Source organism: Geobacter sp., assembly GCA_009684525.1.
Classification (GTDB): Bacteria; Desulfobacterota; Desulfuromonadia; order Geobacterales; family DSM-12255; genus Geoanaerobacter.
The window spans coordinates 172,697-288,039 of sequence record WKKR01000002.1 but is presented as its reverse complement, the minus strand read 5'-3'; the positions used below and the strand labels follow the sequence as shown (position 1 = coordinate 288,039).

Below are 115,343 nucleotides of genomic sequence, written 5' to 3'. Positions count from 1 at the left end.
CCGCGCCAAATGTCAATCCAGGAGGGTCTGCCCAGGCAGGCCCTCCCCTTTCCATGCCGTTACCCTCTGTCGAGTCATTGGCTTTCTGCTGAAAAACCGCTATGATTGAAAATACAGCCCCCTTTTGCACGGCAAGCCGGCAAAAACCCATCAATCGCTATTCCGTGTGGCACACCATGTGCCATCACCTGCAGGACGGCTTCGCGTCAAACAATTTTCATGGAGAGACATATGGACCTGCACACGCAACTCAAGGCCCTCGGCCAAGGCACGACCAGATACCGTTACGACCAGCCCGATCCTTCACTCCTGGAGTCATTCCCCAGCCCGTTTGCCAACCCGGAACGGAATCCTGCCGGGGCGGTGGGAACTATCCACATCGAATGCCCGGAATTCACCTGCCTCTGCCCACTCACAGGCCAGCCCGACTTTGCCAAGATCGTCATCGACTACTGCCCCGACAAGCTCTGCGTCGAAAGCAAGAGCCTCAAACTCTACCTCGGCTCGTTCCGGATGTTCGGCGAATTTCACGAGGCAGGTGTCAACCGGATCTGCAACGACCTGGTGAAACTCCTCGGGCCTTACTGGTTGACCGTGCGTGGTGAGTTCACGCCCCGTGGCGGCATCCCGTTCTGGCCGACCGCAGAATACCGTCGTCCCTGAGCCGTGCGAGCTATCGTGTCAACCGCTCCAGCCTGCCGTGCGTTAGTGCCTGTACGGAGGGTTTCATCATGAACAAGCTCGTCATCACCATCATCGGCATACTGCTCATCCTGCTGCCCGTCGTTGCCCTGGGATCTTCCGAGGGGAGTGCCCGGCTGACCCTGGTACAAGGCGACGTGCAACTCTTTGACGAAGAGAGCGGCGAATGGCTTCCCGCAGCACCGAACACCCCCATCGGAGAGGGAGACCGCCTCTGGTCCCCAACAGGTGCCCACGCCGAGATCCAGCTCAATACCGGCAGCTATCTCCGCCTCGGCGAAGATACAGCGCTCGACGTGGTCAGGCTCGATGACGACAACCGTCAGGTCTACCTCGACCGCGGCAGGCTCTATGTCAGCACTTCCAGCACCGATCGCGACCTGCAGGTCGACAGCGAAGACGCAACCGTCAATATAGGTGAAAAAAGCCGGGTAGGCGTGGATATGATCGGAACCTCCGACAGCGAGGTTTCCGTCATCAAGGGATCGGCCTATGTGGAGAGTGTCAGCGGCAGAACGCGCGTCCGATCCGGCGAGGCGCTCATCTTCTCGGAAAATGGTGCGGAGATTGCCGCACTCAGGGAACCTGATGAATGGGAATGGTGGAACGAAAAACGGAACCGGACGCTTGATAGCCGCACGGCCAAACGCGGCCACCTCCCCGACGAACTGGTGATCTACGAAGATGAACTGGCCGCCAACGGCGAATGGGTCGTCATCGAAGACTATGGCTATGTCTGGAGGCCGACGGTACACGTTGTAGCCGATTGGACCCCATATCGAGAGGGCCGCTGGGTCTGGCGGCGGGGCGGCTATGTCTGGATCGCCACCGAACCGTGGGGCTGGGCGCCGCATCACTATGGCCGCTGGCAGCATTCCAATCGATGGGGATGGTGCTGGGTACCCCCCAGACGCGGCGATGTCTTCTGGTCGCCGGGCTACGTAGCCTGGGTCGGCACCACTGACAACGTGGCATGGGTCCCCCTGGCGCCCAACGAAGTATACTACGGTTATGGCAACTACGGTTCACTGAGTATCAACATCACCCATGTCGACCAGCGGACCATTGTCAGACCGGTCAACGTCTATCGAAACGCCAGGGTGCGCAATTCCATAACCGTCATAAACCGCAATTCCTTTGTCAGGGGTCAGGGTGCCCCGCAGCGATGGGACGCCCCCAACATCGATCGTCGTCAGGTGGCACCGATCCCCCCGGCCTTCAAACCTGCCGGCCGCGAGGCACGCATGCCGCTGGTCAGAAAGATCGCGCAGAGAAACTTGCCGCCGCCAGAGGTGGGTCGCCGCCATGAAGCCGCCCTCAAGGAGCGATTCCCGCGAGTCGAACGACGACGCGGTGCCCCTGCAGCAACGGCACCTCCTGTCGACGACCGTCGGAAAAGCCAGAACGTACCGGCGCAGGCTCCCCGCAATACGGTAACTCCACCTCAGGCTGCCCCCCAGCAAAAACCCAAGGGAAGCGTTTCAGCTCCGCCAGCACAGCGGACGCGCGAGCGCATGGTTGCTCCTTCTCCGGTGCAGCAGCCCCGGCAAACCGTTACCACACCTCAGGTCGAGCGGAAACACGAACGCGCTGGTTCACCCCCAGGAAAGCAGCGGCAGACTCAGCAGACTCAGCAGACTCAGCAGACTCAGCAGACTCAGCAGACTCAGCAGACTCAGCAGCGCCGGGGACAAGAGCAACGGCAGGAGATTCGCCAACCTGCTACCACAAACGTGCAGAAAGAAAAGAGTGCGGTCCGGGAGCAAAAGGGAGCAAGCGGACAGGTCAATCAGCCGAGAGAGGAACGACGCCAGCGTGGCGCTGTCCGGAGCGAACAACCAAAGAAGGTCTGGCAGATCGAACCCCGTGACCAGCAGCAGAAAGAAGCGCAACCCGTGAAAAGGGAGCGCAGGGAGGAACGATGAGACGACGACTGGCTTGTGGCATTCTGCTGCTTGCGGTAGGAACTGCCATGTTCTCTGGATGCGCTGCGCATCAGCAGCCCGGCACCGTGATCGGCGGAACCTATGGCGGCATCGCCGGCGCCATACTCGACCACAGTAATCCCTGGAGGGGCGGGGTGATCGGTGCCGCGCTCGGGGCGTTGGTCGGGGCCACCATTGCCGACGTCTCGGCGCAGGGGGCATACGAGGCCGCCCAAGTCGGCAGACCGGTGGAGTACCGGACCGACGACCGCCGTGCCCACTATTATGCGGAACCGCTCGCTTACGACAATGTCCGGAAGTGCCGGCGGGTCAGGGAGAAGGTCTACGTCGACGGGAGGCTGATCAGGACCCGCACTGTCCTCTATTGTGACCGTCAGGCGCCCCCGCCGCCCCGCTACCGCTACGACCGTCGCTACGACCGCTATGAAAGAGACGACGATGATTAAGACCCCACAGCTGAAGAACGATCCCTGAGGCGCCGCAGTCAGGCTGATGCGGCGCCTCACGGCCTAATCGATCTTCGTGAATTTCAGCGCCGCAGAATTCATGCAGTAGCGGAGCCCCGTAGGTTTCGGTCCGTCGTTGAACACGTGCCCGAGGTGGGCATCGCACCGGGCACAGAGCACCTCGGTGCGCACGGAAAAGAACGAGCGATCCTCGGCAGTCCGGATATTGGCCGGATCGATCGGTTCCCAGAAGCTCGGCCACCCGGTGCCCGAGTCGTACTTGGCGGTCGACCTGAAGAGGTCGAGCCCGCAGCAGATGCACTGATAGATCCCCTTGTCGTGTGTATTCCAGTAGGCATTGGCAAACGGCCGCTCGGTCCCTTTTTTCCGCGTCACCTGGAACTGCTCGGCAGTCAGGAGCCGCCGCCATTCCTCGTCACTCTTTTTCACCCTGTCGGTCATGACATACCCCTTTGCGGCAATGGAATAGACCCTGATTTTCCCGTTGCCGGCACCTGCTGACCCGCTCCATCCCCCTGTACCGATGGCGAGAATGACAAAAACCAGTATCAATGCTGATCGGACAGATATCATTGTGGTATCCTCCATGCCGTGGCGTTTTCCTTGCTCCGTATACCCCAAGTATGCCACCAACCGGAGCGTATTCCAGCCCGAATTGCCCTCTACCTGGATGTGACGTAGCGGCTTATCAGCCGGCGCTCCACGGCGAAACGAACCAGCAGGGGAACCAGGACCGCAAGAAAGATCAGGCCGCAACCGACCCACTCACGGACGCTCAGCCGTTCGCCAAGAACAGCAAAGCCCGCAATGAGGCTCCAGACGGGATCGAGGGTGTAGATGAGTCCGGCCCTCGTTGGGGTGGTGAAGCGTTGATAGGCATTCTGCAGGGTAAAGCAGACCACGGTGGGTAAAATGGCGCAGTAGAGCAGGGACGAGATTCCGACAACACCGATGCTGAGCCGGGGCGACGGGATGATGATCGCAGCGATCCCGGCCATAGCCGTCACCGTCAGGAACTGAACCAAGGAGACCAGATAGACGTCTTCGTCGCGCAGCACCTTGGAAACCGAGATGACGTGCAGGGCAATGAACGCGGCACAGATGGTCGAAATAAAATCCCCGCGGTTGAAACCGCCGCCGCCCCCGGCAAGAAGCACGATTCCCGCCACGGCGAGCACGATCCCGGCCAGGTTCACCCGCCCCACGCGCTCCTTCCAGACCAGGGCGCAGATGAGCGGGATGAACAGCACGAACAGGTTGTTCAGGATGCCGGCCCGCGAGATGCTCGTCCCCTGGACACCGAAGACGAAACTCAGGTTGGTTGCCCCGAGCGCCAGGCCGACAATGGCACCCTTGCGAATGATCGTCGGTGAAAGCAGGTGCAGACGCCTGATACAGACAAGGGACATGATCATGCTCGCCAGGGCGAACCGAAAGAGAACGAAATGGGCCGGGGGTATCTCCCGCAACCCGAGCTTGTTGAAGAGAAAGCTCCCGCCCCAGAACAGGGTAGTCATGACGAGGACGAGATAGACCCGTCCTGCAGGGACTGACGTGCGCATTGATGGGTCTGCCATGGTTTGTCCGTTCAGGCGTCGCAAGGAAATGCCGGCTCAAATCTGCCGCTCATTTCCGATCTTGAAACCGGTAGTGTCTCATCCGGTGTTTCCGGATGGTCACTAACCTAGCAGAAAACTGCGCCCTTTGACAGGGCATCGTGCTCCTGTGCCACCATCCGCTCGCGGCACAGTCACGGGTATGATAATTCCCGTCATTGTGCTATATATATACATGAGAAGATCAATCAAGATAAAAGGATCGTTCGGAAAGGAGGCCCGCCATGGCATGCGAAACCGAACTCCACAAAATGCATATGTGCGCCTTGAAAGGGCAGGGAAATGAGGAGCTTATCAAATCGCTCACGACCAATGCCACCGTAACCTGTGAAAGCTGCGGTGCTGTAGCCAATGATCCGCAATATGTCTGCAATCCCAAGCAGATGCCCGGTGTTTCAGCAAAGGGAGAGTGCGCTGGTAAATGTCCGGGATGTTAATCCAAGGGAGATCAGGATGAAAAAGGCCGACTGTAATCAGGAGTCGGCCTTTTCCGTTTTCGTTGCGATGATGCATCGGACACGAATGGCCATGAATCTGCCCGGCCCGCGCCCTTCTCCACCATGTCGCGTTACGGTTCGATCCTCGTTCCCAGCACCTGCAGGAACCTGGCAAGCCAGTCTGGATGGGCGGGCCAGGCAGGAGCGGTGACCAATACACCGTCCACGTGGGCCTTATCCATGGGAATATTCACGTACGTGCCGCCTGCGCGGGTCACATCCGGCCCCACTGCCGGGTAGGCGGAGCAGGCCTTGCCTTCGATGACCCCTGCTGCGGCCAGAAGCTGGGCGCCGTGGCAGATGGAAGCAATCGGCTTGCCTGTCCGGGAAAAGTGCTGCACCATCTTCAGCACTGCATCGTTCAGGCGGATGTATTCCGGCGCGCGCCCACCGGGAATCACCAGCGCATCGTAGTCATCGGCCCTGACCTCGGCAAACGTCGCATTCAGCACGAAGTTGTGACCCCGTTTTTCGCTGTAGGTCTGGTCCCCCTCGAAATCATGGATGGCGGTACGCACGAACTCCCCCGCCTTCTTGTCCGGGCAGACCGCATGGACGGTATGCCCCACCATCTGGAGTGCCTGAAAGGGCACCATCACCTCGTAGTCTTCCACATAGTCCCCCACCAGCATCAAAATCCTTTTTACGCCCATGATGAACTCCTTTCCGGGGTCGTGTATCTGCGAACAGGCTCTGGCTCAGCATACATGCACTACGTTCAAGCCGGCTTCTGCGGTCGCGCCCGCGTCATACGAGGCTGGTCTTGTTGATCGGCAGCTGGCGAATCCGCTTGCCGGTTATGCTGAACAGTGCGTTGCAGAGCGCCGGAGCAATGGGAGGGACTCCCGGCTCGCCCACGCCGGTCGGCAGCCCTTCGCTCTGCACGAGATGGACATGGGTCTCATAGGGGGCATCCCGCATCCGCGCCACCGGGTAGTCGTTGTAATTGGACTGCTGGATCATCCCCTTGGCCGCAGTGATCTCCCCCATCAGGGCCAGGCTTGCGCCGAACACCGCTGCCCCTTCGAACTGCGCCCGCACCCGTTCCGGGTGTACCACCCGACCCGCATCCACTGCCACGTCCAGTCGCGGGATGCTGATCCGTCCCTTGCCGTCCACCACCACATCGGCAACCACGGCGATATAGCTTAAGAAACTCCGGTGCGCGGCAAACCCGAGCGCGCGCCCCTTTTCCGGTTTCCGCTTTGCCCAGCCGGACTTCTCCGCCACCACTTCGACCACCCGCCGCAGGCGACCCGTCTCCCATGGGTACTGATCGATCGGTTGCCCGTAGTTGGCGTATGTCGTCCCTTCGGCCGCGAAATCGATGGTGCGCGGCTTGCCCAGCAGATCGAGGAAATACTCGATCCGGTCTCGGCCCGCAGCCGCTGCCAGCTCGTCCACGAACGACTGAACCGCAAAGGCATGGTAGATGTTGGCCACCGAACGGAGCCAGCCGATGCGCACGTGGTTCCTTGCCGGTCCGTTCTCGGCGCGCAGGTTGGGAATCACGAACGGCACATCCACCCATCCCTGGGCCATCTCGCTGTCCGCGGCGTAGGTCGCCGTGGCATCGAAGGTCGACGGGATCGGCGGGAAGGCGCACCGCTGCAGCCACGCCGTCGGCCGTCCCCGCTCATCCGTCGCCGCCTTCAGGTAGAGCGCCGCCACGGTGTGGTAAAAGTCGTGGCGGATGTCGTCCTCGCGACTCCAGGTCACCTGCACCGGCTTGCCGACCATCTTCGACAGGATCGCCGCCTCAGCCACGTAATCCGGTTTCGATTTCCGGCCAAAGCCGCCACCGAGGAGCGTCACATGGCAGGTCACATCCTGCTTCGCGATCCCCACGGCCTTGGCCACCGTCTCCTGCACTGCCTGCGGGTTCTGGGTCGCGGCCCAAGTCGTGACCTTGCCGTTTTTGTATTCGGCCACCACTGCCGGCGGCTCCATCGTGGCATGGGCGAGATGGGGGACGTAATACTCTGCCTCGTGAATCGTCCCCCCCTTGGCAAAAATCGCATCCACGTCGCCGATGGTTCGCACTGCCTTTTGCGGCTTTCGTACGGTCTCCAGCAGCGACTTCCTGAAGGCCTCCGAGTCGTAGCTGGCGTTGTCGCCCGGCTCCCAGACGACCTTAAGCTTCTGCCGTCCCTGTTGCGCCGCCCAGGTGCTGTCGGCAATCACCGCGACCCCTCCCAGGGCCTGGAACCCGTAGGGTGGTTTCGCCGCTTCGATCACCACGGTCCGGAGCACCCCTTTGACCTTGCGCGCTTCCTTGTCGTCGTAGGATTTCAGCCTGTCGCCGAGGACCGGCGACCGTTCGATGGAGGCATAGACCATCCCCGGCATCCGGGCGTCGATCCCGAAGGTCGCCTTGCCGGTGCAGATGTCCGAAAGATCGACGATCGGCACTCCCTTGCCGATATAGCGGAACTCGGCCGGCGTCTTCAGGCGCAGCTCTTCGTTGCGGGGCACCGGTTGCTTGGCGGCAAGGGATACCAGTTCCCCGAAACCGAGGCTCCGGCCATCAACATGCACGACCTGGTGGTTGCGCGCCCGGCATTCGGCAACCGGTACTCCCCACCTGGCTGCGGCCGCATGCTCCAGCATCACCCGCGCCGACGCACCCGCCCGGCGCAAGGCGTCGTAGAAGTCGCGGATCGACTTTGAGCCATCGGTATTCTGGTCGCCATACTTTGGATCGCCGATCGCCTGTTCGATCCGGACCCGCTGCCAGTCGGCTTCCAGTTCGTCGGCAGCCACCATCGGCAGCGCGGTGCGGATCCCCGTCCCCATCTCCGAGCGATGGGCGATGATGATCACCGTGCCGTCCGGCTCGATCCCCAGGTAGACGCCGGGGGACCACTTCTCCTCCGCCGCCAGCGCCCCGAGCGCTTCATTGGGGAAGATCCGCACACAGAGGATCAGCGCCCCTGCCGAAAACGTCACCTTGAGGAAACCGCGCCTGCTGACACGCAACACGCTGTTCATGGCTTCACCCCCGCTGCCAGCTTGATCCCCTGGCGGATGCGCTGGTACGTTCCGCAGCGACAGATGTTCCCCTGCATGGCCTCGTCGATCTCCCGGTCCGTCGGTTTCGGCTTCCCTTCGAGAAGCGCTGCCGCCTGCATGAGCTGGCCGCTCTGGCAGTACCCGCACTGCGGCACGTCGCACTCCTGCCACGCCTTCTGCAGCGGGTGATCCCCTGTGGCGCTCAGACCCTCGATGGTCACGATCTTCTTCCCTGCCACGCTCTGCATCGTGGTTATGCAGCTGCGCGCCGCCTCGCCGTTGATCTGCACCGTGCAGGCGCCGCAGAGCCCCTCGCCGCAGCCGTATTTCGTACCGTACAGGTGGAGTGTGTCGCGGAGATACCATAGCAGTGGCATTTCAGGATCACCGACAAACGAATGGGTAACGCCATTGACTGTGAGCATCATCTTTTTCATCGTGCCTCCCTTCCTTTTCCGGTTGGTCGCCTTGTGGTTTTCCCTGCATATCTGCCGGCCGCCTGACTGGCAACGCCGTGAAATCCCCCTGTCTATAGGCTACCAAAGGCAGTTTGCAGCTGCCCGGCCATAAAGCAATGCCTGAAACAGAAATCGGCCGAATCGCTCGGGGACTCTGTTTGATAGTATCCCGGCAACCCGGCCGACTGAATCATCGCCAATATCAGTGGGCGATCTTAGTCCCGTGGCTTTCCGTCCCCCGGTCACCCAGAGTTTGGCATTTATGCGTGTTTTTCTATACTACACCTGGCCGCCCCCCTGTCAATTCCGCCAGGGCGATTTCTTCCTTTTGACAGAATAAATATCGCTACTTAGCCCATTTAGCGGGATCACCGTCACCCGGCGAAAAAGGCTCCGCGATGGGCATCCCTGCGACCTGACAGACCGGCTTGCCCGCCGCCATCTCCGAGGAAAACTGGCAGAGGATCGGCTGCACCTCTGTCGCCTTCTGCTACACTTACAGTATCTCGGGAACGAGCAGCGGGGCGTTTCATATCCCCGCGGAGGTAGTCATGGAGATCGTTGCTGCCATATCGGGCATTGCCCTGATCATCCTGGTTCTCTGGGAGGGATTCGAAACCATTGTCCTGCCGCGCCGGGTAACGCGACGCTTTCGTCTCACCCGGTTTTTCTACCGGAGCAGCTGGCGCCCCTGGGTGAAGATGGTCAAGGCACTGGTTCCTGTCCGGCGGCGGGAGACCTGGCTCAGCTACTTCGGGCCGCTGTCGCTCCTCTTGCTCCTGAGTATCTGGGCTGGCGGGCTGATCTGCGGCTTCGCCTTCATTCATTGGGCACTCGGCTCGGCTGTACTCGACAGGGACGGCGGCACCGGGTTCCTCACCGACCTCTACCTGAGCGGCACCACCTTTTTCACCCTTGGGCTGGGAGATGTCGTTCCCCGCACCTCCCTGGCGCGCCTGCTCGTAGTCGTCGAATCGGGGATGGGATTTGCCTTTCTCGCCCTGGTGATCGGCTACCTGCCAGCCCTCAACCAGTCGTTCGCCCGCCGCGAGGTGAGCATCTCACTCCTCGACGCCCGCGCCGGCTCGCCTCCCACCGCATCAGAAATGCTCCGGCGGCATGGCCACGAACGGGGGAAAGAGGCCCTGCGGCAGCTTCTCCATGAATGGGAACGCTGGTCGTCGGAATTGCTCGAAGGGCATCTCTCCTATCCGGTCCTTGCCTATTTCCGTTCCCAGCACGACAATCAGTCATGGCTCGCAGCCCTCACCGCGATCCTTGACACCTGTGCCCTGATCATTGCCGGCCTGGAAGGGGCCTGCGAACGGCAGGCCGAACTCACCTTCGCCATGGCCCGCCACTCCATGATCGATCTTTCCTTGGTATTCAGGACCAGTCCACGGGAACCGAACCCCGACCGGCTGCCACCGGAAAAACTGACGGAGCTGCGCCTGCTTCTGGACGGCTACGGGCAGAAACTGCGGGAAGGTGACGCCGTTGACCGTAAACTGAGGGAACTGCGGCAGCTCTACGAACCTTACGTGCAGGCCCTGGCGATCCACTTTCAGGTGAGACTCCCCCCCTGGATCGCCGAGGAAAACTGGGTGGACAACTGGCAAGGAAGTTTTTGGGACCCTCCCGACAAGAACGGCACCCTGGCAGGGAAGACTACTGCCGATCATTTCTGAGCCATCTCAGAGTGGCAACGCCTGTTGTTACATTTTCTGCCGCTGGGCTACCGGCATGAAATAACTTTTTTGTTTGGCGTGAACCGGTCAGACATGGCGCACACAGCCCCAACACGGCAGACTGTCGCATGTGTCAGGCATGGCAGGTCTGCTCCACGGCAAAGTTCAGCCCCCTAATTTTTCATTGACACAAACCCAAGCCCATGGTAGATATGCAGCTCTATTCCCCAGTAGCTCAGTCGGTAGAGCGGGTGGCTGTTAACCACCATGTCCGTGGTTCGAGTCCGCGCTGGGGAGCCAATAAAATGAGGCACTTACGTTAAATCGTGAGTGCCTTTTTCGTTTATGGTGCTTCAGCAATGGACGCAGGTTGGCGCGAAGCAATGGGATTCGTATTCGGGAATTATTCTCTGCATATCGGGATACTGCATCCTCTATTGACAATACTTTGGATAAAGGCTTAGAGTTCGGAAACCAATCCAAGGGTACCTGATGAAATTTGTGTCAATCATAATGATTCTGCTCTATTTGATGCTCCCGGTGGCGTGCCTGGCGCATCCCTGCTCATCGCTTGGCGAAATTGCTCATGTTGATGCATCGCTAGACGTCGAATCAGACCAAAACAATGCATGTCCGGTCAATCATGATGATGACGATTGCGAAACAACCTGCTGCTGTGCCGGTCATATAATGGCATCGGCATTGCCGGAAGTATCATTGCCCTATCAGAAAGACAGATTCTCACTGTATGCACCGCACCTAGCTCTCCCCCGCATTATCGACAGGATATTCGTCCCGCCGCAGAACATTGCCTGATTTCCCGTAATTGCTTGCAGAATCTGCAGTAACATCTCGGATTAATGACTATGAACGGATGGTCGCTTAAAATTTTGAAGCGGCTGATTGTGGCGATAATAGGCGTGACGATTCTTATTATCGGAATTGCCATGATTGTTCTGCCCGGACCAGCCATAATTGCCATTCCGCTGGCACTGGTAATACTCGCAACCGAGTTTGCTTGGGCACGAAGGGCATTGCATCGAGTACGCAACCATATACAAAGCAGAAACTACAAAAATAACCACAAGGAGCAATATCCATGAAATGTCCAGTTTGCACAGGTGTAGACCTTAAAATTGCCGAACGTCAGGGAGTGGAGATAGACTATTGCCCGGAATGCCGTGGTATCTGGCTTGACAGGGGAGAATTGGACAAGATTTTAGAGCGGTCGTATACTCAGCAGTCAGCATACGTACAACCGGAGCAACCATGCAATCAGCAGCCATATCCGCAGCAGCATTACGATAAGCATCATGACAAACATCACGACAAGCATGGCTACGATCATCAGGGCGGGTACCACAGAAAAAAATCGTGGCTGGCAGAACTGTTCGACTAGAAAGCATAACTCAACGGTTAGTGACAGCCCATTGCGGGAGGAATCCTTTTGATGAATCGAGTGGTAACAATTGCAGTTGCCTCAGTATTATTGATAGTATCCGGTTGTTCATCCGAGAAACCGCCGGAACCTGTAAAAACAATGCCCGCTATCGTTCTCTCAACGGCCGACAAGGAGAAGCTTGCAGCTTTCCAGAAAGAGATCCTTAACATCGAAGGTCTCACTGGTAAGGCACTCATTCTGGCTGGAGAAGAATTGAAAAATGTCCTAAAAGGAGGGGAGATTTCCATCAATCTCCCAGCCATCGTTGACAAAGCACAGACCGAATGCCTGAAAGCCGGTGAATCACTGGCAAAGAAGGCAGTTCCCGAAGCACTGCCGCCAGAGGCAAAGAGACTGCTTGACGAGAGCAAAACAGGCTTGATTGCTTCCTACACGGCATACGCAGCATCATTTGATGCCGTAAAGAGTTTTGCTGCCGACAAGAATCCGATGGCTCTTCTGGAATATCGAAAGAAGAATGCCGAGGCCCAACAACAGCTAAAGGGAGCTACGGAAAAGCTGAAGCAGATTATGGCCGCCACCGGAGTTACGCAATGATGCAATCACATGAAGTACAACAAGCAAAAAGCAGAGCAGCCGTTTTCTCCATTACCTCGAACTCGATACTGATAGTCCTCAAGCTGATTGTCGGCATCATGATGCAATCTGTCAGCGTCATTTCAGAAGCAGTTCATTCCGGACTCGACCTTGTGGCAGCAATCATCGCCTGGTTTTCAGTCCGAGAGTCGGGCAAGCCTGCCGACGATGAGCATCGGTTCGGGCATGGCAAGATTGAGAATGTAGCCGGGACCATTGAGGCGGTGCTCATCTTCGGTGCGGCGTTCTACATCATCGGGGAGGCGATTCACAAGCTGCGGTTAGGCGTCGTAGAGGTTGAAAGCCTGGGCCTTGGTGCTCTGGTCATGCTGGTTTCAGCGGTAGCCAACTACTTTGTCTCGCGCTATCTGCTCAATGTGGCCGTCAAAACAGATTCAGTCGCGCTGGAAGCCGATGCCATGCATTTGCGCACAGATGTCTACACCTCAGTCGGCGTTCTTGGCGGTCTTATAGCAATCAAGCTTACCGGCATAGCAATGCTCGACCCGATAATTGCGATTGTCGTAGCATTGATGATCATCAAGGCGGCGTGGGACCTCACCAAGGCTGCCTTCTTTCATATCCTGGATGTAAAGCTCCCTGATGATGAAGAGGCGCTGATTCATGAAGTGATGGAAAAATACAACGGCAGGATTATCGAATATCACAAGCTCCGCACCCGAAAGTCGGGCCATATCAGACATATTGACATGCACCTTGTTGTCCCGAAGCAGATGACGGTCGAAGCGGGGCACACATTGACCCATCAGATAACTGCCGATATTGAAAAATGCCTCGCACACAGCAATATCCTTGTCCATATCGAGCCATGTCCTGGAGGATGTGAATCGTGTGCTGTTGAATGCCCAAAACTGGGGATGGTAATAGGGTAGAGTGATTCCATGGGGGAACAGATCCGAAGCTAATGAAGGTTATTCTTTGTGATCATGTGGAATCGTCATTTTCTCTGAAATGTCTACGGTAACTTCCCAGTTCTCTGTATCAGCAAGTTTGGGGAGCCATATACACGACGGCCGATTTCTTCCCGGAAATCGGCCGTTTTGTTTTTCACTCTCCACGCAATCAAGCCCAACTTTTCATTAATTACCATCATATTCGACTATACTTAGCCATAACATATTCCATTTCAAATAATTGATTGTCACAAGTATGCGTAATGACAGTCATCATTATTTCTGTTTCTATATGTGTTGAAATTTATACTGCTTCCATCAGTTTTGTGTTGCCTCTTCCTTGAAGAAGGTGTAGTAATCCACACAGATTCAGTATGTTGGGCCAATTGCTATAGTTCCGTAATCGGTAATGAAGAGGATGTTACCACGAAGGGAAAAGGTCAGGGTCAGCGTGGATGTGGTTGATATACTGTTTCCGAAATTCCCGCACGGTTCCTATCTTCTCGACTTCAGCAACAGCATTAAACATAGCTTTATTATTTCAGGCAAAACGTATTGAACGAAAATACAAATGGCATTTCTTCAAATAATCTCTCGTTAGCGTTAATGAATCCTTTAGGTACATCCCAACCAGTCAGTTGGACACCGCTAGCCCGTAAAGACTTGGCTTTCGGGTCAACTGCCGAACCGTTGCGATACTTCGCTAATTACCCTTATTTTTTTAAGGTTCACATCATAGTTATCAGATAATTCAGGAGACGGCATGTACTTACACCATATCTACGCCCATAACTTTCGTGCCTTTGGAGATGGTACATCATCGCCAGTTTTGAACTGGGAACTGAATAAAGGCATGAACATCTTGATTGGCGAGAATGACGCAGGAAAGTCTGCCATCATTGACGCTATTCGGCAGGTGCTATGGACGACCAGCTTCGAATCAGTGCGTCTCTATGAGCAAGATTTCCACGTTGAGGGCGCAAACCGGGCTGAAACTCTTACTATTGAGGCGACGTTCAAGGACTTGTCTTCTGAACAAGAATCTACTGTCCTAGAGTGGCTGACCTACGAGAAAGATGGATCACGTAGCCTCATACTGAATTTACAGGCGAGGCGCCAACTCATTCAAGAAAAGCGCTGGGGGCGAATCCACATTACTGTTTGTGCTGGGCAGAATGGAACTGGGCCTGAAGTCGGTCATGCAGTAAGAGAGCTAGTTCGCGCAACTTATCTTAGACCGCTACGTGACGCTGAACTTGAGCTAAAGCCAGGCCGACAATCCCGTCTATCCCAAATTCTTGGGGCTCATGAGCTGTTTTCTGATCAGCATATGAGTGATTTTGACCCGAGTAATCCTGAATCTCGACCGAAAACGCTCGTCGGACTTATGGATCATGCCCAGCACCATATAGGCGAACATCAGGCAATTAGCGCTGTTGAGGACCACATAAACGATAATTATCTAAGTCGCATGAGTCTTGCTGGAGATGAGTTGATATCGGCAATCCGAATTGCTGGTGATACAAGCCTTGCACAGATTCTTCAGCGATTCGAACTTGCCTTGCTTCCTCCTGGAGGTGTTGCATCAACCGAATACTGTCAACGTGGGCTTGGTTACAATAACGCACTTTTTATGGCCACAGAACTTGTGCTCCTGCGAAGAGGCGATGAGTTAGGGCTATTACTCGTAGAGGAGCCAGAAGCACATCTTCATCCGCAACTACAAGTCAGGGTTATGGAACTTCTTCAGCAACCTCCAACACAGGACGAACAACAGATCCAGGTAGTGATGAGTACGCACAGTCCATCACTTGCTGCTGGCGCCGATATAGAGGACATGATTCTAGTCCATAAAGCAAAAACTTATCCTTTAAGGCCTGAATGTACGAGGTTAGCAAAAACTGATTACGGATATTTGCGCCGCTTCATTGATGCAACAAAGTCCAACCTCTTTTTCGCGAGAGGGGTGGCAATAGTCGAAGGGCCTGCCGAGGCGCTGCTATTGCCGGCTATTGCAGAAATGGCCGGACTCTCATTCTCCGAATTTGGTATCTCAGTAGTCAATGTAGGCGATGTGGGCCTGTACCACTACGCACGCATTTTCCAGAGGCAAAAGGCCGATGAAGCTATACCCGTTCCAGTGGCTTGCATAACTGACCGTGACATAGTCCCTGATGTAGCAAATAACTACGTTTCGAAGCCAGCCAGGAGGAAACGGTTCGAAAGTGACTATGGCTCAGACGAAGCAGCTGCAGCTGTTAAAAGAAAGGTGGATCGTGTCGAGTCACCCGACAGTCCGAGTGTGAAAGTGTTTGTGTCTGACTACTGGACTCTCGAGTACGATCTGGCGAGAGCGGGACTTGCAGAACTAATGCATCAAGCTATAAAGCTTGCACAGAAGGCAAAAACAATGGGTGAGCGGCTCGATAAGGGAGATGAAACTGCTGCACTTACTGAAGCGGCCACAGAGTGGAAGGCACTTCAGGATCGAGCTCTTCCGGCTGAGAGCCTTGCTTCAACTGTGTACCAACCACTTTATGAAGAAGATGCGTCTAAGGCGGTTACTGCACAATATGCAGCTAAGCTGTTGCGCACTGGAAAGTACGGCAATGGAGATGCATTATTAAATCTGTTACCTAGGTACGTTAAATGCGCCCTGCGGCATTTGACCGGAACTGTTGATCCCGTAGCTGATACTAAGTAAGGACCACACATGACTCTTCCAGTTATTGAGCCGTCTGACCTAGAACAGTTGTCGAGACTGTTCCCCGACCTGGACTTTACAGATGCAGAGCGCCGGTCAGTTCTGGTTGAGTCTGCAACAATAGATATTCAAGCTGCCCCTGGCAGCGGAAAGACGACGTTACTCGCTGCCAAGTTGACCCTGTTAGCGCAGAAATGGCCACTTGCTGATCGAGGAATATGCGTACTCAGCCATACCAATGTCGCTAGAGATGAAATTACTAAACGCATCAGCATGACAGTCGCTGGGGCAAGACTCCTATGCTATCCACATTTTGTCGGGACCATCCACGCATTTGTTAACCAGTTTTTGGCGCTGCCACTCCTTCGAAGCGATGGTGAATCTGTTGACATTATCGACAACGAAGTTTTCGCTGCACGTGCACTTTCAATGCTGCCAAGAAAATATACGTTAAATGCTTGGGTAAAACGCAATCCGAATCAAGGCCCTGACGCTATTACTACGCTACGCTATGAAGGCCCAGACCTTAAATTAGGGTGGGAACTCGGAGGGCTGCCAGGAATCGGGACTCCCACGTACAACGAGGCAAAAGATCTAAAAAATGCACTGCGCAAGCGAGGGGTGTTCCGTCACGACGACATGTTCGCATTTGCTGAGAGACTCCTGCAACGGTTTCCGGAGCTGACAACAAGACTTTCGTGGCGGTTCCCTTTGGTACTAATTGATGAGATGCAAGACACAAGCTGGGCGCAGGAAGACCTATTATCCCGGGTTTTCGACAGCTCTGTCGTAATGCAGCGATTTGGAGATCGCAATCAACGTATTTTGAGTTCGTCGAAAGACTCAGACAAACTAAGCTTTCCGAAAGCTGGATACCTTAGTGTAATAACGACAAAGCGATTCCCTGAAGCGATTGCAGCAGCGGTAAGGACTGTACAAGAGCATGGCGAACCTGTAGCAGCTGGTCCAGGGAATTGCGTACCGTCACCGGTGCTCATGCTCTATGACACTGATAAGGCGACATCTGTAATTGAAGTATTTGGGAAACAAGTACTTCAAACGCTGTCAGACGAAATTCTCAGTTCAGGAGCAGTCAAGGCTATTTGTGCTCGTAAGCAAGGAGAGGCGAACAAAGATGCTGGGCGGCACCTCGTTGACTATTGGCCTACATATGTCAGTGAGGGTGTGACTGCTAAAGGCGAGGAAAGTGTCTTTCTGATGCTTGCAGACCTTCCGAGTATGGGAGTGTCGCAACTTGATCTTTACGGTCGAAGTATCAACGTGAAACGGGCCGTACTGCTGGCACTTAGAAGAGCCGGATGCCGAGAGGCAGCTGGCATCCGAGACGCGTCGAGATTATTACATAAGCTAGAAGCTGCTGGAGCAGATTGTGCCCCAGTACGATTGTTGTGTCATGAACTTACCGTTGGTCGAGGTCACACTGCTGATGCTGCTGCATGGTCAGCGACTTTGGACCTGATGTACACACGACTCAGCCCGCTCCTGCTTGACGGAATGAGCCAGAGCGATTTTGCGGCTCTCCCGTTGTTTGCGACCCCTACAAAAACATCATTAGCCACTTTAATGTCGAATGAGTGTATGGTGAGCATGGGCGACCGTTCTGTCTGTGTTCAGATTGGTACTGTTGCTTCAGCGAAAGGGGAGACTCATGTGGCAACGCTTGTGCTCGAAGCGTATGGCGGTCAAGCAAGGTGCTTCGATTTAGAAAAAGCTATAGCCAGTATTAGCGTCGGCACGTCAATTGGACCAAAAGCGTCAAACACCCTTAAGGGACTTTACCGAAATCTCTACGTTGCGATGTCACGCCCAACACACCTTTTGTGTTTAGCTATGAATAAGGTTCGAGTGAAACAGGAACATGTAGAAGCACTGACTGCAAAAGGTTGGGTGGTAATTGAGATTTAGGAGAGAGCAAAGGCGTCAAACACTTTTGACAGATCCAGAAGGCATTTGCAAATATAAGGGGTTCTCAGCCAGGGAAATGGACACCGACCGCCGGGCGGGTCATTTCCACGGCCCATTGTGCAACTTCACCCCGCTTCAGATCCCCCCATCCAACGTCAGGCGCAATTTTGCAATATCGCGCACCGGCGGTGCCCCAAACATGCGGTTGTATTCTCGACTGAACTGCGATGGGCTCTCGTAGCCTACCTGGAATGCGGCATTTGCGGCATCCAGCCGTTCTGCCAGCATGAGCCGCCTGGCTTCCTGCAGACGCAGCTGCTTCTGATACTGCAACGGACTGAGAGCGGTCAGCGACCGGAAGTGATGATGGAAGGTGGACGTGCTCATGTTTGCCTGCGCCGCAAGCTCGTCCATGCTGACGGACTGGGAGTAGTTGCTGTGCAACCATCCGATCGCCTTGGCGATCTGCTGGCTCTGGCTCCCCGCGGTGGCAATCTGGCGCAACCGCTCACCCTGATCCCCCACCAACAACCGATAGATGATTTCCCGCTGGATGACCGGTGCCAGGATCGGGATGTCTTTTTCATCCGCAAGCAGGTCGATCAATCGTATAAATGCGTTGACTAACTGCAGCGTCACCTCGCCGGTCGCCATCCCGCGGCTTGACTGCTGGGGCCGCGGCTGCGGCAGGTTGCTGTCCACCATCAGCTGCGAAACCTCGCGCAGATCGAATTTTAGCCTGAGCCCGAGATAGGGCTTTTCCGGGCTGGCCTCGATAACCTGCACGATTGTCGGCAGGTGCACCGAGGTAATCAGGTAGTGGTGGGCATCATAGACATAGGTGTCATCGCCGAGCAGCACACGCTTGGCCCCCTGCGAAACCAGGCAGACGCTCGGTTCGTACATGCCGCTGATCGGTTCGGTCGGGGCCTCCCGGCGAAATAGGGACAGGCCCGGAACGGCAGTTGCGTACACCTCTCTCTGCTCGGTCCATCTGGCAATGGCCCTGTTGAGATCGCCGGTGGCACCAGCCAGGCCCGCACCCTGAAGATCCCGCTGATTAGTATTATTTTTCATGATGTTCTCCTGTCGCAATACTACCCAACCCCTCCCGACGTTACAATCTTTTTTCAGGGTCACGCAGGATCAGGCAATAATTCGACAGGATCGGTCTATCACCCTTGCGACTATCGGGAGTAGGATACGATCATCGACACGGCAGTTTGTTCAGATGAGAGGAGACGACAGATGCAAAAACGTACCTTGGGAAAGAGCGGGCTGGAGGTTTCTGCCATCGGGCTCGGTTGCATGGGGATGAGCTTTTCCTATGGCCCCCCGAAAGACAAGAAGGAGATGATTGCCCTCATGCGTACCGCAGTGGAGCGCGGTGTTACCTTCTTTGATACCGCGGAGGTCTACGGCCCCTTTACCAACGAGGAGCTCGTCGGCGAGGCTTTGGCGCCGCTTCGCGATCAGGTGGTTATCGCAACGAAGTTTGGCTTCAATACGAGCGTTGACCCCCGCTCGACTGCTGGAAACGGGCCGGCGTTGAACAGCCGCCCTGAGCAGATCAAGAAAGTGGCCGAGGCATCGCTCAAACGTCTCAGGACCGATGTTATCGATCTTTTTTACCAGCATCGGGTGGACCCGAATGTGCCGATAGAAGACGTGGCAGGGGCGGTAAAGGAGTTGATCCAGGAAGGCAAGGTCAAGCACTTTGGTCTGTCGGAGGCTGGCATTCAAACCGTCCGCCGCGCCCATGCCGTTCAGCCGGTCGCTGCGGTGCAGAACGAATACTCGCTCTGGTTCCGGCGGCCGGAAGAAGGATTGCTGCAGACCCTGGAAGAGCTGGGGATCGGCCTCGTTCCCTACAGCCCGCTGGGCAAGGGATTCCTCACCGGTACCATGAATGAAACGACTTCCTTCGACAGTACCGACTTCCGCAGCATTCTTCCTCGGTTTACACCCGAGGCATTAAAGGCGAATCAGGCATTGGTTGATCTGTTAGGCCGAATCGCAGCAGCAAAGAAGGCACCGCCTGCCCAGATCGCCCTTGCCTGGTTGCTGGCCCGGAAACCGTGGATCGTGCCGATTCCTGGCACCACCAAGCTGGGTCGCCTGGATGAGAACATCGGCGCCGACGCCGTCGAACTCACGGCCGACGATCTCCGCAAGATCGACAGCGCTGCCGCCCAGATCACGGTGCAGGGAGCGCGGTACCCGGAAAAACTTGAACAGTTAACCGGCCGCTGACCGGTTATAGCTATCGTCGACACGAGATCACAACCGACAGGAGGAACCCATGTACCAAGCAAAAGCCTATTCCGTTGCCAACGCCACAGCACCGTTCACATCAGACTTAATCCAGCGCCGTGAAACGACCGAGCGCGACGTCCAGATTGAAATTCTCTTCTGCGGCATCTGTCACTCCGACCTGCACACCGCCCGTGACGAATGGCGCAGCGTCATGCCCACAACCTATCCGTGCGTCCCCGGCCATGAGATCGTCGGCCGGGTTACCACGGTCGGCTCGGCCGTAACCAACTTCAAAGCGGGGGATCTTGTCGGCGTCGGCTGCATGGTCGATTCCGATCATGTCTGCCCCACCTGCCAGGATCATCAGGAGCAGTTCTGCCACAACGCTACCTTTACCTACAACTCCCCGGACAGGCACGGGACAGCGCCGGTCACCTATGGCGGCTATTCCGAGAGCATCGTCGTCGATGAGCGTTTCGTGCTGCGCGTACCGGGGAATCTCGACCTGGCCGGGGTTGCGCCGCTGCTCTGTGCCGGGATCACCACCTACTCACCGATCCGCCGCTGGGGCGACATCACCGGAAAGAAAGTCGGGGTGGTCGGTCTCGGCGGTCTCGGTCATATGGGGGTCAAATTCGCCCGTGCCCTCGGTGCCCATGTGGTGGTTTTCACCACCTCGCCGGGCAAGAGAGAAGATGCCCTGCGCCTGGGCGCCCATGACGTCATCATCTCCACCAATCAGGAAGAGATGAAACAGCATGCCGGTACCTTCAACTTCATCCTCGACACCATTTCCACGGATCACGACATCAACGCCTACATCAACATGCTCGGACTGGAAGGCAACATCACGCTGCTTGGCGGCGTGGAGTCACCGCTCCAACTCTCGGCATTCGCGCTCCTGTTCGGCCGCAAAAGCATATCCGGCTCCCTGATCGGCGGCATCAAGGAAACCCAGGAGATGCTCGACTTCTGCGGCCAGCACAACATTACCTCGGACGTCGAAATCATCCCGATCCAGCAGATCAACGCGGCCTACGAGCGACTGGTCAAGTCGGATGTGAAGTACCGCTTCTCCATCGACATGGCGTCGCTCAAGGCCGAGTAACGTCGAACCAGATGGCTGGTCGTCACGGGCGTAGGGCGGCCAGCCGCTGCAGTCCCAGCGGCTCAAACCCTGAGGAGGTGTTACATGGCACACAACATTTCACGGCGAAAATTCCTGCAGACTGGAGCCATTGCTCTGGGAACCGTTGCCGTAAGCAGATATACCGGCATAGGCAACGCATTGGCCGCACAACAGGGAAAATCTCAGGTCTTTTTCACCAATGACATCAGTGCCGCCGGACTACAGAAGATCTATACCAAAATCAACCAGGGGATAACCGGCACGGTGGCGATCAAGCTGCACACCGGCGAGAAAAACGGCCCGAACATTCTGCCGCGGGATATGGTGAAAGCGCTGCAGCAGCAGATTCCCAACAGCAACCTGGTGGAGACCAATACGCTGTACAAGGGGAATAGGTTTACGACGGCAGAGCATCGCGAAACCATAAAGATTAATGGCTGGGACTTTTGCGCCGTGGATATCATGGACGAGGATGGGGCGGTGATGATCCCGGTTAAGGGGGGAAAGCGCTTCAAGGAAATGTCGGTCGGCAAACACATGCTGAATTACGACTCCATGGTCGTGCTGACCCATTTCAAAGGTCACGCCATGGGTGGCTTCGGCGGCTCGCTGAAGAATATCGCCATCGGCTGCGCGGACGGGCCCATAGGCAAGAAGATGATACACGGCGCCCCGGATAATGTGCATTACGAGCTCTGGCTCAAAGGCGAACAGTTCCAGGAAAACATGGTGGAGTCAGCCAAAGCCGTCATAGACCACTTCGGCACGAGGATCGTCTTTATCAATGTGCTGCGCAACATGTCAGTGGACTGCGACTGCGCCGGCACCAAAGCAGCCCCGGTCAAGGCGCGCAATCTTGGTATCCTGGCTTCCACCGATCTCCTGGCTGTCGAGCAGGCTTCCATCGACATGGTGTATAAGCTGCCCGAAGCGGAACTTCACGATCTTAAAGAACGGATTGAATCCCGGAAGGGACTGCGCCAGTTGTCGTACATGAAAGAAATGAAAATGGGCAACAGTCAGTATCAGCTGATTACCCTCTAACCTGCTCCCATTTTAGTCTCCTCGTCCACCTTTCGTCTCCGGAATTCACATTGCGATTATGGCCAATATACTGGTCATTAAGCTGGTTTGCGTATATTATTTTAGTCAAGGCCCGAATTTTTCTTGAAAACCAACTAAACGACCAGCATAATATCCATTAGGCAGCTTGATGGCTATTATTCTGGTCACTTAATCTTTGGACTGGCTATGATGAAACAAAGAGCATACTCAAAATACGCAAAAGAAGCCGCTTTATTACTTGGTCAACAGATCAAGCTCGGGCGCAAAGAGCGCCACTGGTCTGAGCAGAACCTTGCGGAGAGAGCCGGTATTTCCAGGGCGACACTCCAAAAGATAGAGTCCGGTGAAATGTCGCCGTCCATCGGGCTGGTCTTCGAAGTTGCAGCCTTGGTTGGCATTCCCCTGTTTGATCAGGAGAGCCGGGTTCTTGCGACCAGTATCGAACTGGCGCAAAGCAAAATCGCTCTCCTCCCCAAACGGATCAGAAACAAGACAAGGGCGGTGGATGATGACTTCTAAGCCGAAAGAAGCCTTTGTCTGGATCTGGCTTCCCGGAGAGATGCAACCGGTGGTCGCCGGTAAGCTTGAAGCGGATAACGGCACAATCCATTTCAACTATGGCAAAAGTTATCTTGAGCGGAGAGACGACAAGAATCCGGCCATTCCGATTTATGAGCCGGAATTACCTCTGCGGGCCGGGGTGTTGCCCCTGTTGGGTGACCTGGAGATACCAAATTGCATTCGGGATGCCGCGCCCGATGCCTGGGGGCGACGTGTTATCATAAACAGGCAATTCGGCCTGAAAGGCCGGGATGCTGATACCGGCAGTCTGGATGAACTCACCTATCTGTTGGAATCGGGGTCTGACCGGATTGGTGCGCTTGATTTTCAGCGATCACCAACGGAATTTGTTCCGAGAGCTCCAGTAAATGCCAGCCTGGAAGAGTTGCTGGCATCGGCCGAACGGGTTGAGCAGGGAGTCCCCTTAACCGCCGAGCTCGATCAGGCGCTCTTTCACGGCAGTTCCATTGGGGGTGCCCGCCCCAAGGCTTTGATAGAAGATCGGGGCACCAAGTATATTGCTAAATTTTCGTCCAGCAGTGATCTCTACAGCGTTGTCAAAGCCGAATACGTTGCCATGAGATTGGCTGCTATAGCAAGGCTTGAGGCGGCTACAGTCAAGCTGGTCAAGGCGTCCGGTAAGGATGTCTTGTTGATTGAACGATTCGACCGAATTGCGCTCGGTTCCGAATGGGCACGAAAAGCCATGGTTTCCGCCCTGACACTGTTTGGCTTAAATGAAATGACGGCGCGTTATGCCAGCTATGAAGAGTTTGCGGAAATCATTCGCCATCGCTTTACACAACCGGGAGCAACCCTCAAGGAGCTTTATGGTCGGCTGGTTTTTAACGTCCTGTGCGGCAACACCGATGATCACGCCCGCAATCACGCCGCATTCTGGGATGGGCACGAGCTGACCCTGACGCCGGCCTATGATATCTGCCCGCAGAGGCGAACCGGCAATGAAGCGACCCAGGCCATGCTGATAACCGGCGACACCCGGTTCAGCCAGCTCAAAACCTGCCTGGCTGCCGCGCACCATTTCCTGCTTTCCCAAAAGGCAGCGGCAGCTCTGATTGACCGGATCGAGACAGCCATACGTGAGAATTGGGAGAGGGTCTGCGAAGAGGCGGAACTTAGCCCGGTTGATAAAAACTATCTGTGGGGACGGCAGTTTCTTAATCCGTTTTCTATAGAGCGGTGACACGAAAAAATAGGGGAAGTGTCCCTAGTTTGTCCTGATGGCGGTCTTTACGTTTCTGGAGTCGTACGATTTCTCGGGAAAGACCATCGTGCCTAATTGCACTCATGAGGGGAGTGGCTTTGCCAGCATCGAGCGTGATACCAAAAGACTTTGTCCGACAGCAAAGGTGTTGGCCGGTTTGGCGATCAAAGGGAGTACGGTTGACAGGGCGGATGATGAGGTGGAGAACTGGCTGAAGAAGCACGATTTGATCTAAAAACACAGAGATGATAGTTTCAGGGAAGAAGGAGGCAGGCGGCTTTTATTAAAGCAACCTGCCATTTTTAGTCTCTGAATTCCACCCTGTTCATCTGTGGTTGTAGAACTTCTGCAATTCATTGACTTTTTGGGTGTTTTTTAATACTGTTGCGGCGGGCGCAGCAGTTATTCAGGAGTTCGAAATTATCGGCGTGGCTGTGGGCAAGTTGTTAAAGGAGTAGAGGGGGCGGATATCCGAAAATTCCCTGGTAAGAATCAAGGATTTACGAAATCTGCTGTCGCACGAATATTTTGGAGTAAATATTGAGTATATCTTGAAAACGTTTCGTGACGATTTACCGATGTTGATAGATGCTTTGCAGAAAAATTCTGAGTGGAATTAAGTAAACTGTCCCTGAAATTATGAGTTGAACATTAACAGCTACTTGTAAAATTGAAACAAGGCAAAGAGACAACCAAATGAAATACATAAGTTTATTTTGCGGTTGCGGTGGCTTTGATGTTGGCCTTAATAACGCTGGGTTTGTTCCGACGGCAGCATATGATATTGAACCGATTGCAGTAGAGGTATTTAAGGCAAACATTAATGCTGATGCTTGTATAAGAGATTTAACTTCTGGATTAGAAAAGCACGAAATTGAAAAAGGCGTACAACTTGTTGTTGCGGGCCCTCCTTGCCAAGGATTCTCAACTGTTGGTAAACGAAAGCTAGATGACCCAAGAAACAATTTATTGACAATTTCAGGAGAGATTGCTGTCAAAATTAAACCTAAAGTTTTCGTTGTAGAGAATGTAAGAGGTGTCACAGCGGGGGAACATAAACAATATTGGGAAGCGCTCAGAGAAATGTTGATTAGCTCAGGCTATAAGGTTGCAGATTTGAAATGTGACGGACCTGATATTGGTCTTGCCCAACTGAGAAGCAGAATGATTATGATAGCCTGGACTGGGAAAAAAGAAATAAATTTCAAACTCGCCAAAAAAGAAAGTAAAGCATTATATGATGTCCTTCAAGGATTAGACTCACAAGATAATCATATAAAAAAGTTTCTTGAACCTGACACGATTGCATTTCACATTGCTGAAAAAATTGCCCCTGGACAGAAATTAAGTGATGTGCGAGGAGGGCCTACTTCAATCCATACTTGGGACATTCCAGAGGTATTTGGTGAGATAACGGCTACGGAGAGATTAGTCTTAGAGACTATATTAAAATTGCGTCGGACTATGCGTATTAGGCCGAATGGCGATGCTGACCCAGTTCCAGTTTCAGCAATTGATGATGTATTAGGGGTAGATTCATCGCCAGTTCTTAGTTCACTGCTAAAATCGAAATATATAAAAGTTAGAGATGGGAATTTCGATCTTGCTCATGGATTTAATGGCAAATTCAGGCGTCTTTGTTGGGATAAGCCATCTTACACTGTAGATACTCGTTTCGGTAATCCAAAATATTTTCTTCACCCATCAGAAAATCGTGGATTTACTGTACGCGAAGCGGCAAGAATTCAGGGATTCCCTGATGATTTTCTTTTCTTAGGGACAGAGTCACAACAATTCCGAATGGTTGGAAATGCTGTCCCACCTCCCCTTGGGGAGGCTCTTGGGGAGTTTATCAAACATACCTTTTTCGTTTAGGTGAGATGACAATGAATAATAAACTTGAAGAAAAGGTAATGCGCTGGTCTGTAACATCTAGTGTGGGAGAGCCTGATTTTTCTAACATAAATCTGCAGGTTCAGTTTTTGGAAGAAAAGCTCTTTTGTGACTATGAACCAACAAAAGGGCCACACCCAGAATTTTGGGCTCGATTTGAAAACTGGATAGAAAATTTTGGTGTTGAAAGCGATCAAAAAACAGCATTTCAAATAATTCCAAAACTGTTTTACGTCGGGCAAGAAGAATTCCATACTCTTTACAGAGTTGCAGCAAATGGGTCTGTAGCCAGATGGCTCATAAATATTTTGAACTTGATGTTTGATACGCCAGACGCAGAAAGACAACTTCGTGAGGCTTTTGCCAAGACATGGTTTTGTCCAATTACTGACAGTATGAGAATAAACTCGTTCTACCACTTGAATGGAATTAGAACGGGGCATGATTTGCGTTCTGATTGGTTGAGCCTTTCACAGATTGGTAACGCAGATACAATAAAAAGATATATTCAAGTTAATGGAATTGATTACATTGTACTGTTAGAAGATTTTGTTGGGAGTGGTAGTCAAATATCAGATGCAGTTTCATACGCTGCAAGTCTTGCTAATGATATTGGAGTCCAGGTATTGCTATTGCCAATAATTGTGTGCCCAAAAGGTGTGAGCACCTTTAATTCTCTTGCTACGGCACATAGCAATCTTTCAGTTAATTTTGTTATTGAACTTCAAGGGGAAGATTTCATTTCAGCTACGCCAGTGTATGGGGAAGAGAAGTTTTCAACTGAGGTTCGGGCACTCGCTGTAAGCACTTATGATAAAGTCCGTGGACACAGTGGGCCTTGGATAGGAAAACCTTACACTCCTTTTGGCTACAAAAGTACTGGTGGTTTAGTTGTAATGTTTTCGAACTGCCCAGATAACACCCTTCCATTTATTCACCACAATTCTTCGTCTTGGAATCCACTTTTTCCTAGAAGTTCAAGGATCTGAACATGGATAAGAGAACAAATCCTTTTCACGACCTATACGTTTCTGAGAGCATTGGGTACGATAGTTTTGTCAAACTTTTTAGCCCATTTTTAGTTGAACACGCATTACCGCTTTTTGACAGAGGAAATGTAGTCCTTTTAGGCGTACAAGGTAGCGGTAAAAGCATGCTACTTAATCTACTTAAACCAGACACGAGAATCGCATATGCGCAAGCAAATATTGAGTACCCTGTCCCCAAATCATTCCAGAATTTTATCAGTGCCGGGATCAATTTAACGAGATGCGGAATATTAGATTTTGGACAAAGAGATAGCAAATCCTTATCAGAAAACGGCGATGATACGATTCCAATTTATTTTGGTGATTTTCTCAATTATTGGGTAGTCAACGATATATTTTCATCAATAGAAAAACTTTGCTCAAATGATAAAACAAGAACTGATTTACGAATAGACAACAACCAACATTTATTGGATGAGTTTGCAAACACAATTAAAAAAGAAGATTGTTGGTTTGGTTATCTTGAAGAAGTAAGAAATTATATCGAACTAAAAAAGATAATGGCTCAAAGAATACAATGTTATAGATCTTATTTAAACTTTAATACTAACACTCTTCCGCAAGAAGTCATGACATCAAAAACAAGTATCGGTGTTCCAATATCTCAGACAGTTGCTATGCTAAAGAAGCTAGGAATTGTTACGACTGGAGTTAATTTTTTCATACGAATTGATCAGTACGAAGAATTATCACGACTTGATAGCATTGGACCAAAATTAGGGAATGAATATCAACAAATTATCAATAAAGCACTTGGGCTGAGAGATCCTAATTTATCTTACAGAATTGGATCGAGAAGATTTGCTTGGCGTAAGGAATTAAGAATATATAAATCTGGAGCTGTTGTTGAAGAAGAGCGTAATTATAAAATTGTCGATATAGATGGGATTTTAAGAAGGAAAGAAAATAGGAGAACATGGATATTCCCTGACTTCGCTAAAGATGTGTTCAATCGCAGAATTTTTATGACAGATTTTGTTTTACCACCAGCAAGAACAAATCTACTCCAACATGTTTTTGGTCGTAAAACTGACACTTCAGAATTAGCCAAGCAATATGCGGGGTCTTCTCCGCAACGACTACTCCGAGTAGAAGAAAAATGGCCAAGGCCCTGGATTAAATATCTAACAAAACTTGTAAACTCTGATCCTCTCTCTGCGAAACTTGCTGAAGGGTGGTGTCGTCAGCAAGGCAAAGAAAGTATTATGAATGAGTTCACAGGGGAGCCTCCACTCCCTTGGGAAAAAACTTACTGGAAAAAAGAACGGGTTGACCAAGCATTGATGCAAATAGCCGCACGATGCGGTGAGAGGTTGAAATGGTCCGGTATCGAAGACGTTCAGTCTCTGAGTGGGGGGAATATTCTGGTTTTCGTTAGTATCTGCCAGCATATTTGGGCTGCATGGATTAGAGACATGAGAGGTGTAGAACCAGAGCCAGCATTACCTTCTATTGAACCCGATTTACAAACTGTTGGGATACATGAGGCATCATTGCACTGGCATAATAAGATTAGCTATGAAAATGGAGGCAACGATAGGAAGCGATTTATAGATTACATCGGCACAATTTTCTATCAATCTCTCACCGAAGATAAAGCCATGTCATATCCCGGTAACAATGGTTTTTCTCTAAGAGTTTCAGAGCTTGATGGAGACAAATCGCTTCAACAGTTTTTAAACGATGCCGTTGATTACGGCGATTTGCATGATGGCATGCATACTACAAAAACTAAGGATAGAGAGTTGCGTAGAAAATGGTATTTGAACCCTATCTTGTCTCCCGTTTTTCGTATACCTGTAGCTCACACTAAAGAGCCGATTTATTGCACTGTTAAGGACGTCAGATCCTGGCTCTCTAAATCTCAACTTGGAGAATTAGTTGATAATAAAATAAGTAAGAATAAGATTGAAGAAAGTCCTATGCAGATGCAGTTATTCAAGAGTGGAACAGATCAATAATGTTAGGCGCGCACTTCAGGCCATGGGGTCCGTTTACATGGGTCATGGATCGGCTATCAGCACAGGAGTGGGATTTTATTGGCTGCCATTCTACAGAGAGAAGGTGTGTTGGTGCTCTTAGCGTCCTTGAGCTAAAGAACAAAACTAGAAATAAAAGACTCTTTAGAGTTGTTGACCCACCATCACAGTACTCTGCAAGATCTCAAACCCTTCTAGCTGACACTAGAACTGAATTCGGAAGAAATATTGTTGACACAGATATTTGTGAGCTGCCTCTATTTACGGATATTAGTGCATTAACTGCTCAAGTATCAGATTTTATCGCACACAGTTGTGGAAAAATTATTGTCGATATTTCTTCTTTTCCGAAGAGATTTTTCTTTCCGATAGTCAAGTTGCTCATTAATAATGTTCAGGTAACTGATTTAATAGCGACATATACATTTCCTGCAACCCATTCTGGCTTCTTCCTAGCCGAGAACCCTGAGTCTTGGCTGAACATTCCAATGTTTGGACCAAATAATTACCCAGATATAGAAGCTGATTATGCAGTTGTTGGGGTTGGTTATCATACTTATGGGTTGCCTGAATTATTGAAGAATGAATATAGTAAGTCTAGAGTTAAGCTTTTATTTCCTTTCCCTCCGGGGCCACCTAGCTATCAGCGCAGTTGGGACTTCATACGTGAAATAGAAAAATATTATCCATTGAAAAATAAGAATCAAATAGTAAGAGTCGATGCACATGATGTTTCTGATACTTATTCTTACATTTGCTCAATAACAAATAATGGCGAGGCCAGTTCAGTAATGGCACCATATGGCCCTAAGCCTATGTCATTGGCAATGTGCATTTATGCAACTTTAACCAACTCACCGGTTTATTACACACAACCCAGAATTTATAACCCTGACTATTGCGTCGGAATAAGGATAGCGAATGGGATACCAGATATTTCCTCATATTGCATAAAAATTCACGGAAAGATGTTGTATTCGCTATGAATTTTAGGCGCAGAATTCCGGGAACACCATTTGCAATTCAAAAGTCAGCCAATCGGCCGCTTTATTGTTCTGTAAAAGAGCCTACAGGCTCTTCCCGATCAGACGGACAAAATCTTCATAGGCCGCGAAACCGGTCAGGCGCCTGCCTCCGCACAGGTGAGTCGGCACGGCGGTAATGCCCAGTTCCATGGCCCGCTGCCAGTCGGCATCCTATCTCCCCACTGAATACCAGGTCGCCTTACCGGTCCCATGTTGTTCCAGATACCCCTGCTGAACCAGTTGGCGCAGGTGCAGCTTGACCGTATTACGATTGGCAGTCAGGAGGGTTACCGCATCGGCAATGGTGATCCTGCCACGCTCCCTGGCGATGGCCAGCATCTTTTCCTCCAGCGGTGACAGCTTCTCCAGCAACTGTTCGCATTCGATCTTGCCGAGCAGGACGTCTTTCTGTTTTTTCAGGCTGGACAGGAAGAAGCGCTGCCATTCATCCAGATTTTCACCGTCGGTCCGGATCAGCTTCTGTGATGCACGCAGCGCCCGATAATACCCGTCCTTGTTTTCCTCCACTATCCGTTCCAGTGAACTGTACGGCACATGACGATAGCCGCTCTGCAGGAGCAACAGGGTGGTCAGGACGCGGGAAAGACGGCCATTGCCGTCCTGAAACGGATGTATGGCCAGAAAATGTATGACAAACGCGCCGATTACCAGCAGCGGATGCAGTTCTCTTTCCCGCAGGGCGGCCACCGTCCCGCTGACCAGTTCCGCCATCAGTCGCGGTGTGTCGAATGGGGACGCCGTCTCGAAAATAACGCCGATGCTCCTGCCATCGGCATCGAACGCCTCTATATTGTTGGCAAGCGTCTTATACTCTCCCCGGTGAGCGGCATCTTTGGTGCTGTACTTCAGGGTAATGCCGTGGAGCTGTTTGATATGATTCTCGGTAAAGGGGATATGCTCCCATGAATCATGGATCGTATTCATCGCTTCGGCATAACCGGCAACCTCTTCTTCATCACGGGTGCGGAATGAGCGCATTTCCAGATTCGCCAGCAGCGCTTCAACCTGGAGGTCGGACAGCCTGGCCCCCTCAATCCTGGTGGATGAGCCCACGGATTCAATGGTCGCCACTCGCTTGAGCGACGTGAGCCTGTCCGGGGCCAGACGGCCGAGCATGTCCCAGCGCCCCTTGAATTCATCAAGCTCGGCGATTAGGTTCAGTATCTGGGTCGTGATACTGATTGATGAGGCTCTGATCATATTGGTGCGCTCCTACCCGAAACACTACCCTAAAATACCCGTAAATGCAAGCAGGGTTGCCCATAAAGACACCCGAAAATACCCTAAAACCATAAGAGAAAACTAGGGCCACTTCCCGTATTTCAATCAAATAGGCGGCCAATCGGCCGCCTTTGTTGTTCTGCACAAGAGCTTACCGACTCTCCCCGATCAGGCGAACAAAATCCTCATAGGCCGCGAAACCGGTCAGGCGCCTGCCTCCGCACAGGTGCGTCGGCACGGCGGTAATGCCCAGATCCCTAGCCCGCTGCCAGTCGGCATCCACTGCCGCGGCATAGCTTCTCCCCTCCAGCACCGTCCGGGCCTCATCCGCCGACAGTCCAATGGCAGCGGCGGTCCGCACCAACTCGTCAACCAGCGCTATGTTGACCCCAGCCACGAAAAAGGCCCGGTAGACGGCCTTGTGGAACTCATTTCCGCGGCCCTGCGCCTCCGCCCATTTCCCCAACTCCTGGGCAAGCCTGCTGTTGTAGGTGCGGCTTCGTTCCGTCAACGGCAAACCCTCTGCCGCGGCAACCTGCAGCAGCCGGGCCTGCATGTCGCGGATCATTGCCTCCCGTCCGGCAAAGAGCTCGGCAAGCTCCCTTCCTTCCAGCGGGGTTTCGGGGTGGAGCGGGAAGGCGCTCCAGCGCGGTTGCACTCCGTATTCCCGTTGCAGGCGTTCGGTACGCACGGTACCGAGGTAGCACCAGGGTCAGATGTAATCGAAAAAGACCTCTACCATGGGTGCGCTGCTGTTCATGGCGTGCTCCTCCCGTCAGTTTGTTACTCTTTCAACCTGCCCTCATTTTCCCGCTTGCCTACAGCCACGACAATAACGACGATGCGCTGGTCGGTAACCTGGTAGACAAGCCGGTAACCGGCATTTTTCAGTTTGATCTTGTAGCAGTCGGCCATGCCAGAAAGCCGGGCCGAAGCGACGCGTGGCCGTTCCAGCCGTTCGGCCAGCTTCTTCTTGAACTGCGCGCGGATTGCGCCGTTCAGCTTCCGCCACTCCTTGAGGGCCGATTCTTTGAACTCAATGCTATAGCTCATCGAGGGAAACCTTGACCGTCGGCTCCTGCTCTCTTTCCTTAACCAGTTGCGCCAGATTGTAATCCTCAAATTTCTCCATCAGCGCTTCAAAAGCGTCGGCCGGAATAAGGTAGGCGCTGGGCTTGTTGTGATTGAGGATAGCGACCGGTGCCCCCTCAGCCTCATTGATGATACGGGAGGGGTTTTTCTTCAGATCGCTGATGCTGACGGAAGCACGGGCATAGATTCTATCCATAAATAACCTCTTTCATGATTTCAATTATGGTACAAATATAGGTCATATTCGTCGATGCGGCAAGAATTCATTTATTCATTTCCTCCTGGAGAATTTCGCATCAAATCAATTGCTCATAGCGGCAATGACGGCCTTGTACGTACAGACCATGGTCTGCATCTTTACGTAAAGCCCAGCAATGCGACAGGCTTATGAAATGGGTAAGATGACATAGTAGCAGAGCCACAACTACGGTTCAAATCGTCCTTTCCTTTTTCGCACATTGGTCTGCACCTCGGCGGGAAGGCAGAAAAATGTTGACAAATCCTCATAAAAATTTAGAATGCACAAAAATTGATTGAGAGATAGACGATAATACTTAACCATTCGCAAGAATGGGGCGGAAAGCCTAAGGGTCTTACTGAGACAGCCGGGTTGCCGAAATATCCAACGATATTTGGCCCCGGCTTTTTTGTTGCCGCAACAAAAAGGAGGTCGTACCCGCAGGAAATGAGCAATTGACAGGTGCCGTTTGTGCCGGTTCGCGTCGGAGGCGGAAATCGACATAACGGTTGGTGGTAGACGATAATACTCAACCATCCGCGAGGGTGGGGCGGAAAGCCTACAGGGTCTCACTGAGACAGCCGGGTTGCCGAAATGTCATCTCATCTTCGGCCCCGGCTTTTTATTTATATATAAATCTTCATTGATTGAGAAAGGTGCCCTATTAATCTCATGTACCGAATCGTTGATCTGCCACTCTTATCCGGTTGGCTTCGCCTGATAGCTCTCTGCATATGTATTGTCTCTCTCCCCGGATGTGCTGCCATGAAAGGCGTGCAGGGGAAATCATGGTTTTCCCCACGCCACCTTGATACGGAGATCGAACGGAATGAGTTTCGGGTTGCAAAAGGAGAAGACGTCATTGGCCGGTTGGCAGCCACCAGGCTTGAAGAGGGGGATACGCTACCGGATATTGCACGACACTTCGGCCTGGGGATCAATGCAATCCATGCCGCCAACCCAAGGGTTGATGTTTGGGTGCCCGAAGCGGGAGAGCGCGTCGTGTTGCCTCTGAGTTTCATCCTGCCGGATACCCCGAGAAAAGGCATTGTGATCAACCTGGCTACAATGAGGCTCTTTCAATATAAAGAAGATGGCCAGTCTTTGGTTGTGTCGACCTATCCGGTCGGGGTCGGAACCAAAGAGCGACCCACCCCCATGGGCCAAATGCGTGTAGCGCGCAAGACAGCCCGGCCGACCTGGCATGTGCCTGCGTCAATTGCTGCGGATCATCGAAAAAAAGGGGATATTCTCCCCGCAGAAGTCCCTCCAGGGCCTGAGAATCCCTTGGGGGAATACGCGCTCTATTTGAGTAAATCGGGTTATTTGATCCATGGCACCAATAAACCGGCCAGCATCGGCCTTAATGCATCCAATGGCTGCCTGAGACTCTATCCGGAAAACGTGAAAATGCTCTTCAATGACACACCTGTTAATACACCTGTACTCATTGTCAACCAGCCATATCTCATAGGGCAACGTAATGGAGTGCTTTACATGGAAGCTCATGCGCCTCTGGATGATTCGGGCGCCATTGAGCTGGAAAAGACATATGCAAGGCTGAAAAATTTTGAAAAGAAATCAGCGCACACGCTGGACTGGAAAAAGGTTAAGGAAGTACAGACCGAAGCCCGAGGGATTCCCGTTCCCATTTTGGAGATGCGTCAAGGGGGTGAAAATGAGGCGGCAGAGATCATAGAAGTCGAGCACCCGGACAGATTGTACGGCAAACCGGAACTACCTGAACTGAAGCTGGAGGCATGGTATATCCTGGCTGCCGATGTTCGTGACGAGATTGATGCTTTGAGGATTGCCGCCATTATCAACCACCAGGGCCCGCAAATCCCGGCCAGGGTATTGTCAAAGGACAACAGCTACCGTGTTATTGCCGGCCCTTTCAGTGACATCAGCGAGGCCAAGGATGCAGTCAAACGCTTGAAATTCGATTTGGACATAGACGGTATATTGATTGAACCTGTCAAGGAGGGATAGTCGACGCCGCTTATTCTTATATCCCGGTGAGATAGTGCGAATGTTGCGCGGTCCCTCTTTCCTAATAAGGAACACCAACCAGAAAGGAGGTGAAGAAAGATGAAAAAAAATCTATTGCTGATTTCTATGATGCTCGTTCTCCCTATGACGCTGATCGGTTGTGCAACATCCGGTGACCTGGAGAAAGTGCAGGCACAGCAAAATCTGATTAACGCGAAAGCTGAGCAGGCATTACAGGATGCACAAGCCGCCAAGGCAGCAGCCGATGCAGCCACGTTAAAGGCCGATACTGCTGTAGCGCAGGCAGAAGAACGGGAGCGGATCGCTGACGAAAAGGCGAAAAAGGCTGACGCCGCTTTCCAGAAATCGATGAAGAAGTAAGTCAATTTCAAGGGAGCTGTCAGCTTTACCTTTAGTGCTCCGGATAATGAAGTGGCAGGGTCTCAAAACCCTGCCATTTCATTATCCACCACTCAAGTCTGCCCGGACCGTTGAAACGTTTGACTTGTTTCATCGGGATATTGGGGTAGTGTAAAGATATTCCTGATGATCTGCCAAGGAGTGAAGGGATGAATGAACTGAGAAACTTTCGGATTGCACTGTCTAGCAGATTTAGACCGTCTTTTACATATATGGGGAAAAAACTGGGTAGGCGCCTATGCTTATTCTTTATCTGTATCGTAATGACACCAATTCTCATATCCGGTTGCAGTCACTTCAATGAAGGATTTCAAGCCAAGTCCACCTTTGAAGAAGCAAACGATTTATTTAACCAGGGAAACTATAAGGCTTCGCTGAACGTGTATGAGCAGATCATGGGGGAATACCCCTCGACGGCAGACAGGGTCCTGTTCGAGATGGGTATCATCCATGCGTATCCGAAGAACGAACAAAAAGATTTTCAGAAATCACTGGAGTGCTTCCATAAACTCATACAGGATTATCCGGGGAGTGCGTACAGGCAGGACAGTGAGATGATGATATTTTATATCAATAATGTCACTCTCAAGGATCAGACGATTGCTACACAGCAGGCACGTATCGAAACTCTCCTGCACGAGCTTGAAGGCAAGGAGAATGACATTGCTGCCCTGCAAAAACAGATCGTGGCGCTCGAACAGAAGATTTTTGCCTATGCAACCCAGAAGGGGCGGATAGACAAGATTCTGGTGGAAAAACAAGCTCGGCGGTTGATGTTGATCTCAAAGGGTGAGGTGATCAAGACCTACAAGATAGCCTTGGGGGGAAACCCGGTCGGGCCCAAAGAACGACAGGGCGACAACAAAACCCCGGAGGGGACCTACGTCATCGACGCGCGTAACAAGGGTAGCCAGTATCATCTCTCGTTGCATATCTCCTATCCAAACGAGAAAGACAAAAAGCGAGCAAAAGAACTCGGTGTTTCTCCGGGCGGAAACATCATGATCCATGGGATCAAGAATGGTTTCTCGTGGGTTGGCGATTCGCACACGGAGGTTGACTGGACGAAGGGATGCATTGCAGTAACTGACGAAGAAATTGAGGAAATCAGCAGGTTGGCGCCAAACGGAACGATCGTCGAGATACGCCCGTAGGCAACACCGATACCACTTTATCAGACTGCGCCCCAAGCGGTAATACGACAACGGCCCGGACAGTCCACCTGATGTAGCGAATGCGGCACCCTCGGCAGCCCCCCCAAAACGATCGACAAACAATTAATTCGACAGATATGAAAATAGATTGACTTCCGCCGGAATCAGGGGCTATATTTTGATTCGATATTTATCGAAACAGGAGTTGCCCTATGAAAGCGGATCAAAGCCTTGCCATCATGAAGGCCCTTGCCGACGAGTCGCGGCTGGCCATCGTTAAATCACTTTTGGAGCAGTCCCAATATGTTGAGGAAATTGCCAAGCGCCATGCCCTGGCACCGTCGACGGTCTCGTTCCACCTGAAAAAGCTTGAACAGGCGGGGCTGATCAGCAGCAAGAAAGAGCAGTACTATGTCGTCATCCGGACAAATGAACCGCTCTTCGACACCACTCTGCGAGAGATCGTCTCGGCAACACCTGCCAGGAAGGAACTACAGGATGAACGGATGGATGCATATCGGCGCAAAGTGTTGGAGACGTTTTTTCGCCACGACAGGCTTGAGAAACTCCCCGCCCAGCACAAGAAACGACTCATTGTCCTGGAGCAATTCACCCGGCAATTCGAGGCTGACCGCCGGTACACCGAAGCAGAGGTTACCGGGCTCATCCAGCCGCTCTTCGACGATTACTGCACCATTCGTCGCCTACTGGTTGATGAGGGCCTGATCCAGCGGGAAGAATCGACCTACTGGCGGGAAGGTGTTCATGTCGACCAGCCGATTGCCACCCTTTCACATTCGATCAAGCCGCAGCCGAGGAAGAAAGACAGCGAGCGGGCTGAGAAAAAGCGTCTCTACAAACTGCAGAACGACCCGGATATGGGCGTATATCAGATTCGGAACAAGGTTAACGGCAAGATATATATCGATACCAGCAAGAACCTTGACGGGACGCGCACCAGCAGAATGTTCCAGCTCAGGATGGGAAAAATCGTTTTTAACCCGGAATTGCAGAAAGACCTCAACGAATTCGGTGCGGACAGCTTCGAGTTTTCGGTGCTGGACGTGCTTCAGAAACCGGAACCGGGCGCTGACATCAACCGACTACTCACCATGCTGAAGCTGCAGTGGCAGGAGAAACTGCATCCGTTTGGAGAACATGGCTACAACAGCCTCAAAGGGTTTCAGAGAGAACAGCAGCATCCGGGCGGCAGGTAAATTGAGCGCCACAACACCATGCGGAGAGCGAGTAGCCATGGATCTCGACAGCTACCTTGCAGAAAGCGAATTCATCGACTGGCAGCATCCGGCGGTTCTGGCAAAGGCACGGGAATTGGCCGTCAAAGCGGACGGCCCGACAGAAATCGCCCACCAATGTTTTCTCTTCGTGCGGGATAAGATCCGGCACAGCGTGGACTACCAGCTGAACCCGGTCACCTGCCGGGCCTCAGACGTACTGGCTCATGGCACCGGCTACTGCTACGCCAAAAGCCACCTGCTGGCAGCACTGCTCAGAGCCAATGGCATCCCGGCCGGGCTTTGCTACCAGCGGCTGACACTGGGAGTCTCCGGTCCCCCCTACTGTCTGCACGGTCTGAATGCAGTCTGGCTGCCAGAGTATGGCTGGTACCGGATCGACGCCCGGGGAAACAAGCCGGGGGTTGACGCCCAGTTCTCACCACCAGTGGAGCGGCTCGCCTTCAGGCTTCAGGACAGCAACGAGGCCGATCTGCCTGGGATTCTTATCGAACCGCTGCCGGAAGTGATCCAAGTGCTGACCTCCTGCACCACGGTGGAGGAGGTATACAAGAACTTACCGGATTCTGCGGCATAACCGGAAGGAGACGATCTCGTGCCCCGGCACACAGGGATAGACCGTTGGCATGGCGCTGTTCCGGCGAATTGAGCCGACCGAGCCGGTCATCGGCATGTACGAACAGAGCATCTGCCTGGTCGCACAAGGGACAAAGCGTGTTTTGCTCGGATACGATACCTTCTGTACAAACCGCCTATCTGTGCCACCACCATTACGCGACCTTGCAACAATTAACTGTTTATGGGTGAGAGGAAGCGACAATAGATGAGGAATCGGATATCATTGTCTGAGGCGCACAAACTTAGGGCTGTAGATATGTACCCCTTGTTCTGTCGTTCGAGGTTTCCAGGTCAAAACAAATAGAACTTTGCTCACTTTTAAGAAAACAAGCGTTCTTTGTAACCATGGAAACGCAATGACAGGACCTCGGAACAAAAACCCCTATTCCAAACGAATAGTAGCGAGTTCCGGCAGCGTATCATGATCCAGGCAGTTAGGAACGGCAATGACTGAACATGCGGAAAAAAAGGAATATGGTCCGTTCGTTCTGGCCCTTCTCTCGTGTATCACCGGTATCATTGCCGGGTGCGGGGCGTATCTGTTTCGCGCCTTGATTGCCTTGTTTCACAATCTCTTTTTTAACGGCATGTTGTCGTTTGCATATGATGCCAATGTCCATACGGCCCCAAGCCCCTGGGGAGTGTTTATCGTCCTCGTTCCGGTCGTCGGAGCAGTGTGCGTCGTCTACCTAGTAAAAAACTACGCACCTGAGGCGAAAGGGCATGGAGTCCCGGAAGTGATGGATGCCATCTACTACAACAATGGGGTCATTCGCCCCACGGTAGCTGTCGTGAAATCCCTCGCCTCGGCCCTTTCCATCGGCAGTGGCGGTTCTGTGGGACGAGAAGGACCGATAGCCCAGATCGGGTCGGCATTTGGATCCACACTTGGGCAGTTAATGCGGATGAGTCCATGGCAATGTAATGTCTTGATAGCTTCCGGAGCTGGCGGCGGTATTGCCGCAACGTTCAATACCCCTCTGGGCGGATTACTCTTTGCAACTGAAATCCTACTCTATGAAGTAAGCGTAAGAACCCTTGTCCCTGTAATCATTGCCACCGCCACGGCCACCTATATCGGACAGCTCTTTTTCGGCACCTATCCCGCATTCAGGATTCCCTCCCTCGAATCCCCCTTCTTCCACCTCGATAAACCCGTGGTACTTTTCGCATATGTCGGACTGGGGATCGCCCTCGGCATTGTTTCCACCGTCTATATCAAGGCTGTTTATGGCTTTGAGGATCTCTTTGAAAACCACTTCCCCGGCAATGATTATTTGCGTCACATTTCAGGTATGTTCATGGTCGGGATCATGTTCATGATGCTTCAGCGATACTCGGGGCACTATTATATTGAAGGTGTGGGTTACGCAGCGATCCAGGACATTCTCTCCATGACCCTTCATGGAGCGGGCTTTCTTCTGCTTCTGTTGGTAATGAAGCTGGTGGCTACAGCGCTGACGATTGGGTCAGGGGGGTCCGGAGGCATATTCTCCCCTTCTCTCTTTATCGGCGCGTCTTTTGGTGGGGCCTACGGAATAGTTCTCAATCACTTTTTCCCAGGGCTCGGCATCAGCCCTCCCGCATTCGCCTTGGCAGGAATGGCCGGACTCGTGGGAGGAGCGACTGGGGCCGCTCTGACCGCAATCGTCATGATCCAGGAAATGACCCTGGACTACAGCGTGGTAATCCCCGTAACGATCACCGTTGCCATCTGTTTCGGCGTCCGGAAACTCCTGTGCCGAGAGAGCATTTACACCATGAAGCTTGCACGCCGCGGTCATTTCATGCCGGAGGCACTTCATTCCACAATTCAAAACCTCAGAAGAGCAGAAGAAATTATGGATAGGCGGTTCACCAGAGTACCGTCAACTCTCACAATCGGCGAACTGGCAGAGATTGTTAAGAACGAACCGGAGACCCGGTGGTTTCTCATCTCAAAAATGAAACAAGTGACTGGCCTTTTATCACGAGAAGCGGCCCTGGAATCGGCAGCCGTGCAGATCGGCGTGGAACCGGTGGAAACCGTGCCGTCTCTCAGCTTCATCATCGTGGGAAAAGACGTCCAATTTTACAGCATTATCGTTCGAATGCGTTTGGCAAGCGCTTCTGCAGCCTTGGTGGTAGAAGATGAAACGGGTTCAACCGACAGCGTCGTCGGCATTATCGGTGAGGGACAGATTGTCAAAACAGTTTCACAAGGCGCCGAATCATTCCCGATTTTCACCGGAACCAACTGACCGACCGTGAAGAAGATTACCCTTAGCTGCTCGAAATATTCGCCATGCTTATCAATTCGCATCTGACACGTGCACAGTGGCTTCAGGCCGATGCCCCTCGGCCAGTACCGTCGCAAGCACGTCACGCCCGGCTTCAGGTCGGCCCAGTCGGAGCGCATTCTGACGCATCATCATCAACCGCTCACGATCATGCAGCAGCATCTCCACCCGCCACGCCAGCGCCCCGGCATCGCATGCCTTCACCGCCGCGCCGTTTTCGAGCAGGAAATCCGCGTTCCTCTCTTCCTGGCCCGGTATCGGCGACACCACAACCATGGGAAGCCCCACGGCAAGGCATTCGGAGGTAGTCAGCCCGCCCGGCTTGGTGATGGCCAGGTCGCTCGCCGCCATGATCCGCTCAATGACCCGGGTAAAACCCATGGGAAAAAGTCGTCCCGGATGACGCTCCGCCAGTTTTTGCAGATCTGCCAGCAGCTTTTCGTTCTTCCCGGCCAGAGCCACCAGCTGGAAATCTCCATCCAGCCGCAGTAGTCGTTCCGCCAGCAGCTCTATCCCACCGACTCCGGCTCCGCCCGACATCATCAGCAGAGTCGTTTTTGCCGGATCGAGGCCAAACTCAGCTGCGCAGACGGCGCGATGCCGCTCTTCGCCGAAGACCGGCATGATCGGAATACCGGTCACGTGCACCGTTTCCGCGGGAATGCCGCGCTCGACCATGCGCCACGCCACCTCATCGTGGGCCGCGAAGTAGCCATTCAGATGCTCATGGATCCAGAGCGCATGCACGTCAAAGTCGGTCACCTGTACCCATACCGGCCTATGAAAGCTCCCCTTCCTGATCTTGCGCGCCAGGAGCTGAACCGGCAGAAAATGGGTGCATATCACATGATCCGGGTCGATTTCGGCCAGCACTTTCTTGAACTTCTGGGTATTGAGCCGCTCAATGGCTGACCGCAGGCGACTCATGGCCGAATCGACCCGCTCATGGTCGGTCTTATCGTAGAGATACCCCCAAAAAGCGGGATGGTGCTCAATAACCTTGATGAAGGTTTCTGCGTAGAGGGTCTTGAATAGTCTCGGCACCAGCTCCATCAGATCCAGATGGACGGCCTCCACGCCGGGGTACCACCTCTCTGTGGCAGCCTGCAGCGCCTGAGCCGCCCGCACATGCCCGGCCCCGGCCGAAACACTGAGGATGGCGATTTTCTGCGCCTTTTCAGAAACCGTCATAATTTCTTCGCCTCCACCGGGGCATCCTGGATCAGGATGTGCCAGTTGGGACGCTGCCAGCTGGCGCGAAACTGCTCCGGCGTGGATTCTACCGCCCGCTTCTCCTTTTCATATCCATCCAGGAACAGCACGTAATCGGCCTGTGCAGTGCTGTTGCCGGCCTGTTCGTCAAATTGCCTGACCATGCCGTTGGGGGTGCTGACCTTGCGCCCCATCACCTCGACAACCGGGAACCGAAGCCCTTCCATGCCGCCGCCCGGTTCATATGCCTTGAAGATCAGCTCAGAGCAGACCAAGGCAGAGTCGGTCTGGAAATCGAAGTTGAAATCATAGGGACGGCCGCTGTAGTGGAAGGCACGCAGGATGGCCAGGGCCTTGTCCCGCTTGGAGAGTCGTGGCCGGATCACGGCGATGGAGTCGGAGGCGCCGGTATACTCAAGCGACGTAAACGAAACGCCTTCCGAGATAGCCTCCAGGATGCGAGCCGGGTGCGTTTCCTCCTTAATGACCATGCTGTTGGCGTAGGCACTCGGATAGCGCTGCCGCAGCAGGCTTTCGAAGTCGCCGCTGCTGATCCCTTGCCCCTTGACCCACTCGCCCACGTCCTGGTCGTTGAAAAAGGCTCGACGCTCCTCGGCTGTGCCGACAAAGAGCGCCACATGCGTCCAGAAACCGGGCAGCCCCAGGTTGGAAAGGTACCATTCATGGCGCTCGAAGATGATGTCTCCCGGCTGAAGGCGCTTGCCCATGGCTTCGATCTGGCCAGCCGAAATCAGGTGGCTGTGGGGCCGGACAACCTTGGTGTCCCCCATCCATGTGGAAACCCCTTTCTGCAGCGGGAACCAGGCGGCAAAACCGGTTTTCTGCACCACTGCCAAGGCATTTTTCAGGGTCAACTCGTGCCCTTTCCCCTTGCCCATTGCCCAGATCACCCGGCTGTCCTCGTCGATGGCTTTACCCAAATCCGGCGGACCGTTGGCATAAGTCTTCGCGATCACCTGCAGTGCGGCAAATTCGCTGGCAATGGCCACGTTCAGAAAGCGGAACTTGAATCGGTCAAAGGTGCGGGCCGGAATACCCAGTTCCGGCACTGCTTCGTTGAGAATGGTATCCAGGTCGGGATTTTTGTCTGCCAGGGCAATGAACTCCAGGGCATAACGGTAGCTGGCAAGGAAAGAAGCGTTGGCAACAGCAAAGGAAGCGCTCTTACGTTGCCGACCCTGAAACAGGTCGAATTTCCGGTGCTCACGGCGAATACCGTCCAGGCCGGCCAGGCTGTTCAGAACTCCGCTCCAGGTGCTCCAGATGGCCATTTTCTCCTGACGCGGCAGCAGCTCTTTTCTGTGCGCCTTGTCCGGGTTGAACAGGTCCGGTCGGGAGCGAGCGAATTCGACTGCCCGCTGCAGGTTGGTGCGCAGTATGGTGAAATCCTGTATGTCTCCGGTCACGCGCTGCTGGAAGGCAGAGTCGGAGATGATGGTCTGTGCATCTGCACTCGCAGGGCAGGCTGCCAGCAACAGAAGCAAGGAGAGCATCAGCATGTTCAGCATAGATCCTCCACGGCTCATCAAGTGCAATTCACGGAGCCGACACTATTTCCTGCTGGTCACTCCCATCAACTGAGCCATATACATAGTCGGCGCATCATTAATACGTTTGCCGTCATGGTAGAAGGTGACCAGCTGCAGGGTCTTGTCGTTGGCGGCCTTGATCGCCACGTCGTCCGGGGTGAAGGTGGTGCGCCCCAGCGACTTCTTGGTTGGCCAATCGACGCCGCTGTAGGTCAGATAGACCAGCTTGGAGCAGTAGACCCGCCCCTTTGATTCGACATCGAAATTGAAATCGTATGGCTTGCCCACCTGCCGCAATGCCTGGATTATCGTGTTGGCGCGCGCTTCGCGGCTCTGATCCGGTTTACGCAGCACCCCGATGCTGTCTATGTTGAGGAAGTGCTGCAGGGTATTCATCTCGACCCCGGAGCGCAACGCCTCCACCACCAGCCGCCCCTCGCGGATCGCTTCGCGATAGCGTGCCACGAGCGGGTTGTCCCAGATGCCCAGCTCCTTCAGCTCTGCCTCTGTCCCGATCCAGACCGCCGCATGCCCCCAGTAGCCGGGGATAAGCTTGTCGGTCAGGCGAAACGGGGTCTTTTCCAGCAGGATATCGCCGGACCGCAGGCTGCTGCTCACATCGGCCAGAACGTCGCTCTTCTTATAGAGTTTCCCCTTGCGGGTTTCCACCAGCCCCACGGCATTGCCGAACACCATGCTGAACAGGCTTATCCCTTCCCGTTCCATGCCGGTCAGGGTATCGGTGGTGATGCCGGTCAGAAAGCCCAGCTTGCGGCCGACCACGTAGAACGGGGACCATTTCTTGACCATGGAATACGAGGGGCTCTGGGTGATCAGGAGGCTGAGGTAGCCGCTCTCCGGGCTCTGGTCCAGCGTCTTGCGGAAGCGTACCGATTCGCGTTCGTAGAACTTGATCGCCTTGCGCACCCTGGCCCGGTTGGAGATGGAGTTGTAGTTGAGAGTCACCTTGGCCAGGGCGGCACTGGTGACGGCATAGCCGGGGTCGCGCTCGTTGAGGATGCGGCGCAGCTTGCTGTCCCCCTCAAAGAGCGAGATGGCCAGCAGGTAATTGTCGTAGAGCAGCATTGCGGAAGAGAGCGACAGCATCACCCCGGTCAGGCGGGCCTCCGGCGTTATCCCCTGCCTGGCCAGCTCCTTTTCCGAGCCATCCATCCAGCATTCGTGGGCTTCAGCTGCTGCCAGGAGCTCTTTGCGCAAGCTCAGATGCTCGTTGATGCCGATGTTGATCAAGGCCAGGTCGTCACCGGAAAGCGGCTTCCCCTTGTCCAGCTTTTCCTTGATGGCCGTGCCGACCTTGATGGTTTCGGCCCGCAGGGTCAGCGCCCGTTCCGCCAGGATACGGAACTCTTCCACCTCTTTCCTGAGTGAACTCTCCACTGCTGTGCTGCCGACACCATGCACTGCCGCGAGATGCTCCTTGCAGACATCGGCAGCGAATGCCGGCAGCGTCAGGAAAAGGGAAGTCGCTGTGACAACGGCGAACAACAAACGCTTCATTGCATGACTCCTTGGCGGGAATTTATTTCTTCATAACCTGCGCCCCGTACTGGCGGATGAATTTCTTGAAATTGACCCAGACGTCATTGAAACCAAAGGCCTCCATCTCGGTCTCGGCGTCGGCCAGGGTCCATCCTTGCTGCTTCATGCGAAAGGCCGCCACGACAATGCCGGTCCGGTCCTGGCCGTGACGGCAGTGGACATAGACCGGCTGGTTGGCCGGGTCGGCCATCAGCGCCACCACCCGGTCCACCTTCTCCTTCAGGCCATCCCTGGTCATCTCGATCGGGATGGCGATCGCCTTCATACCGGCTGCCTCCACCTGGGCCTTCTCGTTCTCCGAGGTCCGCATGTCGATCACGGTCTTGACCCCCAGCCGCTTCAGAGTGGCATAGCCCCCCGTGCCCGGTTGCGCACCACGCAGCACTCCCGGCGCCACTCGGCCCACATTGGAGAGTCCGGGAAGGTTATAGAGCCGCTCAGAGGAATGGACGCTGGCGGGAAGGGTAATGGAATGTGCTGAACTGACGCCATCTGCAGATGCAATCAAAGCTGTTGTCACGATAATTAAGGCAATGATGGCACATGTACCCTTAATATTCCGCATATTCATTACCTGATATCCTCTTGCATATAGATTGAACGAGTTGCCGCTGAGCCACAGCTCCAATGGCGAGTTAGCCTTTTACGCCTGCGGAAATGACCGCCCAATAATAAAGCCCAGCTACGGCATCCCGTAACTCAGCACCCCATCAATCTTCATCGGCATACTATCAGTACAATAAAGCCGCGAAATCTCCTAGACCTCTCCTGCATTGCAATACAGTCTATTTTACGACAGGCCATACGACAAAAACCTACTTCGGCGCACTGTTACGAGGAGCGCTGTTTGCCACGGCCTATCTGCTGCCGCCTGCTCCCATCTCCCGCCCCAGTTGCCAGGCCATCCGCGCCAGGAGCAGCACGCCCAGGAGCAGTACTCCCCATAACAGCGCCTTCCTCCAGGTCGCGGCCGGGACGTGCGGTTTCAGCGCCTGTGCGCCACCCGATTCGACCGATGCCCCGGCTTTGGCCGGAAGCGGCATGATCTGCTGCTTTTCCCAGGTTGCAAGGCCTGCTGCTATGCCGTCGTCCCGCAGGGTGTCGAGCTCTGTGAAGGCGCTGCCATAGGCCAGCCGGAACGGCGGTTCGCCACGGGCGGCAAATATCAGATGGTGCGGCTGCCAGCCGACTTCCAGCAGCGGCAGCCTGCTCCCCAGCCCCCCGCCGGGCTGCCTGACCCTGATCAGCCATTGCCTGTCCGCGGTTGGCGCAATCTCCAGCGGGCTGTTTTCCACCACGGTCGCGTCCCGGCGCAACCGGTAAAATGTCCCGCACCCTCGCTCGATCCAGGGGCTTTTGTTGTCGGGCCGCGAATAAAAGGTGACACCGGCCAGGCTGTTTTCGTCCGGGAAGACCAGGCGCAGACGGTCAACCGGCATCTGGCCGTCGGTCCGCGCCAGGTACTCGCCGCTCCTCCCTTTGATTGCCGTGATGACGTACGTTGCCTTTTCACGCTGCCGGGTCGAAAGGGTTGATTCGAGCCGGGCCGTAACGGAATCGAGCCGCGGCGCGCCCAGCTCCGGGCCGATGCTGAGCCGGAAGTAGCGGGCTTTTACGGCGGGAAACTCGATCCGGTTCTTGTTGAGCTGCCGGTCTTTTACCGACAGGGTGGCTATTGCCCCTGTTGCGTGTTGCCGCCACAACTGCAGATCGTCGCTGGTTTCCACCCGCATGGTGCCGATATACCCCTTCTCGCCGGGTGTAAGGCCGATGTCGAAGCCTGTGACCCTTTGATCCAGCGCACTGGCATCCACGATATAGCCGGTGATCGGTCTGCACAATGCCTTACCCGTTGCGGTGTTGAGGGTGACAATGGCGCCCTGCTCGTCGGTACGGGCCATGACGGCGATAGCCCCCTGCTGCCGGCGCATGGCGGCGGCAAGGGGAAAGAGCGGCAGATCTTTCCCGGCCGATGCGGTTTTTGCCGGGGACGGCGTCACCAGGGTAAAGGGGACGATCTCACCTTTGCCATTGAACAGGGCCAGATCTCCCAGACCCCGTTGGCTGGTCCAGACATAAACCTCTTTCGGCAGCGGCAGTTCGTGCAGGGCTCCCGCACCGGCGAGCTCCAGCGGCATCATCCGGGCGAAGTCGTGCAGTTGGGGCGACTCCGACGCACGGGCCGGTGCACATATCGCCAGGACTGCCAGAACGATCACCATGAGGTGTTTCATGACACGCTCCCTTTCGCTGCCTGGGGCGGTACCGGCGAAAACCAGCCGATCAGCAGAATCAGCAGGCCGACCACGACAAAGGAGATGATGCGGGCAACGCTGCCATGACCGGCCAGATCCACCAGGAAGAGCTTGGCTACTACCGCAGCCAGGAGCCCTGCTCCGGCCAGCCATATCCGGCGCCCACCCCGCCGGGTGGCCACGGTCATGGCTGTCAATGCCAGCAGGCACCAGCAGATGGAAAGGGTAGCCTGGACCGTAAGCGACGAGAAGAGGCCATGAAAGGTAAAGGGAACATCGCACCAGTGATGGATGCTCCGCAGCAGAACGGCGTTCAGCCAGATAAAGGAGGTGAGCGCCAGGCCGATAGCGGCTTCCCGCTGCGGCAGCTTCTCTGCCGGGTCCGGGATCACGTCCCTGACAACCCGGTACCAGCAGACCAGGCTGATCAACACCATCAGGGTGGCGCCGTCCAGCGGATTCACCAGCGGCAGGTAGGAAAGCGGCCAGGGGTTGCCGGCCTGGGTCAGGTTGGCGTACAGCAGCCAGAGCCAGGCAGCCAATGCCACTGGCGTGGAACCGATTCCCAGGTAGGCGGCCCGATTAGTCGCAACCGGCCAGGGGAGCCGATCACCATGACGGACGATCAGCAACACCACTACTGCCGGGATCACCCCCCAGACAGATACTGCCCAGGTCTCCATCCCCGGCAGATGATGTTGGATGCGGCCGGAGAGCTCCCAGGAGGCAAGCAGGGTCACCAGCCACAACGGTACGGCATGAGCCGCTGCCGGGAGTTGCGGCTGACGCTGTCGGCTTCTGTACAGGATCAGATACCAGGACACAAGGGCCAGCGGCCAGCCGAGCCAGCCGCCATGGATGGAAGGATAGCTGGTACCATTCAGGCACTGCAGCAGGGCACAGACGGCCATGGCCGGGAGAAGCCCCAGGGCGGGCCACTCCAGCAGCCGCCAGTCGAGCCGTTGTTGCAGGAAGCTGCAACCAAGGCAGGAGACGGTCACGAATGCCAGGGATACCCCGAATGCCAGGTCGCTCACCGTGTGTGCTCCCACCTCGTGCAGACCACCAGAGAACCACCAGAGCATGCCCCAGGCAAAGAGCAGTTGCCCGGCGAGGCGTTCGGGGGCTTCGAGGGAGTTTTTGGAGCGGCTGAGCAGCCGGGCGCTGAAGAGGGCAGCACCGCTTATCAGGAGCGTGCCGATGTAGGAGCTGTTCAGCACCGGCCAGACGCCGCTTCGCAGCCCATTGTCGCCAAAGAATATTACCCCTGAACCGATCATCAGCAGATAACCGAACAGGCGTGCCAGGCGCCGATCCTGACGCAGCCCGGCCCAGACCAGGGCCGCCCCTTCGATGCTCCAGGCAGCAGAGGTCCAGCGTCCCTCGAAGGCCAACGGTATGGCCAGGGTGCCGAACACCGTGCCCAATGCAAGAAAGGCCTCAGCCAGATTGCGCATCCGTTCCGGCTCGCCATGGAACAGCCGTTGTGCCATGCCGAGATACCATATGCCGGCTGCCAGCGCGCTCCAGGCCAGGCCGTATTCGTACTCACGCACCAGGGCAGCCTGGAAGGCAAAGGCCAGAAGCGGCGCACCGAATACCAGGGTGCAGTCGATGTAGCCGTCCAGCACCGTCGACTGCTGCCGCGCATAAAGCACCGGCAGTGCGGCATAGATCAGGAAAAACAATACGAGAAACGGCTCCACGGTGAAGAGGTATTCGGGGCTGTAGAAACGGCTCCCCCACAGGGCGCTGACGATGAAGGTGGCGATGAACCCGAGCAGATTCAGCTCGCGCCAGGCGCACCGACGGGCAATGGCGAGAATCCCCCCGTTGAGGACGGCATAGTAACCGAACAGCATGGCCGGATTGCTGTTGCCGATACCGGCCAGTTCCGGCGCCAGGAAACCGCCCGCGCTCCCCATCACGGCCAGGGAACGGGAGTCCTGGGCCATCGCCAGAATGGCCGACAGGGCACAGACAATTACCAGCAGGGCAAAACCGAGGCCAACCGGGATCAGGTGATAGAGATGCATGGTGGCATAGGTGGTCAGGTAGAGAATGCCGATGCCTCCTCCCTGGATCACCTGGGCGTAGACCGGCCGTTTGCTTCGCAGCCTCCAACCGGTGGCCAGCAGTGCGCAGCCTCCCAGGGCGGCCGCCGTAAGACGCAGCTCGATGGGAAAAAGCCCGCGCTGGGCAGCATACTTCACCAGGAAGGAAACCCCGAAGAACAGGATCACCACCCCCAGCTTGACCAGAAGGTTCTCGCCGGTAACAAGGTTCCGGAACAGATTGCCGATAGACCCGGACGATGCTTCGCTGCTCCCCCCACGAAGAGCCGTTGCCCCGGTCGGGCCGGAAACGGGCTCCGGTTCGACGTTGTGCGACACCGGCGTGGTCCGACTGGGCGCTGACCAGATGAATTCCTCGTCCTGCACCCTGTCGGCATCGCTCAGTTCCACCACCGGAAGGTCTGCTTCCTGAAGGCCATGTTCAGCGCTGGCAGGCACGGTTTCAGGCCGCGACAGATCCTGTTGCGTTTCGCGCAGATGTTCTGCCAGCCGCTGCCGCAGCCAGCCCAACTCCCGCTCAGATGCTTCCTGACGCTGCTTCAGGTCGAGATACAGGGCGCACAACAGGCCCATGGCCAATCCAATAAACGCGCCGCCAACATGGAGCAACATCCCTCCCAGCAGCGCTCCGACAACGGGATATACGATGCTCATGACACCCCTCCATTACTGGCGAATCATCAATCGGTTTTCCCCGTGCGTTACGGCACAGGCGCTTAGTCCTCCGGTAGCCATGAGAAATATCCCTTGTTTTGCAAACATACATGCCTCCTTTCAGGATGGAGCGTGACTTCAGCGGAGCATCACGCCGGCGGCCAGGGCGCGCAGGATCGAACGCCGCCTGCGGTGCCAGGCCAGAGGATGGTGGGTGTACCAGGATGTCAGCCAGGAGATGGTGGTAACGGAAGCAACCAGGACTACCAGAGGGATAACGGCGACGGCCAGTTTCCAGAAAAAGGTTTCCATGACATCCTCCCTGCAACGTTCGCTTGTCTATGGTTGAACGTATTACAGGGAGCATGCCAGAGGGCACAGTAACGCGTATCTAATTGATTATATTATTATTTATTTGCTTACGAGAGAGATTTTGACCGAATTGCCACGTTACTGAGGAGCAATTTATGGATGGCATGGATACATAATTTGTACTGGATGGGAAACAGAATGAGTCCAATTGGAAATAGATGGGGGGGCGTTTTTCGCCCCCCGTGCCTTATCCAGCCACTGCCGCCAATGCGATCTCTTTCAACCCTTTCAGGTCGAGTTTGCCGGTCCCCAGGATCGGCAGGCTCTCAACCTCCAGGTAACAGTCGCGCCCCGGTTTCCAGAGATTGGGGAGATCGCTTTCCGCGAGGTGGCGGTGCAGTGTTTCGGCATCGGCAGCCTCCTTGGCAAAGATCACGACCAGCCTTTCCCCCTTCTTTTCATCCGGCACTGCGGTGACCGCCACCACGCCGGTCTGGCCCAGGCGGTTGTGCAATTCGTCCTCCACCACACCATGGGGGACCATTTCGCCGCCGATCTTGCTGAAACGGGAGAGGCGGTCGGTAATCCGGATGAAGCCGTCGTCGTCCATGACGCCGATGTCGCCGGTGACGTACCAGCCGTCCCGGATCACCTCGGCGGTTTTGTCGGCCCGTCCCAGGTAGCCGAGCATGACGTTGGGCCCTTTGACCAGAATCAGTCCGGGTTCGCCCGGCTTGCGCAGGGCATTGCTCTCCGGGTCCACCACCCGGATCGCCACGCCGGGGATCGGGTGCCCCACGCTCCCCTCCTTGGCCCCATGCTGCTCGACGCCATCGATCTTCACGTCCGGGAGGCTTAAGGTGATGACCGGCGACAGCTCGGTAGCGCCGTATCCCTCCATGGGACGAATGCCGAATTTTTCCTGGAAGGCGTCGGCAACCCTGCTCTTCAGTTTCTCAGCGCCGGTTATCACCAGCCGCAGGGTGGAGAAATCCTCCTTTTTTGCCCGACGGAGGTAGGAGAGGAGGAATGTCGGGGTGGCAAGGAGCAGGGTCGATTTGTGCTCCCGGACGACCTGCGCGATCTTTTCGCCATCCATCGGGTTGGGATGGTAGGCGGCGGAGAAGCCGCTCACCAGGGGGAACCAGAGGGTGGCGGTGAACCCGAGCGAGTGGAAGAAGGGGAGCGCCGAACAGATATTGTCGTTCAGGTTGACGCGAAAGACCATGCGGAGCGCCTCGATGTTGGACATGATGTTATGGTGGGTCAGCATCACCCCTTTCGGCTCGCCGGTGCTGCCGGAGGAGAAGATGACCGTGGCAACCCGGTCCGCATCGAAACCCTCGCGCCTGCACAGCATCCGGGCCGGAAGGAACCGCGCCCTGAGCATGGCGAGCTGCTTGTCACGGGCAGTAATCGCGGGGAGGATATCCTCCAGCATAATCATTCCTTCCAGGCGGGGCAGGCCGGGAACCTTTTCCAGGAAGGCATGCGAGGTGACGATGGTGGTGATGCCGCACTGCTCAACGGCCAAACGGAGCGAAGCCTCGGCGGCCGTGTAGTTCAGGTTCACCGGCGCCCGACCCAGGAGCGACAGGGCCAGGTTGGTCAATACCCCGCCCACTGACGGCGGCAGCAGCAGGCCGACATGGAAAGCATCGCCGATCCTCGGCTCCAGTTCCCCGGCCAGGGCGAGCGCACCGGCCAGCGTATGGCCATAGGTGAGGGCCTTCCCGGAGGTGTCGGCAACGGCAGGGCGGCCCCAATTCTCTTTGGCGGCATCGATGAAACATTCGCCGAGCGGTTTTCTGCGCGGCTTGCGCGACTCAAACCAGTCGCAGGAAAGCTCCATCACCGCCTGCCGCACCTCCATGGCCGTGCTGGTGGCCGGCATGGGGCTGCCGAAGAGAATGCCGACCGGGTAGGGGGAAAGAGCCGGGGGCCGGGAGAGGAGTTTGCCATGGGCATAGCTGAGGATGCTCCCCCATGCGCCGCCGATATAGACCGGGATGATCGGATAGCCGCTGTCCTTAACGATCCTCTCGAAGCCGCCGCGGAATTCCCGCAGCATACCGTTGCGGGTCAGAGCCCCCTCGGCAAAGATGCAGACCATGTATCCCTCATCGAGTGCGGCGCGCGCCCGCTTGATGAACTCCACGATCTCTTTTTTACCGTCGCCGGAAGATACCGGGATCACCCCCATCAGCCGGAACAGGCCGCGCAGTACAGGGGTGTTGTAGATATTCCGTTCCATGACGAAACGGATGCGGCGCTGGTTGGTGGCGGTCAGCAGCAGGGCGTCAACCCAGGTGACATGGTTGGGGATCAAAAGCGCCGGCCCTTCGATGGGAAGATGTTCTACACCGCTGATCCGGATGCGGTAGAAGATTCGCATCGTAACCAGGGCGATGAAGCGGAGGAGAAAATCCGGCAGAACCCGAAACGAGATCAGGGTCAACACCATGGTCATGGCACCGATGATGCTGAAACCCTGGGCAGCTGAAAGCCCCATCGGCCCGCTGAAGAGATAGGTCAGGCCCGATGCCCCGAGAACGCCGACCCAGTTGACGAAACTGGAGGCAGCCAGCACTTCCCCCAGCTTTGACGGTTCGGCGCGGAACTGGATGAATGTCTGCAGCGGCAGGCTGAAGAGGCCCGCTGCCACGCCGAACAGCACGATGATGGCAATGCAGGTATAGATCTCGGCAGGAGCGGCATGGAGCATGATCGGCGCTATGGTGAGGCCGAGGGCTCCGATCGGGACAATGCCGAACTCCACGTCGCGGCCGGAAAGCCTTGCCGCCAGGAGTGAACCACCGCCGATGCCGAGGGCTGCGGCAAGGAACAGATACCCCGACTGTGCCTCGGAGAGGCCGAGATGCTGCATGCCGTAGCCGATCAGGTTCAGCTGGGCGAAAGCACCGACAAACATGAACCAGGCAAGGCCGATCACCGCCAGCATCAGGTGCCCGTCGTGGCGGATGGAAAGGATGGTGCGGAGTATCTCGGTCGGAAAAAGGGCGATCTTTCGCCCTTGATCCGCGGTTTCGGTCCGGGGCAAGCCCCGGGCGCTCCAGAGCCCGGCCAGGGCGATGCAGAGGCAGGCCACGGCTGCCGGAGCGAAACGGCCGGTCAGCGCCTGGGTCAGGAACGATGCCAGGGCCGTGCCGAAGATGATGGCCAGGTAGGTGAACGACTCGATCAGGCCGTTGGCGCGGGAGAGCTGATCGCGGGCGGCCAGCTCCGGGATGACGCCGTATTTGGCCGGCGCGAAAAAGGCGCTGTGCGTCCCCATCATGAATACGATCAGGTAGAGACCGTTGTGCCAGCCAAAGGCAAAGGCAGCGACCGCGGCAGAGGTCACACCGACTTCCACTACCTTGACCGATACGATGACCCGCGACTTGCTGAGCCGGTCGGCCAGGCAGCCGGCAGGCGCGGAAAAGAGGAGGAACGGCAGGACAAAGGCGGCTCCCACCATGGCGGTTATCACTCCGGCATTCGCTGCCCCCTGACTGGAAATCAGGAAGAAGATGATCAGGAGCTTGAGGACATTATCGTTCATCGCCCCCAGGAACTGGGTCGCGTTCAGGCGACCGAAGGCGCGGGGGAGGCTGGCGTTTCCGTTTCTGTTTGTATCACCGGTCGATTGCATATGATCTACCCCTTGGGAAAACGAATCAGTCGTGCATTGTTGGCCAGCATCGCTTCTGTTACCCCCAGCGCCCGTTTCAGTTCCACGTCCCGATCCCAGGGGTTTGCAATGACGGCGATGCGCCTCAATTCGTGCAGCGGGATGCGGTATATCTGCCACCAGGGGGAGGTGATGAAGCTGTTGATGATCGGCATGTCGCTGCCGTACAGCAAACGGTCATGGATTTCGGTCTGCCGCAGGACCCTGGGCAGATGTCCCAGTCGGTTGACCTGGGTAAGGCTCGAAAAATCGGCATAGAGGTTCGGATACTCCGCAAAGAGCGGCAACAGGCGCTCCAGGTTGGCCTGCCCGCCATTCCGGCCGTTGCTGGCGCAGTGAGCGGCAATGACGGTCACGCCTTCATCCAGGGCGCATCGCAGCCGCAACGGATCGGCCAGGGTGTTGTCGACACGGGTAAAGGACTCCTCGCTGCCGGTATGGGTCAACAGCGGCAGCTTCAGCTCCTGCAAACGGCGATAAAACGGTTTCAGACGACTCTCGCCAGGGTCGATGCCCTGAATGGAGGGAAGCCATTTCACCAGCACGGCCCCATCCGCTGCGGCACGGTCAAGCCGCTCCAGGGCATCCCGCCGATGGGGGTTGATGCTGGCGCCAAAGAGCAGATTCGGATAGTTGCGACATTGCTGCCCCAGAAAATCGTTCGGGATATATATCTCCGTTGCCGGCTCGTCCAGCTCCCCCCGACCATCCACAACACCATCCATGGCCAGCACCACCGCGGCCGCAACCTGGCGCGATTCGGCCAGGCGATGTGACAGCCTTTCCAGGATCAATGCGTCACCGTGCTGGATCAATTCAGGTTCGGAAACACCGAATGTTCTAAGGAAAAAGTGGAAGCGGATATTGCGGCGCATGGAGCGGGAGACGAAACAGCCGCTGGAACCGGCGCCGATGCCTGCTGTGTGGCAGTGGATGTCGATGAGGGGATTGGATGTCAGCATGATACGCTCCGCAGGTTATGGTCTGTCCACGTTTTGCAGGCTTGTTTTTCAGGGAACGTGCCAGCGTGCGATTATTCACGTATCGGCTTGGATATTGGCTGGTTAAGGCAAATTACGGACTGACTGGATCCAGCCCCATTGACATATTATGTCAATACACTATACATATTATGTATGAGACAGACATTGGAACTGACATCCGCAGAGCGGGAGTTTTTCAAGCTCGTAGCCCAGGCCGCCTTTGCCAACCCCTTCAGCAAGGCCCGTATCGAACTGGACCGGAAGCTGGCCGGAACCGAGGCAGACATGCCGTGGGATGACCTGGTCGAAGTGGCCATTACCCGCATCGTCGAACGCCTGGCCCAGCTCAGGGCAACAGGACGGGACGACCTGCAACGGTATGGCGCAGACGACCGGGATTTGCTGAGTACCGCTTTTCTCTTCGAAATTTACCACCACTATCGCCAGGCATTCGACGACTTCATCCTCAAGCAACTGTCCGCCGGCGATGCCCCTCTCCCCGTCCCCTTTGCACAAGAGCTGTTGCACGCCCTGTCATCCATCGGACTTGACGAAAGCGGCTGCCACCGCTACCTAGGAATCTTCTACCAGATACGGCGGGCCTTCTACTTCATCGAGACGGCCCTGACCGGCCTTTCCCCTTCCATGCATGGCCTCCGCCTGCAGCTCTGGAACAACATCTTCACCTGCAACATCAACTGGTATGAGCAGCACCTCTGGAACCGGATGGAGGATTTCTCAACCCTGCTGCTGGGCGAGACCGGCACCGGCAAGGGGGCCGCGGCTGCAGCCATCGGCCGTTCCGGGTTCATCCCCTTTGACGGCCGCACCGGCCGTTTCAGCGAGAGCTTCACCCGCAACTTCATTGCCCTCAACCTTTCCCAATATCCGGAATCGCTGCTGGAATCGGAGCTGTTCGGCCATAAAAAAGGCGCCTTCACCGGCGCGATCGAGAACCACGAAGGGATATTCAGCCGCTGTACCCCCCATGGCTCCATCTTTTTGGATGAAATCGGCGATGTTTCCGTGCAGGTGCAGATCAAACTGCTGCAGGTGATCCAGGAACGGACCTTCATCCCGGTGGGAAGCCACGAACGCCAGCGGTTCAAGGGAAGGGTCATCGCCGCAACCAACCGGCCTCTCGATGACCTGCGCCGCAATGGCCAGTTCCGCGATGACTTCTACTATCGGCTCTGCTCGGACATCATCGTTGTCCCGCCCCTCAGACAGCGCATCCAGGAAGAGCCACGCGAGCTGGAAGCCCTGATTGGCAGCATCCTGAAACGGCTGATTGGCGAGGCGGCCGTTCCCCATGCCCGCTTGGTGCGGGAGGTCCTCAACCGCGACCTGGGCCAGCACTACCCCTGGCCGGGCAACGTGCGCGAGTTGGAACAGGCCGTGCGCCGCATCATCATTACCCTCCACTATCGCGGAGACATGGCTGCTTCGGCTCCGAGCGAACCGTGCGAGCGGTTGCTTGCCGGCATCGAAGCCGGTACCCTGGATGCCCAGCAGTTGATGGCCGAATATTGCGGCCTGCTCCATAAACGCCTGGGAACCTACGAGGAAGTGGCGAGAAAAACCGGGCTCGACCGGCGGACAGTCAAGAAGTACGTGTTGCTGGTCAGCGAAAAGGGAGCTGCATGAAGGCAATACCGGCCGACAAACGCCTGGACGACTCAACGAAGGATGCTCTCTGCCTTCCCTCCCTTAGCAGTGCCAAACCGATGCAGGTCCTGCAGGTAAGTTCTCCCGAACATGGTAAAATGTCACTACAACCCGCCAGGTAAAGGAGTCTATGGCCATGCATACCCGCTATGCCTTTGGAAAAACCGTGCAATCCTCTTTCTACGAGACAGAAGCGAAGGTCCGGGAAGAACTGCTCAAGGAAGGTTTTGGCATCCTTACGGAAATCGACGTGCGACAAAAGTTCAAGGAAAAGTTGGGCAGAGATTTCCGTAACTACATCATACTCGGCGCCTGCAACCCGGCCCTTGCGTGGGAAGCAATCAGCCGGGAACCCAATATCGGCACCTTGCTCCCCTGCAACGTGGTTGTGTATGATGACAGTGACGGCAAAACGGTTGTCATGGTCATGGACCCCGTGGCAGCGCTCTCCATGATCGATAACCCTGAAATAGCGGAGCTTGCGCAAAAGGTGAAACAGAAGATGGAACGGGTATTGTCAGCACTATGAAACCGCAATGCTGAAAAAAATCCTGCTCCTTTGCGGACTCTGCATTACGCTGGTCCTCCTCTGGTTTGCCATAAGCAACTATCGGGCGGCTTTTCCCATTGCCGAGGAGAACCTCCGTGGTATGGCCCTGTCAATCACGGCAGCAGTGGAAAATATTGCCGCTCACGATCCATCCCTTCATTTACTCGACACCTTGCACCCCAAAGACCTCGCGTTTCTGGCCATAGTCGACCAGAGCGGGATCTTTCGCTTCCATACCAATGCCGACCTGATCGGATCGCGAGAAAGTGATTCCCGCTCCCGTGCGGTGCTGCTCAAAGGAGAAGCGATCGAGCGCCGGGTTACGCTGGGGACTGGCGAAAAGGCCTATGAATTTATCTCTCCGTTGCATATAGCCGGCAAGCCTCTGATTTTGCGACTCACCCTGCACACCTATCGAGCCGATGCGGTTATCCGTCAGGCAGAACTGAACATGTTCATCCTTTTGTCGCTGCTGCTGGCAGGATGGGTCTTGTCGGCCCTCATCTATCGCTACGCCGTGCGTGAGGAGATGCACCATCTGGCCATGGCGAGGCAGGAAAGTCTGGCCCGTCTCGGTGAGATGGGGGCCATGCTTGCCCACGAGATCAGAAATCCTCTGGGCGGCATCAAGGGATTCGCCCAGGTCATCGAGAAGAGACCGACAGATGAGCGCAACAGGGGCTTTGCACAGCGGATAGTCGCAGAAACCCTCCGCTTGGAAGCCCTGGTAAACAACCTCCTCGCCTACTCCCGGACAGACCGTTTGGCACCGACGGTGTTGCGCCTTGACGAGCTGATCGCGCATACGGTCTCCCTCATCCGCCCTGAAGCTGAAGAACAGCAGATCGCGATTTTCAGCGATTGTCCAGAAGGATTGCAGATCCAGGGCGACCGCGACCGGCTTGGCCAGGTCCTGCTCAATCTTGCGAAAAATGCCATTCAGGCTATGCCGGAGGGGGGGAGTCTGAATCTGGTGGCTGCAGCATCGGCCATGGCTGTCACCATTGCCGTGAGCGACTCCGGGCAGGGGATCGAGGCGGATATAATGGACAGGATATTTGAGCCGTTCTTCACCACCAGGTCCAAGGGAACCGGCCTGGGGTTGGCTCTCTGTAAAAAGATCGTGGAAGAACACAGCGGCACGATCGGCGTGAAGAGCGTTACAGGGCAAGGCACCACGATCTCCATAACCCTTCCCGCACGATTGCCGTAATGACCAAAATGCCGGAGTTTCGAGATGACGGGACGCATTCTGATTGTTGAGGACGATGAGACCTTCCGCAGCTTCGTGCAGACGATCCTGGAGGATGAGGGGTATGAGGTCTCCATTGCCTGCGATGGCCGTGAAGGATCACAAAAGCTCGCCAAAGAGGGTTATGACCTTGTCATCTCTGACCTCAAAATGCCTGGCAAGAGTGGGCTTGAGCTGTTCCGTGAAACCAGGCAGGACCCCGGTCCGCCGCAGTTCATTCTGCTGACTGCCTACGGAACGGTAGATGAAGCGGTTGCAGCCATGAAAGAAGGAGTAGTCGATTTCCTCACCAAACCTCTTTCGGCACCGGAAGCGCTACTCACCCTTGTCAAACGGATAATCGAAAGCCAGGAGCGAAACCGGGAGCTCCTCGCCTTGAAGGCATCGGAAACCGTAGGGCTCCCGCCCGAAGAGCTGATCTTTGCCGGGCAGGCTATGCAGAAAGTCCGCAAACTGGTGCTCGATGTGGCCGGTACTACTGCCAATGTGCTTATCTACGGCGAAAGCGGCACTGGCAAGGAGCTGATAGCCCGGATCATTCACCTCCTGAGCCCTCGAAGCAAAGCCAGCTTTGTCCCGCTGAACTGTGCCGCCATCCCGGAGAACCTGCTGGAAAGCGAGCTGTTTGGCCATGAAAAGGGAGCATTCACCGGGGCGATCCAGGCACGTCAGGGAAAGTTCGAACTGGCCAGGGGTGGGACCATCTTTCTGGATGAAATCGGGGAAATGCCCCTGCCGCTGCAGGCAAAGCTGCTGCGCGTCCTTCAGGAACGGGCTTTCGAACGCGTTGGCGGCAACAAGGAGATAAAGGCCGATGTGCGGGTCATTGCCGCCACGAACCGCAACCTGCAGCTTGAAGTAGCAGAGCGGCGGTTTCGCGAAGACCTCTACTACCGGCTGAATGTCTTTCCGCTTCAACTCCCACCCCTCAGGGAACGTAGCGATGCGATCCCCCTGCTGGCAGATTATTTTCTCGAACGTTTCAGCCTGCAGATCGGCAAGAAGCTGAAAGGTGCTGAAGCCGGAGTATTCGATGCTATGGCCCGGTATGCCTGGCCGGGCAATGTCCGCGAGCTCCAGAATATCATGGAACGGGCAGTTATCCTGGCGCAGGGGGTTGTCAGGTGTGCAAATCTGCCAGATGCCCTCGTGCATGCGACTCTGCCGGCCAGCATGGACAGCAGGGAGGCACTGAAATCGACGGAGCGGGAGCTGATAATCAGGGCACTGGAAAAACACCGGGGCAATCGCCGCCTGACCGCAGAAGAGCTGGGCATTTCTCGCCGGACGCTCCAGTACAAGCTGAAGGAATTCGGCTTGCTCGACAATCCGGAATGAAGCGCAAAACGCTGCACTCAAGTGCAAAGGCTTGCACCTGTTTACCGGAAGCACTATACTCACCCGAAATCGGCACTGCAATAATTCAAGCAACTTACATAATATATCGATAATGGCATGATTGATGGAATATCCCCTGTCAGAAACTACATTTCTCCTCGGGAGGTATTCACAGATGAAAAGAACCACAACCATTTCCACGGTGGCAATTGTAGCTGCCCTCGCATTCGCTGCCCAGGCATTTGCTTTCGGTGGCGGCATGGGTGGCGGCCGCACAGGCGGGAGCATGGCCGGCACCCATCAGATGTCTGCCACCATGCATCAGGGAGCGGGACAGGGAAACATGCTGCAGAACGGTTCCCAGGATGGTACCGGGCCGCAGCACAAATCGATGAATGGCGCTGGTCCACAGACAAGAATGCAGAACGGCGCGGGCAATGGAACCGGCGCGCAGCATGAACACAGGAATGGAACCGGGACCGGCAATGGCATGACCGTTACGCAGTGAACCGCTGCCACGGCCACCATGTAACATCAGACAGGAGCATTTCAGCATGAACAAGGGCCGCTTTTCCCCCATCATACCCCTGGCAGTCTTCTTGAATTGTCTGTTTGCCGCAACCGCTTTCGCCGGTTTCGGCTTCGGGAGTGATGATGTGGGGAAGAGCGGCCTTGATTTCAACAGGGGATACGATATCAACACGGTGACGACCGTTTCGGGCCGGGTTGTCTCTGCCCCTCGAACCAATGGAAACGAACACGTATTCGTTGAAGTCAGGACCGATGGCGAAATCATCAGCCTCAGTCTCGGCCCGAAATATTCCTGGGTAAAAAAGGAATTCCCGCTTCATCCCAACGACGAGATTGCTGCCAGGGGCTCCAAAGCCCAGGGGGAAGACGGAAAATCCTATCTGATGGTGCAGAAACTGACGAACCTGACAACCGGCGCCCGGATGGTAGTGCGAAACGAGCGCGGTGAACCTGGTTGGTCGGCACGGACTGCTGGCAGCATGATGTCAAATGGCCCACGGGGCGGCATGATGTGGGGCGGTGGCATGATGAGACACTGAGGCCGATCCGCCGGGCAGAACCGGTGACGTTCAAGGAGTTAACAGTGAAACGATGTTGGGAATCCGGAAGACTTTTTATTCTTTTTGCGATCATGATCGCCAGTTTCATCCCGGCATGGGCGTATGCCGACGGACCGGACTATTCCGTCGGCCTCGGATTCGAATTCGCCTCGGGCGACTACGGAACCGGCATAAAGACGGACTCGATTTACATGCCGTTCACCCTGGCTGTCATGCCGACTGAACGGCTCGATTTCTCCCTTGAGATCCCGTTTATCTACCAAAGCACAAGCGCAGTGGTGGCGGGCCAGTATATGGGGATGCAGCAGGGGCAAACCACGGGCACGCAGTCGGTTATGGCGGCAATGAGCGGGTCGGGGCCACGGACCTCCGCATCGTCGGGAACTGTCAGCAATTCCCAGAGCGGGCTTGGCGACATGAAACTCTCGGCAGGGTATCTCCTCTATTCCGAAGAAGAATTCGTACCGGCAATTCGGCCGAACTTTTACGTGAAACTCCCCACTGCCGACAAGAACAAATACCTCGGGACAGGAGCTTTTGACGAGGGAATTGCCGTGGAACTCACCAAATGGTTCGGCGACTGGTTTGCCGATGGCGAGCTGGGGTATGCCTTCCAGGGAAAATCAACGGTGCTGCCGGTCAAGGATTATCTCTATTACTACGCCGGGGGCGGTTACCAGCTGAGCGAAAAATTGCAGCCCATGCTGTTGCTCAAGGGGAGTACAGCCACCGTCGAAGGGGCATCGGCCCTCCTGGAAGCACGGCTGAAGGTCAAATACCAGTTGACCAAACATACCGGCATCGATGGATATCTGGCCAAGGGGATCGAAAAAGCCAGCCCCGATTATGGGATGGGGCTCGCAGTTTCCTACGATTTCTAGCTTCGCCGGCAAAGGCACCCTGTGATGATGAAAACCGCAGAAGCAAAAGGCCGTCTTTCCAATGAGAGACGGCCTTTTCGTCTGTTGCTTCCTGAATGCTCGGGTATTCTTCCGCATTACAACCCGTGTCTTACAGGATAATGCTCGATATCAGGTAAGCAGTCACGGTTGATACCCCAACCCCGATGAGACCGGGGATCATGAAGCTGTGGTTGAGGAGATACTTGCCGATGCGGGTGGTGCCGGTGCGGTCGAAGTTGATGGCGGCCAGGTCGCTGGGATAGAAGGCAAAGAAGAAGTAGGCGTAGCTGGCCGGAATGAGGCCGAGCAGCAGGGTGATCGGAAGCCCCAGGGCCACGCCCAGCGGCAGGGTGATGGCAAGGGTCGCGGCCTGGCTCTTGACGAATGCGGAGATGCAGAAGGTGGCAATGGCAAAGGTCCAGGGGGCGAGTTTCACCATGGCGCCGATGTTGTCCACCAGGAACTTCTTGTTGGCGGTGATGAAGGTATCGCTCATCCAGGCAATGCCGAAGATGGAGACGACCGCGATCATCCCGGAGATGAAGACGCTGGAATGGGCGATCTCCTTGGCCTTGACGTCGCCAGCGAACATGATGAAGGCTCCGTAGGCCAGCATGACGAACTGGACAACCGTGGTCATCGGGATCGGCTTCTTCCCGCTGGAAAGCGGCAGCAGCTCGGGAACGACGGCAAAGAGGATGATTGTGGCGACGCCGGCAAAGAAGAGCGCAACGGAAAGCTTCGCGGTACCGGATATCTTCTTGTCCAGGGTGGTGACGTCGGTGTCGAGGGCCTTGCGGAACTCGGAATCGGCCAGGCGGGACTGGAACTCGGAGTCCTTGTCCAGGTCCTTGCCGCGGTTGAAACTCCAGGCCGCCGCAGCCATCACGCCGACGATTCCGGCCGGCATGGTGATGGAGATGATGTCGATCAGGGTAACCGGATGGCCGGAACTTGCGGCAAAGCCGAGGAAGAAGGTGACGGCGGCCGCCACCGGGCTGGCTGTGATCCCCATCTGGGAGGCGACGCTGGCAATGGCCATCGGTCGCTCGGGACGTGTTCCGGTCTTGATCGCCACGTCGGCGATGACCGGCAGCAGGGCGTAGACGGCGTGGCCGGTGCCGACGCAGACCGTCAGGAAGAAGGTGGAGAGCGGCGCCAGGATAGTCACATACTTGGGATGGGCGCGCAGCATCTTCTCAGTCAGCTGCACCAGGTAGTCGAGGCCGCCGGCCACCTGCAGCGTGGCCGAGGCGGTCACCACCGCCAGGATGATCAGCATGACGGCAATGGGGGGTTCGGCGGGAGCGCTGCGGAAGACGAGCGTGAGAAGCGCCACGCCGAGGCCGCCGATCAGGCCGAGGGCTACCCCGCCGCGACGGATGCCGAGCAGGACGGCACCGAGGACAAGCACGAATTGGATCCAGAACATTGCCATGAGACACCTCCATATCTGGGACAGGTTTGAATGAGCCGGAAGGCCCTCTTTCGTATCTATCCCACTAAAAGCATGGAGAATGCCACGACCACCATATTGCATATATAGCTGATATTGCTACACAATACCCTTTCAAACTTCATCCGTACTGACACAACCCCTATAACGCAAGGTTATGGCCCGCCGGGCAATCCGGCCACAAATTGCAATGATTGCGCCATGTTGCAACGTTGACAACCGGAGGTTATGGTTATAACGGGAGGTTATACCGGTTCAGCCACGTCGCATCTTCAGCCGTTTGTTCAGGGCCGGCTGGGATATGCCGAGGAGCCGCGCCGCCATGGTCTGATTGCCGTTGGCCCGGTGCATGGCTTCGGCAACGAGCAGGCCGGCCGCCTCACTGAAGGTGGGGAGATCGACAAAACCGGCAAAGGGGTTGCGGCCGGGAGGGGCAGCCTCTTCACGCGCCGTCCGGAGTTGGCCGATGGTCTTGAGGAACGACTCCATGGAGAGCATCCGGTCACGGTGCAGGCTCACGGCATCGAAGACCATTGCCTTGAGTTCGCGGACGTTGCCGGGGAAGCCGTAGGTGGCGAGAACCTGGGACAGTTCACGGGGCGGCGTCGGTTTCTTTTTACCCAGGGTTCGGGCCGCCTCTTCCAGGAAATGATCCAGCAGCAAGGGAATGTCGCCGGGCCGCTCCCTGAGCGGCGGCAGGTGCACCTGATGGGTACGGAGGCGATAGAAGAGATCGCGGCGGAACGTTCCAGCTGCCTCCTTTTCCGCCAGGTTCTGGTGCGTGGCAACGATGATGCGGGCCTTGAGCCGCTTCGGCTGGTCGCACCCCAGCGGGAAGAACTCCCCCTCCTGGAGCAGCCGCAGAAGCTTTACCTGTGAGGCAATGCTCAGATCACCGATCTCGTCGAGAAAGAGCGTCCCGTCCGCTGCCTCCTCGACCATGCCGCGCCGGAGCTGCTCGGCACCCGTGAAGGCCCCCCGGACGTGACCGAAGAGCGTGTCGGCAAAGACCGTATCGTCAAGGCCGGCCACGTTGACCGTCACCAGCTTCCCCCGGCAACCGCTCAGGCGGTGGGCGGCCTGCGCGACGAGCTCCTTGCCAACGCCGCTTTCCCCGGTGATCAGGAGCGGCTGAGGGCTCCTGGCGACCGCCTCCACATAGGCAAAGACCTTCAGCATTGCCCGATCGCCGGTGACGATAGCGGCAAACGCCTCCGGATGACGTAACTCGCCTGAGGCGAGGCGGGTCGACATCTCCAGGTAATCGCGCTGCATCTCCTTCATCCGTACGGCCCGCAGCACCCCCCCGACGATCCGGTCCTCCTCGTCGGTCTTGATGAAGTAATCGAAGGCTCCGAGCTTCATGCAGCGGACCGCTGTCTCCAGTTGATTGAGCCCGCTGATGACGATGGTGGTGACGTCAGGGTGCTGCTCGCCGATCTGCGAGAGGAGTTCCTCCCCCGACAGATGGGGCATGGTGAGATCGAGCAGGACCAGGGCGATCTCACCGCCGGCAAGGAGTCCCATGACCTCCCGGCTGTCCTGGCAGGTGGCGATGTTGGTCAGCCCCGCGCAGCTCCGCAGGGTAAGGGAAAGGGATTTCAGCCAGGCCGGCTCGTCGTCGACCAGGAGTATGCCGAAGGCGGGATAGGTGTGCTGGTTCACGTCTCCTCCTCATTAGTTTCTCATCCGGAGTTTCCGGATGGGAACTCATTGACAACGGGGATGGCAAGGGTAACGGTGGTCCCGGCACCGGGGGTCGACTCGAACCAGAGATCGCCGCCATGTTCCTTGACGATGCCGTCGGAAACGGAAAGGCCGAGACCGGTCCCCCCGCTCTCCCGCTTGGTGGTGAAAAAGGGGTCGGTCAGCCGCGACAGGTTTTCCCGGGAGATCCCCACCCCCTCGTCGCGCACCGTCAGGACGGCGCTTTCGGTGGCGCGGTTGTACCGGGTGCCGATGAAAACACCCCGCTCCGCATCCGGCAGGGCCTGGCAGGCGTTGAGGACCAGGTTTATCACCACCTGCTCGATCCGTTGGCCATTGCCCAGAACCGGCGGAATCCCGTCGGCGTAATCGACGTGCAGGCGGTTCGTCGCCTTGCGAACCGTCGGCTCCACGAGCCGCAGTGCCGTCCGGACAACCGTATTCAGATCGATGAGGGCCTTGTCGGCCGCGTCGTCCCGTCGGGCAAAATCCTTCAGGTCGTTGACGATCCGCTTGATTCGCTTCGCCCCTTCCTGCATCTCGTCCAGTATCCGCGGAATCTCCTGGCGCATCTCGGAATACGGAAGCCCGCCGAGGTTGAAATCACCCTGCGCGGCGAACTGCTCTTCGAGGATGCGCTCCGTATCGCCGTGGGCTCGCTTGAGGATCGGGACGTCAAGGAGGATCAGGCCGGTCGGGTTGTTGATCTCGTGGGCGACCCCCGAGACCAGGACCCCCAGGGCGGCCAGCTTGTCGGCCTGGACGAGCTGCTGCTGGTTCCGGCGCAGCTCCTCTTCGGCATGCCTCCGTTCGGCGATCTCCCTAGTCAGGTCAGCGGTGCGCAGGGCAACCTGGCGGTGGAGCGTGCGCGACCAGAGGGCGAATCCCCCCAGCAGCACCACCAGGGGGATAACCACCACTGCCCCGTACCGGGCAAGGGTCCGCAGATCCACCTGTGCCGGCTCCAGCACGCCGAGCCACTTGTTATAGATCAGCTCATACTGGCCGGTCTTCCTCAGGATAGCGAGCCCTTCATTGAACCGGGAAAGCAGCTCCACGTTCCCTTTCTTGACGGCATAGCCGTAGCGGTGGGTGGCCACGTTTCGCACGACGGGAACCAGGTTGGAGAGCTTCAGCTCGCGGATCATGTACATCCCCGGCACAATGGCGACAATGGCGAAATCGGTCTCTCCCGCCGCCACGAGGCGCAGGGCATCGGCCGGGGTCGGCGTGAGCCGGAGGGTGCCGGTAAAACCTTCCCGCACCAGCATGTCGTGCATGATCCCCCCCCGATGGACGGCAACCGATTTCCCTGCCAGTTCCGCGAGAGAATGCACCGTGGGGGAGTCGCGACGGGCGAATACGGCGTGGTTGACCATGGCGTGGGGCAGGGAAAACTCCACTTCCCTGGCGCGATCTGCCGAGAAGGACATCCCCTGCAGTACATCGACCCGACCGCTCTGCAGGGCTGAACGCATCTCCGACCAGCCACCGAGCCTGAACTCGACCTTCATCCCCATGACCTCGGCAATGGCCCTGGTCAGCTCGACGTTGAAACCTGCCGGTTTACCGTTTGCGTCGATATACTCGTAGGGGGGGTAATCGCGGTCGCCACCGACGACAATGGTCCGGTCGGCGATAGGGACGGCCTGAACGTTTGCGCCTGCGGCAGTGGGACAGGAAACGGCACTGAACAGCAGCAGAACGGCGAGGGAAAGCACCCCGGCCCACAGGCGATTCATCGGCTGCCGGTGCGTTTTGATGGGTTGAACTGGCACGGTGACTTCCCTGATGCGGAATTGACGACCCGATACAAGCATATCCTATTTTGCCGCCCCCGCCATCCTGTGGATACTGAAGCAGGCACTGCAAACCACCAGGAATGCGTTGTCCCATTCTCCCGGCAGGGCCGAGCGCCGCCCGGATCGACACGGCTTGACAAACCGATAACCGGTGGTAACTTTTCTTCACGGCGTCCTCACGATTGCAGCAGGTGCAGCAATGTCGCAGATGATGCTCAAGCAGCACAACGTCAGTAATGATGTACCGCACATTGTCGTCTAACAACAGATACCAACTGGGGACGCCAAACACGAAGAGCCGTTACCGTTACAGGTAGCGGCTCTTTCGCATTCCGGACCACCCCCGACCATTGCCGGCCCCAATTTCTGCAAGCAAGTTCTCCGCGCACAACATCAATCCGACGTGCATTCCCCCCACACAGAAGCGTTCCGCATTGCATAGAGAAAAATATATGTTATAGTTTTGCCTAGTTATTGGAGCGTCGCTATGAAAACGGTCGCGTATCTTGTCACCTTCCTGGCAGTCCTGACACTGCTTCCCGGCAATGGCGCCGCAGATTCCCATGACTCGCAGGGAAACAGGGATTCTTCGTCCTATACCCTTGCGGTTGTACCGTTTTACAGCCCGGAGAAGATGTGGCTGCTCTATTCGCCAGTGGTCGATTATCTCAGAAAGAGCACCGGCCAACCATGGGAACTCAAGCTCTACCATAACCACGACGAATTCATCGATGCCATATGCGATGGCAGGGTAACCGCTGCCCTGGCCGGCCCGGTCCCGCTCAGCAGGGCCTACCACAGGTGCGGTGCTCGGCCCTTTCTCGTTGCCCTGGACAAACATGGCAAACCCTCGTATCGCTCCGTCATCCTGACCACTGATCCGGCGATCACCACCCTGACCGGACTCAAGGGGAAGAAGATCGGTTTCTTCAGGGGGTCGACCGCTGCGCATATCGTTCCCGCCAAGATGCTGATCGACGCCGGGCTTTCGCTCTCCGCCATTCAGCCCGTATTCCTGGATAGTCAGGACCGGCTCATATCGGCGCTCCTGGGCGGAGAGATAGCCGCGGCAGGCGTCAAGGAAGCCCTCTATCAGAAATTCCGCAAAGAAGACCTGCATGTCATTGCAACCTCGGACAAACTGCCGAATTTTGCCCTCTGCGCCAGCCCCACGGTATCGTCGAAATCCCGTGAACGCCTGATGACAGCGCTTCTCAGCCTCAAACCCACTACGCAGAGACATGATGCGGAGATCGTGAAAAACTGGGACGACGAGGTCAAAAACGGCTTTATCGTCCCTGACAATGAATTCCTGCCGCTCGCGCTCACGTTGTACACCTATTTCAGGGAAGTAACGAATGACCGTCGATAAGAAGAGTATCCGCTACAAGCTCATCGTCCCCAGCCTGATCATCGTCGTCGCGGTCTTTGTTGCCCTGCTGGTTCTCATCTTCGGGATATCGAAAACGGTGCAGGACGACTATTCACGCTTCACCATCAGTGCCGCCAGCAACGAAGTCAAGAAGGTCCTCTCCACGGCAGCGAACGAGTTAACAACGGCCCATCTGCTGGGAAACTCGGTGGTCACCGAGGCAAAGCAGAAGAGCGTAGAAGAGGCACTGGACCTGCTTTGGCAGCGCATCGGCCAAGACGGCATCATCGTCGGCCCAAATGGTGCCATCCTCTTTTCCACGCTCGGCTCAGACCCGGCCAGGGGGCTGGTCAATGGAGGAGCCTCCGGCTACTACTCCATCCGGCTCCCCCAAGGCACGTACCATTGCTACGCCGAAACCTTCCCGCTCTGGGACTGGCGGGTCATAACCCTGCATCGCCAGACCCAATCGCTGTTTGCCCGCAGCAAGGTCGGCATCATGCTGCCGCTCGTAGCCGTCGGCTCTCTTCTCATGGTTTTAGGGATCTTCCTGGTTCTGCGCCAGGTCGTCCATCAGCCGATATCGCGGATGGTTTCCGCCATCGACACCGGAGAAACCGTGGCACCGACCGGACTGACCGAATTCGATATCATCGGTAATGCCGTGAACGATTCCATCCGGCGTTTGCGGGAACAGACCGCTGCACTGGAAGCCGAACTCGTCGAACGGACCAGGATGGAAAACGCCCTGCGGGAGAGCGATGCGCACATCCGCATGCTGCTTGACAATACCGAGGAAGGAATCTTCGGCATAGACCTGAACGGAAACTGCACCTTCTGCAACCTATCCTGCCTTCGCATGCTGGGTTACGACGAAGAAAATGAGCTGTACGGCATCCACCTCCACGACCTGATCCACCACACCCACCCGGACGGCACCCCGTACCCCGGCCATGAATGCAAGGTCTATGAGGCATACCACCTGGGAAGGAAGGTGCATATCCAGAACGAGGTCCTCTGGCGCTCCGACGGCACCAGCTTCCCGGTAGAGTACTGGTCGCACCCGGTATTCGAGAACGGCAGGATCTCCGGCGCCGTGGTAACCTTTCTCGACATCAGCCAACGGAAACAGCTGGAAGACCAGTTGATACAGGCACAGAAGATGGAATCCATCGGCCGCCTGGCAGGGGGAGTTGCCCACGATTTCAATAACCTTCTGACACCGATCATCGGCTACACCGAATTCCTCAAACAGGATCTGGCAGATAACGGCAAGTCCCTGGCCATGGTCCAGCAGATCATGAAGGCTGCGCAGCGTTCCAAGGAACTCGTGCAGCAGCTTCTCAGTTTCAGCCGCAAGCAGATCCTGGAGATGAAGCTGATCGACATCAACCAGGTCATCAACTCCTTCCATGGCATCCTGCGGCGGGTCGTCAGGGAGAACATCGACCTGCGCCTCTATCTGACGCAGGAATCGTACGGCATCCGCGCAGACAGGAACCAGATCGAGCAGGTCATCATGAACCTGGTGGTCAACTCACAGGACGCCATTAGCGAAGGCGGGTCCATCACCATCGAAACGTCGCCGGTACTGCTCGATGACGAATATGCGACGCTGCATACGGATGTGACCCCCGGACGCTACCTGATGCTGGCCGTCACCGACAACGGCAGCGGCATGGACCCGGAGACGCGGCAGAGGATCTTCGAGCCGTTCTTCACCACGAAAGGGATCGGGAAGGGGACCGGCCTGGGGCTCGCCACCGTTTACGGCATTGTCAGGCAACACTCCGGCAACATCTGGGTCTACAGCGAACCGGGCAAAGGAACGACCTTCAAGATCTACTTTCCGATCGTCGATGCAGAGCTGCCGGTGGAGAAGCGCCCGTTGGCCGAGACCACGAACTTCACCTGCGAGCGCTGCTCGATCCTCGTTGTCGAAGACAATGAGATGGTCCGGACCCTGGTACATGAACTGCTGGACCGGCAGGGTTTCGAGGTGCTTTCTGCCGAGAGTCCGCACGAAGCGCTGCAATTGTGCAAGGGGCGCGACCTCGACCTGCTGATCGCCGATGTGGTGATGCCCGACATGACTGGTCCCGAACTGCACGCGAAACTGCTCGACTCCTACCCCGGCCTGAAGGTCCTGTACATGTCGGGCTATACCAACAACGTCATCGTGCACCAAGGGGTCCTTGACGAAGGGATACATTTCATCCAGAAACCGTTTGCCATCAGCTCGTTTGTCCAGAAGGTCCAGACACTGCTGACCCCCGCTGCTGACGGATAACCATCCACGCACCCTTTTCGGAGCCCCCTCGCAAGGGGCACCACAGCTAGCAGGACTGCCGGAAACCCGACATCACCCGCCAGGGCAAAATATCTGTTCTCATACCGGCGCTGATTGAGGCAGGCTGAAAAGGCGCCAGGAGATGCCGTATGGATGAGACAAAATCCATTCTGCCCGATACCCCTGAAAACCGAGCTCTGGCGGAGAATGTCCACCCAGAGGGCTGGGGCAATCCGGAGCCGTCCGGATGTTACAACCTGGTCATCATCGGCGCCGGGACTGCCGGGCTGGTCTGCGCCGCCGGAGCTGCCGGGCTGGGGGCCAAGGTGGCTCTCATCGAGCGGCACCTGATGGGGGGCGATTGCCTGAATGTCGGCTGCGTCCCTTCCAAGGGGGTCATTCGCGCGGCTCGGGCGGTCTTCGACGCACGCACCGCCCAACCGTTCGGGATCGACAACACCGAGGCGCTCGGCTTCGACTTCGGCAGGGCCATGGAGCGGATGCGCACCCTGCGTAGCAGTATCAGCCATCACGACTCAGCCCGGCGGTTTCGCGACGAGCTCGGGGTTGACGTCTACTTCGGCCAGGCAGCCTTCACGGCATCCGACTGCATTGCGGTGGGGAGCAGAAAGCTCTATTTCCACCGCGCTGCCATCTGCACCGGCACTAGGGCTGCCGTACCGCAGATCCCCGGACTCTCAGACGCCGGATTCCAGACCAATGAAACCATCTTTTCACTCACCGAGCTTCCTCCCAGGATGGCCGTCATCGGCGCTGGACCCATCGGCTGTGAACTTGCCCAGGCCTTTGCCAGATTCGGCTGCAGGATCACCCTGATCGAGCTTGGCCATCAGATCCTGGGAAGGGAAGACCGCGATGCAGCCGAGATCCTGAACGACGCCTTCATCCGAGAGGGGATTGCCCTGCAGCTCGGGGTGAAGATCCTCAGGGTCGAACAGCGCAATGGAGAGAAGGTCGTCGTCCTCCAGGACAACAGTGCAGCGGTCGAGGTGGCAGTGGATGAACTCCTGGTCGGCATCGGCCGGCTGCCCAACCTGGAAGGCCTCGACCTGGAAAGGGGAGGGATCGCCAGCACTGCGCAGGGGATAACGGTGGGTGATACGCTGCAGACCAGCAACCCGCGGGTCTATGCGGCAGGAGACGTCTGTTCTCCCTACAAGTTCACCCATACCGCCGACGCCATGGCCCGCATCCTCATTGCCAATGCCCTGTTCATGGGACAACAGCGGACATCCTCCCTGACCATCCCCTGGTGTACCTATACCGACCCGGAGATCGCCCACGTGGGGATGTACGAACACGATGCCAGAGAAAAGGGGATCGAGGTGACCACCCTGACCGTTCCCCTGACCGAGGTGGACCGGGCCGTCCTGGACGGCGACAGCCAGGGGTTTGCCAGGGTCCACCTGAAAAAAGGGACCGACACCATCCTCGGCGCCACCATCGTCGCCCGTCATGCCGGCGACATGATCAGCGAACTCTCCCTGGCAATCTCGGGGAAAATCGGCCTCAGGGCAATCGCCGCAACGATCCATCCCTATCCGACCCAGGCAGAGGTTATCAGGAAACTCGCCGACGCCTACAACCGGACCCGGCTCACCCCCTTCGTCAAAAAGGTGCTGTCCGGGTGGCTGCAGTGGCAGCGAAGCGGTTCGTGAAGCAGAAACAGACACCTCGCACACCGGAGAATACCATGACCTTCAAGGAAACACTGGCGCAGAACGGCATCGAACTGCTGCGGGACGTTACCACGACCCTGCAGGTGAACGTGGGGCTTACCTGTGACCTGGCATGCCGCCATTGTCACCAGGAAGCCGGTCCCACCCGGCACGAGATGATGAACCCCGAGACCGTGGCTGAGGTGATCGCCTGTGCCGGCCGGATCACGTTCGACACTCTGGATCTGACCGGCGGGGCGCCGGAACTGCTCCCCGACCTCCCGCACCTTGTTGCAGCAGTCGCGCCGCTGGCGAACAGGGTCATCGTCCGCACCAATCTCGTAGCCCTTGCCCGGACCGAGTTGCAACATCTGCCTGAGATCTACCGCGCAAACCGCGTCGCCATCGTGGCATCGCTGCCGGCAACCAACCAGCAGCAGACCGATGCGCTACGGGGGAGCGGAGTCTGGCAGAAAAGCATCGCCATGCTCAAGGTCCTGAACGGACTCGGCTACGGCAGGCAGGGCAGCGGCCTGACCCTCGACCTGGTCTCCAACCCGGCCGGGGCCTTCCTCCCCCCCGGCCAGGCAGAGGCAGAGCGGAGATTCCGACGCGACCTGGAGCAAAAGCACGGCATAACCTTCAACAGCCTGCTCACCCTGACCAATGTGCCCTTGGGGCGCTTCCGCACCTGGCTGGAGAGCTCTGGAAACCTGCAGGCCTACCTGGAGAAGCTGGAAGGCAGCTTCAACCCCGGCACGGTACCGGGGCTCATGTGCCGCTCCTTCATCTCGGTGGACTGGAACGGATTCCTCTACGACTGCGATTTCAACCTGGTCACCGGCCTGCACCATCGCGGTACGCGGATGCATATCTCCGAGCTCCGGGAACTGCCTGAACCGGGCATTCCCATCCCGGTCGGCGATTATTGTTTCGCCTGCACGGCCGGCGCCGGCTTCACCTGCGGAGGAAGCATCGCAGCATAGTGAACGGTCGATACTTGACAAACATTATTCCTATAGTCTTATTGTTTTATATTTTTTGGAAGGTTAGCAATCGGGGGCTTGTGGTCATATGCGACACAGGGCAAGGATCAGAGTATTCATAGGAGCGCAGTTCATTGCGATCCTGCTGCTCCAGAGCTATTTCCTGCTCCCCTTGTACCGGCACGCGTTCGTTTCCCAGGGGTTTGCCGTCAAGTGCCTCCATGACCACCAATTGTGCGGCTGTGCACCCAGCCGAATCGTCAACAAAACCTGCTGTTGTTTCCGCGATGCCCCGAGCTGCTGCAAACCGGAAAGCCACGATGACGACACGCACTCCACGGCGTCAAAACCGGGAGACCACCATAGCCTGAGCAGCATCCCCTGCGGTGGCTCTACCAACTTCTCGATTGCATCGCTGGATAAACTGGAATTCCTGCATACCGACCGCATCGCCCAGCCAGTCGCCTTCGAGCGGGCCACGCACCCTCTCGCTCCTGACCGTCGCTGGATCTCCCCTGCACCCGAACCACCCGACCCCCCGCCTCGTCTCGTTACGTCCGCCTGACATTCCTGTACCCGCAGCCTGTTCCCTCTCGGCAACCCGAAGGGAAACGAGCATCCGATTTCCCATGCAATAGAGGCAGAGGGAGACGTACATCCATACCCTGGAGAAGGGATTGGTTCATCCGCCACAAGGAGATCCCATGAAAAATAACATCTATGTGCTGACGATCTGCCTGCTGCCGGCAGTCATCGGCATTGTGCCCGCCAAGGCAGAAAACCTGTTGCTCGACGAGATTACCGTGCGGGGTGAAAAGGAATCCCCCCAGGAAGAGAGCTTGACCATCCGGGAAGTGCGGGAAACACCGGCTAAGGATATCGGCGAGGCCCTCAAGCAGGTTGAAGGGCTCTCCTTCGTCCGCAAGGGGGCCATCGCGAACGACGTGGTCCTGCGCGGTTTCCAGAAAGACAACATCAACGTCCTGGTGGACGGCGTCAGGTTGCACGGCGCCTGCCCATCGCGCATGGACCCCCCGTCGTTCCACTACGACTTTGCCGAGGTCGAGCAGATCCGCATCGTGAAAGGACCCTACGACATAGAAAACCCCGGCAGCATGGGAGGCATGGTGGATGTACAGACCAAAAAGGCGGGCAAGGGGTTCGGCAGCGACCTGAACCTCACCTACGGCTCGTACAACAGCCTCAACGCCTCCGGCACGGCATCCTACGGCACCGACCTCTACGACGGGCTGCTCGGCTACGCCTACAAGGGTTCCGATGTACCGAAGTCGGGGGACGGCAAGTTGATCACCGACATCTACCCCACCAGCAGCCCGAACCGCTATCGGCCGGACGCCATAGATTCCAAGGCCTACGAGATCAACACCGGCTGGGCAAAATTCGGCCTGAACCCAACCGCCAATGCACGGACCGAGTTCAGCTATTCCTATCAGGACGCCGATCATGTACTCTACCCCTACCTGAAGATGGATGCAGACTATGACCGGACCCATCGGTTGAACTGGACCTACCGGAAGGAAAAGGTTTCGCCGCTGGTCAAGGAGCTGAAGCTGCAAGCCTACTGGGACCGGGTCAGGCACCTGATGAACGATGCCTTGCGCGAGAGTTCACGACCGACGATGGTCATCACCCGGTCGTACTCCATGCAGACCGATGCCCGGACCAACGTGGTCGGGACAAAGATGAGCGGCTCCCTGGGGATCGGGCCGGGAACGCTGAAGACCGGCATCGACTACTACAACCGCAACTGGGACGCCCTCAACATGCGGGCCATGTACACCATGGCGCAGCCCTATACCGCACTGGGCATGATCCCCGATGTCTACACCAACAATTTCGGGATGTTCGGCGAATACGACCTGCCAATAAACGAGCAGTTCAGGGTGAAGGCCGGTCTGCGGGGAGACCTTACCTGGATCGAGACCGACAAGGCGAACACCCTGGTGGCCCGGGGAACCGATACGGACTTCAGCGAGATGAGCGCCAACCTGCAGCTGACCTATATCCCCGTCACCGGACTGGAGTTTTTTGTCGGCTTGGGACGGGGCACCAGGGTGCCCGACCCGGAAGAGCTCTACATCGATGTGCCGGCCACGGCCCCGCAAGTCACCTGGCGCGGCAATCCCAACCTCAAGGCGACCGTCAACCACCAGGCCGACCTGGGTGTCAAGTACGCAGTAGAGCGGTTCTACGTCAATGCCTCGGTGTTTTACAGCGACCTGCAGGATTACGTGAACTTCTACAGCGCCTCTACAACGCTCAAAAGTTACCAGAACATCGATGCCAGCATGTGGGGCGCGGAACTGGGAAGCCAGGTTTCCCTGCCGTACGATCTGTTCATCAGGGGGTCGCTCTCCTACACCGAGGGTGAAAACAAGGACGGCAACCGCCCCCTGTCCGAGATCCCCCCCCTGCGCGGGACCATGGCAGTTCGCTACGACAATGGCACCTGGTTCTTCGAGGTTGCCGAGAACCTGGCCAGGAGACAGGACAGGGTCGATTCCGGCCTCAATGAGCAGCAGACCGCCGGCTGGGCCACAACCGACCTGAAAGCCGGCGTTCAGTACAAGGCCCTGTCGGTCTACGGAGGGGTGAACAACCTGCTGGACAAGTACTATCTCAGCCACCTCTCCTACCTGCGCGACCCGTTTGCCAGCGGCGTCGGCGTCAAGGTCCCGGAAAACGGCAGAAATTTCTATCTGACCCTGGCTTACACATTCTGACACCGGCAGAGGTCCGGAAGCGGCACAACCGTTTCCGGACCTCTGCCGGAGGATAACCCCATGCTGCAGGAACCAGGCTCCTTTATCCCCGCCGACCCGCCCCGTCAGACGTTCCTGATGTTCGCGGTCGTTTCCCTCTGCCTGCACCTGGCAGGAGCGGAGCTGTTCACGTTCATGGAGGTAAAATCCATCCTGCGGCACCAGGCACAGATCATTACCATCGAACTCAGGGAACCAGAATCAACTCGGCCACAACCGGAACAACCGGCCGAAGAACCTTCCCCCCCCAGCAGCCGCAGGCTGCCCCCTCCCCTGCCACGACCCGTCATGAAGCCGCAAACGGTGCTGCCCTCAGTTACCCCCCCGCTCCCCCGTCCCGTGCCGCAGGTCCGGGAGAAGCAGGCCTTCATCCCGGCACCGGCAACACCCTCAACATCTGCAGCGCCGGCAGCGACCGCGCAACCTGCTCCCGCTGTCCGTCCGGTGGCGACCACGGCGCCCCTCCAGACCGCACGCCCCGAAACCCCGGCACAGCCCGCTGCCGCCCAAACGGCAACGGCCCGTACAGCATCGGCATCCGCTCATCTCAGGGCATCGGCGCATTCGGCTTATCTCGCCGTCATTCGCGGGATGATCGACCAGAGGAAAGAATACCCTCTCATGGCTCGCAAGGGGAGGATGGAGGGAACCGTCAGAGTGCGCTTCATCCTCGGCCGTGACGGAGGCATCAGGCGCACCGAGGTAGTGCAGTCCTCCGGCAGGGGGTTGCTGGACCGGGCCACCTTACAGACCATATCGCGGATTGAACGGTTCCCGCCGTTGCCTGCGGCAATCGAAGGCAACGAGCTCTCCATCGAGGTGCCGGTCAGCTACATGCTCGACAGCCGCTAGTCCGACATCCCCCTGCGCCGGCAACGATCAGCTGCCTGGCAACTTCGGGCCAAAACGAAAAAAGGCCATCTCCCGTGACGAAGATGGCCCTGCAGTTCTGCCCCGACCTGCTTCAGGCGAGGCTTCTGATCCGCGCCAGGCACGACGGCAGTTTGCGCGCCTTGTACCTCGGCTCATTGGTTGTCAGCACCGTATTGACCAACGTGTCGATCTTCCTCCGGTCCGTGCTGCTGATCAGCGAGAACCTGAAACCGGTCAGGTAATTTTCGCTGGCCGGGGCAGGATGGGAATAGATGGCCCGGGAAAATACCGGCACTACCCATTCCGACTCATCTGGCGAGAAGAATACCACAATGGCCATGGTATCGCTCTCCACCGGGAACGGCGTTTTCAGCTTGAATCCTCCCGCACTCAGCGACAGGTCGGCCGGCGCGTAGTCGCTCGTGCTTTTCTTGCCGTCATAAATGACCCGCATGGAACCGGAACCGTCCACCACCGAGCAATACATTGGGAGTTGCATCGAAATGCGCTGGTGCCGGCGTTTTTCCATGGCCGGCAACTGTTCCAGCACCTTGATCCAGATAAAGGGCCGTTCATCGTGACTGCTGATGAGGCCATTGAAGGCAAAGACGCTCTCGGCGGTCTCCGTCATCAGGGAAACCTGCGTGCCGGTGGGTATGTGATCCATCTTCGGATTGGTTGCGGCCGGAAAGACGATCTTCAGGTAGCAGTTGGAAACACTTGCCACAACGGCACCTTCGATCAGGGTATAGCCGCACGGCGCATTCACCGATACGGAGAGCTTTGTCCCGGTGGTAAAGACTGTCTCGAGGTCTTGCATACCGAACCCCTTCCGGAAGGCTGTGGTTACAGTACATATCGACAGATGCGTCAGTTACTTTATTGATTGGTGCGGATTTGTATCCAGTATTCCCTGCCATGCCCTTTTGTGGTAGTCTACGCGGACTTGGGGTGGGACGAACGCAGCCTCCTGACACCGCCAGAGAGGAGCATAACCCATTGAATGTACATGGTTCATCCAGTAGAGCCAACGGCGTGGGACTGGTCCTGGCCGCTGCCGTACTCTGGGGAACCACCGGCACCAGCCAGGCACTCGCACCGATCGGAGCCACTCCGGCATCGGTGGGAGCCTTGCGGCTGGCACTCGGCGGCTCTCTCCTCCTGGGCCTCACTCTGCTTCGCGGCGACTGGAAAGGGGGCCGCTCCTGGCCGTTGGTTCCCACTGCCGGGGCAGCTCTTTTCGTTGCCGCCTACCAGCTCTCCTTCTTTGCCGCAGTGGCGCGTACCGGCGTTGCCGTCGGCACCATGGTGGCAATCGGCAGCTCGCCGGTCATTGCCGGAATACTTGCCATCGTGCTGCGCAAGGGATTTCCCGGAACCCGCTGGCTCGTCGCCACCATCCTGGCGATCATCGGCTGCACTCTCCTCACCGGCGCGGGGGGAGAGGTCCGGGTCAACCTCACCGGCATCCTCCTCGCCCTCTGCGCCGGCGCATCCTATTCCCTCTACACCCTGGCGATCAAAGAGATCCTGCCGGACCGCCATCCCGATACGGTCATGGCGGCCGTCTTCTGCGGAGGCGCGCTGCTGCTCTCTCCGCTCCTGTTCGCTTCGCAGCTCTCCTGGCTCCTGGAACCGACAGGGCTCCTGGTGGCCCTGCATCTGGGCGCCATTGCCACTGCGCTCTCCTACTCCCTGTTCAGCCGGGGTCTTGCCACCATCCCGGTCGCCACCGCCGTCACCCTTTCCCTGGCCGAACCGCTGACCGCCAGTCTGTTGGGAATAACCGTGCTGGGCGAAAAGCTGACGTTGGGGGGCATATCGGGCATGGTTCTGCTGTTCGCAGGACTGGGGCTCCTTGCCCTGCAACCGCGGCATGTTTGGCGGAATTGAACTGCACAGTGGGGAAACAGACGGCGTGCGAAGAACCGCACGCCGGGTTGCAAACCACTACGGGTCAGGCAGCGGCACCTTCCAGGCGGAACTTGCTGACCATGGTCGAAAGTTTCCTCACCTGCTGCTCCAGGTTCTTTGCCGCATCCGACGATTCATGGGCACTGGCGGCATTCTGGCGTGTCACGTCATTGATCTGGGCAACGGCCTGATCGATCTGAATCAGCCCCTGGGCCTGTTCCCGTGATGCCAGCGAGATCGCTTCGGTGAGATCGCCGATGGAACGTGCCCCCTCGACCGCCCCCTTGAGATAGCCGTCGATGCTGCTGCTGAGCTCCCCACCCTTGCGCGCCAGCTGCACGGAACTCTGGATCAGGGTCTCGGTCCTTTTTGCGGCATCGGTGGAGCGTTTGGCAAGCTGGCGGATCTCGTCCGTGAGGATCTCGAAGTCGTTACCGGCTCCTTCCACATGAGCAGCCTCGATGGCGGCATTCACCCCCAAGAGGTTCGAGAGCATGGCAATATTGGAGAGATCGTCGATGAGGTACTGAAACTCGTTGGTGAGCTTTTCCGCTTCGCCGGCACTGCTGCCCGTGTCGAACTGGATACTGCCGCGGAATTCGTCCAGGCGGGTAACCGCATCCTCACAGCGCACCGACAGGTTGCGGATCTCGGAAGCAACCACCCCGAAACCGCCGGCCGACGAACGGACCCGGGTTGCCTTGTTGGCGGCGCTGGCCGACAGGGAATCGGTTTCCTTGGCAATGGCATCGATCTCCTGGATGATGACGGCCGTGTTGTCCGCCGACGAACGGATCTCATCCATCGCCGCCAGCATCTGGTCCATGGCCTCCTTTGCCGTGGAGATCGACTCGCTCGCCTTTTTCGCATTGAACTGGGCATCGGATGTGCTCTCGGCACTCTTCTTGGAGCTTTCCGAGATCCGGGAGAGGTTTGTCGAGGTCTCGGCCAGCTGGCGCTCCTGTTCGGTAGCCCCCTGTGAAACCATCTGGCTGCTGTGGGTGATCCGGCTGCCGACGGAGGAAACCAGCTCCACCGTCTCCGCAACCTGGGAAACGGCCGAGTGAAGGGACTCGGCAGTGCAGTTCATCGCCTTCTTGATCGTGGCATGGTCGCCATGGTACCGGCCCGACATCCGTGCGCTCAGGTCGTAATCGGCCAGCCGGCTCAGCACGTCGCTCGCCTCTTGGACCGGGTCGGTCATGGCATCCAGGGTGTTGTTGACCCCGGCGATCAGGTCCTGCCATATCCCGTTGAAGTCCCAGTCGTTCCCCCTGGTGCGCAGCCGGCCCTCGCCGATCTTTCCCACCAGGTTCCTGGTTTCCCGGTCGAGCCCGTAGAGGGTGGCCAGGAGCGTGTTCAGGTTCACTTTCAGCTCGTTGAACTCTCCCTGGTAATCGTCGATGACGAACGGCGGAATCCGGCCGTGGGCAATCTCGTCGATGGAGCCTGCAGCAAGCCGAAGCGGCGACACCAGGCTGTCGAGCATCCTGTTCACCAGCTCGATCAGCTCCGCATCCGCTCCCTTGAAGAGCACGGGGTTGCCCCGCTCCGTCAGCTTCCCCTGCAACATCGCCTCGGCAAGACGCTGGATCTCAGTATGAACGGTCTGATTTCCTGGTTTCTCCTTCTTCATTTCAGCCCCCTCCATGGATCAACCGTAGCTTCCCGGTTATGGCCTGCACCGCAACATCTATGGCTGCCTCGACCTCCGCGGACATGGCATGCCGCGGCAGATCGAAACAGCGCCCTTCGATACCGATCAGAAAAATCTGCGGCGGAATTCTCTCGGGAAAGAGCACGTTGCCCACTGCTATCGCTTCCCGGATGCCGATGCCGTGGGCCGAGATCGCCGACGGGCCGGCAAGCGGGATCTCCTCCCAGTTGAGCTGGTGCACCGTTCCGGGCGCCGCACCGAACTGCACGGCATCGACGACGACCAGCGCCTGTTCGGTCCCTTCCAGCATGTCCAGGATCGCTATGCCGCCGACCCCCACATATGCGAGTCGCGTCCCTGCGGGGAGATCGGCCTCCTGCAGGCGGGCATGGACCTCATAGCCCACGGCGTCATCGGCCACCATCTCGTTGCCGATACAGACGACCAGTATTTCATGACGCCCGGTTCCGGTCATTTCGTCGCGATCTTCACCAGGCACTGTTCCCCGCTTTCGCTGATCTCCGACTTCACCGGCCGGCAGATCAGCTCGTTGACGATGCCATCGAAATAGGCATGAAAGAGCCGGCACATCGGACCGCCCGGCTGCTGACCCCGCTGGCGGCAGATGTCCCGAAGGACACAGCGGTCAAAGGCCAGCTGCCGGTCGGCACCGTTACCGGAGAGCGCGAAGCCGAACCCTGCCTGCATCCGCTCGGCAAGCGTCCCGACCGCCTCGTCGATGGACGGGTTTCCCAGGCGAAACGGCAGCTTGTTCGCCATGGCCCTGCCGGCAATCCGTCCCACCGGTGCGGTCGCCCCCCCCATGATGTTGTCGATGGTCGTGGTGAAGATGTCGAGCAGAAAGCCGATCTCGGCAAAGGCTGCGTGATGATCCTGCAGGGTTGCCTCTTCCCTCTGTTCGCCGGTCATAGGAACCTCTCCATCTTTTCGCAGAATGCAAGATCCCGGTAGAAATTCTTGACGGTGTGAAAGTTGGCATGGGTCAGGGCACCGGACGGACAGAGGTAGGCGCAGGAGAGACAGGCGATGCAGTCTTCCTGGTGACTGACCACGCAGACCCGCTTTTCCTCGTCGTACTCGAACACCGTTGTCGGGCAAATATCGACGCACATCCGGCAACCGCGACACCCCTCTTCGTGAACCTGAATCTCGACCATCAGCATCCCCTCCGAATCCGTTGCTCAGGCTCGCCAGTCCTGGTCACGACAATCTCCAGCGGCATGGTGCCGAAGGCATGGGTGGCACAGGAGAGGCAGGGGTCGTAACAGCGGATGCCGAACTCCACGGCATTGAGCAGTGCCTGGTCGTCCGGACGGTTGATGACGTGGGACGTTGCCGCCTGGGCAACCATCCTGTTGATCAGGGAATAATTCTGCTGCGTCGCCACGATCAGGTTGGCGGCCCGCACCACGCCATTCTCGTCGATCTCGTAGTCATGGAACAGGGTGCCGCGGGGCGCCTCCACATGCCCGACCCCCCTGCCGCCGGGAAAGCGGACCGGGACCCTGGTCTCGCCATGGATGGCCGGATCGGCCAGGATCTCCCGTGCCCTTTCGGCCGCATACAGAAGTTCGATGAGCCGGGCATAGGGCTGCAGGGCATTGGCATGGCAGGGCCGGCTGAACTGGCTGACGAACAGCTCCCGCTCCCGGTCGGCCTCCTCGGTCCCGTAACGGTCGATGACATTGAGCCTGGCAAGGGGGCCGACGCGGTAATCGTGGTGCTCTCCGTCCCGGACGATTGCCACCTGTTTCATGTAGGACCATTCTACCACGCTCTCGGAGAGGTACTGGTGATAGTCTGAGACCGGAAACTGCAGGAGATTGTTCCCGTCCGCATCCACGGCCCGCAGCTCACCCCCCGTCAGGGCGGTGGTGCCGTCTTGCTGCACCGTCCCCAGGCTCCAGGCAGGCACCACCCAGTCGGCAAGCATGGCCGGATGGGTATCGAGCTGCTTCATGAGCAAGCCCTTGACCACCGGAGCCAGTTCGCGCACCAGCAGCAGGGCCCGGTCCGTCCATTCCTTCAGCTGCCGCTCCTTTTCCCCGTCCAGGACAAAGGCGATCCCCCCCGCCACCGAGGTGACCGGATGGGTTCCCCGCCCGCCAACCAGTTCGTTGATCTTCTGGCCGATGGACCGGCACTCAAGCGCCTTTTTGGCGATCTCCGGAACGGCCTGGACCACGCCGACCACGTTGCGGATGGCGGGATCGGCATCGAGCCCCAGCACCAGGTCCGGCCCCTGCAGCACGAAGAGGGAAAGGCAGTGGGAATGGATCAGGTGGCCCATGTACATCAGCTCCCGCAGCAGTTTCGCCGCCGGTGGCGGCTCCACGCCGGCAGCGTTGTCCAGGGCGTTGGTTGCTGCCAGGTGATGGGCAGTCGGGCAGACCCCGCAGATACGGGCGGTAATCAGTGGCATCCGGTCCGCATCCATCCCGGTCAGGATCCGCTCGAACCCTCGCAGCTCGTTCACCACCAGCCCTGCCGATTCCAGCCCGCCATCGTTGCCGATCTTCAAAAAGACGCGGGCATGCCCCTCGATACGGGTAACCGGGTCAATCGTTATGATCCTGTTCATAATCCTCTCTCTCCTCCTCGGTCCATTTCCGTATCAGAAACGTCGGCTTTTCCCCGATCATCGGCGTCGCCATGGTGTAGGAATAGTGCGTCTTGGAGGTCCGTTCGATCTCGCGCACGATCTGCTCTCTGGGGATCAGTGTCAGGCGGGACATCCGCTCGGCGATCTCGGTCCGGATATCCCGGTTGGGCTCGGTGAGGATCTGCATGGTTGCCCCGGCACAGCCGGAACAAGGGATGCCGTTCAGCGGGCAGGGGGAGAGACAGCGGTCAAGTGTCACCGAACCCATGCAGAGATACCCCTGGCTCAGGAAACATTGTTCCGGGTCGGGCACCCCTTCGGAGTTCTTCCTGATCCGGTCGACCTCGCTCTTCTCCATCTGCCGCTTGCAGCGGGCGCAGACCGACTCCCTGGTGGCGGCCCTGGGGGGACGGCCTTCCACCAGCCCCAGCAGGGCATCGAAGACGACCGCCGGATGGGGCGGGCAGCCGGGCAGGTAGAGGTCGACGGGGATGACGCTGTCCAGCGGCGACACGCTCGGCTCCAGCCGCGACACCTCGGAACCGGGGCACTGGGTGGAGCAGGTGGTCTTGTTGTTGCGGTAAACCGTGTCGAGGATATCCTCGCAGCTGTGGACATTGCCGGCGCCGGCAATGCCGCCGTACACGGCGCAGGTCCCCCAGGCAACGATCAGGTCGCAGCTTTTCCGCATCTCTTCGGCGGCATGGCGGTCATGCTCCGACCTGATGGCCCCGGAAACCAGGCCGAGCCGCGCCTTGGGATAATCCTTGATGTCGGTCAAGACCGGGCAGCGCTGGATACTCACCGCCTGAAGTACGGTCAGGATCTTTTCGTGCAGGTCGACGATGGCCACATGGCAGCCGGAGCAGTCACTCAGCCACTCGATGTTCACGGGGATGGAACTCATGCAACCTCCTTCGTCCCGGCCTTCTGGATCAAGAGCCGCTTGTAACAGGCGTTTTCACCGGCGTGGCGGATCTCCAGGACCGAATCCCGCCCCATGATATTGAGCAGTGCGCCAGCAAAGAAGCCGAACATCATGTTGCAGAGAGAGCCTTTCTGCTGGTGTCCGAAGCGGAAGAGCGACTGGCGGATCATGCAGTCCCTGAAGACCAGGTTCACCTCTTCCCCGGTTTCCGTAAGCTCGATCATCTCGGGGCGGTCATGCATCTGGAACGGCTCGAAATGCCAGAGGCAGCTGTTCTCCTGCAGCACCCTGCGGACCGATTCCAGCGCCTGCAGCAGATCGTCGGTCTTCTCCACCTTCTCGGAGAGTTTCATCCCGAGCCGCTTCCCTGCCAGATAGGATATGCCGTTGGCCGACTCGCCGATCGCCTCTTCGATACCGCTGGCTATCGCCCCGAGAAATGTCATGGTCTCCTGGAGCGAGGCACGTGTCGCAGCTAGCTCAGTCATGTATCCATCCTTCTCCCTCAGGGTCGAGGGGAGCGTGATGTATCGCCGCTTCGGCTAAATGGTGTCAAAAGAACGTTTGTCGGGAGGAATGACCGGAAGAAGTGACATCGCTGGCTCCATTGCCGAAACGGCGCAAGTCATTGTCGTTACGGTGCTGCATTTCTAAAACTCTGATATGAATCTTCGTATACCCTTATATCGGGCTCACAATATCCAGCTTTAGGAATATTTCATCACCCCTTAAGCAAAATGAAACATATCTGCTCGATACGATAACGTCGCCACGCCATGCAGGAAAATACCGGGCACTGCTGCAAACGGATCTGCCCATCTGGAATACGCCTTCCCCATGACAACTGTGGATAACCATTGACGCATGAACTGTCGATGGTACAATGAGCCGACTCTGGAACGGCACCATCCCCTGGACCTCATGATCACCATTTCCACCGCCATCCATATCGACGCACCGGCGCGACGGACCTGGGAGCTTCTCACCGATTTCGATCTCTACCCCCACTGGAATCCGCTGGTTCGCCGCGTAAGCGGAACCCTTGCCCCAGGTGAGCGGCTGGAGCTGGTCATGGAGCTGCCCGAACTCCCTCCGTTCAAGCTCCATCCGGTCATCGAAACCGTGACCCCGGACCGGGAACTCGCCTGGCAGAGCAGGCTTGCCATCCCCGGCATCCTCTCCTGGCGCTATTGCTTTCTCATCGAGCAGCTCTCGCCCGAGCAGCAGCGGTTCAGCCAGGTGATGACCTTCACGGGCCTGCTGGCGCCGCTGTTCGCGCCGGTCATGCGGAGATTCCTGCTCGCCGGGGCGGAAAAGCTGAACCGGGCGCTCCTGAAATGGGCGGGGAAAGAGGTCCAGTGCCTCCGCTGCTGATGCTCCATCACCAATCTCGACAAAGGAACACCCCTTGAACCGGAAAAAACTGTTCGTCCTCATTGCTGCCGCAACGGCAATCGCGCTCTTCTTCGCCCTCGACCTGGGCCGCTTCCTGACCCTCCACGCGCTGAAGGAAAACCGGCAGGCGCTTCTGGACTACTACGCGCAGCACCGGCTGGCCATGGTTGCCGGCTTCATGGCCCTCTACATCGTCCAGACCGCCCTCTCCCTCCCCGGCGCCGCCATCCTCTCCCTTGCTGCCGGTGCCGTCTTCGGCGCGGCCATGGGCACGGTCTACGCCAACATCGCAGCCACCATCGGCGCTACCCTGGCCTTTCTCGTCACCCGCTATCTCCTCCACGACATGGTTCAGCAGCGGTTCGGCGCCAGGCTGGCAAAGATCGACCGGGAACTGGAGGAACGGGGGCTCAACTACCTCCTCTTCCTCCGCCTGGTGCCGGTCTTCCCCTTCTTCCTGATCAACCTTGCCGCCGGGCTCACCCGCCTGCCGCTACGCACGTTCTTCATCGGCACCATGATCGGCATCATCCCCGGCGGATTCGTTTACTGCAACGCCGGCGCCAGCCTGGCAACGATCAATTCGCTCGGTGAGATCGCTTCGCCGCGGGTTTTGGGCTCATTCGCCCTGCTCGGGCTGTTCGCCCTGGTACCGGCGCTCTACAGCAAATTCAGGGGGAAAACCCCTTCGCCGCATTGAGTTATATCGAGATGGAACCGGATACTTTTACGAAGAGAAGCAGGGAGGAGAGATGGAGACCTACTACGACCCGAAGGACCTGGACAAGTTTCCGGACATCGGCAAGGATGCGCCGGAGCTGGCGAAGAAATTCTTCAGCTATTACGGGGCGGTATTCAGCGAAGGCGCCCTCACCGAACGGGAAAAGGCACTGATCGCCCTGGCTGTTGCCCATGCGGTGCAGTGCCCCTATTGCATCGACGCCTATACGCGCAGCTGCCTGGAAAAGGGATCGAACCTGGAGGAGATGACCGAGGCGGTGCACGTGGTCAATGCCATCAGGGGGGGCGCCTCGCTGGTCCATGGGGTGCAGATGCGCAAGATCGCGGAGAAGCTGTCGCTCTAGCAGGTTGTTGAAAAACGGCCATCTCGCCGCCGTCCTCGAAAGCCGCCTTGTGCGGCGTAGCGCTGCTACGCCTCCGCAGGGCTTTCTGCGGGTGCGCCGATCTGACTGTTTTTGAACAACCTGGGATATTCAACAACCTGTTAGCCCCGCGGCAAACGGTCACGCCTCGGGGGAATGGCCGTTTCGCTTCTCTCCGACGATCCGGCCGTCACTCACCGTATAGATGGTGTCGAACCCTTCCACCATCCGCTGGTCGTGGGTCACCACCAGGATGGCCGAGCTGTTGTCCACGGCCAGACGCTTGAGCAGCATCATGACGTTTTTGCCGTTTTCGCTGTCCAGTGCTGCGGTCGGCTCGTCCGCCAGGATCACCCTCGGCCGGTTGGCCAGGGCCCTGGCAATGGCGGTCCGCTGCGATTCCCCGCCGGAGAGGAGTGCCGGGTAATGGTTGAGCCGGTGGCCGAGCCCCAGGCTCTCCAGGAGCTCTATACCCCGCGCCTTGGCCTCCTTTGGGGGGACGCCGTTGATATCCATGGCAATCATGACGTTTTCCAGGGTAGTCAGAAACGGGATCAGGTTATGGGCCTGGAAGATAAACCCGAGCTTTTCCCGGCGCACCTTCTTGATATCCAGGCCGGCCCGCCAGCCGTCATTTGCCACCAGTTCGCCATCCAGCATCACCCTGCCGCGGGTCGGCTCGTTCACCAGGCCGATGGTGGTAAGCAGGGTGGTCTTCCCCGAACCCGAAGGACCGAGGATCGCCACCAGCTCGCCGGGGCGGACCGTGAAGCTCGCGTCGGTCAAGGCGGTAACGGCCCGGTCCCCCTCGCCATAGATCTTGGTCAGATTTTCCACTTCGACGGCAAACATATCCTCACCCTCCCAACGCCTGTGAGGCCTCTACCTTCAGGGCCTTGCGAATCCCCACCATGCTGGCGGCGATGCAGATCACCACGACAATGACGAACAGGAGCTGCAGGTCGATGGCAACCAGGTCGACCCGGCGGGGAAACTTGTCATGGGTGGACCAGATCGCCGCGTAGCCGATGCCGTAGGCCACGAGCCCCATGAGCAGCGACTGCTGCATGATCAGGCCGACAATGACCCGGTTCTGGGTCCCGATCAGCTTCAGGGTGGCGATCACCCGCAGCTTGTCCAGAGTCATGGTATAGATGATCAGGGAGATGATGACCCCGGAGATCACCAGCAGGATCACCCGGAACAGGCCGAGCTGCATCTTGGCCTTCTGGATCATCCCCTTGGTCAGGATCTCTTCCTGCTCCAGCCGGGAAAAGGGGCGCAGATGGTTCCAGCGGGAGATCCTCTCTTTGACCTGCGCCAGGTTTGCACCCGGCGCCAGTTGTGCCACGACCGTATTGACGATGTGGGTCGAGCCGGCGATACCGGAGACCACCGGAGCCAGCCGCTCGGCCTGACCCGGCGCAAGCGCCCTGCTGGCAGCGAGCTGCTCCTCCATCCTGGCCCGGCTGTTCCGGATGGCGTTGTTGTCGTCCTTGAACTGGATCTTCTGGGCATCGGCAAGGGTCACGTAGGCGACCGGGTCGCCGGAGGAGGAGACCATCTTTTCGGTGATGCCCACCACGGTATAGTCGTCGCCGGCAAGCCGCAGCCGTTCCCCCAACGGGAGCTTCATCGCCTTGTCCACCACGATCTCGTAATGCTTCTGCCTGATCGGCCGCCCCGCTACGATCAACGGCGGCCCACCCAGGCCGTTCAACTCGTACCCGATCAGGAAAAACCGGTAGGGCTTGCCGGTCCGCTCGATCTGGATGTTCTGGAACGAGAGGGCCGAAGCGGCAGCCACGCCGGGGACCCCCCTGATCCGGTATTTGGCATCCTCGGGGATACGCGAGGTGGCGGCGAACGGACCGCTGGTGTCCTGCTGCACCACCCAGAGATCGGCGCCGGTAGCGGTGAGGATCGCGGTGGCATCGGTAAAGAGCCCCCGGTAGATCCCTCCCATGCTCATGACCACCCCGAGCAGGAGCCCCAGGCCGAGGCAGGTCTGGACGAATCGCCCCCGGTGATGGCGTATGTCGCGCAGTGCCAGGTTCATGATCCGACCCGGACCCTTTTGCCGTCCCTGAATCTGGCCATCGCCTCGGGCGGCGCCACGGCAACGAGATCGGTCGCAGCCAGGCCTTTGCGGATCTCGCTGAAGCCGTTTCGCTCCTCAATGCCGATCTCGACCGGGCGGAACGCCAGCCGGCCGTCGACGACGACCCAGACCCCGCGCTGGGCCCCCCTGCTGACCACGGCCGCCGAGGGGAGGGCCAGCACGCCCCGTTTGGCGGCGGCGGTGATATAGACGTCGGCCTGTTCGCCGATGCGGAAATCCTTGCGCGGTTTGTCAAAGGCGACGTCGACCTCCAGCTCTTCGGTGACCCGGTCGCTCTGCCGCGCCAGGCGGGCAACATGGCCGGGGATGGCAACCTGCTGGGCCGAACGAAGGGATATCTGGGCGGGCTTGCCCACGCCGATCCCTGCCAACAGCGATTCGTCGACGTTCGCCTTCACCCAGACCGTTGCCGGGTCGGCCATGGTAAAGATCGACTGGCCGCTTGCCGCGACCGCCCCGTGCTCCAGGTCGCGGGAGACGATGATGCCGTCCTGCGGCGCATATATCTCGGTATCGGCCAGGCGGGAACGGGCCACCTCCTTGCCGGCGCTGCCGGTCGCCGTCTCCTGGCACGCCGCTTCGACAGCGGCAACGGCCCGCGCCACCTCTTCTCGCGCCACCAGGCAGGCGGTCTCGTACTGCTCTGCCTCCTGGCGGGAAACCAGGTTCTTCTCCGCCAGCGAGCGGTAGCGCTGGGCGTTCCGTTCGGCCAGCGCCAGGGTGGCCCTGGCCTTCTCCAGGTTGGCCTTCTCCAGGTTCCCGGTTGCCCTGGCCCGCTGCACCATCGCCTCGCTCTGCCGGACCTGCTCGGAGAATTCGCGGTTATCCAGCCTGGCCAGCAGCTGCCCCCGGCGCACGGTATCACCCTGATCGGCAAAGAGGGCAACGATCCGGCCGTTGATCTTGGGCGCCACGGCCACCATCACCTTGGCCTCCACGGTGCCGTTGCCGTACACCTCGGCAACCAGGTCCCGTGCGGCCGGCCGGACCCCCTTCACCTGCGGTGGGGCGAGCAGGGTCAGTTTCAGGACAACTACCGCAACGGCGATCCCTGCGGTCCAGAGAAGCGGTTTTTTCCATTTACCCACAAAAGCGCGTTTCATGACTCAAGTCTCCCTCTGCTATTCCGACCCGACGGCGCGCGCCAGGCGCGCCCGGGCAATGCCGATATCGTAGACTGCCTCGATGTTGGCCGTGTCGGCCGACAGGGCCTGGGCCTGGGCATCGGTAACCTCGATGATCGAGCCTACCCCTTCCCCGTAACGCCCCAGGGCAAGGGCAAGGGTTTCATGGGCCGCATCCCGCTCTTTTGCCGTTGCCTCCAGCCTCGACTCCGCATCCCTGATGGCGAACCAGGCGGTCTCGACCTCCTTGACGATGGAGAGCCTGGTGTCCTCTGCCCTGGCTTCGAGGGCGCTGATCTGGGCGGAAGCCTCCTGTTCGCGGCTCGTCACGGCATAGCCGGAAAAGATCGGCACGGAGAGCGAGACCCCGACATTCCAGACGTTCCCCTCCGGCGGGAAGTTCCGGTCGGCATAGCCGACATCGGCGTTCCCGGTCAGTACCGGCAGATGGCCGCTTTTGGCTGCCCTGTGGGTGCCGCGGGCAGCGGTTATCTGGGCCTGGATCAGACGAAGTTCGGCCCTGCGCTGCATGGCCAGGCGCTGCATCCCGGTCAGGTCCCCCCCCATGCCGGCGTCGGTTGCGGGTTCGGCCAGTTGGCGGTTGGGGGGTGCCTTCAGCCCCAGCGCCGTTGCGAACTCCATCCTGGCAACCTCGCGGTTGGTTTCGGCACGCGACAGCGCAGAGCGGGCGTTGTAGTAACTCGCCTCGGCCTTTGCCACATCCACCTTGGCCCGGATACCGGCGGCATGGAACTCTTTCGCCTGCCTCAGCATCTCTTCCCGCGACTTGAGGGTCGCCTCTACCGCCGACACCTGTTTCTCGGCCGCCAGCAGGAGGTAGAAGGCGCTCCGTGCCCTGAGGGCAATGTCCTGGCGGGTCAGGGCGACTGACTGACGTGCGGCATCAACGCCGCCGCGCTGGCTCTCCACCGCCCCGGCGGTCCTGCCGAAATCGTAGATCGTCTGCCTGAGCGTGGCCACGGCAGTATATGCCTCGGTGCTCCGGATGCCGTTCAGCGGCGAAAAATAGGTTCTCCCCTTGCTCCAGTCGGCATCCAGGCTGATCTGCGGATAGTAGGCAGACTGCGCCAGGCCGATCCGGGCCTCGGCGCCCGCCTGGTTGGCCAGGGCCTCCGTGGCACGGGGGTGATTCCTGACGGCAATCGCCACTGCCTCGTCCAGGTTGAGAGCGGCCGGCGGCTCCGCACCCGACCGTGTTGCCGCGAGCAGCAGCATGCATGACACCAGAACCGGAAATCTCATCGTAAACCTCCACTCAAGGGGATATCCTTTTTGTAATTATCCACTCACATATTATCCGCATGTGTGCCCCGCAGCAGCTGCAGGAAATTGTGCAACAGCCGCTCCCCATCCTCCCGGATATCGAAGGCGGCATTGCTCATGTTCCAGCGAAGAGCCGTAAAACTCAGCATCCCGAGCAGTGTCAGCGCGGTCTCCCGCGGGGCCACGCCGGCTGTGAACTCCCCTTCAGCCACGCCGGCCGCGATGATCCCGGCCAGCGTCTCCACGTAGCCGCTCATGCGAAGGAACAGGGACTGGGACAGCTCGCGGTCGCCGATCTGGATATCCTCGGAAAAGATGAAGCGGGGCATGCCGGGGTTCTGGGCGATCAGGGCGAGATGGAAGGTGAAGATCTTCTGCAGCTTGGCCAGGGGGCTGCCGCTGCCGGCAGCGATGGTTGCGGCCCTTTTCATGATGTTGTTGCCGATGAATTCGGTCAGGGCGATAAAGATCTCCCTCTTGCCGGAGAAGTGCCGGTAGATGTTGGCCTCGCTCATCCCGGCCTTCTCGGCAATGGCGGCAATGGTCGTGCCCCCCACCCCCCGCTCGCCGATGACGGCCAGGGCCGCCTGGACGATCTCTTCTTTTCTGACCTGCGTCTTCTTTTTCGGCAGCATCGGCATCTCCATTTTATGCGAACGTATATTCACATTATAGGAAGCCTTGTGCTGCTGTCAAGAAATTATGGCTTATTTTTTACGAATGGCTGGACCAGGAGACGGGGCAGGGTGAGCCGGAGGGGGTCGCGGTACTCTTTCAGGCCGATGGTCATGCCGAGCTGGCCCGCTTCGGGCTGGGGGCGATAGGTGCCGCAGAGGCGGTCCCACCAGGGGAGATTGAAACCGAAGTTGCTGTTGGTCTCGCGCACGACGACCGAATGGTGGACCCGGTGCATGTCCGGCGTCACCATCAGCAACCTGAGCCAGCGGTCCAGGCCGAGCGGCAGGGAGATATTGCCGTGGCTGAACATCGCCGTCGCGTTCAGGACCACCTCGAAGACGAGCACCGCCAGGGGTGATGCCCCCAGGAGCACCACGGCGGCGAGCTTGATCCCCAGGGAGATGACGATCTCCACCGGATGAAAACGGTTGCCGCTGGTGACGTCCAGGTCCAGGTCGGTGTGGTGCATCCGGTGGAAGCGCCAGAGTATGGGGAGAAAATGGAACAGCACATGCTGCAGGTAGATGATGAAATCGAGGACGATAACGGCGAGGGCGAGCTCCAGGAGCGGCGGCAGCGAGGTCTGGTTGAGCGCCCCCCAGCCGCGCTGTTGCGCCAGAAGGGCCACCTCGACCGGCATGAGCGGGAAGGCCAGGCGGACGACCGCGGTGTCGATGGCGACCAGGGAGAGATTGGCAAACCAGCGCTTTCCCTTGGCAACGGTCAGCTGCCGCCGGGGCGCGAGCAGTTCCCAGGCGGCAACCGCGGCCAGAACGGCGCAAAAGATGGAGAGCCGGATCATTCCCTCATTCTGCATGGGACTCACCTCCCGGAATCGGATCAAAACGGATCGATGCAACCCTTGACAGCACTGCAGCCATTCCCTATAACCGGTATATCATTACCCTGGTGCGCCATGACACAGAAACGACAGCACATACTCGCCCGCCCCTGCTGGGTGTTCGACCTGGACGGAACCCTCACCGTGCCGGTCCACGACTTTGCCGCCATCCGGGCCGAACTGGGCATCCCGGCCGGAGACGACATCCTGGCCCATCTGGCAGAGCAGGAACAGGAGCGGGCAGACTGGATGCAGCAGCAACTGGCGCGCATCGAGAACTCCCTTGCCGACAAGACCGAAGCCGCTTCGGGGGCGACGCCGCTCATCCGGCTCCTTGCCGAACGGGGCGCCCGGCTCGGCATCCTCACCCGCAACACCAGGGAGACCGCCCTCTCCACCCTGGACAAGATCGGGCTGGCCGGCCATTTCCATCAGGCAGCCATCATCGGCCGCGAAGAGAGCCTGCCCAAGCCGGACCCGGAGGGGATCCAGAGGCTTGCCGCGCTGTGGGGGGCGCTGCCGGAGCAGATGGTCATGGTCGGCGACTATCTGTACGACCTCCAGTGCGGACGGGCAGCAGGGACGGCCACCATCCATGTGGACCCTGCCGGCCGGTTCCGCTGGCCCGAACTGGCCGACCTCTGTGTCAGATCGCTTGTCGAACTGGCCGAACGGCTCGCTGCCCGCTGACCAGAGCCGGCCGTCACCACCGGTCGCTACCGACCTCCCGGAAAAGGAGCATCCCATGCGCCCCTTCATGCGCTACCGCGTCCTGCTGCCGATTGCCCTGATCATCGGCCTGGCACCGTTCCCCTTCGCCCCCGAGCCCCATCTGCTGGAAAAGTCCCGCATGCTCATGGACAGGACCCTGCAGAGGCCCATCGACATCTTCGACCTCTGCTGGCATGCCTGGCCGCTCGCCCTCCTCGGCTTCCGCATGGGGCAGGACCTGGCCAGGTTCTTTCTCGAAAAACGGGCCGCCTGACAGCGGGGACACCCTTCACGACCCGGCAAGACGCCAGCAGGGCCCGTCCTCCCGGACGAATCCCTCGCCTGCCAGCTGTTCCAGCGCCTTCCGGACCTCGGGCTGCGGCCGCTCGACCCTGGCGGTCAGCTCACCCTCGCTGGCGCTCCCCCCCTCCAGCAGGCATTTCAGCAGCCGGCCGCGCAGCTGACGGTTCGAACCATGGAACGGGGACTGCCGCACGTGGTGCGCGCTCCTGCGGGCCGGGTTCCCTGCGGCCCGCTTGAGCATGACGCCGTAGTCCATCAGGGCATTGAACCAGCGCCGCGGCTCCGTGCGGTCCAGGGTCGCCTCCACCAGCGGCAGGATCTCCCGGTCGGTCACCCCCTCGCGGTCCCGGAAGAAGAGATGAATGAAGACCGCGCGGATATTGGTCTCGATCAGCGGCAGCGGCTCGTTGAAGGCGAACACCGCCACGGCGGCAGCGGTATAGGGACCGAGCCCCGGCAGGGAGCGCAGCGCAAGCTGATCACCCGGCACCCTCCCCTGCCAGCGCTCCATAATCAGGCGGGCCGCCGCATGAAGCGCCTTGGCCCGGCGGTTGTACCCCAGCCCCTGCCAGGCGGCGAGCACCTCCGGCAGCGAGGCAGCGGCAAGGCTCGCCGGATCGGGAAAGAGGCCGACGAACTGCCCGTATTTCTCCCTCACCCGCTCCACCTGGGTCTGCTGCAGCATCACCTCCGAAACCAGGATGCGATAGGGATCGCGCGTCTCCCGCCAGGGGAGGCTGCGCAGGTGCCCTGTGCCGCTGTCGTAGATCATCTGCCGGAACCGGCACACGACCCCCTCCGTCATCCCATCCCGTTCGAAGGCCGCAGCCAGTTGCCCGCTGTCGTTTGTCGTCGTCCCATCCCCCATGACCAAATCTCCGTGCTCTGAACCATACCATCCCCGCGGCCATCTCTCAAGGGATGGCCGAAAAGCGGCTGCAGGCGAGCCGGCCGGATGCTGCTCCGCCTGCCGGCGGCAAGCTCCCCCGGCCATCTTTCCCCTTGCTTTTCCGCAGAGTTTTGCTATGATGCGGTCGCTTCCGGGGAGTCCGGCTGCCCGATCCGTGCGGAGTCAAGAGCGGGAAAGAAGCTTGCGTGCATGAAGGATGACGATTACTGGATGGGGTTGGCGCTGCAGGCGGCGCGCAAAGCGGGCTTACGCAACGAGGTCCCCATCGGCGCAGTCATCGTCCGGGACGGCAAGGTCCTCGGCTCCGGCTACAACCTCCGCGAGTCGCACCAGGACCCGGCAGCCCATGCCGAGCTGATCGCCATCCGCCGCGCCGCGCAGCGGACCCGCAACTGGCGGCTCACCGGCGCCACGCTCTATGTCACCCTGGAACCCTGCATCATGTGCATGGGCGCATCCATCCTGGCCCGCATCGACCGGCTGGTCTACGGTTGCCCCGATCCCAAGGCAGGTGCGGCAGGCACGCTCTACGACCTCTCCTGCGACAGCAGGCTGAATCACCGCTTCGTCGTCGAGAGCGGGGTCCGGGGCGCCGAATGCGCCGCACTGTTGAGCGACTTTTTCAGGGAGCTGCGCCAGAGCAAGAAGAAGGCGGGTTTGTAGCAGCAGAACAGTTTCGGAGAGATGGCCGAGTGGTCGAAGGCGCTTGACTCGAAATCAAGTGTGGGGGTGACTCCACCTAGGGTTCGAATCCCTATCTCTCCGCCATGTCAACAAGGGGTTACGGTCATAAGGCCGTAACCCCTTGTTGTTTGCGACACCATTTTTCCCCGCGGATGTCCGGCAGCCCGGACGCTACCTGGTCTCCTCCGTTGCAGGGGGAATCGCCCAGCGTTCCCTGGGCACCACCTTCGGCTCTGCCGGGTCGCCCCGGTAATGGGGAGACATGATCTGGACGCCGTATTCGTTGAAGACGTCCTGGATATTGGCGTGCAGGGTGTTCATGACCGCAGCGCGCGACGTCGGTTCGCTGGGTATCGCCTGGCAGACCAGCCGGTACTCCGGGTAGAAGTCGGACAGGGCGGTCTGGAAGACCTGGGGCGGCGGAGCCTTCAGAATGCCCGGAGTACGGGCCGCCGCCTCGATCAGCATGGCATGCACCTGACGCCAGGGCGTGTCGTAGCCGATGGTAACGGTGGTGTCGAGGATATACCCGTTGCCTTTGACCGTCCGGGAATAGTTTCGCGAGACATTGTTCAGGATCAGGGAGTTGGGGAGCGTCAGTTCCTCTCCGAGGCCGGTGAGGATCCGGGTGGTAAAGAGCCCCAGTTCGACGACGGTCCCTTGATGCGAGGCGATTTCGACATATTCACCCTGCCTGATGGTACGGGTATACATCAGGATAAGGCCGCTGGCAGCCTGCCCGACCAGGCTCGACGCCCCCAGCGAGATCATGAGCCCCACCAGCACCGACAGCCCCTTGAATGCCTCGGTACCGGAACCGGGGAGGTAGGGATAGGCCATGACAAAGGCGAACAGCCAGATTGCCACCGAAACCAGCCGGCGGGTCGGACGTGCGGTATCCCGGTCGAGCCAGGTCACCTCGAATTGCCCCTGCTCGATCCGGCTGAACAGGGCACTGACCAGCTGCACGGCAAATCGGGCCAGCAGGAAGATCAACAGGGCGACGAACAGATCGGGGAGCATCCTGATCGCTGCCATGCCCCCTTTCAGCACGAGATCGATCAGGTACTGGTTCAGCCGCGTCCCCCATGGACGGGTGTACGGGAAACGCCCCAGCGTAAAGCCGACCCATTCGTACGTCAGTACCAGCACCATCAGCCAGTAGGCGACGGTCACCCCGTGCTGGACCAGCACCAAAAGCCTGTCCTTGCGGATGATCGCCTCTCCGCCCACCGAAAGCCGCTCGGCATGGCGGTGTACAAGCCGCAGCAGGCGTGCTGTCTGCCACCTCCGTGCACGGTTCAACCCCCAAATCGCCAGGATCAGGACAACGGTTGCCGCCAGTGCGTATCCGGACGCCTTCGCCAGCGACGACAGATCCCGTGACTCGCGGGTCTCCCGTACCACCTGTTCGAGGGCGGCAACGGTCTGTTGCACCGTTTGCTCCGGCGTCTCCCGAGTCAGCGGATCGCTGTCCTCAGGGGTCAGCATGAACGCCAGAACGCCATCGATCATGATCGAATATCCCTGCGGGATCTTCTGGCTCGAAACCCGGAGCGCGCCCCCCTGTGAACTGCCCAAAAGCCGCCGCAGCGCCTCTTCTGCCCGCTGTGCCCGCTCCTCCACCGGCACTCCCAGCAAAGGAGCGCGGAACACGGCGACCGGCCGGTTGAGGATCGTCACCGTCACCCCCGACCGTTGCGGGGAAGCCGCAGGTGCATCCAGAGCCCAGGCAGAAGCCTGCAGCATCACGAGAAAAACCATGCTTCGCACCAGGAGCAGGAACATAAGGTTTCCGTTTCGAGTGGGTCAGATACCGGCTGTCAGAGTAACAGCAAGTATAACGTGCGTATTCCGGGTCGTCCAATTCGGGGCGGCATGGCCGACGTCGACCCGTCTGCCGGTCCCGGTTCTGCAGCAGCCTGCAGTTCTGGCGCCGGGCCTCCGCCACGGGTCAGGGGAAGAAATCCCTCGACAGATAAATGAGATATGTGATATATGCTCATAAATCCTTGCCAATACAACGTCTGGAGTCATGTCATGACGTTCAGCCCGGACCAGATCCATATCGACACACCCTGACCCGCCCCAAAGGCGGGTTTTTCGCTTTTTGGGGGTGTAAAATTTTTTTACTCAGTAAAGATTTTTTACACAGCTGTGCTTTACTTTCACGTATCGGGGTGTTCTTGCGATGAACCTGTTTGTCGTAGTCGTGGTTGTTCTCGTTATCGTGGCTCTGGTTGCTGCTCTCAAGGCAAAGCAGGCTCCCCAGGCTGATGGGTTAGCCTTTGAGAGCAAGGGTCCCCTCTTTTCCGCGGCTGAGCGTTCGTTTCTCGGCGTGTTAGAACAGGCGCTTGACAGCCGTTACCGGGTTTTCGGCAAGGTGCGGCTGGGTGATCTCGTCAAGCCGGCCAGAGGGCTCTCCAACAGCAAGCGGACAACCGCCCAGAACAAGATTCAGCAAAAGCATGTGGATTTTGTGGTATGCTCGGCGGCGGATCTTGCCGTCGTCGGCGTAGTGGAGCTCGATGACCAGTCCCATGCACGGGCAGATCGGGCCGGGCGGGATGATTTTGTGGATCAGGCCTTGGCTGGGGCAATGATCCCGGTAGTACACATTCCGGCCAAGAAGGGGTATGCGATTCAGGAGGTCCGCGCGAAGCTGGTAGAGGAGTTCAAGCTTGCCGCTGATTCACCCGCGCCTGTAGCGACAGAAGAAGCGCCTGCCCCCGAACAGCCCGAACCACCAGTGACGGCGCATGATAGCCTCCCTCAACCAGAGGAGGTCGCCCCGGTCTGCCCAAAATGTGCCGCTGTAATGGTAAAGCGGCAGGCAAAGAACGGGCCGCATGCGGGGAAGTGGTTTTGGGCCTGTTCGCAGTTTCCCACGTGTCGGCAGGTGGCGCCAATAGAGAACAAATAAGATCAATTACGACAAAACTGGTAAGTTGCTTCCGCAATCCTGATGCAGGAAAAACCTAGATGCAAATCATCGATAACATAAGCTCTCTGCTAGGCGACAATCTCAAAGAGACTGTAAAGCCGAATTCAAAGCTAAAGATCGCTGCGTCGTGCTTTTCGATATACGCTTATGAAGCCCTGAAAAAAGAACTGGAGCAGATTGATTCCCTCCAATTCGTATTCACTTCCCCTACCTTCATCTCCGAACAGATCACCGATAAACTGGGAAAAGAGAAGCGCGAATTTTTTATCCCGAAGTTGCAGAGGGAAACCAGCCTCTATGGGTCCGAATTTGAGCTGCGGCTTAAGAATGAGTTGACCCAGCGAGCCATAGCAAAGGAATGTGCTGATTGGATTAGGCGTAAGGTCCAGTTTAAATCCAATTGCGCCAATGTGCCGATGCAGCAGTACGCCTGCGTGGGTAATGGTCAGGATCATTCGGTCTACATGCCGCTGAGCGGCTTTACAGCTGTTGATCTCGGCTATCAGCGAGGCAATGCCGTATCAAATTTTGTCAACAAGATGACTGATCCGGCAATGACAACAGCTTACCTCCAACTTTTCAACCAGATTTGGAATGACAACCAGAAGGTGCGCGATATCACCGACCAGGTTTGTGAGCATATCGCGGCCGTCTATACTGAAAATTCGCCTGAATCGATTTATTTTCTGATCCTCTACAACATCTTCAATGAATTTCTCGAAGATGTCTCCGAAGATGTCATGCCCAATGACCTTACCGGCTATCAGGACAGCCTGATTTGGAAGAAGCTTTTCAACTTCCAGCGAGATGCTGCTATCGGGATCATTAACAAGCTGGAAACTTTCAATGGTTGCATTTTGGCTGACAGCGTTGGCCTGGGTAAGACTTTCACCGCCCTGGCAGTTATGAAATATTACGAGCTGCGTAACAAGTCCGTGCTGGTACTCTGTCCGAAGAAGCTTGCCGACAACTGGCAGAACTATAACCAAAATCTAGTAACGAACATCTTCGCCAAGGACCGCTTCAATTACGATGTCCTGTGCCATACCGACCTGCAACGCTCCCGTGGCTACTCACTGGGCATTCGGCTCGACCGAATCAACTGGGGCAATTATGACCTAGTGGTTATTGATGAATCTCACAACTTCCGTAACAACGACGCATATAAGGACCGAGAGACCCGTTACCAGAGATTGATGAACAAGGTTATCAAGGAAGGGGTCAAGACCAAGGTGCTGATGCTGTCGGCAACACCGGTCAACAACCGCTTCAATGACTTGCGTAACCAGCTTGCTCTTGCCTATGAGGGTGAGTCAGAAAGTCTTGATAAGAAGCTCCGTACCGAGCGCGATATTGACGAAATATTCCGACGTGCTCAGGGAACGTTCAACGTATGGGCTAAATTGCCACCTGAAGACCGTACTCCAGAAGCGATACTGAATGCCTTGGACTTTGATTTCTTCGAGATGCTGGACAGCGTAACCATTGCCCGCTCTCGCAAGCATATTCAGAAGTTTTACGATACCAAAGACATTGGGCCATTCCCGCAGCGTCTCAAACCGATTTCATATCACAGCCCCTTGACACAACGTGCCGATGTCATCGGGTTCAATGACATCTTCAATCGTCTGATTGCCTTGAGCATGGCGGTCTATGCGCCGTTTCGCTATATCTTGGCCAGTCGGCTTGGCAAATATGAAGCCCTATACGACACACAGGTAAAAGGTGGCATTTCCCGGCTTAAACAGAGTGACCGTGAAAAGAGTCTTCAGGCATTGATGACAGTGAACCTGCTGAAGCGGCTGGAAAGCTCGGTCGAAGCATTCCGGCTTACTTTACAGATGCTGCAGGAAAAGCATGAAGCCACACTGACCAAGATTCAGAAGTTCAAGCAGACCGGCATTGATGACAATTTTGATGATGTGGCAGCAGCGTTCGAAAATGCCGATGAAGACGAGATGGATATCTCCGGTAATGGTGATGACAGCATCGGCGGCAAAGTAAAAGTCAGCTTGGCTGATATGGATCTTGAATCGTGGAGCTTCGATCTTGGCAACGACTTGGAGATTCTGTCCGAACTGTTCGGTGAGATGGCAAAAATTACCCCGTCTGATGACGCCAAACTACAGACCCTGAAAAAAACCATTACACGGAAGCAGCAGGAACCGATCAATCAAGGCAACAGGAAGGTTATCATCTTTACTGCCTTTGCCGATACCGCCGGATATCTCTACGATAATCTGGGACCATTCATCAAAGAACAGTTTGGGCTGCACACCGCAAAAGTGACCGGCAGCGACAGTTGCAAGTCCACCCTCAAGCATAGTTACGATTTCCAGTCTTTGCTTACCCTGTTTTCTCCGGTCTCCAAGGAAAAGTCACTGATATTGCCGAAGGAACCGGCGGAGATCGATGTCTTGGTCGGTACTGACTGCATTTCCGAAGGCCAGAACCTTCAGGATTGCGACTATCTGATCAACTACGACATCCATTGGAATCCCGTGCGCATCATCCAACGGTTCGGACGTATTGATCGTATCGGATCAAAGAATACCTGTATTCAGCTGGTAAACTTCTGGCCGGACATCTCGCTTGATGACTACATCAACCTGAAGAACCGAGTTGAGAGTCGCATGGTGATTGCCGACGTTACCGCTACGGGAGACGATAACGTACTGAGTGCCGAGGCCAACGACCTGGCTTTCCGTAAAGAGCAGTTGCAACGCCTCCAGGATGAAGTGATTGACCTGGAGGATGTGAAGACCGGCGTCTCAATTACCGATCTTGGCCTGAATGACTTCCGCATGGATTTGGTTAATTACGTTAAGACAAATGGCAATCTGGACAAAGCACCCAAAGGGATGCACGCGCTCATTGCGGCTGATCCTGAAAAGGGACTTCTCCCTGGTGTCATATTCGTATTACGCAACACTGATAACGGCATCAACGTCAACCAGATGAACCGCCTTCACCCCTATTATCTGGTCTACATCAACATCAATGGTGAGGTTGTCATCAACCATACCGAAGTCAAACGGATACTCGACCTGCTCCGCTCTGCCTGCAAAGGCAAGCCGGAACCGATTCCCGAGCTGTATGGGCCGTTCAATCAGGAAACCCGCGATGGCAGGAAGATGGAGACCTATTCCCGGCTATTGGAGCAGGCGATTCACTCCATGATCGACCTGAAGGAAGAAAAGGACATAGATTCCCTATTCAGCAGTGGTGGTACTTCCGCACTCCTGAACACCATCAGCGGCCTTGATGATTTTGAGCTGATATCCTTCCTGGTGGTACGAGATAACATCTGATTATGTTCATCTACCCGGCAAAAGCGGCGGTCAACCGGCCAGTACCAAAAAACAAGCTGTACGCCAATGCCAAACCGAGCAAATCGGTTAAGGAGAAGTTTGTCTCACAGATCAGCGAGATCATCTGGAAATACAAGCTAGCACCGGAAACCACGAACCTTGCTGCACGGGATGGCTTCACGGAAATTCAGATATTCGAGATTGACCTCAAGGAACCGGAACTCAGCACCGATGTTCTGGCAGTTATTGATAAAGCGATTCCTTACCCGATATTCTTTCAGTTGCGCTATGACGATCAGGTGAAGGGTATTGCGGCTTTTAAGCGACCTGCGGAAGATGGATCAGGAACGTGGGTAATAGAGGAATACTTTGAAACCGGTTGGACTGATGCCACGATACCAGCCACGCCTCTTCCGGTTGCTCTTGACCTGAAAGCACTGTATGAGCAGATGCTTCTTACCTATATTGACCTGCCGCCATGCAACGGGGAATCGCTGGCAGCTCTTGTCGAGCGGATCAGGCAGATTCGGAAGTATCGGCGGGAGCTGAAGGCACTTGAAGCAAAGATGAACAGCGAGAAGCAGTTTAACCGCAAGGTGGAGTTGAACGCCAAGGTGCGGAGCCTGCAATCGCAACTGACCGCATTGACGAAATCATAATCTCGATACAAGAGGAAATTCTATGGATAGCCTGAAGATGCAGAGTCCGAATCTGGTTGATGCCAATGTTGAAAAAATCGCCACACTCTTTCCCAACTGTATAACTGAAGACAGGGATGAAAACGGCACTGTACGGCGGGTGGTTGACTTTGACCTGTTGCGGCAGGAACTATCGTCCAGCTTGGTTGAAGGGCCACGGGAGCGATACACCTTGAACTGGCCTGGGAAGAACGAGGCTATTCTGACTGCCAATGCTCCTATTGCCAAGACGTTACGCCCGTGCCGAGAAGAGAGCGTTGATTTTGACAATACCCGCAATATCTACATCGAAGGGGATAATCTGGATGCGCTCAAGTTGCTTCAGGAGACATATCTGAACAAGATCAAGATGATTTACATTGATCCGCCGTATAACACGGGGAATGATTTTATATATGATGATGACTTTGCAGAAGATACAAAATCATTTTTCCAACGCTCAAATCAGACTGATGAAGAAGATAATCGACTCATTGCCAACACAGAGGCTAATGGACGTTTCCATTCTGACTGGTTGAGCATGATGTATTCAAGACTAAAGTTGGCTCGTAATCTTATAAAAGATGACGGGGTAATTTTTATCTCTATTGATGATAACGAAATCGTAAATCTACGTAGAGTATGCGATGAAATTTTCGGTGAAGATAATTTCGTTGAAACTCTTGTTTGGAAAAGACGAGCAACTGCCCCAAATGATAGAGTTGTTGGGAAAAATCATGAATACTTGCTGATGTATTCGAGAAATATGGACACTCTACGTTTACACTTACAGCCAAGAAGTGAAGAACTCAATTCTCGATATTCAAACCCTGACAATGACCCATTAGGCCCTTGGGTAGCTTCTGATCTCAGTGCGAATGGGAAAGGTGGTAGGCTTACAGAATCTTGCGTTTTTCCTATTGAGAACCCTGTGACTAAAGAAAGCTATAATCCGCCACAAAATAAATGCTGGTTGTATAACAGAGAAAAAATAAACCAATTTATGTCTGAAGGAAGAATTGGGTTTCGTACAAACACGGGGACACCTTTCTTAAAAAGATATTTATCTGAAGTTAGGCAGGGATCAACACTTCCAACCATTATGGATTCTTATGGTTTTTCTCAAGATTCTGCTAAAGAAACTAGAGACTTGTTCAATAGGGATGTGTTTGACTTCCCTAAGCCGATTAAATTACTAAAAACTATCATCACTACTGGTTCTGCTGAAAATGATCTAATTTTAGATTTTTTCTCAGGTTCCTCCACAACAGCTCAAGCGGTCATGCAACTAAACGCCGAAGATAACGGCAACCGCAAATTTATCATGGTACAACTTCCTGAAGTCTGTGATGAAAAATCAGAAGCATTCAAAGCCGGTTACAAGACCATTGCTGAAATCGGCAAAGAACGTATCCGACGTGCTGGTAAAAAGATCAAAGAAGAAAACCCCCTCACCGCACAGAATCTTGACACGGGTTTCCGTGTCCTAAAAGTAGATACCTCCAACATGAAGGATGTCTATTACACCCCTGATGAACTGAAGCAGGATAATCTGGAACTGTTCAAAGATCACATCAAGCCAGACCGCAGCACTGAAGACCTGCTTTTCCAGGTATTCATAGACTGGGGGCTTGACCTCACATTACCCATCGCCAAAGAAACCATTGACGGCAAAACCGTCTTCCGCGTTGACACCAATGCCCTGATTGCCTGTTTCGATGCCGGTATCAACGAAGAACTGGTCAAGAAGCTGGCAGCACATAAGCCATTGCGTGCGGTCTTCCGTGATGATGCCTTTGGCAGCGATAGCGTCAAGATCAATGTCGAGCAGATTTTCAAGAGCTTATCCCCTGTAACTGAAGTGAAATCAATCTAAGGTACGGGGATAGCTATGAAACTGAAATTCAAAAAACAGCCTTTTCAGACGGATGCCGTCAATGCCGTTACCGATTGCTTTATCGGACAGCCAAAAACCGAGGGTGTCACCTACCGCATTGACCCTGGCAATGGTGGTAAGTCAAACGCAACGGGACAAACCCAGGGCGGTTTTGATTTTTCGCAGTCCGGTTTCAAGAACCGTGAACTGTTAAAATCAGTGCCATTACTCGACAATATCCAGGCCGTGCAACAACGGCAGAACCTTCCCCTATCCACCAAGCTGGTCAGCACCAAGGTATGTCCTGTCAATCTCGATATTGAGATGGAAACCGGCACGGGCAAGACCTACTGCTACATCAAGACCATGTTTGAGCTGAACCGCCGCTATGGGTGGTCAAAGTTCATCGTAGTTGTGCCGTCTATTGCGATTCGTGAAGGTGTGTCCAAATCCTTCGAGATTACCGCCGAGCACTTCATGGAGGAATACAACAAGCGGGCACGGTTCTTCATCTACAACTCAAAGCAACTGCATCACCTGGAACAGTTTTCGTCTGATGGCGGCATAAACGTCATGATTATCAATGTCCAGGCGTTCAATGCCACCGGTAAGGATGCACGCCGCATTTATGAAGAGCTGGATGATTTTCAGTCACGAAAGCCGATTGACGTTATTGCCGGCAATCACCCGATTATGATCCTTGACGAACCGCAGAAGCTAGAAGGTGCCAAGACAACTGAATCAATGGTGAAGTTCAATCCGCTGGCAATCCTGCGTTATTCGGCAACCCATAAGACCGAGCACAATAAAATTCACCGCCTGGATGCTTTGGACGCTTACAATCAGAAGCTGGTCAAAAAGATTGAGGTTCGAGGCATCACCGTCAAGGGATTGACCGGCACCAATGCCTATCTCTACCTAGATTCGATCCATATTTCAGCCCACCCGCCGGTTGCCCGTATCGAGTTTGAGGTAAAGCAGCAGACCGGCATCAAGCGGATAGCAAAGAAGTTCAACAAGAATGACGACCTCTATCAACTCTCTGGCGGCTTGGAACAGTACAAGGGTTTTGTCATTGCCGATATTGACGCAACGAAAGATTCCGTCACGTTCGTTAACGGCGAGGGGTTGGAGGCAGGCGAGGCCACAGGCGATGTCAGTGAATCAACCCTACGCCGCATTCAGATTCGTGAGGCAATCAAGGCGCATCTTGAAAAGGAGCAGACCCTTTTTCACCAGGGCATTAAGGTGCTGTCGCTATTCTTTATTGATGAAGTTGTAAAATATCGGAGTTACGAGAATGGTATTGAACAGCCTGGGGAATACGCCAGGATGTTTGAAGAAGAGTATCAGGATGCCTTGAATGATATTCCGCTGCTTCATGATGAGCCATATCGGAAATACTTGAACAGCATCAAGCCAGAAAATACCCATCATGGCTATTTTTCAATCGACAAGAAAACGAACCGTCTCGTTAATCCGGACATGAAAGCAAAAAGTGACGAAGCTGATGATGTGGATGCTTACGATCTGATTCTGAAGGACAAGGAGTCATTGCTTCAGTTCCCAACAGAAAAAGACAGTGCCGAAATACGTCGCAAACGAGAAGTCCGCTTTATATTCTCCCATTCAGCCCTGAGTGAGGGATGGGACAACCCCAACGTCTTTGTTATCTGCACGCTGAAGCATAGTGACAGCAGTATCCGCAAACGGCAAGAAGTCGGGCGTGGTTTGCGCCTCTGTGTCAATCAGAATGGCGATAGAGTCGATAGCGGTGCAAATATCCATGAGATTAACCTTCTGACTGTCGTTGCCAGCGAAAGTTATAAAGATTTCACCGCTGGATTGCAGAAGGAAATATCGGAATCGTTATCTGCCAGACCCCGTAAGGCTGATGTTGCGTATTTTACTGATAAGGTAATTAAGACCGATACAGGTGATATCAAGGTTACGCCTCAGATGGCTAATCAAATTTTCCGTTATCTTGCGAAGAACGATTACACCGACGATAACGACAACATTACTGCCGCCTATCATGAAGCCAAAAAGACCGATACCCTGGCACCGTTACCGCCAGAACTTGCCCCGTATGCTCCCCAGATCGTTCAGTTGATAGATAGCGTCTTTAGTGATGCAGCACTTCCAGGCATTGAGGACGGACGCAAGGCAAAGCCAAACCTCTTGAACAAGAACCTCGACAAGGCCGAGTTCAAGGCTCTGTGGGAGAGGATCAACCGCAAAGCCGCTTACACCGTGCATTTTGATTCTCCTGAGTTGATAAAGAAATGTGTGACTACCCTTGATAGGGAATTGCGGGTAACAAAGCTGCAATACACCATTACGGCTGGTCAGCAGAGTGATTCTGTTTCCTATGATGCCCTGAAAAGTGGTGACGGCTTCCAGGTAAGGGAAAACTCGACCGGATTCATGAGCAGTTCGGTAAATTCTGCTGTCAAATATGACCTGATCGGCAAACTGGCTGAAGATACCCATCTAACCAGAAGTACCGTTGCCGCAATACTGAAAGCCATTAACCCCACCGTGTTCTCTCAGTATCGCCAGAACCCCGAAGATTTTATGATTAAGTCAGCCAGGATCATCAATGAGCAGAAAGCAACAATGGTTGTTGAACACCTGACCTATAACCCCGTGGATGACCGGCACGAACTGACCGACATCTTCACCGTAGATAAGCAGCAAGACTTCAGCCGTGCGGTAAAGACCGAGCGGCATGTGTATGATTACGTCTTTACCGATTCCAAGAACGAAAAGGCATTTGTAGCTGAACTGGACAAGAGCACCGAAGTTGTTGTGTATGCCAAGCTGCCCAAAGGGTTCTTCATCCCGACACCTGTCGGCAACTACAACCCTGACTGGGCTATAGCCTTTAAAGAGGGAGCGGTAAAGCACATCTATTTCGTAGCCGAGACAAAAGGCTCTATGTCATCGATGGAACTGCGGAAAATTGAGGAATGCAAGATCGACTGCGCCAGGAAGTTCTTTGCCGGTATCACCACGGATCAGGTCAAATATGATGTTGTCACTGATTATGGGAAATTGATGGATATTGTGATGTAGACAAGTTATCTCAGCAGAAATAAGGCCACAATATTCAAATTAATTTATGGAGGGGATCGGAGGACAGGATACTTAACTTGTCACTAAGGACCCAACACAATGAATGACCAATCCCTGCTACTCTGGATCATAGGGGCAATCCTGACCTTTACCGGTCTGGCCGGGCTCCTGCTGCCGCTGATACCCGGGGCGCCGCTCCTGTTCCTCGGGCTGCTCTTCGGCGCCTGGGCTGAGAACTTCCGTTTTGTCGGGCTCTGGACGCTGCTGGCCCTGGCGGGCATGGCGGGCCTTACCTATCTCGTGGAGTTCGCCGCAACGGCCCTGGGGGCACGGAAATACGGTGGCTCCCAACGTGCCATGGTCGGGGCGGTGCTGGGCGGACTCGTCGGGATGGCTTTCGGTGTGCCGGGAATCCTGCTCGGCCCGATTGCCGGCGCGGTCATCGGCGAGCTCTCGCTGCAGCGCACCCTGGATCAGGCCAGCAGAGCCGGGTTCGGTACCGTGGTCGGGATGGCCATCGGTGTGGCCGGAAAACTCGCCATCGGCATTGCCATGATCGGCCTGTTCCTGGTCGTCCGGCTGTTCTGAGAGGCATTCCGGACAAATTCTGTGGTGAAAATCCCCGGCTGCTTCTTCACCCCGGCAGGGGAACGGACCTATGACCGCTCGATCCGCAACTTCATAGCGGATCGGAGCAGATAATACAACGCATGGTACCGAAGAATGACGGCTGATCGCTACGAAACATCGCACCTCATTGAAGGCCAATACGAGCCCGGTTCCAACGGAACGGTACTCCGTAACAAGAATGGGATCACCGATCCTGTGCAAATGGGGGAAGCAGAAACAAACGCCTTGTGGCAAACACAGAACACTTTGCTTGGCGAAGTGTCGAGTGATCAGACGATTACCGTGGAAGATATCTGTGCAATGCACCGTCGCTGGTTGAAAAGCATCTACCCGTGGGCAGGACAACTCCGTGCTGTCAACATCAGCAAGGGGGGATTCGATTTTGCCCAAGCCCGTTTTATCCCTGCATTGATGGACGAGTTCGAAAGCAAACAGCTGCGCAGATACACCCCTTGCCGGCTTGAAGACCGCGACGAGGTTGCGCTTGCCCTGGCCGAGGTGCATGTGGAGTTGATGCTGATCCACCCTTTTCGGGAAGGAAATGGCCGGTTAGGGCGAATGCTGGCAACTTTGATGGCATTGCAGGCAGGGTTGCCGGTGCTTGATTTCAGCCTGTTGGACGGGGATCGACGGGAAGAATACTTTGCCGCGGTTCGGGCCGGACTGGACAGGAATTATCTGCCGATGACGCGTCTGTTTGCAGATATTATCGAGAAGTCTTTACCGACTTCGTAGGAGCCTTGCCAATTTTCGTCTGGGAGACGAAGCGGCCTGTCGTCGCATCACGCTTTACCCGTATTCCCTCGACAGCGGAAGATGATGCGACATTGCGTGCCAATGCCTTGTTGCGGGTGGCGGGATCTTTCAGATGGGGATTGGTTTCGAGCAGTGACTTTTTCATAGAGGAACTATACCTCATCCGGCTGTTTTTTGCGATTGCAAATACAATCTCAACTCAGACGGTAGAGCGAGTGATTCGTAATCAACCGAGGGATTTTAAGTCCCTTGCGCCTGCCCTTCGGGTTATGAGCCCGACGAGCCAGCGACCATCAGACCCCCAGTATGGTGCGCCACTGACCAACGGCTTAGAAAGCCGTTGCTCGGATACTAACAGAAATGGCTACTATTTCCATTTTGGAAACAACTGCCGTCTCTTTTCAGTTGTTGCATTTTTTGCACGAACTGGAACTGCCGAAAAGGAAAAGGACAGGCTACTTTTTGGCATGTGAAAAGAGGGTTGGATAGGAAATGTAGCTACTGGCCGACCTTCCTGAAGTGGTATGAACCGTGATAATACATTGCACGCAAAAACTTGCCGCCAAGCTCCCCTCCGTCTCGGCAACGCCACTTACGGAAACCAGTCCGCTAGGGAGCTGGCACGCCCATCTCTACACCTACGACCGCCGCCAGTGCGTGCTGTTCTGCCACGATGAGACCCGCTACTGCCTCTTTCTGCCGGGACTGGTGAAGACGGGCTTTGCCGAACTAGGCCGGCTGCACCGGGAGCTGTTCCTGGCGACGCTGGTGGTGCTGAACGTGCCTGAAGCCCGGATCGGGCGGGTGGCCCTGGCCCTTGGTCCGGCGCAGTTCGACCGGAACACCGACCGCTCGGTGCTCGGCTCTCTGCGGACGGCGGACCTTGACCTGAGTTGGCTGATTCACGATGCCCATGTACTGGACTGTGATCCGCTGGCAGTTTCCGTGCGGCTCAACGAACGGCCGACGTCGGTAAAGGGGAAGTGGCTGAACTCGGACAAGGCGATGCTGGACAGAGTGGCGCAGGTAGCCGTTTGAAAATTTACAGTTATTCGGAAATTCCGGATAACTGGAGAGAATGTTGAAAAAAGCAATGTGCAAAAAATGCAATTTGCTTTTCTGGGAATATTTCGGCAGCAATCGTACAAATCCTTTTTGACTGAAGGTTGTGGATCAAATGAGTGCCCAGAACGACATCATTATCTATCAAACCGAAAATGGCACGACGAATCTTGAGGTCCGGCTTGATCATGAAACCGTCTGGCTGACTCAGGAACAGATGGCCGAACTGTTTGGCAGGGAACGTTCCGTAATTACCAAGCACCTGCGCAATGTATTCAAGGAAGGTGAACTGGACGAAAATTCAGTTCGTGCAAAATATGCACATACTGCCCCGGATGGTAAGGAATACCAGACGCAGTTCTACAACCTCGACGTCATCATCTCCGTCGGCTACCGGGTCAAATCACAGCAGGGCACCCGCTTCCGCCAGTGGGCCACCCGGGTGCTGCACGACCACATCGTCAAGGGGTACACGGTCAACGAGCAGCGGTTGCGGGAAGAATCGGCCAAGCTGCAGGAGATGCAGCAGACCATGGAGCTGCTGGCGCGCACCCTGACGACGCAGGAGCTGGTGACCGACACCGGCAGGGACGTGCTGAGGGTGATCAACGACTATGCCTACGCCTTGGCAACCCTGGACCGCTACGACCACGGCACGTTGGCCATCGAAGGAACCACGCGGCAGGAGCTGCATGTCATCGATTACACCGAAGGGATCGGCATCGTCAATGCCATGAAGGGTGAATTTGACGGCCTGTTTGGGGTGGAAAAGGACCAGGGATTCAAGAGTGCGCTGGGCACCATCTACCAGACCTTCGACGGTAAGGAGCTCTACCCCAGCGTTGAGGAAAAAGCTGCCAACCTGCTCTACTTCATCGTCAAGAACCACGCTTTCAGCGACGGCAACAAGCGGATCGCCGCCGCCCTGTTCATCTACTTTCTTGGCATGAACGCCATTCTCTACCGCCCCGATGGTTCCAAACGGCTGGCCGACAACGCCCTGGTGGCGCTCACTCTGCTGATCGCCGAAAGCAGGCCGGAGGAGAAGGAAACCATCGTCAAGGTAATCGTCAATCTTATCAACCGGAGCAATGACTGAACATGACCCCAGCTGCAATCGTCCAAAAATTCTGGGACTATTGATTTTCCTGTTTGTACCAACAAGCCCGCTAATTAATGCAATGGTTGGTACAAAATAGTTGTACCACATATTCTTATTATTGTGTTATTGTGTTGGTACAAAATGGAGGTTGTGCCATGGTGGCCAGGAAAAAGGACGAGAGTGTTTTCAGGATGTTGCAGTCTGAACGTGACCGCTGCCTCCTTGTCGTTGACAAGATAAACAGGGAATTGGAAAAGCTGCCGAAAGGGTCGCTCGGGGAGCGCAGGGTGCGCAGCCACGGCAAGGAGTACGTCTATCCCTGTCTGCGCTATCGTAGCGAGTCTGGAGTTGTCTTCGAGCACCTCTCCCCCGCTAGGGTAGAGGAGATAAAGCCGGCGCTGGAGCGACGCAAGAAGCTGCAAGCAGACATGAAGGCCAATAAAAAGCGTATCGCAACTCTCAACGCCATTCTCCTCAAGGGACAGTAGTCTTGGAAATCGTCTTTGCTCGATCTCCGTTCGTTCAACCGGTCACCGATCTGCTGCGGGAACTTGATCGCATCGGCTTTTTCGCCCATAGCCTACTGATCGGCAGCTGGCCGATGTCGATCTATGCCGAGCGCAAGGACGGCTTTGCCGAGTGGCAGCTGCTCGACGATCACGTTCAGCCTAGTGCACCAAGCTGACCGGCGGCACCGACCCTGGCGTTCCTGAAACAGCTCTTCATGCGCCTGTGAGCACGGCACGGCAGCATCACCCCTTCTGGCCCCCACCACTTGTAACCGCCCGAAAACCAGTTACAATTTCTGTTAATTAATTTCCGACACCGTAATCCAGCCAGCGACAGGATCCACCAGCATGCTCACTTTTTTCTGCAGGTTTTCTCGTACCACCGTTATTGGCATTGCATCCCTGCTGTTCCTCGCCGCTGCTGTCCTCATCTCGCCGCGCCCCTCTCTTGCCGCTACGCCGGCCACCCCTGCGGGCACCGTCATCCTCACGCCCGAGGAACAGGAGTGGCTGAAACAGCACCCGGTCATCAGGCTGGCACCCGACCCGGACTTCAGGCCTATCGAATTCTTCGACAAGAACGGCGTCTACCAGGGGGCTGCTGCGGATATCGTCCGGCTGCTGGAGCGGACGCTCGGCATCCGCTTTACCATCGTCCGGCTCAAGAACTGGGACGAGGTGATGGACAAATACAGGAAGCACGAGGTGGACGTGCTGGGCGCCCTCGTGGACACCCCGGCACGCCGCGAGTTTACGTTGTTCACCGATCCCCTGGTCTCCGTCCCCGGCGGCATCTTTACCAGGGCCGGCGCCACGGGCAAGCTGACCATGGAGGACCTCAAGGGGAAGAAGGTCGCTGTCGTCTCCAACTACACGGCCCACGATGTCCTGAAAAACCAGTATCCCGGCATAGACCTCGATGTGGTTCCCGACGTGATGACCGGCCTGGCCAAGGCTTCTCTCGGGATGGTGGATGCCTACGTGGAGAACATGGCCAATGCCACCTATTACTCCCAGGCGGCGGGCATCACCAATCTCCGCCTGGCCGGCACTACCCCTTTCATGTACCAGTGGGGGATCGGCATCAGGAAAGACTGGCCGATGCTGCAGCAGATCATTAACAAGGGACTGGCGACCATTGGCGAGGCCGATCGCCAGGAGGCCGTCAACAAATGGATCCATGTGGAGAACAATCATTGGCTGCCGAGCAGGGCCTTCATCTACGGCTCACTGGCCCTGCTTCTCGGCATGCTGCTGGCCGGAGCCGCCATCTGGAACCGTCTCCTCACCCGGAAGGTGAACGAGCGCACCACTACCCTGCAGATAGAACTGAGGGAGCGGCAACGGATCGAACAGGAACTGAAAAACTTTACCGACCAGCTGGAATCACGGGTATCGGAACGGACTGCAGAACTGGAAAAGGCCGCGACCGAGCTTCAGGACGCGCGCGACTACCTGGGCAACGTTATCAATGCCATTGCCGATCCGGTCTTTGTGAAGGACGCACAGCACCGGATGGTGCTGGTGAATGACGCCGAGTGCTCACTGGCCGGCTGCCCGCGAGACATGCTTCTGGGGAAAACCGATTATGACCTGTTCCCGAAAGAACAGGTCGATGTTTTCTGGAAGATCGACGACCAGGTCCTAGAGACCGGTCGGCCCAACATCAATGAGGAGCGGATCACCGATGCGCAGGGCAGGACCCGCTCCATCATCACTCACAAGTCGCGCTTCGTCGATCAGGCGGGCAACCGCTATATCGTCGGGGTCATCCGTGACGTTACCGAACGGCTCAAGGAGGAAGAGGACCGGAGGAAGCTGGAAGAGCAGATGCTCCACGTGCAGAAGCTGGAGAGCCTCGGCGTGCTGGCAGGCGGCATCGCCCACGACTTCAACAACATCCTCACTGCCATAACCGGCAACGTCAGCCTGGCGTTGATGCGGATAAATACCGAATCCCCGGCGGTCGTGCACCTGCAGAAAATCGAGCAGGCTGCGGACAAGGCCGCAGACCTGGCAAAGCAGATGCTCGCCTACTCGGGCAAGGGGAAGTTCGTCCTGGAAAACATCGACCTGAACCGCCTCATCGAGGAGATGGGGCATATGCTGGACGTCTCCATCTCCAAGAAGGCGGTGCTGCGCTACAATCTCACCAAGCCGCTCCCCTCCATCGAGGCGGATGCGACCCAGCTGCGCCAGATCATCATGAACCTGGTCATCAATGCATCCGAGGCGATCGGCGACCGAAGCGGCGTCATCGCCATCACCACCGGCTGCATGGACTGCGAGGCGAGTTACCTGAAAAACGTCTGGCTCAGCGAGAACCTCAAGCCGGGGCTCTACGTCTACCTGGAAGTGGTAGACACCGGCTGCGGCATGAGTCACGAGACCATGTCTCGCATCTTCGAGCCCTTCTTTTCCACCAAGTTCACCGGCCGGGGACTGGGGATGGCTGCGGTGCTCGGCATCGTCCGCGGCCACAAGGGTGCGATCAACGTCTATAGCGAACTGGGGAAGGGGAGCAGCTTCAAGGTTCTGCTGCCGGCCGTGGACCGGCCGGCCGACCTGTTCAACCACAATGAGCAGGCAGGAGATTGGAAAGGATGCGGCAGGATCATGCTGGTCGATGACGAGGAAACAGTGAGGGCCATCGGCAGGGAGATGCTCCAGGAGCTCGGCTTCGACGTCATCACGGCAAGCGACGGCAAGGAGGCGATGAAGCTGTTCAATGAGCATCCCGACATCTGTGCCGTCATACTCGACCTCACCATGCCGCACATGGACGGCGAACAGACGTTCCGCGCCCTGCGCAAGGCCAACCCCGACATCAGCGTCATCATATCAAGCGGCTACAGCGAGCAGGAGGTTACCCAGCGTTTTGTCGGCAAGGGGCTTGCCGGGTTCATCCAGAAACCGTACAAGCTCTCGACATTGCGGGAGGTCCTGCGGAAGTTCATGGAGTGACGCCGGTGTCCGGCATCCTGCGCCGTTTTGTCGCAACCATTTCCGCCAGGTAAGGCAGGTTCTCGCAGTATTTTTCCGCTTCGTGCAGCGATACCTTTCCTTCTCTGACAAGCCGCGCCAGGCAGATATCCAGTGACTGAAACTCCTCTGACGACTGCTTGAAGAGCGAGCGGATGTGATGGACCTTCCCCTCCCGGATCAAATTCTTGATCCGCTGGGAATTCGCCAGTTTTTCCAAGGCAAGGACCCTGCCGTTGCCGTTCTTCTCGGGCATGAGGCGCTGGTTGAGGATCATCAGGAAGTTTTCCGCCATCTGCATCCTGACCTGCTGCTGCTGTTCCGGCGGAGAGATCTCGATAATCCGTTCGATTGCCGCGGTGGCGTTGTTGGCATGCAGGGTGGAGAGCACCAGGTGCCCGGTGCCTGCCGCCTGCAGAGCGATGCTGAACGTCTCGGGATCGCGCATCTCCCCGATGACAATGACGTCGGGCGACTGGCGGAAGATATGCCGCAGCCCCTGGGGGAATGACGCCGTATCCCGCCCCACCTCCCGCTGGTTTACGTTGCTCAGCTTATGCCGGTGGTGATATTCGATCGGGTCCTCGATGGTGATGATGTTGCATTTCCGGCGGGAGTTTATCAGGTCTATCATGGCGGCAAGGGTGGTGCTCTTCCCATGGCCGGTGGGACCGCTGACGATGATGAGCCCCTCCCGCTTCAGGGCATAGTCACCCACCCACTCCGGCAGGCCCAGCTCTTCCAGCGACGGGATCTCTTCCAGCATGCTCCGGATGGCAATGGACATGGAGTTGCGCTGCTTGAAGATGTTGATGCGGAACCGCCCCAGTTCCGGGATGGTCTTGCCGAAATCGATGTCGTGATTCTCGTCGAACTCCCTGCGCAGATGTTCCGGCACCAGTTCGTCGACCATCTCCGCGATGTCCGCCGGCATCAGGTTCGGACCTGGGTGCCGGACGATTTCGTTATTCTTTTTCAGGCAGGGGGCAACCCCGGCAGTGATGAACAGGTCCGATGCATTCTCCTTGACCAGCCACTTGAGCAGCAAAGGAATGCCGGCATGACGTTTCGCCCTCCCTTGCCCCCCCGGCTGGGACAGGATCTCCTTCACGACCAGCGGTTCGGCAAGCTTTCCTCCAATGGTTTCCAGATGCTTCAGCAATATCATGACCTGGGCATGGGGTGCTACTACCGGCTGCACTGCCTTGCCCAAGGCGAATTCAAGCTGGTTCTGGACCCGCAGGTCACCGGGGTTGGTCATGGCAATGTAGAGCTTGTCCGTATTGGCAATGGCAACGGCGCGGAATTTCTTCATCACCGCCAGCGGCAGGATGTTGAGAACAGCCGGCTGCAACGTCAGACTGCCGAGATTGACGCCAGGGATGCCGAAACGCTTCTGCAGCACCGTCAGGAGCTGTTCGATCGTCACATAGCCCATTTCCACCAGCAGGGAGCCGAGCCGCGATTCCTCCAGCTGCAATCGCAGTTGCAGTGCCCTGTCGAGTTCGTCTCCGGTAATGAATTCATGCTCAAGAAAGAGCTGGCCGATTTTCCCTTCTGATCTGCCTTCCCCTGTTTTCGTGGACATAGGTACCTCGGTATCTGATCGTAGAATCTGGCCCTGCTGGCGTGCTCAATCTGCAAAAAAGACAAA

102 protein-coding genes, 2 tRNA genes, 2 pseudogenes and 3 riboswitches are annotated in these 115,343 nt (G+C 56.8%); of the genes and pseudogenes, 67 read left to right on the top strand and 39 right to left on the bottom strand.

Annotation, left to right across the window (positions count from 1 at the left end; translation table 11 throughout):
* Positions 1-231 precede the first annotated feature (231 nt).
* The 3 genes from queF to GJT30_07600 all read left to right on the top strand — a co-directional run bounded on the left by queF (position 232) and on the right by GJT30_07600 (position 3,094).
* Positions 232-663 (top strand): NADPH-dependent 7-cyano-7-deazaguanine reductase QueF, encoded by a 432-nt coding sequence (queF, locus tag GJT30_07610; protein ID MSM39470.1) that lies wholly within the window; start codon positions 232-234, stop codon positions 661-663.
* Positions 664-731: 68 nt separating this feature from the next.
* Entirely contained in the window at positions 732-2,627 is a 1,896-nt protein-coding gene (locus tag GJT30_07605; protein MSM39469.1) for a hypothetical protein, read from the top strand.
* 47 nt (positions 2,628-2,674) lie between these two features.
* Positions 2,675-3,094 carry a glycine zipper 2TM domain-containing protein gene (locus GJT30_07600; protein ID MSM39468.1) on the top strand — a complete coding sequence of 140 codons (420 nt, stop codon included), beginning with the start codon at positions 2,675-2,677 and terminating at the stop codon, positions 3,092-3,094.
* A gap of 63 nt (positions 3,095-3,157) precedes the next feature.
* Here GJT30_07600 and msrB read toward each other — a convergent pair whose 3' ends face one another.
* Together msrB and GJT30_07590 are read right to left on the bottom strand one after the other, a co-directional pair.
* Positions 3,158-3,556: a peptide-methionine (R)-S-oxide reductase MsrB gene (msrB, locus tag GJT30_07595; GenBank protein MSM39467.1), complete on the bottom strand. Its 399-nt coding sequence runs from the start codon at positions 3,554-3,556 to the stop codon at positions 3,158-3,160.
* Positions 3,557-3,777: 221 nt separating this feature from the next.
* The gene (locus tag GJT30_07590; protein MSM39466.1) at positions 3,778-4,677 is read right to left on the bottom strand and encodes an EamA family transporter; all 900 of its coding nucleotides are present in this window, start codon (positions 4,675-4,677) and stop codon (positions 3,778-3,780) included.
* Between the two features lie 278 nt (positions 4,678-4,955).
* On the opposite strand from GJT30_07590, the gene GJT30_07585 reads away from it, so the two are divergent.
* Positions 4,956-5,168 (top strand): hypothetical protein, encoded by a 213-nt coding sequence (locus GJT30_07585; GenBank protein ID MSM39465.1) that lies wholly within the window; start codon positions 4,956-4,958, stop codon positions 5,166-5,168.
* Between the two features lie 131 nt (positions 5,169-5,299).
* Here GJT30_07585 and GJT30_07580 read toward each other — a convergent pair whose 3' ends face one another.
* From GJT30_07580 to GJT30_07570, 3 genes are all read right to left on the bottom strand, one after another.
* Positions 5,300-5,881 carry a DJ-1/PfpI/YhbO family deglycase/protease gene (locus GJT30_07580; protein ID MSM39464.1) on the bottom strand — a complete coding sequence of 194 codons (582 nt, stop codon included), beginning with the start codon at positions 5,879-5,881 and terminating at the stop codon, positions 5,300-5,302.
* A 94-nt stretch (positions 5,882-5,975) separates the two neighbouring features.
* Positions 5,976-8,219: a molybdopterin-dependent oxidoreductase gene (locus GJT30_07575; protein MSM39463.1), complete on the bottom strand. Its 2,244-nt coding sequence runs from the start codon at positions 8,217-8,219 to the stop codon at positions 5,976-5,978.
* Positions 8,216-8,677: a 2Fe-2S iron-sulfur cluster binding domain-containing protein gene (locus GJT30_07570; GenBank protein MSM39462.1), complete on the bottom strand. Its 462-nt coding sequence runs from the start codon at positions 8,675-8,677 to the stop codon at positions 8,216-8,218. The genes GJT30_07575 and GJT30_07570 overlap by 4 nt, the downstream gene beginning before the upstream one ends.
* A 189-nt stretch (positions 8,678-8,866) precedes the next feature.
* Positions 8,867-8,966, bottom strand: a riboswitch (cyclic di-GMP riboswitch).
* A gap of 283 nt (positions 8,967-9,249) precedes the next feature.
* Here GJT30_07570 and GJT30_07565 point away from each other — a divergent pair.
* The 9 genes from GJT30_07565 (at position 9,250) to GJT30_07525 (ending at position 17,968) form a co-directional block, all read left to right on the top strand.
* Positions 9,250-10,386: a two pore domain potassium channel family protein gene (locus GJT30_07565; protein MSM39461.1), complete on the top strand. Its 1,137-nt coding sequence runs from the start codon at positions 9,250-9,252 to the stop codon at positions 10,384-10,386.
* A 224-nt stretch (positions 10,387-10,610) separates the two neighbouring features.
* Positions 10,611-10,686, top strand: a tRNA-Asn gene (locus GJT30_07560).
* Between the two features lie 192 nt (positions 10,687-10,878).
* The gene (locus GJT30_07555) at positions 10,879-11,202 is read left to right on the top strand and encodes a hypothetical protein (GenBank protein ID MSM39460.1); all 324 of its coding nucleotides are present in this window, start codon (positions 10,879-10,881) and stop codon (positions 11,200-11,202) included.
* Positions 11,203-11,252: 50 nt separating this feature from the next.
* Positions 11,253-11,489 (top strand): hypothetical protein, encoded by a 237-nt coding sequence (locus tag GJT30_07550; protein MSM39459.1) that lies wholly within the window; start codon positions 11,253-11,255, stop codon positions 11,487-11,489.
* Positions 11,486-11,785 (top strand): hypothetical protein, encoded by a 300-nt coding sequence (locus GJT30_07545; protein ID MSM39458.1) that lies wholly within the window; start codon positions 11,486-11,488, stop codon positions 11,783-11,785. The genes GJT30_07550 and GJT30_07545 overlap by 4 nt, the downstream gene beginning before the upstream one ends.
* Before the next feature lie 51 nt (positions 11,786-11,836).
* Positions 11,837-12,385, top strand: coding sequence for a hypothetical protein (locus GJT30_07540; protein ID MSM39457.1), 549 nt, complete (start codon positions 11,837-11,839; stop codon positions 12,383-12,385).
* Positions 12,382-13,317 carry a cation diffusion facilitator family transporter gene (locus GJT30_07535; GenBank protein MSM39456.1) on the top strand — a complete coding sequence of 312 codons (936 nt, stop codon included), beginning with the start codon at positions 12,382-12,384 and terminating at the stop codon, positions 13,315-13,317. Before GJT30_07540 ends, GJT30_07535 begins: the two co-directional genes overlap by 4 nt.
* A gap of 784 nt (positions 13,318-14,101) precedes the next feature.
* Positions 14,102-16,042 (top strand): AAA family ATPase, encoded by a 1,941-nt coding sequence (locus GJT30_07530; protein MSM39455.1) that lies wholly within the window; start codon positions 14,102-14,104, stop codon positions 16,040-16,042.
* A gap of 9 nt (positions 16,043-16,051) precedes the next feature.
* A complete protein-coding gene (locus tag GJT30_07525) occupies positions 16,052-17,968 on the top strand; it encodes an AAA family ATPase (GenBank protein MSM39454.1) in 1,917 nt (638 codons plus the stop codon).
* Between the two features lie 135 nt (positions 17,969-18,103).
* On the opposite strand, the gene GJT30_07520 is transcribed toward GJT30_07525, so the two are convergent.
* Positions 18,104-19,045: a helix-turn-helix domain-containing protein gene (locus tag GJT30_07520; protein MSM39453.1), complete on the bottom strand. Its 942-nt coding sequence runs from the start codon at positions 19,043-19,045 to the stop codon at positions 18,104-18,106.
* A gap of 171 nt (positions 19,046-19,216) precedes the next feature.
* Here GJT30_07520 and GJT30_07515 point away from each other — a divergent pair, with 171 nt between their 5' ends.
* From GJT30_07515 to GJT30_07465, 11 genes are all read left to right on the top strand, one after another.
* Positions 19,217-20,221 (top strand): aldo/keto reductase, encoded by a 1,005-nt coding sequence (locus GJT30_07515; protein MSM39452.1) that lies wholly within the window; start codon positions 19,217-19,219, stop codon positions 20,219-20,221.
* Positions 20,222-20,270: 49 nt separating this feature from the next.
* Positions 20,271-21,332 carry an alcohol dehydrogenase catalytic domain-containing protein gene (locus tag GJT30_07510; GenBank protein MSM39451.1) on the top strand — a complete coding sequence of 354 codons (1,062 nt, stop codon included), beginning with the start codon at positions 20,271-20,273 and terminating at the stop codon, positions 21,330-21,332.
* Positions 21,333-21,416: 84 nt separating this feature from the next.
* On the top strand, positions 21,417-22,397 hold the full coding sequence (locus tag GJT30_07505) for a DUF362 domain-containing protein (protein ID MSM39450.1): 981 nt from the start codon (positions 21,417-21,419) through the stop codon (positions 22,395-22,397).
* A gap of 207 nt (positions 22,398-22,604) precedes the next feature.
* Positions 22,605-22,937, top strand: a complete 333-nt coding sequence (locus GJT30_07500; protein ID MSM39449.1) for a helix-turn-helix domain-containing protein — start codon at positions 22,605-22,607, stop codon at positions 22,935-22,937.
* On the top strand, positions 22,927-24,183 hold the full coding sequence (locus GJT30_07495) for a type II toxin-antitoxin system HipA family toxin (protein MSM39448.1): 1,257 nt from the start codon (positions 22,927-22,929) through the stop codon (positions 24,181-24,183). Before GJT30_07500 ends, GJT30_07495 begins: the two co-directional genes overlap by 11 nt.
* Before the next feature lie 37 nt (positions 24,184-24,220).
* Complete coding sequence (locus tag GJT30_07490) at positions 24,221-24,439, top strand: hypothetical protein (GenBank protein ID MSM39447.1); 219 nt, start codon at positions 24,221-24,223, stop codon at positions 24,437-24,439.
* Between the two features lie 232 nt (positions 24,440-24,671).
* Positions 24,672-24,824: a DUF86 domain-containing protein gene (locus tag GJT30_07485; GenBank protein MSM39446.1), complete on the top strand. Its 153-nt coding sequence runs from the start codon at positions 24,672-24,674 to the stop codon at positions 24,822-24,824.
* A 76-nt stretch (positions 24,825-24,900) separates the two neighbouring features.
* Positions 24,901-26,079, top strand: a complete 1,179-nt coding sequence (gene dcm, locus GJT30_07480; protein MSM39445.1) for a DNA (cytosine-5-)-methyltransferase — start codon at positions 24,901-24,903, stop codon at positions 26,077-26,079.
* Positions 26,080-26,090: 11 nt separating this feature from the next.
* A complete protein-coding gene (locus tag GJT30_07475; protein ID MSM39444.1) occupies positions 26,091-27,086 on the top strand; it encodes a hypothetical protein in 996 nt (331 codons plus the stop codon).
* Between the two features lie 2 nt (positions 27,087-27,088).
* Complete coding sequence (locus GJT30_07470) at positions 27,089-29,107, top strand: hypothetical protein (GenBank protein MSM39443.1); 2,019 nt, start codon at positions 27,089-27,091, stop codon at positions 29,105-29,107.
* 44 nt (positions 29,108-29,151) lie between these two features.
* Positions 29,152-30,111: a hypothetical protein gene (locus tag GJT30_07465; GenBank protein ID MSM39442.1), complete on the top strand. Its 960-nt coding sequence runs from the start codon at positions 29,152-29,154 to the stop codon at positions 30,109-30,111.
* Between the two features lie 210 nt (positions 30,112-30,321).
* Here the strand turns inward: GJT30_07465 and GJT30_07460 are convergent, their stop codons facing one another.
* The 4 genes from GJT30_07460 to GJT30_07445 all read right to left on the bottom strand — a co-directional run bounded on the left by GJT30_07460 (position 30,322) and on the right by GJT30_07445 (position 32,680).
* A complete protein-coding gene (locus GJT30_07460) occupies positions 30,322-31,371 on the bottom strand; it encodes a Fic family protein (GenBank protein MSM39441.1) in 1,050 nt (349 codons plus the stop codon).
* A gap of 172 nt (positions 31,372-31,543) precedes the next feature.
* Entirely contained in the window at positions 31,544-32,083 is a 540-nt protein-coding gene (locus tag GJT30_07455; GenBank protein ID MSM39440.1) for a hypothetical protein, read from the bottom strand.
* 92 nt (positions 32,084-32,175) lie between these two features.
* Complete coding sequence (locus GJT30_07450) at positions 32,176-32,445, bottom strand: type II toxin-antitoxin system mRNA interferase toxin, RelE/StbE family (GenBank protein ID MSM39439.1); 270 nt, start codon at positions 32,443-32,445, stop codon at positions 32,176-32,178.
* Complete coding sequence (locus GJT30_07445; GenBank protein ID MSM39438.1) at positions 32,435-32,680, bottom strand: type II toxin-antitoxin system prevent-host-death family antitoxin; 246 nt, start codon at positions 32,678-32,680, stop codon at positions 32,435-32,437. The genes GJT30_07450 and GJT30_07445 overlap by 11 nt, the downstream gene beginning before the upstream one ends.
* A 346-nt stretch (positions 32,681-33,026) precedes the next feature.
* Positions 33,027-33,102: riboswitch (cyclic di-GMP riboswitch) on the top strand.
* Positions 33,103-33,239: 137 nt separating this feature from the next.
* Positions 33,240-33,316, top strand: a riboswitch (cyclic di-GMP riboswitch).
* Between the two features lie 78 nt (positions 33,317-33,394).
* Here GJT30_07445 and GJT30_07440 point away from each other — a divergent pair.
* From GJT30_07440 to GJT30_07410, 7 genes are all read left to right on the top strand, one after another.
* Positions 33,395-34,714, top strand: coding sequence for a L,D-transpeptidase family protein (locus tag GJT30_07440; GenBank protein MSM39437.1), 1,320 nt, complete (start codon positions 33,395-33,397; stop codon positions 34,712-34,714).
* Positions 34,715-34,813: 99 nt separating this feature from the next.
* The gene (locus GJT30_07435) at positions 34,814-35,095 is read left to right on the top strand and encodes a hypothetical protein (GenBank protein MSM39436.1); all 282 of its coding nucleotides are present in this window, start codon (positions 34,814-34,816) and stop codon (positions 35,093-35,095) included.
* A 188-nt stretch (positions 35,096-35,283) separates the two neighbouring features.
* The gene (locus GJT30_07430; protein ID MSM39435.1) at positions 35,284-36,288 is read left to right on the top strand and encodes a L,D-transpeptidase family protein; all 1,005 of its coding nucleotides are present in this window, start codon (positions 35,284-35,286) and stop codon (positions 36,286-36,288) included.
* Positions 36,289-36,500: 212 nt separating this feature from the next.
* A complete protein-coding gene (locus GJT30_07425) occupies positions 36,501-37,505 on the top strand; it encodes a metalloregulator ArsR/SmtB family transcription factor (protein MSM39434.1) in 1,005 nt (334 codons plus the stop codon).
* Positions 37,506-37,542: 37 nt separating this feature from the next.
* On the top strand, positions 37,543-38,121 hold the full coding sequence (locus GJT30_07420; GenBank protein ID MSM39433.1) for a Cro/Cl family transcriptional regulator: 579 nt from the start codon (positions 37,543-37,545) through the stop codon (positions 38,119-38,121).
* A gap of 49 nt (positions 38,122-38,170) precedes the next feature.
* Entirely contained in the window at positions 38,171-38,371 is a 201-nt protein-coding gene (locus GJT30_07415; GenBank protein MSM39432.1) for a hypothetical protein, read from the top strand.
* Positions 38,372-38,608: 237 nt separating this feature from the next.
* Complete coding sequence (locus GJT30_07410) at positions 38,609-40,402, top strand: chloride channel protein (GenBank protein MSM39431.1); 1,794 nt, start codon at positions 38,609-38,611, stop codon at positions 40,400-40,402.
* Between the two features lie 51 nt (positions 40,403-40,453).
* Here the strand turns inward: GJT30_07410 and GJT30_07405 are convergent, their stop codons facing one another.
* From GJT30_07405 to GJT30_07365, 9 genes are all read right to left on the bottom strand, one after another.
* Positions 40,454-41,632 (bottom strand): glycosyltransferase, encoded by a 1,179-nt coding sequence (locus tag GJT30_07405; GenBank protein ID MSM39430.1) that lies wholly within the window; start codon positions 41,630-41,632, stop codon positions 40,454-40,456.
* Positions 41,629-43,200: a hypothetical protein gene (locus tag GJT30_07400; GenBank protein MSM39429.1), complete on the bottom strand. Its 1,572-nt coding sequence runs from the start codon at positions 43,198-43,200 to the stop codon at positions 41,629-41,631. Before GJT30_07400 ends, GJT30_07405 begins: the two co-directional genes overlap by 4 nt.
* A 24-nt stretch (positions 43,201-43,224) precedes the next feature.
* Positions 43,225-44,721: a Poxvirus G6 gene (locus tag GJT30_07395; protein MSM39428.1), complete on the bottom strand. Its 1,497-nt coding sequence runs from the start codon at positions 44,719-44,721 to the stop codon at positions 43,225-43,227.
* 22 nt (positions 44,722-44,743) lie between these two features.
* Complete coding sequence (locus tag GJT30_07390) at positions 44,744-45,334, bottom strand: protein-tyrosine-phosphatase (GenBank protein ID MSM39427.1); 591 nt, start codon at positions 45,332-45,334, stop codon at positions 44,744-44,746.
* Positions 45,335-45,620: 286 nt separating this feature from the next.
* Entirely contained in the window at positions 45,621-46,997 is a 1,377-nt protein-coding gene (locus tag GJT30_07385; protein MSM39426.1) for a DUF3999 family protein, read from the bottom strand.
* Positions 46,994-49,747 carry a DUF2339 domain-containing protein gene (locus tag GJT30_07380; GenBank protein ID MSM39425.1) on the bottom strand — a complete coding sequence of 918 codons (2,754 nt, stop codon included), beginning with the start codon at positions 49,745-49,747 and terminating at the stop codon, positions 46,994-46,996. Before GJT30_07380 ends, GJT30_07385 begins: the two co-directional genes overlap by 4 nt.
* A gap of 138 nt (positions 49,748-49,885) precedes the next feature.
* Entirely contained in the window at positions 49,886-50,059 is a 174-nt protein-coding gene (locus GJT30_07375) for a hypothetical protein (protein ID MSM39424.1), read from the bottom strand.
* Positions 50,060-50,306: 247 nt separating this feature from the next.
* Positions 50,307-53,714, bottom strand: coding sequence for an MFS transporter (locus tag GJT30_07370; protein MSM39423.1), 3,408 nt, complete (start codon positions 53,712-53,714; stop codon positions 50,307-50,309).
* 5 nt (positions 53,715-53,719) lie between these two features.
* Entirely contained in the window at positions 53,720-54,715 is a 996-nt protein-coding gene (locus GJT30_07365; GenBank protein MSM39422.1) for an amidohydrolase family protein, read from the bottom strand.
* A 174-nt stretch (positions 54,716-54,889) separates the two neighbouring features.
* On the opposite strand from GJT30_07365, the gene GJT30_07360 reads away from it, so the two are divergent.
* The 7 genes from GJT30_07360 to GJT30_07330 all read left to right on the top strand — a co-directional run bounded on the left by GJT30_07360 (position 54,890) and on the right by GJT30_07330 (position 61,516).
* A complete protein-coding gene (locus GJT30_07360; protein ID MSM39421.1) occupies positions 54,890-56,383 on the top strand; it encodes a sigma-54-dependent Fis family transcriptional regulator in 1,494 nt (497 codons plus the stop codon).
* A 151-nt stretch (positions 56,384-56,534) separates the two neighbouring features.
* On the top strand, positions 56,535-56,933 hold the full coding sequence (locus GJT30_07355; GenBank protein ID MSM39420.1) for a DUF302 domain-containing protein: 399 nt from the start codon (positions 56,535-56,537) through the stop codon (positions 56,931-56,933).
* A 7-nt stretch (positions 56,934-56,940) separates the two neighbouring features.
* On the top strand, positions 56,941-58,167 hold the full coding sequence (locus tag GJT30_07350) for a histidine kinase (GenBank protein MSM39419.1): 1,227 nt from the start codon (positions 56,941-56,943) through the stop codon (positions 58,165-58,167).
* Positions 58,168-58,191: 24 nt separating this feature from the next.
* A complete protein-coding gene (locus tag GJT30_07345) occupies positions 58,192-59,544 on the top strand; it encodes a response regulator (protein MSM39418.1) in 1,353 nt (450 codons plus the stop codon).
* Positions 59,545-59,719: 175 nt separating this feature from the next.
* The gene (locus tag GJT30_07340; GenBank protein ID MSM39417.1) at positions 59,720-60,052 is read left to right on the top strand and encodes a hypothetical protein; all 333 of its coding nucleotides are present in this window, start codon (positions 59,720-59,722) and stop codon (positions 60,050-60,052) included.
* Positions 60,053-60,098: 46 nt separating this feature from the next.
* On the top strand, positions 60,099-60,614 hold the full coding sequence (locus tag GJT30_07335; GenBank protein ID MSM39416.1) for a DNA-binding protein: 516 nt from the start codon (positions 60,099-60,101) through the stop codon (positions 60,612-60,614).
* Positions 60,615-60,658: 44 nt separating this feature from the next.
* Positions 60,659-61,516, top strand: coding sequence for a hypothetical protein (locus tag GJT30_07330; GenBank protein MSM39415.1), 858 nt, complete (start codon positions 60,659-60,661; stop codon positions 61,514-61,516).
* A 130-nt stretch (positions 61,517-61,646) separates the two neighbouring features.
* Here the strand turns inward: GJT30_07330 and GJT30_07325 are convergent, their stop codons facing one another.
* From GJT30_07325 to GJT30_07315, 3 genes are all read right to left on the bottom strand, one after another.
* Positions 61,647-62,975 (bottom strand): anaerobic C4-dicarboxylate transporter, encoded by a 1,329-nt coding sequence (locus GJT30_07325; protein ID MSM39414.1) that lies wholly within the window; start codon positions 62,973-62,975, stop codon positions 61,647-61,649.
* Between the two features lie 273 nt (positions 62,976-63,248).
* Positions 63,249-64,658, bottom strand: a complete 1,410-nt coding sequence (locus GJT30_07320) for a response regulator (GenBank protein ID MSM39413.1) — start codon at positions 64,656-64,658, stop codon at positions 63,249-63,251.
* A 20-nt stretch (positions 64,659-64,678) separates the two neighbouring features.
* Positions 64,679-66,442, bottom strand: coding sequence for a transporter substrate-binding domain-containing protein (locus GJT30_07315; GenBank protein ID MSM39412.1), 1,764 nt, complete (start codon positions 66,440-66,442; stop codon positions 64,679-64,681).
* Between the two features lie 547 nt (positions 66,443-66,989).
* Here GJT30_07315 and GJT30_07310 point away from each other — a divergent pair.
* From GJT30_07310 to GJT30_07280, 7 genes are all read left to right on the top strand, one after another.
* Positions 66,990-67,874, top strand: coding sequence for a PhnD/SsuA/transferrin family substrate-binding protein (locus GJT30_07310; GenBank protein MSM39411.1), 885 nt, complete (start codon positions 66,990-66,992; stop codon positions 67,872-67,874).
* Positions 67,861-70,164 carry a response regulator gene (locus tag GJT30_07305; GenBank protein ID MSM39410.1) on the top strand — a complete coding sequence of 768 codons (2,304 nt, stop codon included), beginning with the start codon at positions 67,861-67,863 and terminating at the stop codon, positions 70,162-70,164. Before GJT30_07310 ends, GJT30_07305 begins: the two co-directional genes overlap by 14 nt.
* A gap of 149 nt (positions 70,165-70,313) precedes the next feature.
* Positions 70,314-71,843 (top strand): FAD-containing oxidoreductase, encoded by a 1,530-nt coding sequence (locus tag GJT30_07300; GenBank protein ID MSM39409.1) that lies wholly within the window; start codon positions 70,314-70,316, stop codon positions 71,841-71,843.
* A gap of 35 nt (positions 71,844-71,878) precedes the next feature.
* A complete protein-coding gene (locus GJT30_07295; protein MSM39408.1) occupies positions 71,879-72,829 on the top strand; it encodes a radical SAM/Cys-rich domain protein in 951 nt (316 codons plus the stop codon).
* Between the two features lie 88 nt (positions 72,830-72,917).
* On the top strand, positions 72,918-73,394 hold the full coding sequence (locus tag GJT30_07290; protein ID MSM39407.1) for a hypothetical protein: 477 nt from the start codon (positions 72,918-72,920) through the stop codon (positions 73,392-73,394).
* Between the two features lie 139 nt (positions 73,395-73,533).
* A complete protein-coding gene (locus tag GJT30_07285; protein ID MSM39406.1) occupies positions 73,534-75,573 on the top strand; it encodes a TonB-dependent receptor in 2,040 nt (679 codons plus the stop codon).
* A 60-nt stretch (positions 75,574-75,633) separates the two neighbouring features.
* Positions 75,634-76,464, top strand: coding sequence for a TonB family protein (locus GJT30_07280; protein ID MSM39405.1), 831 nt, complete (start codon positions 75,634-75,636; stop codon positions 76,462-76,464).
* Between the two features lie 112 nt (positions 76,465-76,576).
* Here the strand turns inward: GJT30_07280 and GJT30_07275 are convergent, their stop codons facing one another.
* Entirely contained in the window at positions 76,577-77,305 is a 729-nt protein-coding gene (locus GJT30_07275) for a hypothetical protein (GenBank protein ID MSM39404.1), read from the bottom strand.
* Positions 77,306-77,403: 98 nt separating this feature from the next.
* Here GJT30_07275 and GJT30_07270 point away from each other — a divergent pair, with 98 nt between their 5' ends.
* On the top strand, positions 77,404-78,378 hold the full coding sequence (locus GJT30_07270) for an EamA family transporter (protein MSM39403.1): 975 nt from the start codon (positions 77,404-77,406) through the stop codon (positions 78,376-78,378).
* 64 nt (positions 78,379-78,442) lie between these two features.
* Here the strand turns inward: GJT30_07270 and GJT30_07265 are convergent, their stop codons facing one another.
* From GJT30_07265 to GJT30_07235, 7 genes are read right to left on the bottom strand one after another with little or no spacing between them, the layout of a single operon-like run.
* Positions 78,443-80,035 carry a methyl-accepting chemotaxis protein gene (locus tag GJT30_07265; protein MSM39402.1) on the bottom strand — a complete coding sequence of 531 codons (1,593 nt, stop codon included), beginning with the start codon at positions 80,033-80,035 and terminating at the stop codon, positions 78,443-78,445.
* Between the two features lies 1 nt (position 80,036).
* Positions 80,037-80,504: a hydrogenase maturation protease gene (locus tag GJT30_07260; GenBank protein ID MSM39401.1), complete on the bottom strand. Its 468-nt coding sequence runs from the start codon at positions 80,502-80,504 to the stop codon at positions 80,037-80,039.
* A gap of 23 nt (positions 80,505-80,527) precedes the next feature.
* Entirely contained in the window at positions 80,528-80,986 is a 459-nt protein-coding gene (locus GJT30_07255; GenBank protein ID MSM39400.1) for a hypothetical protein, read from the bottom strand.
* Positions 80,983-81,234 carry a 4Fe-4S dicluster domain-containing protein gene (locus tag GJT30_07250; protein ID MSM39399.1) on the bottom strand — a complete coding sequence of 84 codons (252 nt, stop codon included), beginning with the start codon at positions 81,232-81,234 and terminating at the stop codon, positions 80,983-80,985. The genes GJT30_07255 and GJT30_07250 overlap by 4 nt, the downstream gene beginning before the upstream one ends.
* Positions 81,234-82,658: a Ni/Fe hydrogenase subunit alpha gene (locus tag GJT30_07245; protein ID MSM39398.1), complete on the bottom strand. Its 1,425-nt coding sequence runs from the start codon at positions 82,656-82,658 to the stop codon at positions 81,234-81,236. The genes GJT30_07250 and GJT30_07245 overlap by 1 nt, the downstream gene beginning before the upstream one ends.
* Positions 82,636-83,586, bottom strand: coding sequence for a methyl viologen-reducing hydrogenase (locus tag GJT30_07240; protein ID MSM39397.1), 951 nt, complete (start codon positions 83,584-83,586; stop codon positions 82,636-82,638). The genes GJT30_07245 and GJT30_07240 overlap by 23 nt, the downstream gene beginning before the upstream one ends.
* Positions 83,583-84,095, bottom strand: coding sequence for a hypothetical protein (locus tag GJT30_07235; protein ID MSM39396.1), 513 nt, complete (start codon positions 84,093-84,095; stop codon positions 83,583-83,585). Before GJT30_07235 ends, GJT30_07240 begins: the two co-directional genes overlap by 4 nt.
* A 376-nt stretch (positions 84,096-84,471) precedes the next feature.
* On the opposite strand from GJT30_07235, the gene GJT30_07230 reads away from it, so the two are divergent.
* The 3 genes from GJT30_07230 to GJT30_07220 are packed head-to-tail and all read left to right on the top strand — an operon-like array spanning position 84,472 to position 86,087.
* The gene (locus GJT30_07230) at positions 84,472-84,981 is read left to right on the top strand and encodes an SRPBCC domain-containing protein (protein MSM39395.1); all 510 of its coding nucleotides are present in this window, start codon (positions 84,472-84,474) and stop codon (positions 84,979-84,981) included.
* A gap of 34 nt (positions 84,982-85,015) precedes the next feature.
* A complete protein-coding gene (locus GJT30_07225; GenBank protein ID MSM39394.1) occupies positions 85,016-85,702 on the top strand; it encodes a TVP38/TMEM64 family protein in 687 nt (228 codons plus the stop codon).
* 52 nt (positions 85,703-85,754) lie between these two features.
* The gene (locus tag GJT30_07220; GenBank protein MSM39393.1) at positions 85,755-86,087 is read left to right on the top strand and encodes a 4-carboxymuconolactone decarboxylase; all 333 of its coding nucleotides are present in this window, start codon (positions 85,755-85,757) and stop codon (positions 86,085-86,087) included.
* A 159-nt stretch (positions 86,088-86,246) separates the two neighbouring features.
* On the opposite strand, the gene GJT30_07215 is transcribed toward GJT30_07220, so the two are convergent.
* The 6 genes from GJT30_07215 to GJT30_07190 form a co-directional block, all read right to left on the bottom strand.
* Positions 86,247-86,957 carry an ATP-binding cassette domain-containing protein gene (locus GJT30_07215; GenBank protein ID MSM39392.1) on the bottom strand — a complete coding sequence of 237 codons (711 nt, stop codon included), beginning with the start codon at positions 86,955-86,957 and terminating at the stop codon, positions 86,247-86,249.
* A gap of 4 nt (positions 86,958-86,961) precedes the next feature.
* Entirely contained in the window at positions 86,962-88,164 is a 1,203-nt protein-coding gene (locus tag GJT30_07210; GenBank protein MSM39391.1) for an FtsX-like permease family protein, read from the bottom strand.
* The gene (locus GJT30_07205; protein ID MSM39390.1) at positions 88,161-89,330 is read right to left on the bottom strand and encodes an efflux RND transporter periplasmic adaptor subunit; all 1,170 of its coding nucleotides are present in this window, start codon (positions 89,328-89,330) and stop codon (positions 88,161-88,163) included. The genes GJT30_07210 and GJT30_07205 overlap by 4 nt, the downstream gene beginning before the upstream one ends.
* A gap of 18 nt (positions 89,331-89,348) precedes the next feature.
* A complete protein-coding gene (locus GJT30_07200; protein MSM39389.1) occupies positions 89,349-90,614 on the bottom strand; it encodes a TolC family protein in 1,266 nt (421 codons plus the stop codon).
* Positions 90,615-90,658: 44 nt separating this feature from the next.
* Entirely contained in the window at positions 90,659-91,270 is a 612-nt protein-coding gene (locus GJT30_07195) for a TetR family transcriptional regulator (protein MSM39388.1), read from the bottom strand.
* A 65-nt stretch (positions 91,271-91,335) separates the two neighbouring features.
* On the bottom strand, positions 91,336-92,130 hold the full coding sequence (locus GJT30_07190) for a sterol desaturase family protein (GenBank protein ID MSM39387.1): 795 nt from the start codon (positions 92,128-92,130) through the stop codon (positions 91,336-91,338).
* Between the two features lie 99 nt (positions 92,131-92,229).
* Between GJT30_07190 and GJT30_07185 the strand changes: the two genes are divergently transcribed.
* Both GJT30_07185 and GJT30_07180 read left to right on the top strand, forming a co-directional pair.
* Positions 92,230-92,844 (top strand): HAD-IA family hydrolase, encoded by a 615-nt coding sequence (locus tag GJT30_07185; GenBank protein MSM39386.1) that lies wholly within the window; start codon positions 92,230-92,232, stop codon positions 92,842-92,844.
* Positions 92,845-92,899: 55 nt separating this feature from the next.
* Positions 92,900-93,139: a hypothetical protein gene (locus GJT30_07180; protein MSM39385.1), complete on the top strand. Its 240-nt coding sequence runs from the start codon at positions 92,900-92,902 to the stop codon at positions 93,137-93,139.
* 15 nt (positions 93,140-93,154) lie between these two features.
* Here GJT30_07180 and GJT30_07175 read toward each other — a convergent pair whose 3' ends face one another.
* Positions 93,155-94,036, bottom strand: coding sequence for an A/G-specific adenine glycosylase (locus GJT30_07175; protein ID MSM39384.1), 882 nt, complete (start codon positions 94,034-94,036; stop codon positions 93,155-93,157).
* Between the two features lie 231 nt (positions 94,037-94,267).
* On the opposite strand from GJT30_07175, the gene tadA reads away from it, so the two are divergent.
* Together tadA and GJT30_07165 are read left to right on the top strand one after the other, a co-directional pair.
* Positions 94,268-94,741 carry a tRNA adenosine(34) deaminase TadA gene (tadA, locus tag GJT30_07170; protein MSM39383.1) on the top strand — a complete coding sequence of 158 codons (474 nt, stop codon included), beginning with the start codon at positions 94,268-94,270 and terminating at the stop codon, positions 94,739-94,741.
* A gap of 15 nt (positions 94,742-94,756) precedes the next feature.
* Positions 94,757-94,846: transfer RNA gene (locus GJT30_07165), tRNA-Ser, on the top strand.
* A gap of 87 nt (positions 94,847-94,933) precedes the next feature.
* Here the strand turns inward: GJT30_07165 and GJT30_07160 are convergent.
* Positions 94,934-96,550, bottom strand: a complete 1,617-nt coding sequence (locus GJT30_07160; protein ID MSM39382.1) for a mechanosensitive ion channel — start codon at positions 96,548-96,550, stop codon at positions 94,934-94,936.
* Between the two features lie 403 nt (positions 96,551-96,953).
* Here GJT30_07160 and GJT30_07155 point away from each other — a divergent pair, with 403 nt between their 5' ends.
* From GJT30_07155 to GJT30_07090, 14 genes and pseudogenes are all read left to right on the top strand, one after another.
* Positions 96,954-97,685 carry a DUF2726 domain-containing protein gene (locus GJT30_07155; protein ID MSM39381.1) on the top strand — a complete coding sequence of 244 codons (732 nt, stop codon included), beginning with the start codon at positions 96,954-96,956 and terminating at the stop codon, positions 97,683-97,685.
* 59 nt (positions 97,686-97,744) lie between these two features.
* The gene (locus GJT30_07150) at positions 97,745-101,017 is read left to right on the top strand and encodes an ATP-dependent helicase (GenBank protein ID MSM39380.1); all 3,273 of its coding nucleotides are present in this window, start codon (positions 97,745-97,747) and stop codon (positions 101,015-101,017) included.
* Between the two features lie 2 nt (positions 101,018-101,019).
* Positions 101,020-101,676 carry a DUF4391 family protein gene (locus GJT30_07145; GenBank protein MSM39379.1) on the top strand — a complete coding sequence of 219 codons (657 nt, stop codon included), beginning with the start codon at positions 101,020-101,022 and terminating at the stop codon, positions 101,674-101,676.
* A 22-nt stretch (positions 101,677-101,698) separates the two neighbouring features.
* A complete protein-coding gene (locus GJT30_07140) occupies positions 101,699-103,570 on the top strand; it encodes a site-specific DNA-methyltransferase (GenBank protein ID MSM39378.1) in 1,872 nt (623 codons plus the stop codon).
* Positions 103,571-103,585: 15 nt separating this feature from the next.
* Positions 103,586-106,648, top strand: a complete 3,063-nt coding sequence (locus tag GJT30_07135) for a restriction endonuclease subunit R (protein MSM39377.1) — start codon at positions 103,586-103,588, stop codon at positions 106,646-106,648.
* A 99-nt stretch (positions 106,649-106,747) separates the two neighbouring features.
* The gene (locus GJT30_07130; GenBank protein MSM39376.1) at positions 106,748-107,236 is read left to right on the top strand and encodes a DUF456 family protein; all 489 of its coding nucleotides are present in this window, start codon (positions 106,748-106,750) and stop codon (positions 107,234-107,236) included.
* Positions 107,237-107,371: 135 nt separating this feature from the next.
* Complete coding sequence (locus GJT30_07125; protein ID MSM39375.1) at positions 107,372-108,013, top strand: cell filamentation protein Fic; 642 nt, start codon at positions 107,372-107,374, stop codon at positions 108,011-108,013.
* A gap of 5 nt (positions 108,014-108,018) precedes the next feature.
* Entirely contained in the window at positions 108,019-108,507 is a 489-nt protein-coding gene (locus GJT30_07120; GenBank protein ID MSM39374.1) for a hypothetical protein, read from the top strand.
* A gap of 58 nt (positions 108,508-108,565) precedes the next feature.
* The gene (locus GJT30_07115; GenBank protein MSM39373.1) at positions 108,566-109,072 is read left to right on the top strand and encodes a hypothetical protein; all 507 of its coding nucleotides are present in this window, start codon (positions 108,566-108,568) and stop codon (positions 109,070-109,072) included.
* A gap of 139 nt (positions 109,073-109,211) precedes the next feature.
* Positions 109,212-110,195 carry a cytochrome C biogenesis protein CycH gene (locus tag GJT30_07110; protein MSM39372.1) on the top strand — a complete coding sequence of 328 codons (984 nt, stop codon included), beginning with the start codon at positions 109,212-109,214 and terminating at the stop codon, positions 110,193-110,195.
* Positions 110,196-110,353: 158 nt separating this feature from the next.
* Positions 110,354-110,686, top strand: a complete 333-nt coding sequence (locus GJT30_07105) for a hypothetical protein (GenBank protein ID MSM39371.1) — start codon at positions 110,354-110,356, stop codon at positions 110,684-110,686.
* Between the two features lie 2 nt (positions 110,687-110,688).
* Positions 110,689-110,883, top strand: a complete 195-nt coding sequence (locus GJT30_07100) for a hypothetical protein (GenBank protein MSM39370.1) — start codon at positions 110,689-110,691, stop codon at positions 110,881-110,883.
* Between the two features lie 172 nt (positions 110,884-111,055).
* A pseudogene (locus GJT30_07095) lies at positions 111,056-112,129 on the top strand (transporter substrate-binding domain-containing protein).
* Between the two features lie 90 nt (positions 112,130-112,219).
* Positions 112,220-113,671: pseudogene (locus GJT30_07090) on the top strand (response regulator).
* On the opposite strand, the gene GJT30_07085 reads toward GJT30_07090, so the two are convergent.
* The gene (locus GJT30_07085; protein MSM39369.1) at positions 113,661-115,277 is read right to left on the bottom strand and encodes a PilT/PilU family type 4a pilus ATPase; all 1,617 of its coding nucleotides are present in this window, start codon (positions 115,275-115,277) and stop codon (positions 113,661-113,663) included. The pseudogene GJT30_07090 and the gene GJT30_07085 sit on opposite strands and share 11 nt — an antisense overlap.
* Between the last annotated feature and the right edge of the window lie 66 nt (positions 115,278-115,343).

Bases quoted from the DNA above. Each gene is read 5' to 3' on its own strand.
- GJT30_07125 (MSM39375.1), top strand. From the start codon at position 107,372: ATGACGGCTGATCGCTACGAAACATCGCACCTCATTGAAGGCCAATAC.
- GJT30_07235 (MSM39396.1), bottom strand. From the start codon at position 84,095: ATGACTGAGCTAGCTGCGACACGTGCCTCGCTCCAGGAGACCATGACA.
- GJT30_07355 (MSM39420.1), top strand. From the start codon at position 56,535: ATGGCCATGCATACCCGCTATGCCTTTGGAAAAACCGTGCAATCCTCT.
- GJT30_07465 (MSM39442.1), top strand. From the start codon at position 29,152: ATGGATCGGCTATCAGCACAGGAGTGGGATTTTATTGGCTGCCATTCT.
- GJT30_07140 (MSM39378.1), top strand. From the start codon at position 101,699: ATGGATAGCCTGAAGATGCAGAGTCCGAATCTGGTTGATGCCAATGTT.
- GJT30_07425 (MSM39434.1), top strand. From the start codon at position 36,501: ATGAAAGCGGATCAAAGCCTTGCCATCATGAAGGCCCTTGCCGACGAG.
- GJT30_07380 (MSM39425.1), bottom strand. From the start codon at position 49,747: ATGAGCATCGTATATCCCGTTGTCGGAGCGCTGCTGGGAGGGATGTTG.
- GJT30_07450 (MSM39439.1), bottom strand. From the start codon at position 32,445: ATGAGCTATAGCATTGAGTTCAAAGAATCGGCCCTCAAGGAGTGGCGG.
- GJT30_07105 (MSM39371.1), top strand. From the start codon at position 110,354: ATGGTGGCCAGGAAAAAGGACGAGAGTGTTTTCAGGATGTTGCAGTCT.
- GJT30_07430 (MSM39435.1), top strand. From the start codon at position 35,284: ATGAATGAACTGAGAAACTTTCGGATTGCACTGTCTAGCAGATTTAGA.
- GJT30_07230 (MSM39395.1), top strand. From the start codon at position 84,472: ATGAACTGTCGATGGTACAATGAGCCGACTCTGGAACGGCACCATCCC.
- GJT30_07445 (MSM39438.1), bottom strand. From the start codon at position 32,680: ATGGATAGAATCTATGCCCGTGCTTCCGTCAGCATCAGCGATCTGAAG.
- GJT30_07515 (MSM39452.1), top strand. From the start codon at position 19,217: ATGCAAAAACGTACCTTGGGAAAGAGCGGGCTGGAGGTTTCTGCCATC.
- GJT30_07215 (MSM39392.1), bottom strand. From the start codon at position 86,957: ATGTTTGCCGTCGAAGTGGAAAATCTGACCAAGATCTATGGCGAGGGG.
- dcm (MSM39445.1), top strand. From the start codon at position 24,901: ATGAAATACATAAGTTTATTTTGCGGTTGCGGTGGCTTTGATGTTGGC.
- GJT30_07435 (MSM39436.1), top strand. From the start codon at position 34,814: ATGAAAAAAAATCTATTGCTGATTTCTATGATGCTCGTTCTCCCTATG.
- GJT30_07085 (MSM39369.1), bottom strand. From the start codon at position 115,277: ATGTCCACGAAAACAGGGGAAGGCAGATCAGAAGGGAAAATCGGCCAG.
- GJT30_07210 (MSM39391.1), bottom strand. From the start codon at position 88,164: ATGAACCTGGCACTGCGCGACATACGCCATCACCGGGGGCGATTCGTC.
- GJT30_07175 (MSM39384.1), bottom strand. From the start codon at position 94,036: ATGGGGGATGGGACGACGACAAACGACAGCGGGCAACTGGCTGCGGCC.
- GJT30_07280 (MSM39405.1), top strand. From the start codon at position 75,634: ATGCTGCAGGAACCAGGCTCCTTTATCCCCGCCGACCCGCCCCGTCAG.
- GJT30_07600 (MSM39468.1), top strand. From the start codon at position 2,675: ATGTTCTCTGGATGCGCTGCGCATCAGCAGCCCGGCACCGTGATCGGC.
- GJT30_07545 (MSM39458.1), top strand. From the start codon at position 11,486: ATGAAATGTCCAGTTTGCACAGGTGTAGACCTTAAAATTGCCGAACGT.
- GJT30_07315 (MSM39412.1), bottom strand. From the start codon at position 66,442: ATGAATCGCCTGTGGGCCGGGGTGCTTTCCCTCGCCGTTCTGCTGCTG.
- GJT30_07390 (MSM39427.1), bottom strand. From the start codon at position 45,334: ATGAATATGCGGAATATTAAGGGTACATGTGCCATCATTGCCTTAATT.
- GJT30_07220 (MSM39393.1), top strand. From the start codon at position 85,755: ATGGAGACCTACTACGACCCGAAGGACCTGGACAAGTTTCCGGACATC.
- GJT30_07420 (MSM39433.1), top strand. From the start codon at position 37,543: ATGGATCTCGACAGCTACCTTGCAGAAAGCGAATTCATCGACTGGCAG.
- GJT30_07245 (MSM39398.1), bottom strand. From the start codon at position 82,658: ATGAACAGGATCATAACGATTGACCCGGTTACCCGTATCGAGGGGCAT.
- msrB (MSM39467.1), bottom strand. From the start codon at position 3,556: ATGACCGACAGGGTGAAAAAGAGTGACGAGGAATGGCGGCGGCTCCTG.
- GJT30_07555 (MSM39460.1), top strand. From the start codon at position 10,879: ATGAAATTTGTGTCAATCATAATGATTCTGCTCTATTTGATGCTCCCG.
- GJT30_07285 (MSM39406.1), top strand. From the start codon at position 73,534: ATGAAAAATAACATCTATGTGCTGACGATCTGCCTGCTGCCGGCAGTC.
- GJT30_07275 (MSM39404.1), bottom strand. From the start codon at position 77,305: ATGCAAGACCTCGAGACAGTCTTTACCACCGGGACAAAGCTCTCCGTA.
- GJT30_07370 (MSM39423.1), bottom strand. From the start codon at position 53,714: ATGCAATCGACCGGTGATACAAACAGAAACGGAAACGCCAGCCTCCCC.
- GJT30_07145 (MSM39379.1), top strand. From the start codon at position 101,020: ATGTTCATCTACCCGGCAAAAGCGGCGGTCAACCGGCCAGTACCAAAA.
- GJT30_07305 (MSM39410.1), top strand. From the start codon at position 67,861: ATGACCGTCGATAAGAAGAGTATCCGCTACAAGCTCATCGTCCCCAGC.
- GJT30_07535 (MSM39456.1), top strand. From the start codon at position 12,382: ATGATGCAATCACATGAAGTACAACAAGCAAAAAGCAGAGCAGCCGTT.
- GJT30_07605 (MSM39469.1), top strand. From the start codon at position 732: ATGAACAAGCTCGTCATCACCATCATCGGCATACTGCTCATCCTGCTG.
- GJT30_07510 (MSM39451.1), top strand. From the start codon at position 20,271: ATGTACCAAGCAAAAGCCTATTCCGTTGCCAACGCCACAGCACCGTTC.
- GJT30_07240 (MSM39397.1), bottom strand. From the start codon at position 83,586: ATGAGTTCCATCCCCGTGAACATCGAGTGGCTGAGTGACTGCTCCGGC.
- GJT30_07350 (MSM39419.1), top strand. From the start codon at position 56,941: ATGCTGAAAAAAATCCTGCTCCTTTGCGGACTCTGCATTACGCTGGTC.
- GJT30_07405 (MSM39430.1), bottom strand. From the start codon at position 41,632: ATGACGGTTTCTGAAAAGGCGCAGAAAATCGCCATCCTCAGTGTTTCG.
- GJT30_07520 (MSM39453.1), bottom strand. From the start codon at position 19,045: ATGAAAAATAATACTAATCAGCGGGATCTTCAGGGTGCGGGCCTGGCT.
- GJT30_07500 (MSM39449.1), top strand. From the start codon at position 22,605: ATGATGAAACAAAGAGCATACTCAAAATACGCAAAAGAAGCCGCTTTA.
- GJT30_07130 (MSM39376.1), top strand. From the start codon at position 106,748: ATGAATGACCAATCCCTGCTACTCTGGATCATAGGGGCAATCCTGACC.
- GJT30_07470 (MSM39443.1), top strand. From the start codon at position 27,089: ATGGATAAGAGAACAAATCCTTTTCACGACCTATACGTTTCTGAGAGC.
- GJT30_07155 (MSM39381.1), top strand. From the start codon at position 96,954: ATGAACCTGTTTGTCGTAGTCGTGGTTGTTCTCGTTATCGTGGCTCTG.
- tadA (MSM39383.1), top strand. From the start codon at position 94,268: ATGAAGGATGACGATTACTGGATGGGGTTGGCGCTGCAGGCGGCGCGC.
- GJT30_07205 (MSM39390.1), bottom strand. From the start codon at position 89,330: ATGAAACGCGCTTTTGTGGGTAAATGGAAAAAACCGCTTCTCTGGACC.
- GJT30_07585 (MSM39465.1), top strand. From the start codon at position 4,956: ATGGCATGCGAAACCGAACTCCACAAAATGCATATGTGCGCCTTGAAA.
- GJT30_07335 (MSM39416.1), top strand. From the start codon at position 60,099: ATGAACAAGGGCCGCTTTTCCCCCATCATACCCCTGGCAGTCTTCTTG.
- GJT30_07160 (MSM39382.1), bottom strand. From the start codon at position 96,550: ATGTTCCTGCTCCTGGTGCGAAGCATGGTTTTTCTCGTGATGCTGCAG.
- GJT30_07135 (MSM39377.1), top strand. From the start codon at position 103,586: ATGAAACTGAAATTCAAAAAACAGCCTTTTCAGACGGATGCCGTCAAT.
- GJT30_07190 (MSM39387.1), bottom strand. From the start codon at position 92,130: ATGCAGAATGAGGGAATGATCCGGCTCTCCATCTTTTGCGCCGTTCTG.
- GJT30_07185 (MSM39386.1), top strand. From the start codon at position 92,230: ATGACACAGAAACGACAGCACATACTCGCCCGCCCCTGCTGGGTGTTC.
- GJT30_07580 (MSM39464.1), bottom strand. From the start codon at position 5,881: ATGGGCGTAAAAAGGATTTTGATGCTGGTGGGGGACTATGTGGAAGAC.
- GJT30_07540 (MSM39457.1), top strand. From the start codon at position 11,837: ATGAATCGAGTGGTAACAATTGCAGTTGCCTCAGTATTATTGATAGTA.
- GJT30_07265 (MSM39402.1), bottom strand. From the start codon at position 80,035: ATGAAGAAGGAGAAACCAGGAAATCAGACCGTTCATACTGAGATCCAG.
- GJT30_07195 (MSM39388.1), bottom strand. From the start codon at position 91,270: ATGCTGCCGAAAAAGAAGACGCAGGTCAGAAAAGAAGAGATCGTCCAG.
- GJT30_07570 (MSM39462.1), bottom strand. From the start codon at position 8,677: ATGAAAAAGATGATGCTCACAGTCAATGGCGTTACCCATTCGTTTGTC.
- GJT30_07400 (MSM39429.1), bottom strand. From the start codon at position 43,200: ATGAGCCGTGGAGGATCTATGCTGAACATGCTGATGCTCTCCTTGCTT.
- GJT30_07415 (MSM39432.1), top strand. From the start codon at position 38,171: ATGGCGCTGTTCCGGCGAATTGAGCCGACCGAGCCGGTCATCGGCATG.
- GJT30_07290 (MSM39407.1), top strand. From the start codon at position 72,918: ATGCGACACAGGGCAAGGATCAGAGTATTCATAGGAGCGCAGTTCATT.
- queF (MSM39470.1), top strand. From the start codon at position 232: ATGGACCTGCACACGCAACTCAAGGCCCTCGGCCAAGGCACGACCAGA.
- GJT30_07590 (MSM39466.1), bottom strand. From the start codon at position 4,677: ATGCGCACGTCAGTCCCTGCAGGACGGGTCTATCTCGTCCTCGTCATG.
- GJT30_07110 (MSM39372.1), top strand. From the start codon at position 109,212: ATGAGTGCCCAGAACGACATCATTATCTATCAAACCGAAAATGGCACG.
- GJT30_07490 (MSM39447.1), top strand. From the start codon at position 24,221: ATGGCGGTCTTTACGTTTCTGGAGTCGTACGATTTCTCGGGAAAGACC.
- GJT30_07310 (MSM39411.1), top strand. From the start codon at position 66,990: ATGAAAACGGTCGCGTATCTTGTCACCTTCCTGGCAGTCCTGACACTG.
- GJT30_07575 (MSM39463.1), bottom strand. From the start codon at position 8,219: ATGAACAGCGTGTTGCGTGTCAGCAGGCGCGGTTTCCTCAAGGTGACG.
- GJT30_07460 (MSM39441.1), bottom strand. From the start codon at position 31,371: ATGATCAGAGCCTCATCAATCAGTATCACGACCCAGATACTGAACCTA.
- GJT30_07440 (MSM39437.1), top strand. From the start codon at position 33,395: ATGTACCGAATCGTTGATCTGCCACTCTTATCCGGTTGGCTTCGCCTG.
- GJT30_07295 (MSM39408.1), top strand. From the start codon at position 71,879: ATGACCTTCAAGGAAACACTGGCGCAGAACGGCATCGAACTGCTGCGG.
- GJT30_07255 (MSM39400.1), bottom strand. From the start codon at position 80,986: ATGACCGGCGAACAGAGGGAAGAGGCAACCCTGCAGGATCATCACGCA.
- GJT30_07150 (MSM39380.1), top strand. From the start codon at position 97,745: ATGCAAATCATCGATAACATAAGCTCTCTGCTAGGCGACAATCTCAAA.
- GJT30_07495 (MSM39448.1), top strand. From the start codon at position 22,927: ATGACTTCTAAGCCGAAAGAAGCCTTTGTCTGGATCTGGCTTCCCGGA.
- GJT30_07525 (MSM39454.1), top strand. From the start codon at position 16,052: ATGACTCTTCCAGTTATTGAGCCGTCTGACCTAGAACAGTTGTCGAGA.
- GJT30_07300 (MSM39409.1), top strand. From the start codon at position 70,314: ATGGATGAGACAAAATCCATTCTGCCCGATACCCCTGAAAACCGAGCT.
- GJT30_07475 (MSM39444.1), top strand. From the start codon at position 26,091: ATGAATAATAAACTTGAAGAAAAGGTAATGCGCTGGTCTGTAACATCT.
- GJT30_07360 (MSM39421.1), top strand. From the start codon at position 54,890: ATGAGACAGACATTGGAACTGACATCCGCAGAGCGGGAGTTTTTCAAG.
- GJT30_07340 (MSM39417.1), top strand. From the start codon at position 59,720: ATGAAAAGAACCACAACCATTTCCACGGTGGCAATTGTAGCTGCCCTC.
- GJT30_07250 (MSM39399.1), bottom strand. From the start codon at position 81,234: ATGGTCGAGATTCAGGTTCACGAAGAGGGGTGTCGCGGTTGCCGGATG.
- GJT30_07385 (MSM39426.1), bottom strand. From the start codon at position 46,997: ATGAAACACCTCATGGTGATCGTTCTGGCAGTCCTGGCGATATGTGCA.
- GJT30_07550 (MSM39459.1), top strand. From the start codon at position 11,253: ATGAACGGATGGTCGCTTAAAATTTTGAAGCGGCTGATTGTGGCGATA.
- GJT30_07565 (MSM39461.1), top strand. From the start codon at position 9,250: ATGGAGATCGTTGCTGCCATATCGGGCATTGCCCTGATCATCCTGGTT.
- GJT30_07270 (MSM39403.1), top strand. From the start codon at position 77,404: ATGCCCTTTTGTGGTAGTCTACGCGGACTTGGGGTGGGACGAACGCAG.
- GJT30_07505 (MSM39450.1), top strand. From the start codon at position 21,417: ATGGCACACAACATTTCACGGCGAAAATTCCTGCAGACTGGAGCCATT.
- GJT30_07530 (MSM39455.1), top strand. From the start codon at position 14,102: ATGTACTTACACCATATCTACGCCCATAACTTTCGTGCCTTTGGAGAT.
- GJT30_07365 (MSM39422.1), bottom strand. From the start codon at position 54,715: ATGCTGACATCCAATCCCCTCATCGACATCCACTGCCACACAGCAGGC.
- GJT30_07375 (MSM39424.1), bottom strand. From the start codon at position 50,059: ATGGAAACCTTTTTCTGGAAACTGGCCGTCGCCGTTATCCCTCTGGTA.
- GJT30_07325 (MSM39414.1), bottom strand. From the start codon at position 62,975: ATGGCAATGTTCTGGATCCAATTCGTGCTTGTCCTCGGTGCCGTCCTG.
- GJT30_07410 (MSM39431.1), top strand. From the start codon at position 38,609: ATGACTGAACATGCGGAAAAAAAGGAATATGGTCCGTTCGTTCTGGCC.
- GJT30_07395 (MSM39428.1), bottom strand. From the start codon at position 44,721: ATGAAGCGTTTGTTGTTCGCCGTTGTCACAGCGACTTCCCTTTTCCTG.
- GJT30_07345 (MSM39418.1), top strand. From the start codon at position 58,192: ATGACGGGACGCATTCTGATTGTTGAGGACGATGAGACCTTCCGCAGC.
- GJT30_07180 (MSM39385.1), top strand. From the start codon at position 92,900: ATGCGCCCCTTCATGCGCTACCGCGTCCTGCTGCCGATTGCCCTGATC.
- GJT30_07200 (MSM39389.1), bottom strand. From the start codon at position 90,614: ATGAGATTTCCGGTTCTGGTGTCATGCATGCTGCTGCTCGCGGCAACA.